Annotated in this window: 101 protein-coding genes, 12 tRNA genes, 1 rRNA gene, 1 pseudogene, 1 riboswitch and 1 other annotated feature (1 of these 117 running past the window's edge); of the genes and pseudogenes, 85 read left to right on the plus strand and 30 right to left on the minus strand. The window is 51.5% G+C overall.

The genetic code is table 11. The annotated features are described in order from the left end of the window. The 17 genes and pseudogenes from AC6ESO_RS24930 to AC6ESO_RS25010 all read left to right on the plus strand — a co-directional run. Nucleotides 1-81 (plus strand): 23S ribosomal RNA (locus AC6ESO_RS24930); the annotation flags it as partial. A 106-nt stretch (nt 82-187) separates the two neighbouring features. Further along, nucleotides 188-263 (plus strand) — tRNA-Asn (locus tag AC6ESO_RS24935). A gap of 5 nt (nt 264-268) precedes the next feature. Beyond that, nucleotides 269-356 (plus strand) — tRNA-Ser (locus AC6ESO_RS24940). An 18-nt stretch (nt 357-374) separates the two neighbouring features. Further along, a tRNA-Glu gene (locus AC6ESO_RS24945) sits at nt 375-449 on the plus strand. Nucleotides 450-456: 7 nt separating this feature from the next. Beyond that, a tRNA-Val gene (locus tag AC6ESO_RS24950) sits at nt 457-532 on the plus strand. 21 nt (nt 533-553) lie between these two features. Then, nucleotides 554-630 (plus strand) — tRNA-Met (locus tag AC6ESO_RS24955). Between the two features lie 10 nt (nt 631-640). Further along, nucleotides 641-717, plus strand: a tRNA-Asp gene (locus AC6ESO_RS24960). A 29-nt stretch (nt 718-746) separates the two neighbouring features. After that, nucleotides 747-822: transfer RNA gene (locus AC6ESO_RS24965), tRNA-Thr, on the plus strand. A 9-nt stretch (nt 823-831) separates the two neighbouring features. Then, nucleotides 832-907: transfer RNA gene (locus AC6ESO_RS24970), tRNA-Lys, on the plus strand. A gap of 29 nt (nt 908-936) precedes the next feature. Then, nucleotides 937-1,019, plus strand: a tRNA-Leu gene (locus AC6ESO_RS24975). Nucleotides 1,020-1,028: 9 nt separating this feature from the next. Further along, a tRNA-Gly gene (locus AC6ESO_RS24980) sits at nt 1,029-1,103 on the plus strand. 6 nt (nt 1,104-1,109) lie between these two features. After that, nucleotides 1,110-1,186: transfer RNA gene (locus tag AC6ESO_RS24985), tRNA-Arg, on the plus strand. Nucleotides 1,187-1,200: 14 nt separating this feature from the next. Beyond that, nucleotides 1,201-1,277, plus strand: a tRNA-Pro gene (locus AC6ESO_RS24990). A 522-nt stretch (nt 1,278-1,799) separates the two neighbouring features. After that, the gene (locus AC6ESO_RS24995; protein WP_497093759.1) at nt 1,800-3,971 is read left to right on the plus strand and encodes an alpha-L-rhamnosidase-related protein; all 2,172 of its coding nucleotides are present in this window, start codon (nt 1,800-1,802) and stop codon (nt 3,969-3,971) included. Nucleotides 3,972-4,033: 62 nt separating this feature from the next. Beyond that, nucleotides 4,034-4,110, plus strand: a riboswitch (ZMP/ZTP riboswitch). A 57-nt stretch (nt 4,111-4,167) separates the two neighbouring features. Then, a complete protein-coding gene (locus AC6ESO_RS25000; RefSeq protein ID WP_497093760.1) occupies nt 4,168-4,872 on the plus strand; it encodes an IMP cyclohydrolase in 705 nt (234 codons plus the stop codon). 93 nt (nt 4,873-4,965) lie between these two features. Beyond that, nucleotides 4,966-5,535: pseudogene (locus tag AC6ESO_RS25005) on the plus strand (xanthine phosphoribosyltransferase). 31 nt (nt 5,536-5,566) lie between these two features. Then, complete coding sequence (locus AC6ESO_RS25010) at nt 5,567-6,037, plus strand: SRPBCC family protein (RefSeq protein WP_497093761.1); 471 nt, start codon at nt 5,567-5,569, stop codon at nt 6,035-6,037. 414 nt (nt 6,038-6,451) lie between these two features. Here the strand turns inward: AC6ESO_RS25010 and AC6ESO_RS25015 are convergent, their stop codons facing one another. Further along, nucleotides 6,452-7,126, minus strand: a complete 675-nt coding sequence (locus AC6ESO_RS25015) for a GntR family transcriptional regulator (RefSeq protein WP_497093762.1) — start codon at nt 7,124-7,126, stop codon at nt 6,452-6,454. An 87-nt stretch (nt 7,127-7,213) separates the two neighbouring features. Here AC6ESO_RS25015 and AC6ESO_RS25020 point away from each other — a divergent pair, with 87 nt between their 5' ends. The 5 genes from AC6ESO_RS25020 to AC6ESO_RS25040 all read left to right on the plus strand — a co-directional run bounded on the left by AC6ESO_RS25020 (nt 7,214) and on the right by AC6ESO_RS25040 (nt 11,525). Further along, on the plus strand, nt 7,214-7,855 hold the full coding sequence (locus AC6ESO_RS25020) for a GntR family transcriptional regulator (protein WP_497093763.1): 642 nt from the start codon (nt 7,214-7,216) through the stop codon (nt 7,853-7,855). 89 nt (nt 7,856-7,944) lie between these two features. Further along, nucleotides 7,945-9,093 carry a mandelate racemase/muconate lactonizing enzyme family protein gene (locus tag AC6ESO_RS25025; RefSeq protein WP_497093764.1) on the plus strand — a complete coding sequence of 383 codons (1,149 nt, stop codon included), beginning with the start codon at nt 7,945-7,947 and terminating at the stop codon, nt 9,091-9,093. A 73-nt stretch (nt 9,094-9,166) separates the two neighbouring features. Further along, on the plus strand, nt 9,167-9,934 hold the full coding sequence (locus AC6ESO_RS25030) for an SDR family NAD(P)-dependent oxidoreductase (protein ID WP_497093765.1): 768 nt from the start codon (nt 9,167-9,169) through the stop codon (nt 9,932-9,934). Between the two features lie 15 nt (nt 9,935-9,949). Then, the gene (locus tag AC6ESO_RS25035) at nt 9,950-10,885 is read left to right on the plus strand and encodes an SMP-30/gluconolactonase/LRE family protein (RefSeq protein WP_497093891.1); all 936 of its coding nucleotides are present in this window, start codon (nt 9,950-9,952) and stop codon (nt 10,883-10,885) included. Nucleotides 10,886-11,009: 124 nt separating this feature from the next. Continuing rightward, complete coding sequence (locus AC6ESO_RS25040) at nt 11,010-11,525, plus strand: hypothetical protein (protein WP_497093766.1); 516 nt, start codon at nt 11,010-11,012, stop codon at nt 11,523-11,525. 140 nt (nt 11,526-11,665) lie between these two features. On the opposite strand, the gene tyrS is transcribed toward AC6ESO_RS25040, so the two are convergent. Next, the gene (gene tyrS / locus AC6ESO_RS25045) at nt 11,666-12,952 is read right to left on the minus strand and encodes a tyrosine--tRNA ligase (RefSeq protein WP_497093767.1); all 1,287 of its coding nucleotides are present in this window, start codon (nt 12,950-12,952) and stop codon (nt 11,666-11,668) included. A gap of 54 nt (nt 12,953-13,006) precedes the next feature. Then, nucleotides 13,007-13,229: a binding site (T-box leader), on the minus strand. A 135-nt stretch (nt 13,230-13,364) separates the two neighbouring features. Here tyrS and AC6ESO_RS25050 point away from each other — a divergent pair. The 5 genes from AC6ESO_RS25050 (at nt 13,365) to AC6ESO_RS25070 (ending at nt 19,276) form a co-directional block, all read left to right on the plus strand. Next, entirely contained in the window at nt 13,365-13,892 is a 528-nt protein-coding gene (locus AC6ESO_RS25050) for a hypothetical protein (protein ID WP_497093768.1), read from the plus strand. 321 nt (nt 13,893-14,213) lie between these two features. Continuing rightward, complete coding sequence (locus tag AC6ESO_RS25055) at nt 14,214-14,972, plus strand: hypothetical protein (protein ID WP_497093769.1); 759 nt, start codon at nt 14,214-14,216, stop codon at nt 14,970-14,972. Between the two features lie 44 nt (nt 14,973-15,016). Further along, on the plus strand, nt 15,017-17,929 hold the full coding sequence (locus AC6ESO_RS25060; protein ID WP_497093770.1) for an S-layer homology domain-containing protein: 2,913 nt from the start codon (nt 15,017-15,019) through the stop codon (nt 17,927-17,929). An 83-nt stretch (nt 17,930-18,012) separates the two neighbouring features. Then, nucleotides 18,013-18,714: a cytochrome c biogenesis CcdA family protein gene (locus tag AC6ESO_RS25065; protein WP_497093771.1), complete on the plus strand. Its 702-nt coding sequence runs from the start codon at nt 18,013-18,015 to the stop codon at nt 18,712-18,714. 13 nt (nt 18,715-18,727) lie between these two features. Beyond that, nucleotides 18,728-19,276: a TlpA family protein disulfide reductase gene (locus AC6ESO_RS25070; RefSeq protein ID WP_497093772.1), complete on the plus strand. Its 549-nt coding sequence runs from the start codon at nt 18,728-18,730 to the stop codon at nt 19,274-19,276. A gap of 56 nt (nt 19,277-19,332) precedes the next feature. Here the strand turns inward: AC6ESO_RS25070 and AC6ESO_RS25075 are convergent, their stop codons facing one another. Next, nucleotides 19,333-20,700: a cation:dicarboxylate symporter family transporter gene (locus tag AC6ESO_RS25075; RefSeq protein WP_494821952.1), complete on the minus strand. Its 1,368-nt coding sequence runs from the start codon at nt 20,698-20,700 to the stop codon at nt 19,333-19,335. 211 nt (nt 20,701-20,911) lie between these two features. On the opposite strand from AC6ESO_RS25075, the gene AC6ESO_RS25080 reads away from it, so the two are divergent. From AC6ESO_RS25080 to AC6ESO_RS25110, 7 genes are all read left to right on the plus strand, one after another. After that, complete coding sequence (locus AC6ESO_RS25080) at nt 20,912-21,598, plus strand: class I SAM-dependent methyltransferase (RefSeq protein ID WP_497093773.1); 687 nt, start codon at nt 20,912-20,914, stop codon at nt 21,596-21,598. 146 nt (nt 21,599-21,744) lie between these two features. Further along, a complete protein-coding gene (locus AC6ESO_RS25085) occupies nt 21,745-22,005 on the plus strand; it encodes a hypothetical protein (RefSeq protein ID WP_497093774.1) in 261 nt (86 codons plus the stop codon). A 140-nt stretch (nt 22,006-22,145) separates the two neighbouring features. Further along, on the plus strand, nt 22,146-23,249 hold the full coding sequence (locus tag AC6ESO_RS25090; RefSeq protein WP_497093775.1) for an N-acetylmuramoyl-L-alanine amidase family protein: 1,104 nt from the start codon (nt 22,146-22,148) through the stop codon (nt 23,247-23,249). A 220-nt stretch (nt 23,250-23,469) separates the two neighbouring features. After that, nucleotides 23,470-24,030: a hypothetical protein gene (locus AC6ESO_RS25095; protein WP_497093776.1), complete on the plus strand. Its 561-nt coding sequence runs from the start codon at nt 23,470-23,472 to the stop codon at nt 24,028-24,030. Nucleotides 24,031-24,045: 15 nt separating this feature from the next. Continuing rightward, complete coding sequence (locus AC6ESO_RS25100; protein ID WP_497093777.1) at nt 24,046-24,648, plus strand: eCIS core domain-containing protein; 603 nt, start codon at nt 24,046-24,048, stop codon at nt 24,646-24,648. A gap of 147 nt (nt 24,649-24,795) precedes the next feature. Then, nucleotides 24,796-26,211, plus strand: a complete 1,416-nt coding sequence (locus tag AC6ESO_RS25105) for a glycoside hydrolase family 71/99 protein (RefSeq protein WP_497093778.1) — start codon at nt 24,796-24,798, stop codon at nt 26,209-26,211. A 180-nt stretch (nt 26,212-26,391) separates the two neighbouring features. Beyond that, the gene (locus tag AC6ESO_RS25110; protein ID WP_497093779.1) at nt 26,392-28,542 is read left to right on the plus strand and encodes an acyltransferase family protein; all 2,151 of its coding nucleotides are present in this window, start codon (nt 26,392-26,394) and stop codon (nt 28,540-28,542) included. A gap of 57 nt (nt 28,543-28,599) precedes the next feature. Here AC6ESO_RS25110 and AC6ESO_RS25115 read toward each other — a convergent pair whose 3' ends face one another. The 3 genes from AC6ESO_RS25115 to AC6ESO_RS25125 are packed head-to-tail and all read right to left on the minus strand — an operon-like array spanning nt 28,600 to nt 31,524. Further along, a complete protein-coding gene (locus tag AC6ESO_RS25115) occupies nt 28,600-29,460 on the minus strand; it encodes an ABC transporter ATP-binding protein (protein ID WP_497093780.1) in 861 nt (286 codons plus the stop codon). A 14-nt stretch (nt 29,461-29,474) separates the two neighbouring features. Continuing rightward, nucleotides 29,475-30,518, minus strand: a complete 1,044-nt coding sequence (locus AC6ESO_RS25120) for a FecCD family ABC transporter permease (protein ID WP_497093781.1) — start codon at nt 30,516-30,518, stop codon at nt 29,475-29,477. A 1-nt stretch (nt 30,519) separates the two neighbouring features. Then, on the minus strand, nt 30,520-31,524 hold the full coding sequence (locus tag AC6ESO_RS25125) for a FecCD family ABC transporter permease (protein ID WP_497093782.1): 1,005 nt from the start codon (nt 31,522-31,524) through the stop codon (nt 30,520-30,522). Nucleotides 31,525-31,725: 201 nt separating this feature from the next. Here AC6ESO_RS25125 and AC6ESO_RS25130 point away from each other — a divergent pair, with 201 nt between their 5' ends. After that, a complete protein-coding gene (locus AC6ESO_RS25130; protein WP_497093783.1) occupies nt 31,726-32,727 on the plus strand; it encodes an ABC transporter substrate-binding protein in 1,002 nt (333 codons plus the stop codon). Between the two features lie 78 nt (nt 32,728-32,805). Here the strand turns inward: AC6ESO_RS25130 and AC6ESO_RS25135 are convergent, their stop codons facing one another. Further along, nucleotides 32,806-33,357 carry a DUF2812 domain-containing protein gene (locus AC6ESO_RS25135; RefSeq protein WP_497093784.1) on the minus strand — a complete coding sequence of 184 codons (552 nt, stop codon included), beginning with the start codon at nt 33,355-33,357 and terminating at the stop codon, nt 32,806-32,808. A 6-nt stretch (nt 33,358-33,363) separates the two neighbouring features. After that, nucleotides 33,364-33,696 carry a helix-turn-helix transcriptional regulator gene (locus tag AC6ESO_RS25140; protein WP_494821965.1) on the minus strand — a complete coding sequence of 111 codons (333 nt, stop codon included), beginning with the start codon at nt 33,694-33,696 and terminating at the stop codon, nt 33,364-33,366. A 246-nt stretch (nt 33,697-33,942) separates the two neighbouring features. On the opposite strand from AC6ESO_RS25140, the gene AC6ESO_RS25145 reads away from it, so the two are divergent. Next, the gene (locus AC6ESO_RS25145) at nt 33,943-35,658 is read left to right on the plus strand and encodes a M20/M25/M40 family metallo-hydrolase (RefSeq protein WP_497093785.1); all 1,716 of its coding nucleotides are present in this window, start codon (nt 33,943-33,945) and stop codon (nt 35,656-35,658) included. A 307-nt stretch (nt 35,659-35,965) separates the two neighbouring features. Here the strand turns inward: AC6ESO_RS25145 and AC6ESO_RS25150 are convergent, their stop codons facing one another. Further along, on the minus strand, nt 35,966-36,358 hold the full coding sequence (locus AC6ESO_RS25150; RefSeq protein ID WP_494821968.1) for a winged helix-turn-helix transcriptional regulator: 393 nt from the start codon (nt 36,356-36,358) through the stop codon (nt 35,966-35,968). A gap of 162 nt (nt 36,359-36,520) precedes the next feature. Here AC6ESO_RS25150 and AC6ESO_RS25155 point away from each other — a divergent pair, with 162 nt between their 5' ends. Both AC6ESO_RS25155 and AC6ESO_RS25160 read left to right on the plus strand, forming a co-directional pair. After that, nucleotides 36,521-37,753, plus strand: a complete 1,233-nt coding sequence (locus AC6ESO_RS25155) for an MFS transporter (RefSeq protein ID WP_497093786.1) — start codon at nt 36,521-36,523, stop codon at nt 37,751-37,753. A 24-nt stretch (nt 37,754-37,777) separates the two neighbouring features. Beyond that, nucleotides 37,778-38,623, plus strand: a complete 846-nt coding sequence (locus tag AC6ESO_RS25160) for an aldo/keto reductase (protein WP_497093787.1) — start codon at nt 37,778-37,780, stop codon at nt 38,621-38,623. Nucleotides 38,624-38,753: 130 nt separating this feature from the next. Here AC6ESO_RS25160 and AC6ESO_RS25165 read toward each other — a convergent pair whose 3' ends face one another. The 8 genes from AC6ESO_RS25165 to AC6ESO_RS25200 all read right to left on the minus strand — a co-directional run bounded on the left by AC6ESO_RS25165 (nt 38,754) and on the right by AC6ESO_RS25200 (nt 48,818). After that, nucleotides 38,754-39,569, minus strand: a complete 816-nt coding sequence (locus AC6ESO_RS25165) for a serine/threonine-protein kinase (protein WP_497093788.1) — start codon at nt 39,567-39,569, stop codon at nt 38,754-38,756. 129 nt (nt 39,570-39,698) lie between these two features. Beyond that, complete coding sequence (locus AC6ESO_RS25170) at nt 39,699-40,544, minus strand: carbohydrate ABC transporter permease (RefSeq protein WP_497093789.1); 846 nt, start codon at nt 40,542-40,544, stop codon at nt 39,699-39,701. Nucleotides 40,545-40,557: 13 nt separating this feature from the next. Continuing rightward, complete coding sequence (locus tag AC6ESO_RS25175; RefSeq protein WP_497093790.1) at nt 40,558-41,460, minus strand: carbohydrate ABC transporter permease; 903 nt, start codon at nt 41,458-41,460, stop codon at nt 40,558-40,560. A gap of 88 nt (nt 41,461-41,548) precedes the next feature. Next, complete coding sequence (locus AC6ESO_RS25180) at nt 41,549-42,943, minus strand: ABC transporter substrate-binding protein (RefSeq protein ID WP_497093791.1); 1,395 nt, start codon at nt 42,941-42,943, stop codon at nt 41,549-41,551. 155 nt (nt 42,944-43,098) lie between these two features. Then, nucleotides 43,099-44,376, minus strand: a complete 1,278-nt coding sequence (locus AC6ESO_RS25185) for an extracellular solute-binding protein (RefSeq protein ID WP_497093792.1) — start codon at nt 44,374-44,376, stop codon at nt 43,099-43,101. Between the two features lie 27 nt (nt 44,377-44,403). Continuing rightward, nucleotides 44,404-45,390: a substrate-binding domain-containing protein gene (locus tag AC6ESO_RS25190; RefSeq protein WP_497093793.1), complete on the minus strand. Its 987-nt coding sequence runs from the start codon at nt 45,388-45,390 to the stop codon at nt 44,404-44,406. 12 nt (nt 45,391-45,402) lie between these two features. After that, complete coding sequence (locus AC6ESO_RS25195) at nt 45,403-47,190, minus strand: cache domain-containing sensor histidine kinase (RefSeq protein ID WP_497093794.1); 1,788 nt, start codon at nt 47,188-47,190, stop codon at nt 45,403-45,405. Nucleotides 47,191-47,192: 2 nt separating this feature from the next. Continuing rightward, nucleotides 47,193-48,818 (minus strand): response regulator transcription factor, encoded by a 1,626-nt coding sequence (locus AC6ESO_RS25200; RefSeq protein WP_497093795.1) that lies wholly within the window; start codon nt 48,816-48,818, stop codon nt 47,193-47,195. Between the two features lie 226 nt (nt 48,819-49,044). Between AC6ESO_RS25200 and AC6ESO_RS25205 the strand changes: the two genes are divergently transcribed. Genes AC6ESO_RS25205 through AC6ESO_RS25215 form a run of 3 tightly spaced genes read left to right on the plus strand, consistent with a single transcriptional unit; the run spans nt 49,045 to nt 50,459 of the window. After that, entirely contained in the window at nt 49,045-49,491 is a 447-nt protein-coding gene (locus tag AC6ESO_RS25205; protein WP_497093796.1) for a hypothetical protein, read from the plus strand. Nucleotides 49,492-49,498: 7 nt separating this feature from the next. Continuing rightward, nucleotides 49,499-49,711 (plus strand): helix-turn-helix transcriptional regulator, encoded by a 213-nt coding sequence (locus AC6ESO_RS25210; protein WP_210663636.1) that lies wholly within the window; start codon nt 49,499-49,501, stop codon nt 49,709-49,711. Between the two features lie 19 nt (nt 49,712-49,730). Next, complete coding sequence (locus AC6ESO_RS25215) at nt 49,731-50,459, plus strand: DUF4386 domain-containing protein (RefSeq protein ID WP_497093797.1); 729 nt, start codon at nt 49,731-49,733, stop codon at nt 50,457-50,459. Between the two features lie 76 nt (nt 50,460-50,535). Here the strand turns inward: AC6ESO_RS25215 and AC6ESO_RS25220 are convergent, their stop codons facing one another. Beyond that, nucleotides 50,536-50,742 carry a hypothetical protein gene (locus AC6ESO_RS25220; protein WP_497093892.1) on the minus strand — a complete coding sequence of 69 codons (207 nt, stop codon included), beginning with the start codon at nt 50,740-50,742 and terminating at the stop codon, nt 50,536-50,538. A gap of 258 nt (nt 50,743-51,000) precedes the next feature. Here AC6ESO_RS25220 and AC6ESO_RS25225 point away from each other — a divergent pair, with 258 nt between their 5' ends. Beyond that, complete coding sequence (locus AC6ESO_RS25225) at nt 51,001-51,405, plus strand: CBS domain-containing protein (protein ID WP_494821981.1); 405 nt, start codon at nt 51,001-51,003, stop codon at nt 51,403-51,405. Between the two features lie 257 nt (nt 51,406-51,662). On the opposite strand, the gene AC6ESO_RS25230 is transcribed toward AC6ESO_RS25225, so the two are convergent. Beyond that, the gene (locus AC6ESO_RS25230; RefSeq protein WP_497093798.1) at nt 51,663-52,925 is read right to left on the minus strand and encodes an MFS transporter; all 1,263 of its coding nucleotides are present in this window, start codon (nt 52,923-52,925) and stop codon (nt 51,663-51,665) included. A 500-nt stretch (nt 52,926-53,425) separates the two neighbouring features. Here AC6ESO_RS25230 and AC6ESO_RS25235 point away from each other — a divergent pair, with 500 nt between their 5' ends. The 6 genes from AC6ESO_RS25235 to deoC all read left to right on the plus strand — a co-directional run bounded on the left by AC6ESO_RS25235 (nt 53,426) and on the right by deoC (nt 59,924). Beyond that, nucleotides 53,426-54,544 (plus strand): BMP family lipoprotein, encoded by a 1,119-nt coding sequence (locus AC6ESO_RS25235; RefSeq protein ID WP_497093799.1) that lies wholly within the window; start codon nt 53,426-53,428, stop codon nt 54,542-54,544. Nucleotides 54,545-54,660: 116 nt separating this feature from the next. Beyond that, the gene (locus tag AC6ESO_RS25240; protein WP_497093800.1) at nt 54,661-56,184 is read left to right on the plus strand and encodes an ABC transporter ATP-binding protein; all 1,524 of its coding nucleotides are present in this window, start codon (nt 54,661-54,663) and stop codon (nt 56,182-56,184) included. Further along, entirely contained in the window at nt 56,181-57,257 is a 1,077-nt protein-coding gene (locus tag AC6ESO_RS25245) for an ABC transporter permease (protein WP_497093801.1), read from the plus strand. The genes AC6ESO_RS25240 and AC6ESO_RS25245 overlap by 4 nt, the downstream gene beginning before the upstream one ends. A 3-nt stretch (nt 57,258-57,260) precedes the next feature. After that, nucleotides 57,261-58,217, plus strand: coding sequence for an ABC transporter permease subunit (locus tag AC6ESO_RS25250; RefSeq protein ID WP_494821986.1), 957 nt, complete (start codon nt 57,261-57,263; stop codon nt 58,215-58,217). A 42-nt stretch (nt 58,218-58,259) separates the two neighbouring features. Then, entirely contained in the window at nt 58,260-59,216 is a 957-nt protein-coding gene (deoR, locus tag AC6ESO_RS25255; RefSeq protein WP_494821987.1) for a DNA-binding transcriptional repressor DeoR, read from the plus strand. Nucleotides 59,217-59,240: 24 nt separating this feature from the next. Further along, nucleotides 59,241-59,924, plus strand: a complete 684-nt coding sequence (deoC, locus tag AC6ESO_RS25260; protein WP_497093802.1) for a deoxyribose-phosphate aldolase — start codon at nt 59,241-59,243, stop codon at nt 59,922-59,924. A gap of 58 nt (nt 59,925-59,982) precedes the next feature. On the opposite strand, the gene AC6ESO_RS25265 is transcribed toward deoC, so the two are convergent. After that, on the minus strand, nt 59,983-60,507 hold the full coding sequence (locus tag AC6ESO_RS25265) for a DinB family protein (protein WP_497093893.1): 525 nt from the start codon (nt 60,505-60,507) through the stop codon (nt 59,983-59,985). Nucleotides 60,508-60,602: 95 nt separating this feature from the next. Here AC6ESO_RS25265 and queF point away from each other — a divergent pair, with 95 nt between their 5' ends. From queF to AC6ESO_RS25290, 5 genes are all read left to right on the plus strand, one after another. Further along, nucleotides 60,603-61,106, plus strand: coding sequence for a preQ(1) synthase (queF, locus tag AC6ESO_RS25270; protein ID WP_494821989.1), 504 nt, complete (start codon nt 60,603-60,605; stop codon nt 61,104-61,106). A gap of 18 nt (nt 61,107-61,124) precedes the next feature. Next, the gene (locus AC6ESO_RS25275; RefSeq protein ID WP_494821990.1) at nt 61,125-62,330 is read left to right on the plus strand and encodes an MFS transporter; all 1,206 of its coding nucleotides are present in this window, start codon (nt 61,125-61,127) and stop codon (nt 62,328-62,330) included. A 209-nt stretch (nt 62,331-62,539) separates the two neighbouring features. Next, nucleotides 62,540-65,479, plus strand: coding sequence for an Ig-like domain-containing protein (locus AC6ESO_RS25280; RefSeq protein ID WP_497093803.1), 2,940 nt, complete (start codon nt 62,540-62,542; stop codon nt 65,477-65,479). An 81-nt stretch (nt 65,480-65,560) separates the two neighbouring features. Further along, nucleotides 65,561-67,000 carry a tetratricopeptide repeat-containing glycosyltransferase family 2 protein gene (locus tag AC6ESO_RS25285; RefSeq protein WP_497093804.1) on the plus strand — a complete coding sequence of 480 codons (1,440 nt, stop codon included), beginning with the start codon at nt 65,561-65,563 and terminating at the stop codon, nt 66,998-67,000. Nucleotides 67,001-67,092: 92 nt separating this feature from the next. Further along, complete coding sequence (locus AC6ESO_RS25290; protein ID WP_497093805.1) at nt 67,093-67,590, plus strand: DinB family protein; 498 nt, start codon at nt 67,093-67,095, stop codon at nt 67,588-67,590. Between the two features lie 77 nt (nt 67,591-67,667). Here the strand turns inward: AC6ESO_RS25290 and AC6ESO_RS25295 are convergent, their stop codons facing one another. Continuing rightward, on the minus strand, nt 67,668-68,555 hold the full coding sequence (locus AC6ESO_RS25295) for an ankyrin repeat domain-containing protein (protein WP_497093806.1): 888 nt from the start codon (nt 68,553-68,555) through the stop codon (nt 67,668-67,670). A 147-nt stretch (nt 68,556-68,702) separates the two neighbouring features. Here AC6ESO_RS25295 and AC6ESO_RS25300 point away from each other — a divergent pair, with 147 nt between their 5' ends. The 7 genes from AC6ESO_RS25300 (at nt 68,703) to AC6ESO_RS25330 (ending at nt 76,892) form a co-directional block, all read left to right on the plus strand. After that, nucleotides 68,703-69,914: an acyl-CoA dehydrogenase family protein gene (locus tag AC6ESO_RS25300; RefSeq protein ID WP_497093807.1), complete on the plus strand. Its 1,212-nt coding sequence runs from the start codon at nt 68,703-68,705 to the stop codon at nt 69,912-69,914. Further along, the gene (locus tag AC6ESO_RS25305; protein ID WP_497093808.1) at nt 69,907-71,103 is read left to right on the plus strand and encodes an acetyl-CoA C-acetyltransferase; all 1,197 of its coding nucleotides are present in this window, start codon (nt 69,907-69,909) and stop codon (nt 71,101-71,103) included. Before AC6ESO_RS25300 ends, AC6ESO_RS25305 begins: the two co-directional genes overlap by 8 nt. A 95-nt stretch (nt 71,104-71,198) precedes the next feature. Then, nucleotides 71,199-72,059: a 3-hydroxyacyl-CoA dehydrogenase family protein gene (locus AC6ESO_RS25310; protein ID WP_497093809.1), complete on the plus strand. Its 861-nt coding sequence runs from the start codon at nt 71,199-71,201 to the stop codon at nt 72,057-72,059. Between the two features lie 8 nt (nt 72,060-72,067). Continuing rightward, complete coding sequence (locus tag AC6ESO_RS25315; RefSeq protein ID WP_497093810.1) at nt 72,068-73,204, plus strand: acyl-CoA dehydrogenase family protein; 1,137 nt, start codon at nt 72,068-72,070, stop codon at nt 73,202-73,204. Between the two features lie 49 nt (nt 73,205-73,253). Further along, nucleotides 73,254-74,156: a methylisocitrate lyase gene (prpB, locus tag AC6ESO_RS25320; protein WP_497093811.1), complete on the plus strand. Its 903-nt coding sequence runs from the start codon at nt 73,254-73,256 to the stop codon at nt 74,154-74,156. 3 nt (nt 74,157-74,159) lie between these two features. Further along, entirely contained in the window at nt 74,160-75,425 is a 1,266-nt protein-coding gene (locus tag AC6ESO_RS25325; protein ID WP_497093812.1) for a citrate/2-methylcitrate synthase, read from the plus strand. 24 nt (nt 75,426-75,449) lie between these two features. Then, nucleotides 75,450-76,892 (plus strand): bifunctional 2-methylcitrate dehydratase/aconitate hydratase, encoded by a 1,443-nt coding sequence (locus tag AC6ESO_RS25330; protein WP_497093813.1) that lies wholly within the window; start codon nt 75,450-75,452, stop codon nt 76,890-76,892. 632 nt (nt 76,893-77,524) lie between these two features. Here the strand turns inward: AC6ESO_RS25330 and AC6ESO_RS25335 are convergent. Next, nucleotides 77,525-79,342 (minus strand): APC family permease, encoded by a 1,818-nt coding sequence (locus AC6ESO_RS25335; RefSeq protein WP_497093814.1) that lies wholly within the window; start codon nt 79,340-79,342, stop codon nt 77,525-77,527. Nucleotides 79,343-79,568: 226 nt separating this feature from the next. On the opposite strand from AC6ESO_RS25335, the gene hisJ reads away from it, so the two are divergent. From hisJ to AC6ESO_RS25360, 5 genes are all read left to right on the plus strand, one after another. Next, on the plus strand, nt 79,569-80,399 hold the full coding sequence (gene hisJ, locus AC6ESO_RS25340; RefSeq protein WP_497093815.1) for a histidinol-phosphatase HisJ: 831 nt from the start codon (nt 79,569-79,571) through the stop codon (nt 80,397-80,399). Between the two features lie 111 nt (nt 80,400-80,510). Then, entirely contained in the window at nt 80,511-81,251 is a 741-nt protein-coding gene (locus AC6ESO_RS25345; protein ID WP_497093816.1) for an MgtC/SapB family protein, read from the plus strand. Nucleotides 81,252-81,269: 18 nt separating this feature from the next. Continuing rightward, nucleotides 81,270-82,208, plus strand: a complete 939-nt coding sequence (locus tag AC6ESO_RS25350; RefSeq protein ID WP_497093817.1) for a metallophosphoesterase family protein — start codon at nt 81,270-81,272, stop codon at nt 82,206-82,208. A 446-nt stretch (nt 82,209-82,654) separates the two neighbouring features. Beyond that, on the plus strand, nt 82,655-83,212 hold the full coding sequence (locus tag AC6ESO_RS25355; RefSeq protein WP_497093818.1) for an SLOG family protein: 558 nt from the start codon (nt 82,655-82,657) through the stop codon (nt 83,210-83,212). 14 nt (nt 83,213-83,226) lie between these two features. Then, complete coding sequence (locus tag AC6ESO_RS25360; protein WP_497093819.1) at nt 83,227-83,565, plus strand: DUF1904 family protein; 339 nt, start codon at nt 83,227-83,229, stop codon at nt 83,563-83,565. A gap of 29 nt (nt 83,566-83,594) precedes the next feature. Here AC6ESO_RS25360 and AC6ESO_RS25365 read toward each other — a convergent pair whose 3' ends face one another. After that, nucleotides 83,595-84,359, minus strand: a complete 765-nt coding sequence (locus AC6ESO_RS25365; protein ID WP_497093820.1) for a helix-turn-helix transcriptional regulator — start codon at nt 84,357-84,359, stop codon at nt 83,595-83,597. A gap of 175 nt (nt 84,360-84,534) precedes the next feature. On the opposite strand from AC6ESO_RS25365, the gene AC6ESO_RS25370 reads away from it, so the two are divergent. Next, complete coding sequence (locus AC6ESO_RS25370; RefSeq protein ID WP_497093821.1) at nt 84,535-85,452, plus strand: nucleoside hydrolase; 918 nt, start codon at nt 84,535-84,537, stop codon at nt 85,450-85,452. 81 nt (nt 85,453-85,533) lie between these two features. Here the strand turns inward: AC6ESO_RS25370 and AC6ESO_RS25375 are convergent, their stop codons facing one another. Next, nucleotides 85,534-86,514 carry a M15 family metallopeptidase gene (locus tag AC6ESO_RS25375; protein WP_497093822.1) on the minus strand — a complete coding sequence of 327 codons (981 nt, stop codon included), beginning with the start codon at nt 86,512-86,514 and terminating at the stop codon, nt 85,534-85,536. A 247-nt stretch (nt 86,515-86,761) separates the two neighbouring features. Here AC6ESO_RS25375 and AC6ESO_RS25380 point away from each other — a divergent pair, with 247 nt between their 5' ends. From AC6ESO_RS25380 to AC6ESO_RS25400, 5 genes are all read left to right on the plus strand, one after another. Next, the gene (locus tag AC6ESO_RS25380; protein WP_497093823.1) at nt 86,762-88,390 is read left to right on the plus strand and encodes a glycoside hydrolase family 26 protein; all 1,629 of its coding nucleotides are present in this window, start codon (nt 86,762-86,764) and stop codon (nt 88,388-88,390) included. Between the two features lie 144 nt (nt 88,391-88,534). After that, nucleotides 88,535-88,711, plus strand: coding sequence for a hypothetical protein (locus AC6ESO_RS25385; protein ID WP_497093824.1), 177 nt, complete (start codon nt 88,535-88,537; stop codon nt 88,709-88,711). Nucleotides 88,712-88,819: 108 nt separating this feature from the next. Next, on the plus strand, nt 88,820-89,038 hold the full coding sequence (locus AC6ESO_RS25390) for a hypothetical protein (RefSeq protein WP_494822012.1): 219 nt from the start codon (nt 88,820-88,822) through the stop codon (nt 89,036-89,038). A gap of 88 nt (nt 89,039-89,126) precedes the next feature. Then, nucleotides 89,127-89,591: an MEKHLA domain-containing protein gene (locus AC6ESO_RS25395; RefSeq protein ID WP_497093825.1), complete on the plus strand. Its 465-nt coding sequence runs from the start codon at nt 89,127-89,129 to the stop codon at nt 89,589-89,591. 18 nt (nt 89,592-89,609) lie between these two features. Beyond that, entirely contained in the window at nt 89,610-89,963 is a 354-nt protein-coding gene (locus tag AC6ESO_RS25400; protein WP_497093826.1) for an MmcQ/YjbR family DNA-binding protein, read from the plus strand. A 38-nt stretch (nt 89,964-90,001) separates the two neighbouring features. On the opposite strand, the gene AC6ESO_RS25405 is transcribed toward AC6ESO_RS25400, so the two are convergent. Continuing rightward, nucleotides 90,002-90,787: a lipase family protein gene (locus tag AC6ESO_RS25405; RefSeq protein WP_497093827.1), complete on the minus strand. Its 786-nt coding sequence runs from the start codon at nt 90,785-90,787 to the stop codon at nt 90,002-90,004. Nucleotides 90,788-90,942: 155 nt separating this feature from the next. On the opposite strand from AC6ESO_RS25405, the gene AC6ESO_RS25410 reads away from it, so the two are divergent. Then, the gene (locus AC6ESO_RS25410) at nt 90,943-92,133 is read left to right on the plus strand and encodes a PP2C family protein-serine/threonine phosphatase (protein ID WP_497093828.1); all 1,191 of its coding nucleotides are present in this window, start codon (nt 90,943-90,945) and stop codon (nt 92,131-92,133) included. A 700-nt stretch (nt 92,134-92,833) separates the two neighbouring features. Here AC6ESO_RS25410 and AC6ESO_RS25415 read toward each other — a convergent pair. The 5 genes from AC6ESO_RS25415 to AC6ESO_RS25435 all read right to left on the minus strand — a co-directional run bounded on the left by AC6ESO_RS25415 (nt 92,834) and on the right by AC6ESO_RS25435 (nt 96,995). After that, on the minus strand, nt 92,834-94,051 hold the full coding sequence (locus AC6ESO_RS25415; protein WP_497093829.1) for a magnesium transporter CorA family protein: 1,218 nt from the start codon (nt 94,049-94,051) through the stop codon (nt 92,834-92,836). Nucleotides 94,052-94,203: 152 nt separating this feature from the next. Next, complete coding sequence (locus tag AC6ESO_RS25420) at nt 94,204-94,980, minus strand: sigma-70 family RNA polymerase sigma factor (protein ID WP_497093894.1); 777 nt, start codon at nt 94,978-94,980, stop codon at nt 94,204-94,206. Further along, nucleotides 94,980-95,459: an anti-sigma B factor RsbW gene (gene rsbW / locus AC6ESO_RS25425; protein WP_091225377.1), complete on the minus strand. Its 480-nt coding sequence runs from the start codon at nt 95,457-95,459 to the stop codon at nt 94,980-94,982. Before rsbW ends, AC6ESO_RS25420 begins: the two co-directional genes overlap by 1 nt. Nucleotides 95,460-95,492: 33 nt before the next feature. Next, the gene (locus AC6ESO_RS25430) at nt 95,493-95,816 is read right to left on the minus strand and encodes an STAS domain-containing protein (RefSeq protein ID WP_091225376.1); all 324 of its coding nucleotides are present in this window, start codon (nt 95,814-95,816) and stop codon (nt 95,493-95,495) included. 75 nt (nt 95,817-95,891) lie between these two features. Beyond that, nucleotides 95,892-96,995 (minus strand): LacI family DNA-binding transcriptional regulator, encoded by a 1,104-nt coding sequence (locus tag AC6ESO_RS25435; protein ID WP_497093830.1) that lies wholly within the window; start codon nt 96,993-96,995, stop codon nt 95,892-95,894. A gap of 394 nt (nt 96,996-97,389) precedes the next feature. Between AC6ESO_RS25435 and AC6ESO_RS25440 the strand changes: the two genes are divergently transcribed. From AC6ESO_RS25440 to AC6ESO_RS25500, 13 genes are all read left to right on the plus strand, one after another. Continuing rightward, on the plus strand, nt 97,390-98,991 hold the full coding sequence (locus AC6ESO_RS25440) for a hypothetical protein (RefSeq protein WP_497093831.1): 1,602 nt from the start codon (nt 97,390-97,392) through the stop codon (nt 98,989-98,991). A gap of 313 nt (nt 98,992-99,304) precedes the next feature. Then, a complete protein-coding gene (locus tag AC6ESO_RS25445) occupies nt 99,305-101,038 on the plus strand; it encodes a type 2 periplasmic-binding domain-containing protein (RefSeq protein ID WP_497093832.1) in 1,734 nt (577 codons plus the stop codon). Between the two features lie 141 nt (nt 101,039-101,179). Continuing rightward, entirely contained in the window at nt 101,180-102,154 is a 975-nt protein-coding gene (locus AC6ESO_RS25450) for an ABC transporter permease (protein ID WP_497093833.1), read from the plus strand. Between the two features lie 101 nt (nt 102,155-102,255). After that, nucleotides 102,256-103,134: a carbohydrate ABC transporter permease gene (locus tag AC6ESO_RS25455; RefSeq protein WP_497093834.1), complete on the plus strand. Its 879-nt coding sequence runs from the start codon at nt 102,256-102,258 to the stop codon at nt 103,132-103,134. Nucleotides 103,135-103,141: 7 nt separating this feature from the next. Continuing rightward, a complete protein-coding gene (locus AC6ESO_RS25460) occupies nt 103,142-104,794 on the plus strand; it encodes a glycoside hydrolase family protein (protein WP_497093835.1) in 1,653 nt (550 codons plus the stop codon). A gap of 21 nt (nt 104,795-104,815) precedes the next feature. Next, nucleotides 104,816-105,565 (plus strand): phytanoyl-CoA dioxygenase family protein, encoded by a 750-nt coding sequence (locus tag AC6ESO_RS25465; protein WP_497093836.1) that lies wholly within the window; start codon nt 104,816-104,818, stop codon nt 105,563-105,565. Nucleotides 105,566-105,590: 25 nt separating this feature from the next. Continuing rightward, the gene (locus AC6ESO_RS25470; RefSeq protein WP_497093837.1) at nt 105,591-106,793 is read left to right on the plus strand and encodes an enolase C-terminal domain-like protein; all 1,203 of its coding nucleotides are present in this window, start codon (nt 105,591-105,593) and stop codon (nt 106,791-106,793) included. A 118-nt stretch (nt 106,794-106,911) separates the two neighbouring features. Then, a complete protein-coding gene (locus tag AC6ESO_RS25475) occupies nt 106,912-107,445 on the plus strand; it encodes a general stress protein (protein WP_497093838.1) in 534 nt (177 codons plus the stop codon). A 1,170-nt stretch (nt 107,446-108,615) separates the two neighbouring features. Further along, nucleotides 108,616-109,713: a LacI family DNA-binding transcriptional regulator gene (locus AC6ESO_RS25480; RefSeq protein ID WP_497093839.1), complete on the plus strand. Its 1,098-nt coding sequence runs from the start codon at nt 108,616-108,618 to the stop codon at nt 109,711-109,713. Between the two features lie 309 nt (nt 109,714-110,022). Then, complete coding sequence (locus AC6ESO_RS25485; RefSeq protein WP_497093840.1) at nt 110,023-112,884, plus strand: beta-galactosidase; 2,862 nt, start codon at nt 110,023-110,025, stop codon at nt 112,882-112,884. A 34-nt stretch (nt 112,885-112,918) separates the two neighbouring features. After that, nucleotides 112,919-113,887, plus strand: coding sequence for an ABC transporter permease (locus tag AC6ESO_RS25490; RefSeq protein WP_497093841.1), 969 nt, complete (start codon nt 112,919-112,921; stop codon nt 113,885-113,887). 11 nt (nt 113,888-113,898) lie between these two features. Then, nucleotides 113,899-114,804, plus strand: coding sequence for an ABC transporter permease subunit (locus AC6ESO_RS25495; RefSeq protein ID WP_494822035.1), 906 nt, complete (start codon nt 113,899-113,901; stop codon nt 114,802-114,804). Nucleotides 114,805-114,925: 121 nt separating this feature from the next. Next, on the plus strand, nt 114,926-115,343 hold the 5' end (the start) of the coding sequence (locus AC6ESO_RS25500) for an ABC transporter substrate-binding protein (protein WP_497093842.1). 1,205 nt of this gene lie beyond the right edge of the window; only the first 418 of its 1,623 coding nucleotides appear in the window; the start codon lies at nt 114,926-114,928; its stop codon lies off the right edge, out of view.

The raw sequence follows: 115,343 nt of genomic DNA on the forward strand, positions 1-115,343 counted from the left end.
ACGATCAGGTTGATAGGTTCGAGGTGGAAGTGCAGCAATGCATGCAGCTGACGAATACTAATCGGTCGAGGGCTTATCCTACGAACATTCGCTCGGATGTTCAACTTCGGACATGATCAGCTAAACAAGACCTTCGCAAAGGTTCGTATCCAGTTTTCAGGGTGACAAAGTTCCTGAATCTTACTGTTCCCTGATAGCTCAGTTGGTAGAGCACTCGACTGTTAATCGAGTTGTCACAGGTTCGAGTCCTGTTCGGGGAGCCATTCATGGAGAAGTACCCAAGTGGCTCAAGGGGACCCTCTGCTAAGGGGTTAGACTGCGTAAGTGGTGCGAGGGTTCGAATCCCTCCTTCTCCGTTGTACTTTTTTCATCAAGGCCCGTTGGTCAAGTGGTTAAGACACCTCCCTTTCACGGAGGTAACAGGGGTTCGAGTCCCCTACGGGTCACCAGTTATTTGGAGGCTTAGCTCAGCTGGGAGAGCATCTGCCTTACAAGCAGAGGGTCGGCGGTTCGATCCCGTCAGCCTCCACCATAAAAGATTTACTTGTACTATCGCGGGGTGGAGCAGCTCGGTAGCTCGTCGGGCTCATAACCCGAAGGCCGCAGGTTCAAATCCTGCCCCCGCAACCAATTTTACTGCGGAGCCGTGGTGTAGTGGCCCAACATGCCTGCCTGTCACGCAGGAGACCGCGGGTTCGAATCCCGTCGGCTCCGCCATTATTACCAAAGCTTAATCTTTAACATTTGCCGGTGTAGCTCAGTTGGTAGAGCAACTGACTTGTAATCAGTAGGTCGTGGGTTCGACTCCTATCGCCGGCACCATCTTTACTCGAGTCATTAGCTCAGTTGGTAGAGCACCTGACTTTTAATCAGGGTGTCGTAGGTTCGAATCCTACATGACTCACCATTTTCTTATGGAAAATGATTCTCACTCATGCGCGTATGGCGGAATTGGCAGACGCACCAGACTTAGGATCTGGCGGGCGACCGTGGGGGTTCAAGTCCCTCTACGCGCACCATATTTATTTGCGGAAGTGGCTCAGCGGTAGAGCATCGCCTTGCCAAGGCGAGGGTCGCGGGTTCGATTCCCGTCTTCCGCTCCATTATTAGTGCCCTTAGCTCAGCTGGATAGAGCATTTGACTACGAATCAAAAGGTCGGGAGTTCGAATCTCTCAGGGCACGCCATTTTCACTTCATTACGGGATGTAGCTCAGCTTGGTAGAGCACCTGGTTTGGGACCAGGGGGTCGCATGTTCAAATCGTGTCATCCCGACCATCTTTTAAATGAACGCTCCTTGCGAAAGCAGGGGGCTTTTTTTTGTGCGTTATGGCATGTGTTTGATTAGGCAGGCGATGGCGTATTTAATTAATGCCGTATAAAAACGTTTTTATGCTTACCGGCCCGCTTAATTTTCAATTATTTTTATAGCGTAAATGCGAGAAAAACCAGTGATATCAAGGGTTTCATGGTTAAAAAAATGCCGTTTGTTTTAATGTTGAAGAATTTACTTCCGCGGTGGTAAGATGTCAGTACAATAACCTGTAAGTGCTTACAACTATTACTTACTCACACTGAGGTAGTGAATTGTGGTTGTGGATGCCAAGTAAAACGTTTTATGAGATTAACTATTTTCATCTAGAATGATGGCTTTATGGCAGTTTCCAATAAAAGGTGTACAGTTTATAAAGAAATGACGGGATCGCGTGTGAAGCGCCCGAAGCAGGGCATGTTTCTACATCGTGAATGGCATGAAGTATCCAGAGTAGTTAAAACGTAAGCAAAGAGAGGAACTATACGATGGAGACGACAATAAAATCTGAAGTAAAACTGCCGGTTTGGATTTGGCATCAGGAACGTGAGCAGCGGCCAAGCTGTGTGCTGACTCGTACATTTACGGTAGAGTCAGAAGTTCGCCAAGTCTCCTTACACGCATCGTTTACGGGTGGAGCGCGCGTTGTGCTTGATGGGCAAGTAGTCGCAGAGATTGCTGAACGTGCCGGGAATGCAGGCGCTTTTATGAAAGTTGTTGGTTTTCCGGATGTATTGCCCCCAGGGGAGCATGAGCTTAGGATTGAAATGGATTGTACGGCGTTCATCCCTTTGGTAGAAGTGAACTACTATCTGTGGAATCGCAGGGTTGGTGCGATCGCGTTTCTGCAGGGAGAGGGATTGTGGCTTACAACGGAGGCGGAGAGCTGGCAGGCGGATGATTCGGCTGCTGCGCAAATATGCTTATTAGGCGAAGAGCCATTCGGAGATTTAGAGAACAGCCCGGCAGCTTTCGTAGCAGGCGGTTTCGGAGATATTACGGCCTACGATCTGGATAATGTCATCGTGCAGGACCTGTTCGCGATAGAGGCAGCGGTATCGGGCGACGGTAAAGTCAGTCTCAGCGGCGCACATGGACAGGATGGATCCGTGGTCAAACCGGAGCAGGAGCAGTTAGAGCTGTTTTACCATCTGCGGAAGCAGAATGAGTGGAAAGCGATGAGACAGCTGCAAATGGAGATGGACCTGAGCACAGCTTCAAGAGTGACTGTCGATCTGCTAGCGGAGCATAACTGCCGATTTATCGTCTCCAACTCAGGTGACGAGCCGGTGAAGCTGTTATGGAATGGTGCTGAATCGACCATGGAGCTTGCGCATTACGACGGTTGTATTACGGAATGGCTCGTTGTTCCTCCGGGAGAAACGGTCTGTACGCTTCCACAGGGCTGTCGTTATATACAGTTGTATGTACTGGGCGAACCAGAGCAGTCTTTTGAACTGAAGCTGAGGTTCCAGACGGTGCACGTAGCGCTGCGCCAAGCTGGGAAACTGCAAAGCGATAATGAGGAGCTAAATCAAATCTTTGAGGTTTCCGCGCATACGAGCCGGATATGTCATCAAATTGGGCTGTGGGACGGGATTAAGCGGGATCGGCTGAACTGGACCTTTGATTTCTATCTGGCGGCAAAATCCTGTTACTTCTTATGGGACGATACGAAGGTTATCCGCCGCGCGGTGCGTGAGCTGGGAGAAGGTACGCCGAGCGGGCATTGGATGAACAGTATTTGTGAATATACGCTGTGGTGGATGAAGACGGTAACGGAGTATTATTTTCAGACGGGCGATAAGGAATTTGTGCTGGAGCTGAAGGAGCCGATGCACCGCCATATGAAATGGGTGCTTGAGAATACGAGGCCAGGTGAAGGGCTCCTCATCCAAGACGGCATTCTGATTGAATGGGTACCGCTGACCAACGAGGAGAAGGTTATTGCGCTGCAAGCAATCTATGCATTGACGCATGCCGACTTGGTGAAATTGGCAGCCGAATTACCTGAGCTGGAGCTGGCGCCGCTGCTCGATTGGCCGATGCGGGCACTGAGCTCCGAGGATTTTATGAAAGAGCCTTACGCTCTGGCAGTTAAAGTGCTCGGTATTGCAAGCGGTTATGTGAGTGCTGATGCAGCCGTAGCCTTCTTGGACGAATATGAGTTGATGGATCCGATCACGCCGTTGTCGGCGTTCCAACTGGCAGAGTGTTATTCCCGGTTTGGGAAACATGAGCGAGCGTATGAGGTGATCTCGATCGTATGGGGCGGAATGCTCGATCACGGGGCGACGACCTTCTGGGAAGCTTACTCGCACGGGGAAGGAAATGGAGGGCGCGATTTTCACGATGCTCTCACCACGTATACAGCTTACGGCTCCTATCGGATGAGCTTATGCCATGCCTGGTCCAGCACGCCTGTGAAATGGATAGGCGAAGTTGTTCTCGGTGTTCAGTCGCTTGAGCCTGGTTACAAAACAGTGATGGTCTCGCCAAATCCGGTCGGCGGCATTCGCGCTTGCAGCGGTACGGTCAACACTCCGTTTGGTGATCTCCATGTGAAGTGGTATGTGGACGATAGCGGCAAGGTGTGTACGAGTGTCATTGCACCTCCCGGCGTTCAGGTCGTGGAATTGAGCGAGCATAAGGTCGTATGAACAAGCTTGCAGAATAATAGTTGATTTATAGGGCTTAATTCGGTATTGTGAGAGTAATTTAGCAGTCTGTATGTAACTGGCGTACATGGGCAACCATGAGGGAGCATATAGATACGAGCCGTACGCCTGGGCAGAGGTAGGGGGAGCTTACGAGTTCTCCTTGCCTCTTTTTGTATTCGGAGAGGAGCGAGTGTGAGTGAAGTCCTATCAACAGGAGTTGTTTGAGAAGCCTTATCCGGGGAGAACCTTGATTGCAGGCATGACACCTTCCGGGTCGCATTACGTGCAGGTGTATTGGATTATGGGGCGCAGCGTGAACAGCCGCAATCGGGTTTTTGAGCAGGATGGCATGTATGTCAGGAATAAGGCATTCGATCCGGCGTTGATGGAAGATCCTTCGCTTATTATTTATTATCCGATCCGCCACTGGGAGGATGCGCACATTGTCTCTAACGGTGACCAGACGGATACCATCTATGAGGGCTTACAGCTTCGGCAGACTTTCGAGCAAGCGTTGATGAACCGAGAGTTCGAGCCGGATGCGCCGCATTTTACACCGAGGATCTCTGCCGTTATCTATGCGGATGTGAAGCAGTATGAATTGTCGATTCTCAAAACGTATGACAACGACCCTTCGGTTTGCTTGCGTAGTCGGTATCATTTCAGCCGGTTTAAGCAGGGGACGGGACACTGCATACATACCTACGAATCGGAACGGGATGGCGTATTGAAGCCGTTTAAAGGCGATCCGTTCGAAGTGCCGTTATTCGATTCCATTGAAGAAACCGCCGATTTCTATTGGGAGGGAATCAACCCGGATAACCGAATTTCGCTGCTGGTTAAATCGATTAGCGTGGAGGATCAAACGATTAATTACGCTTTTAGAAATAAGCATGTGTGAGGGGCTGGCAGGATTAGGTCGGTTAATCGGGGAATACTGAAGCATTAGATTGCTGGTTAAAGCGGAAATGGGAACAAGGGGTGTATGAGTGCTGTGGAGCTTCTTAAGCAGAAAATAAGGCAAGAAGGCATCGTGCTGGATGGCGGCGTGTTAAAGGTAGATACGTTTCTGAATCATCAAGTGGATGCATAGCTGATGCTTGCGATCGGAAAAGCTTTTGCCGAGCTGTTTCGCGAGAGCGGTGTAACGAAGATCATGACAATCGAGTCTTCGGGCATTGCACCGGCAGTGCTGACCGCACTTCAGCTTGGCGTGCCGATGGTGTTCGGACGTAAACGCAAATCGCTGACGCTTCGGGATGACCTGTACACGGAGAAGGTATACTCATTTACGAAACAAGAGGAGAGCGAAGTCACGATATCGAGAAAGTTCCTCGCACCGAATGATCGCGTGCTGATTATTGATGATTTTCTCGCTCATGGGGAAGCTGCGCTTGGTATGGCGCGAATCGTTCAGCAAGCCGGGGCAGAGGTAGCCGGCATGGGGATCGTGATCGAGAAGTCGTTTCAATCCGGAAGAGGGAAGCTTCTGGAAAAGGGATTCCGCGTGGAGTCGCTTGCTCGCATTGCTTCGCTGGAGGGCGGCAAGGTGGAGTTTGTTTAATGGCAGGTAAAATGGAGGAATGGATAACAGGATGAACAAAGAATCGAACCCGAATCCAATTATTGGCGAGAAAGATGTGCTGAATTGGCGCGTGATGAACGCGCCGCGCGATATTGTATTTCAGGCCTGGGCGAATCCGGATCTCTTGGCGCAGTGGTGGGGACCAAATGGATTTACGAACACGTTCAGCACGTTTGAGTTTCGGGAAGGCGGTGTTTGGGAGTTCGTCATGCACGGCCCTGATGGCACCAACTATAAGAATAAAAATGTGTTCCAGGCGATCAAGGCGCCGGAGCAAATCGTGCTCGAGCATGTTACGGGACCGCATTTTCAGGTGAACGCTTCATTCGAGGAAGTGGATGGCGGGCGTACGAAGCTGTCGTTCCATATGCAATTTAACACGGCGGCTGAATTCGACCATGTGAAGGACTATGTGGTGGATGGGAATGAGCAGAACTTCGACCGGCTGGAGGCTTTGCTGGGTACGCTGACTGCGAAGTGAGTTGCAAGTGATGAATGATGAATGATGAGTAAACAGTGACATGAGATATTGGAATGTGAAATGGCTGTACTGGGGGATAGCGCCCGGTGCAGCTATTTTTGTATGGGTTGGGATCAGAGGTATGTTATGTTCGAGACAGCTAGGGGAAGATTGTTACTGTGGCGATGTGCTAACGAATCGTATGGGCCTTATTTGCATGAATTATGCCGATAATCAGATCTTACGAATCGTACGGGTCTTATTATGGAGAAATGGAGTCGAAATCAGCATTTGGACATGGAATAGTGCCTGTAGGATTCGTTAGAAATTCAAACCCCGTTCAGAGATCCAAATAAGACCTCCGGGATTCGTTAGAGAGTGAACGCAATGACGGAGAGCGATTGGTGGAAGCGTGCTTCTAGTTATTTCTACTGACTAGATCCAGGTCTTCTTCAGCATCTGCAAATAACGATTCATCGCTTCGATGAAGCTGTCGGTATCGGAGGTCAATCGTCTCAGCAGCAAGTGAAGCGTGTCCCCCATCTCATGACGGTATGGGGCGATCCACCGTTTCTTGTTGCCGGCCCAGAATAAGCGGGATGCGCTGTTCGCCAGCGTTTGCTGCATTTCCTGGTTATGACTGAGCGCGATGACGCGGCTCACGAAGTCATATTCAAATTGGCATAATGCAAGCGTGTCGCTGACAACATGAGCGGGTTCATCGCCGACAGCATAAAGTGACGACGCATCGTCAGCAGCGAGCAGCGTTTCCAGCTCTTCCACTAGCTGCCGGGACATCTCGCCGAGCGCGGATTCGTCGCGGTTGCGCACGCTCGTGAAGGCATACAATAGCAGCGCGGTCAGCAGTTCCAGGAGATCGCCGACCCGCTGGGCAGATGAATCGAGGACCAGCACGCCGTGCTTGGGAATGATCCGCAGGAAGCCTTCATTCTCGAGCTGCTGCAACGCGGCGCGGATGGGCGTGCGGCTCATATCGAGCTGACGGCTGAGCTGTACCTCGGAGGTGACGATTCCTTTGGGCAGCTCACCGCCTATAATTTGTTCATAGATGACGTGATAGGCTTCATCGCGCAGCGATTGGCGGGGCATGCGGAGGATCCCTCCTATTATTTTTCATCCGAAAGCTACTAAAAAGTAGTATAACATAAGAGAGAGGAAGCGAAGGAGGGAAGGCCGTTGGAGAAGCAGCAGACCGCGGTGACGCTGCGTGATCAGGCTTTCGAAGCGATTAAGAATCGGATTGTGAGCGGAGAGTGGCAAGGCGGGATGTTTTTGCCCGAGAAGCTGCTCAGCGAACTGCTCGGTATGAGCAAAACGCCGATTCGCTCCGCGCTCGATCGCCTGGAGATGATGGGGCTCGTAAAGCTGTCCCCAAAGCAAGGGGTCATCGTACAAGAGGTATCGCTTAAGAAGATTTTGGAGATCTACGAGCTGCGTTTATCGCTCGAAACCTATGCCGTTCGACGGCTGACGGGGAAGATGGATGCAGCGTTCTTCGCCGGTCTGGATGACAATTTGGCGCAACAGGCCGATGCGATAGCTGAAGAAGATATCATGCGATATGTGGAGCTGGACCGCCAATTCCATGCGCTGATTATCGCAGGGCTCGATAATGAGGAATATACCGAGGTGATGTCGCGCATTCAGGATAAGTTTCTGCTCGTCGTGCGGACGACCTTCAACCGCAATAAGAAGCGTCTTGCGGGCAGCATCGACGAGCATTGGCAGATTCGTCATGCACTGGCAGGCACCGACCCTGAGCTGACTGTACAGCTAACGCAGCGGCATATCGAATATGTGAAGAAGATCATGCTTTGATGTATACAAGTTAGACATCTTGTCGCCTCCCAAACGGCTGTGCTACGCTGGGCTCAATTAACGACAATCAATTGGGAGGCATAGCGGCAATGAAAATAACAAACATTCGCACCTATATTCTCGGCAACCCGTGGAAGAACTGGCTCTTCGTGTTAGTGGATACGGATGAAGGCGTCACGGGGCTTGGCGAAGGGACACTGAATGGTTTTGCCAAAACCGTCGAGGCTGCTATTCATGAACTGAAGCATCTCGTAATCGGACGCGACCCGTTCGATGTGGAAACGATCAGTTTGAAGCTGTTCCGCGACGTTTACTCCGATGGCGGACAGATTCAAGGCTCCGCACTGGCTGCAATTGAAACCGCTTGCTGGGACATCATGGGCAAGGTGACGAATCAGCCCCTCTACAAGCTCCTAGGCGGCAGCTGTCACGATAAGCTTCGCTGTTATGCAAACGGCTGGTACCGTGGGCCAAATACGCCTGAGAACTTCTTCGAGAAAGCGAAGATCGTAGTCGATAAAGGCTACACTGCCTTGAAGTTCGATCCGTTCGGCGCTGCTTGGCGGACAGTCAGCCGGCAGGATTTCTCAGCCGCGATCGAGAATATCGCGGCCGTTCGGGAAGCCGTCGGCAAGGACGTCGACATTCTCATCGAAGGCCATAACCGCTTCAGCGTGAGTACGGCATTGCAATTCGCAGATGCGATGCTGAAGTATGAGCCGACTTGGTTCGAAGCGCCTGTTCCACCGCAGCTCATCTCGAGCATGGTTGAAGTGGCGCGCCGCAGCCCGATACCGGTTGCCTGCGGAGAGGACTACTACTCGCGCGAGCAATTCGCGGAGCTCCTCCGCCATGATGCGGTGCACATTATTCAGCTGGAGCCTCAGTATCTGGGCATTTCGGCATCGAAGCAAATTTGCGGCATGGTGCATGCCCATAATGGCGTGACGGCGCCGCACAGTGCGCAGGGTCCGGTATGCTCGGTTGTATGCAGCCATTTGAACATGGCGACGCCGAATTTCCTTATCCATGAAATTTTCGATGAATTTAATGAGCCGTGGGAAGAGCAGGTGCTGCTCCCGCCTTTGAAAGTACAGAATGGCTATCTATTGCCTCCGGAAGGGCCGGGTCTCGGCGTGGAGCTGAATCTTGAAGAAATCGATAAGCATCCCTATCAAGTCGGCAATTGGCTACCGCTCTTCAAACAAGGCTGGGAGAAGCGCGAAACCGTTAAGTAAGAGCAGAAGAGAGGCGTCCATACCAAGGACGTCTCTTTCGATAATAGCGTTAGTCTGAATATGGGGGCAGCGTATGAGCTGGAACGGGAAAGTGGTCATCGTTACAGGTGGAGGAAGCGGGATTGGCAGAGCTGTCTGTCACCGTTTTGCAAAGGAGGGGGCGGCGGTTGTCGTAGTGAACCGCACGGCTTCCAAAGGCGAGACGGTTGCAGAGGAGATTACGGAAGCGGGATTAATCGCTACGGCGATGCAGGCTGATGTGTCATCGGAGTCGGATGTGAAGCGAGTCGTGGAGGATACGCTTGCGAAGTACGGCCGGATCGATGTCATGGTGAACAATGCCGCGGTATGCCCACAAATTCGCATTACGGAGATGAGCTTGCAGGGTTGGAATGAAGTCATCACGAATAATTTGACATCGGTCTTTTTATTTTGCCGTGAGGTGCTTCCCGCTATGGTCCGCAACGGAGGCGGTGCCATCGTGAACGTCAGCTCTGTTCATGCGCTGGCTACACTGGATGGTTATTCCGCTTACGCGGCTTCCAAAGGCGGCATCGTGTCGTTGACTCGGGCGATTGCACTGGATTTTGCCAAGCAAAATATTCGGGTGAACACGGTGCTGCCCGGGGCCGTACATACACCGATGCTGGAGAGCAGCATTAAGAACCTCGATACGCCGCGCGAGGAGACGATGAAGCAGTGGAACGAAGCACAGCCGATGGGCCGTGTCGGAACAGCGGATGAGATCGCATCGGTCGTCATGTTCGCGGCAAGCGCGGACAACTCGTTTATGACGGGGGCCGTGTTAGTGGCAGATGGCGGGATGACTATTGATTTGTAGGAGGATGAACGAGTGATGCAGCAATCTAATGCTCAGCTGCGAGAGCAGCAGCACTTGCGCAAGGCGGAGCTGGCGCTTGACGCCCAAGCCATACTCGCGGAAGGGCCAAGCTGGAACGCGGAGCAACGGAAGCTCTATTGGGTGGATATAACGGGCGGTTCATTTAGCCGCTTCGATCCGGCTACGGGCCGCAATGAGCAGTTCACGATCGGCAAGCCCGTTGGCGCTGTCGTTTGCGATGCTTCGGATGGCGATGCCGTCATTCTGACTACGCGGGACGGATTCGAGCATTACCACTGCGGAACAGGCAAGCTGACCCCGATCGCAGACCCGGAGGCGCATTTGCCCGAGAACCGATTTAACGATGGAAAATGTGATTCCGCCGGCCGATATTGGGCTGGAACGATGCAGGATGCCGAAGTGGACGTCACGGGATCCTTCTACGTGCTGGATAACGATTTAAGCTGCCGCAAAATGGCGGATGACGTTGGCGTGTCCAACGGCATCGCTTGGAGTCTCGATGAGACGCAGCTGTACTATATCGATTCCATGAAGCAGACGGTAACAGGATTCGACTATGATGTGTTGACAGGGACGATCAGTAATCCACGGCTGGTCATTGATTTTATGCCGGAGGAAGGGTTCCCGGATGGGATGACGATTGATAGCGAAGGCATGCTGTGGATCGCGCATTGGGACGGCTGGCAGGTGTCGAGATGGAACCCGCAGACCGGACAAAAGCTGGATTCGATCTACGTTCCGGTGGCAAAAGCAAGCTCTTGCATCTTCGGCGGCGACAACCTGGATACCCTCTATATCACGACGGCGAGTATCGGTCTCACGTCAGATACGAATGGGGATCAGCCGCATGCAGGCGGAATCTTCACTTGCAAACCGGGAGTAGTCGGCACGCCTACGCATGCTTTCCGAAGCGACAAAACATTTACGTAAACTTTAGCAATTTCGAGCTTGCGGAATCTATCAATTTTACCCAAATCGGGTATAGTAGAGATAGAGGCAAGCCTTACTCAAAAGGCAAGTCTCGCTAACGCTTGCGAGCGAGGAGATGGCAATTATGAACCGACATGCACTAGGCATCGCGCTAACGATCATCGGATTGGTAGCTTGCATCTCAACAGCATCGGCAGTCGATAATAAGGCCTACGCGCCTGTAACCCAAACTCCGGAAATGATCACCGTATTCATCAATGGCATGGACAAGCAAGGCGACAAGCTGCTTCTGCAGACAGACGAGATTCAGTGGTTCGAAGGCGAAGCGGCGGATGAGGCTTTCGTCAAAGAAGAACCGGATTCCGGTCTCGACAAAGCGCCGGATGGCTACTACATCGTGAACGATGATGAAACGGTGAAGACGCTTGAGGTTGATCCTCGCGCAGCCGTCATCATGCAAATCTACGACCGCACCGGCAGCCTCGTGAATGCTTCCACTGAATGGAACCAAACGATTTCACTTGATAAATTCGAAGCGATTTATCATGCGGACGGCCTCATTTCAGTCGGCGATTATCCGTATCATCTCACGATTAAGAACGGTAAAGTCACGCGTATCGTACAGCAATTTATACCTTAAACTATTGGGCCATTCGCCCTCGAAAAGCCGCAACCCATGCGCAGCATGGGTTGCGGCTTTATTTGTTTATCATAAAGCGGCAGCCCGAGACCTCCATGAAGTGGAAGTCCCGGGCTGCCGCTCCGGTTATATGAAATAGGCTATTCGAACCGCGCTAGGAAATAGTTCTTCTTCCCGCGGCGAAGGAGAATGTACTTGCCGTATAGCTTCTGATCTTGGCCGAGAATGGTTTCACCATTCGTTAGCTTCTGTCCGTTGACAGAGACAGCGCCGCTCTCGATGTCCTGTCTAGCTTGACGGCGCGAAGGAGCCGCTCCGACTTCAATCATCAGGTTCATCAAGCTGCGATCTTCTTCACCCGTACAAACGGTAGTCGGCATATCTTGCAGCGCCTCTACCAGCTCGGTTTCGCTCAGCGACATGAATTCGCCGGAGAACAGTGCTTGCGTGATTTTCTCTGCGGTTAGGACGGCTTCTTCGCCATGTACAATCTTCGTTACTTCACGAGCAAGCTCGCGTTGTGCGACGCGGCGTTCAGGCTGCTGCTGCAGTTCGTTCTCCAGCGCTTCGATTTCCGCTTGGGAGAGGAACGTGAAGTATTTCAGGAATTTGACTACATCGTTATCGTCCGTGTTGATCCAGAACTGATAGAACTGGTACACCGATGTTTTGTTCCGGTCGAGCCAGATTGCGCCTGTCTCGGATTTGCCGAACTTCTTGCCGTCGCTCTTCGTAACAAGCGGCATCGTCATGCCGTAAGCGTCGCTGCCGCCCATTTTGCCGATCAATTCAAGACCTGCGGTAATGTTGCCCCATTGGTCGCTGCCGCCTACTTGCAGGGCGCAATTATGTTCTTGATTCAGCTTATAGAAATCGTATGCTTGCAAGATCATATAGCTGAATTCCGTAAACGAAATGCCGTTGGACAAGCGCGAGTCCACGGAGTCCTTAGCCAGCATGTAATTTACAGTGAAGTTCTTACCGATATCCCGCAGGAACGTGATCACATCAAGCGGAGCAATCCAGTCGTAGTTGCTTACCAGCTTAGCTGGATTGCCGTCTGAATTGAAATCGAGGAAGGCAGACAGCTGAGCTTTCAAGCTGTTCGTCCACGAAGCAACCGTGTCCGCGGTATTAAGCGAGCGCTCGCTGGAGCGGCCGCTTGGATCGCCGATCAATCCTGTGCCGCCGCCTACAAGCGCAAGCGGAATATGACCTGCAAGCTGGAAGCGACGAAGGCATAGAATAGGTAACAGGCTGCCGATATGAAGGCTGTCGGCCGTCGGATCGAAACCGCAGTACAGCGTAACGCGCTCACTTTCCAGCTTCTTACGCAAATTTTCGGTATCGGTTAGCTGATGAATCAGACCGCGATACTCCAGATCATTAACCAGGTCTTTACTGCTTTGTACCGTTCCACTCAACATTCGAAATCCCTCCAGAAGTTAGTTGAAAACAAAGAAAGACCCGCCCCTGTCATAGACAGGGACGAGTCATCGCGTTACCACCCTAATTGAAAACGCAGTGCGTTCTCCACTCTTGTCATGTAACGGCTGACAACCGTCTGCTCCTTCTGCACATGGCAGTTTCGGAGACGAGAAGCTCGGGAAATGTAATTCACGTTCAACCTGTACCGGCTTGCACCAACCGCCGGCTCTCTGAAAGCAAGATTAGAACGCTGCTGTTTTCCTTCATGGCTTTATCCATTTGGCTTGTTGAAATAACTTTATACGATAGTAGCTCAGCATGTCAACTTTGAAGGGAGCTGAAGAAGAACTTGGCAGGTTTTTCGCTACGTTATAAGATAAGACCATACCAGCGAAGGGAGCTCGATCACACATGTTTGATCCGACCGTATTTGATAACTTGAAGGTAGCGATCGAGAACCAAGTCTATGATTTGGACAATATCGCCGGGCAGATATTGATTACGCATCGAGTCGATCGGCTGGAAATGGCAGTTATGGCACGGGTATTCGCGCTGCAATTCACGCTGGTGAACGGAGACGGCATTACGGCTGAGATCCGGCTGGAAGCATCGCTGAAGGATCTCGCGGCAGAGCTGCTGAAGCAGAAAGGCGAAAACCCGGGATGTACGCTGCGATTGCGCTTCTATATGCCGGTTCAAGATATGGAAGCGGAGTGCAAAGCGATCGAGCAGAAGATCGTTGACTTGTGGCAGCCGGAGCTGCCGCCCACACAAACGCTTAGCTTTACGTTCGGCGAAAAGACGGTCAGTTATTTCAATGAAATTGAATTGCATTTCAACCGGAAAATCAACGAGGAGCAAATGGAGGATTTGCCGGATCTTATCGATCATGTGATGCAGACGCTTGAGGCGCTGGATGGCCTAAGCACGGCAGATTAACGGGGGATTTTCAGGTACGTATTTTAATTCCGACAAAAACGATAGGAAAAGTCTTGACAGTGGATTCTATTACCAATAAGATAGAAACAAGTAAAGCAAACGACAGCAATTTATTTGTCGGATGGCATAGGATGATCAGTCTACTGGACCACCAGAGATTCAATGAGAGCGTGTATGTACACGCCATCGTTGGGTCTTCTTTTTTTATCCGGAATCATTATTAAGGGGGAGGAACGACGAAGTAAGCTGTCGTTCTTTACAGGCAAGACAAATTGAGATTCCACTACACTATGCTCAGAGAGCGAAAAGGAGATTCCTTCTATGAAAAAACCAAAAGTGTCCAAACTTACTTATTCCTTGGTCATCGCAAGCGCTGTGTTTCTGGTGTTGACTTATACCGCTGTATTCGCCAATAAAGATTCGCAAGAGGGTTCTCATTCAACACCAAATGCCGCTACTACTGTTAAACAAGCTGCGGCACCGGCAGTTGCACCTGCGGAAACGAAAGAGGCTGCTCCTGCAGCAGTAGTAACAACGGAAGAGAAACAACCGGAAGCAACTGTCGCTCCTGCTGCAGAAACGCCGGCAGCTGAACCAGCTGTTGAGACTGTAGCTGCGCCATCCGATGAAACGCAAGCTGTAACGGTTGAAAATACGGATGCTTCCGCTGAAGAAACGAAAGCAGCACCGGCAGCATCGACTAAAGCTGCAGCGGTGAAGCAAGTGAAAGCCGCAGCAGCAACAACTAGCCCGAAAGCTGCTTCCCCGGTAACGACCAGCTCCGCTGCACCTAAAGCAGCTGCAGTATCCGAGAAGCAAGAAAAACCGGCAGCCGTTGTATCCGCACCTGTAGTTGAAGAGCAACCAAGCACGCCGGCTCCGGCAGCAGCTCCTGCTGAAAAAGGACCGAAAAAAGTGGGCTCCCTGGTGGCTAAGAAAGAAACTCCGCAAGCAGCTGCACCTTCGACGTCTTCGTCGAGCTCGTCGTCATCCTCTAACTCTTCTTCCTCGCAACCGGATTCCGGCTCTTCGGACACTGAGGATTGCGGTGTGGTAAGTGACGTAGAGGATTGCAATTAAGCTGCATACTTCACACTTATCCGACTAATTAGGAGCGTAACTATATGCGAAAACATCAACCCATTGTCAGACTAGGAGCATTACTACTAGCCATCTTCCTAACGATTCCGTTCTTCCAAGCTTCGACCGCTGCCGCGGATCCGGCAGGCCCTAGCCCAAGCCCAAGTGCTATCAGCCATTATGATTATTTTAGCGACGTATACCCAAATTTGCAGGATGCCCATCATGTGTTCAGAACGGCTACGTATGAGGATATCGCACACCTATTCGAGAGTGAAGGAACATACGCCATTCTGTTTGGCGGCGCATCCGTTGCCAGCACACAGGCGAACATTGGCTTCATTAATCAGGTTGCCAAAGAATACAACATCTCGACCATCTACAACTTTGATACGAAGCTGGATGGTGTCAGCCTAGATCTTGCGGACAGCACCAACCAGTTTGCCGGTGTATACACGGATCTGGTGAACAAATATTTGACGAAGAAGGATGCGAGCGGCGCAGCAATTGAAGTGAGTCCCGCAGCAGACGTCAAAGACCAAACGTTCCTCTTTATTTACAACAAGGACAATAAAGACGGCGCGAACAGCCAGCCAATCGTTGCTTCGCTGAAAAGCAGCAACAGCGCGGCTGATTTCCTGACAGACGGCGTGGTGGATGCGGCGAAGGTAACCGCGTATAAGGATCAAGTCAAAGCTGTCTTTGGCGCAGCGCAATCCTTCGACACGATCAATCCGAACGATTTTATCGAATTGGCTTTCAATAAGAACGTGAAATTCAATTCGACTAACGGACGCGATATCTTCGACGGTACGGACGGCAATGTCGTGCTGGAACACGTGACGTATCATGAGCTTACGAAATTGCTCGCTTCACAAGGCAACTACGCGATTCTCTTCGGCGGATCGTGGTGCCCGAATACGCAGGCGGCGATTAAATTTATCAATGAATACGCGAAGAAATACAACGTCGATAAAGTGTACATGTGGGATCCAAGGCTGGATGCGGGCGTAGATGTGACGCAGACGGATTCGCCTACATTCAACTCTCACGATATCGATCGTCTGATGGTGCGCGGAACCGGCCATCCATATGCCAATCTGTATGTGGACCTGGTGAAAACGTACCTGACGAACATTAAGACGCAATACGTGAAAGGAACTACGGACGTTCGTTACACCGATGCGAATAACAATGAAATCATTGTAAACAAGCTGCAGGTTCCTTACTTGTTCACGTACAACAAGGACAACAAGGATGCAGACGGCAACAGCGCTCCGATTCTTGGACATGTCGAGCTGATGTATTCGTGGACGAATATCCAGCCGGATTACGTATCGAACGGCGTATTGCCAAACACGGTCTACAAGGCCGCACTTGATAAACTGTTCTCGAGATTAGAGGCTGTACCGACGGGCCTTACTGGGGTTGCGCCAACTTCGGCAACCGCAAATGACGGCCGCATTACAGGCACGAAAGCAGGCTTGGAATACAAGCTGGCCGGAGCTGCAAGCTACACAGCCGTAACGGGCAATTCCATTACAGGCTTGGCATCAGGTACTTACAATGTCCGTTATGCGGCAAAACCGGGCTACAATGGTCCGGTCAGCCAGCGAGTAGGCAATGTATCGACGCTGATTGCGCCAGCCGAAGTCCTGTACAGTCCGGGAGCATCCGTGGATGTAGTCGTTCCCGGAGATCCTATCATTAGCCCACCAACGCCGCCTTACGCAGTGAGCACGCCTCCTGCTGTGGAGGTAACGAATACAACTGCAGGTGATACAGCTACTTCAAGCTTCACCGTACCTTCCAAAACCGATGCGGCTACAGGCACAACATCAGCTGTCGTCACGAAGGAAGTGGTTACAGCTCTTGTAGCCGATGCGAAGAAAGCAGAAACGGCCGGAAAATCAGCTGTTGTCGAATTTAAGGTAGAAGCAAGCGCAGCTACTCAAACCGGCCAGCTAAGCATTCCGCGCAGCGCTTTCAACGAAGTCGCAGATGGCACTGGGGCGCAGGTTAAAGTGAACTACACGTCTATCGGTTCCATTGTGTTCGACTCGAAAGCAGTGGAGAACATTCGTGCAGCTTCCGGTGACGCCGATATCACGATAGAAATTGCTAAGCGTGAGCTTACCGAAGAAGGCAAGCAAGTACTAGGTGACCGACCTGTATATGAGCTGACGGTGAAAGCGGGAGACCAAACGATTTCAACTTTTGGCGGAGGCAGTGTCAAAGTCAGTGTGCCGTATACGCTAAAAGCAGACGAAGATCCGAATGCAGTCGTGGTCTACTATTTGACCGATGATGGTTACTTGGAGACGGTAAACGGAGTGTTCAACGCCGCAACGGGAACGGTTGACTTCGTGACGACTCATTTCTCGCAATATATCGTGGGCTACAATAAGGTTGTATTCTCCGATGTTGCACCAGCTTCGTGGTACAGCAAAGCGGTAACCTTCCTTGCAGCAAGAGATATTGCTACGGGTACGGACGAGACTCACTACAGCCCGCTCGCGAACGTAACTCGCGGTCAGTTCTTGGTGCTGCTATTGAAAGCATATGGCATCGTGCCGAACGAGACTGAAGCGGATAATTTCGCGGATGCAGGCAATACCTATTACTCGAATTATCTAGGCGCAGCGAAACGACTAGGCATCACAACCGGCCTTGGCGACAATCTGTTCGCACCGGATAAAGCCATTACCCGTCAAGATCTGTTTACGCTCCTGTATCGCTCGCTTGACGCACTTGGCAAGCTTCCAACGGCCAAATCAGACGCGAGTGTAAGCAGCTTCACAGACGCTGATCAAATTGCTGCTTATGCACAAGAGGCGGCTGCAGCGCTCGTAGAAGGCGGAATCGTATCCGGCAATAACGGAAAGCTAAGCCCTAAAGGGGTTACGACTAGAGCCGAGGTTGCTCAGGTATTGTATAACTTGCTCTCGAGCAAATAGAAGATTCTAGAAGATTCGTTCAAAATGGGCATCCAATCGGCTGCCCATTTTGTCCATTTTAAGTATGAGTAGGAGGAGAAAGCATGGATCTCATCGTTGCCTTCTCAGCAGGACTGCTTTCTTTCCTGTCGCCGTGCGTGCTGCCGCTTATCCCGATCTATCTCAGCCATCTTGTCGGGACGTCGGTAGCCGAACACCAGTCGCATCAAGCTAGAATAAAATTGCTTCTGAAAGCGGGTTTCTTCATTACAGGATTCACGGCTGTTTTTATCCTGCTTGGCATTTCGGTAAGCTCAGTCAGTCAGTTGCTGACGATGAATATAGAGGTTGTAAAGGAAATTGGCGGCGTGCTGATTATTATCTTGGGCTTACATACAACAGGTCTCGTGAAGATAAAAGCCTTGTATGCTGAGAAGCGGCTGTTGTCCCTTGGCAAAGTCGGGGAGAAGACGGCCTTCGGCTCACTCCTGCTCGGCATGGCTTTCGCGGCAGGCTGGACGCCGTGTGTCGGGCCGATTCTGTCTTCCATTCTTATTTATGCAGGCAGCATGGACACGATCGGAAAAGGCGTATGGCTGCTGGCGGCTTACGCAATGGGACTAGCCCTGCCGCTTATAATGGCAGCGCTCCTGGTGGGGAATCTATCGGGTTATATGAAGCGGTTTGCGGTTTATTTTCCAGTGGTATCGATCGTTAGCGGAGTCATTATGATAATCATAGGTATCCTCGTGTTTACGGATAATCTGGAGCTGATCAGCCAAGGCCAAGGCCTGTTCGATCTATAAAGGAGTTTAATGGATGAAGAGAAGCGTACTGCTATGGGGGACACTGCTTCTTGTCATGACGATTGCAGCCGCCGTGTACGTCACCGGTCATTACAGTCTAAGTGATGCGGAAGCGGGTGTTGTTGCATCCCAAACCGCTAAGGCAACCGAAGATCGGGCAATAGAGTTTACGTTAGAGGATTTGAACGGGAATCATGTTTCGCTGCGGGAGCTGAGAGGCCATAACGTCTACATCAATTTCTGGGCGAGCTGGTGCAAATACTGCAAGAAGGAAATGCCGGATATGAAGAAGATCTATGAGCACTATCCGGAGAAAGATCTTATTATTCTGACGGTCAATGTCGGCGAGAAGCGAGAGAAGGCTGCCGCATACCTGCAGGACAACGGCTACCCGCTCCGCGCTGTTCTCGATTCCGATAAGAAGATCACGATGAAGTACGGCATCACGTCGATTCCCGTATCTGTGTTTGTGGATCGACAGGGGAATATTGTGCAAAAACGGGTAGGAGCGATGAAGGAAGCGGAGATGAGGGCCATTCTTGATCCGATGATCAACTCGTAACGAAATAAAGCCCTCCGGCGTCCGGCATGCGGACGGGAGGGCTATTTCACGATTTATTAAATTGCAGCTTGCAGGGAGATTTCATCGTCCTTGTCATTGTTGAAGGCTTCGCGGTCGAACTCGCCTTCCGAATTCGCAACGAGCAGGGAAGTAACGGTTGTTCCGGTTGCATTGACGGTTGTGCGGCCCATATCGATCAGAGCCTCAACACCGGCAACAATGGCAATGCCTTCAAGCGGAAGACCCAATGCGGTCAATACGACTGTTGTCGAGATAACGGCTGGTCCCGGAACGCCGGCAACGCCGATTGATGAAACGATGCTGACAAGCACTAGTACGATATAATCCGTAAACGTCAGATCAATGCTGTACACTTGAGCGGTAAAAACAACGACGATGGCCGGCCAGATGCCGCCGCATGCGTTGAAGTTGACGGAGGCGCCAAGCGGTGCAACAAAGCTTGCGATACGCGGCGACACATGCAGACGCTTCGTAATGACATCCAGATTAACGGGAAGCGTTGCATAGCTGCTGCGGGTTGTAAATGCAACAGCGATTGTTGGATAGATTTTACGGAAGAAACGGATTGGATTAACTTTAGCTACGAAGAAGACCAAACCGCCGAATACGAGAACAAAGTGTACGATCAGCGCAACATAAGAGGTGATGATGACACTTCCGAGCTCCTGCAGCGTCTCCCAGCCATAATGGGAGGTAACGCCGGCAATAAGTGCGAATACGCCGTATGGCGTGAGTCGAATGATGAACTTCACGACCTGATGAAGCACTTGAGCGAGCGATTGAATCAAATCGCGGACGGGTTTTACCGTATCCGGATTTCTGGATCCGAGCTTGATAATGGCTACTGCAAGGAAGATTGCGAAGATAAGCACAGGCACTACTTTGCCATTGGCCGCTTCATTAATGGGATTGGATGGAACAAGATCAAGAATAACTTGGGAGAAAGTCGGGATTTCGCGAGCTTCAAAATCCGCCGGAGCCGCCTGCTGAATGCCGCTGCCCGGATTGAACGCAAGTGCGATCAGAAGGCCGATAATGGAGCCGATTCCGGTGGTGCCAAGGAACCAAGCGAAGGTTTTAAGACCGATTTTGCGCAAATACTCCAGGTTGGTTAAGGATGAAATACTGTTCAGTACAAGGATGAAGACCAGTGGTACTACAAGCATGCGAATTAAGCTTATGTACATGCTGCCAAACGTTGTAATGCCTTTGGTGTCATAGTCCAAGTTCTGAAACAGGATGCCGACTACAAGTCCGATGCCTAGGCCAATCAGTACCCGAGCGCCGAAGTTTACCCGCTTGCGTGCAAGAAAAAATAAGACCCAAAATACAAAGATGGAAGTAACAAAGCTGTACCAGTTCGTTTCAATGGCTGACAAAAAGTTGTTGTCTATATGTCCCATCGTTTAATCCCCCTTAATCCAAGTTGTTTTATCGGAATATATTTTTACTCTAATCGCGAAGGGGAATATTGTCAATAGGGAAGAAAGCAAAGAGCGGATAAATATCAGCGATTTGAGTATAGGTGAAAGTGATGGAGCTCATAGATTCTAAATATTTCACGGATTTGCATCGGTCTATTATGATGGATGCAGTCCTTGGGAGGTGTTCGGAATGGAGAACCATCAGCATGTTCGCAGCACATTCGATGAAACAGCAGCCGTGTACGATCAGCAGCGGCGGAAATTAATACCTTGCTTTGACGACTTCTATGGCGTTGCTTCGGCGCTCGCCAAGGTCGAAACGAAGGCACCTTCTATCTTGGATTTAGGTGCGGGAACGGGCCTGCTCTCTTTCTTTCTATTGGAACGTTATCCGAAAGCGAAGCTTACGCTCATCGATTTGTCCGATAAGATGCTTGCCGTCGCGAAGTCGAGGTTTAAAGAATTTGATTCGAGCGTCACGTATCTCTGTGAAGACTATACAACCTTTGTTCCGGGAGAATCATTCGATATAATCGTTTCCGGGCTGTCGATCCACCATCTGTCCGATGCGGATAAGCTGACCTTGTATCGCAGCAGTTTCGCTAATCTTAAACCGGGCGGCGTGTTTATCAATGCGGATCAGGTATTGGGGCATACGCCTTATGTAGATACACTCTATAAAGAGGACTGGAAAGGGAAGGTTGAAGCAAGCGGATTGACAACGTCTGAAATCGCGGCTGCTTACGAGCGGACGAAGCTCGATCGGATGACGGATCTTCCAACCCAGCTAGGCTGGTTGGCCGAGGCTGGTTTCGCTGATGTGGACTGCGCGTATAAATATTATAATTTTGTAGTCATGTTCGGGAGAAAGCTATAGTAGGCGAATGAGGGAGTTCGGTGGGTGAAGTGCGCATTGCGCCTTCACTTAGCCGGACTTTATTTTTTTACCTCGTGGTTAAGCTATTGTGCCTATTTTACGGGTATAATGAGGACAACACCAAGATGTAGAAGGAGGACAAAAGGATGAGTCAAATGCTGAACAAGCTATGCGTGAAAACGTTCAATAATACGAATGTCATTACGGAAATCGGAGTCGTGAAGAAGGTGAATAACCGCACGATTCACGTGGATTGGGGCAAGAAAGTATGGGTGTATCAGAATCGCGAGTTTCGCTGGGTGCCGGTGACGGAAGAAGAGTTCCTTCAGAAGTATGGCAAGAATAAATTTTCCCCTGAGGCACTTGCCAGAGCGGAAGAGCTCGGGCTGAATATCCAGAAGGGCTAGGGACATAGGTATAGAAAATGGAGTCGACTTTCTTCGACAACCTTCGCAGTACCTAATTTTTTTGTAAAATGTGGTGCCCTAATCGATAAACTGCTGATATAATAAGAGTCTACCTTTTTTATCCACTGGAAGGAGACTCTATGCGTAGATATATCAGCCTAGTAATAATGATTACACTTCTGGTCGGCAGCCTTGGCATTTCGATCGTCTCGGCAACATCTGCATTTCCTTATCAAGCTAAAGTGAACAGCAGCGCGCTCAATGTACGCAGCGAACCATCTCTGCAATCATCTGTCGTAGGCAAGCTGAATAAAGGCGATATCGTTTCGGTTACGGATGAAGACAGCGACGGCTGGGTTCAGATTAAACACAACAAGTTGACCGGTTGGGCAGCCGGGTATCTGCTCGGCAAGCTGGATGGCTCCGGTCAGGAATCCAACCCGGCAGCTAGTGAGCCGCCTACGAGCGGTACGGTAAGTACAAGCCCGGGTTCTACGGCGACAGTGCTTGCGGATTCGCTTCGGATTCGCTCCGGCCCGGGTGTGGGCTATAAGGTAGTCGGCTCCTTGTCGCAAGGCGAGCAGATTACGATTACGGGCAGTCAGAGCGAATGGATCAAGATTCGTACGGCAGGCAGTGCGACGGGCTGGGTGGCCAAGGCATACGTCGGCAAAGGCGCTGTCCCGCCGAAGCATTCCGGCAAGGGACTCAGAGGCAAGGTCATCGTCGTTGACGCCGGGCATGGCGGTAATGATCCGGGCATGATTGGAACAACGTACGAAACCAAGGAGAAAGACCTCACGCTTAGCACAGCGGGTTATCTCGAGCAGGAACTGCAAAGCTTAGGAGCTACGGTCATCATGACGCGGACGACGGATAAGAAGCCCGAGCTCTCGGAGCGTGTACGGATAAGCGAAAGAGCGGACGCGGATGCGTTCGTCAGCATTCATTATAATTCCTCGGAGAAACAAACGTCCGGCATCCTTACTTTCTTCTATTCCGAGAAGAAAGACAGACCGCTGGCGCAAGCTATTGAGGACGAATTGACTGAAGTCGGCGGGCTGCGCAGCCATGGTCTATCCTTCGGCGATCTGTATGTACTGCGGGAGAATGACACGGTAGCGACGTTGGTTGAACTCGGATTTCTGTCGAACCGCAAGGATGAATCGATTGTTCGCGGATCGGCTTATCAGAAGAAAGCGGCTGCGGCTATTGCCAGAGGATTGGCGAATTATTTCGGATAAGCGGCTGTTTAGCAGCGCAGGCGAGAAGGAGACTGCCCCTTGTGAGGGCGGTCTTCTTTTGCGTTTAGGCGTAAACAAGAAGCGTCTTCGAGGGGGCTCATGGACGGCTTAGAAAGAATTGATATTTTTGGCAAACTGGTAGTATGAAATGCAGCAAAAATCCGCTAAAATAACGGTGACACCCACCTAATTATTCCATGGGAAGAAAAGGGGAATCGCCATGCTGACCGTACTGCGACGAATGCAGACAAGGCTGAGTATTTGGCAAGTCATCACGGGGTTGTTCATCGTATTGCTGGTTATTGAAGCGGTTGTGCTGCCTTACGGGTCATCCAAGCTAAATGATTATTCAGGCAGTGCCGGCATTCTGGATTTGCGTCTCTCTTATTCCGCTGACCAGGCGTATGCCATAATCGGGGCATACAGCGACGCAGGGAGAGCTTTTTACGCCACATTTACGCTCACAGCAGATTTTATCTATCCCATCGTATACAGTATGTTCTTTGCGCTGCTGGCGACTGTCATTTACCGGCGTGCGTTCGCACCGAAGTCATGGGCCCAACAATTACCTCTTCTTATCTACATCACGCTCCTCCTGGATTACTTAGAAAATGCATGCATCGTGACGATGCTGACCAACTATCCGGATCGAATCACATTCATTGCAAAGGCCGGCAGTCTCTTTACTACACTGAAATGGACGATGGCGGCAATCAGCATTCTCCTGCTGCTGTTCGGGGTAGTGATGCTGATCATCAAACGGTTGCGCAAAACCCATTAGAAAAGAGGAGTACCCGTGTCGCACGAGCATCAGTCCCCGTCTGCCAAGTTCAAACGTCCTTCCGCTTATCAAGCTGAAGCTCGGAGCACTGAAAGCACGAAATCGAGTATGACCACCGCAGGTTCAGCTGCCGGCGGTGAACATATGCTCTCTCCACGGCAGGTGCTGCAGCTGCAGAAGGCAGCAGGCAATCGAGCGGTAGTACAGATGATGCAGCAGAGCAGCCGCTCATCGGTTGTGCAGCGAAGCGAAGAGGGGGATGGCGAGCAGCATCAGAAAGGACGTCTTCCTTCGAACGTTCAGGCGAAGATGGAAGCCGCCCTTCAGACGAATGTGTCGGATGTTCGCGTCCACGAGGACTCTTCGTCCGCGAGAGAAGTAGGGGCGCTTGCGTATACGCAGGGCAGCGATGTTCATTTTGCACCGGGTCAGTATCAACCGGATACCCAAGAAGGGCAAGAGCTGATCGGCCATGAGCTGCAGCACGTCGTTCAGCAGCGTAAAGGGCGAATCGAGCCGACCCTGTCGGTAGCCGGTATGCCGGTCAACGATGATCCTGCACTGGAGCAGGAAGCCGACGACATGGGCAAGAAGGCTGCTTCACAGAAAGTGGATTAAGCGGCAGCTGTGGCTTCGAACGGAAACCAATCCTAGCAGAATGCTCCATTCGAAGCTTTGGCTTCGAACGGAAACCAATCTGCTTATATGCTCTCCTCCCGCATGGGGGAAGGGCATTTTTTCTATCAAGAGAGGGGGTAGGAGAAGATGGGCATACAGGGCGAACAAGCTTTTCTGGCAGGGGCGATTAGATGGGATGCGTGGTTTCCGGGCAACGAAACTTACGCGGGGTTCGTGGATCCGACACTTTATACCCGTTATAGCAGCAGGGAGCCTATTGATGGCTGGTTCGATTCGGAGGTTCCGGATCATGCTGATCGGGTTGACCGCCAAATTCAAGCTGCGGCTGATGGGATGCTCGACTTCTGGGCTTTCGTCTGGTATCCGGACGATGATCCTCATGAGGGGATTAGACGGCTAAATAATCCGTTGAAGGACTACATGGCTTCTTCGAAACATGATCTGCTGCAGTTTGCGCTCATCCTGCAGACCGGTTGGGTAAGCGGCGCGAACCAAGAGGAGCGACGGGGCTGGCGGCGACGCAATGTACCTGAGTTTGTAGCGCTTATGAAGGACAAGCAGTATGTGCTGGTGGACGGCAACCGGCCGCTGCTGTTCTGGATGGACACGGGACTGCTTGATGACGCGGAGCGCGGATTCGGCAGCCGCTGGGCTGAAGAGCTGGCGTACTTGGCGGAAGCTTGCGCGGTGGCCGGTCTGGGTTCGCCTTACTTGGTTGATATGCGCAACGACTATGGATCTGCCGCTCGGTTTGGTTTTGACGGTGTATCCGATTATGGTCCGGCGTCGCATAGCGGCGAAGGGCATTATACGTTTGAAGAGCTGGCTCGCCATGATCGTAACAAACGAGATATCGGGAAGGGTCTTAAAGTGATCCCCGGCGTCAGTGCGGTTATCGATCCGAGTCCGCGCCATAATGCGACTTGGACGGCTGCTGTTGGGGCTAGCTATTATGGGTACTCGTTTGAATTTCCGACCTATGCGGAATGGTTCGAGCATCTCAGCGAAATGCGCAGCTGGCTGTCCCGTCATCCGCAGCATACGAGCTCGCCGCCTGTAATGGCGATCTATGCATGGAATGAGCTGGATGAAGGCGGTCCCGGCATCATGCCGACGAAGCAGGAAGGCACGATGTTTCTGGATGCGCTTCGCGCGGTGAAGACGGGCGTCCATCCGGAGCGGATAGAGAATCGGATGAATGATTCGAATCCCGGCATCGGCTATGAAGGGAACTGGCAGCGGGAGCGCGGAGCTGCGGGCAGTTATAACGATGACTACACTTGGAGCGAAACGGAAGGGGATAGCTTCAGCTTCTCCTTCCATGGAACATGGGTGAAGCTGTGCGGAGGGCGAAGTATAGTCGGAGGGACGGCAACGGTTGAGATCGATGGTACTGCTGCTGCTGCTGCGGGTACTGCTTATCAGGAATTGGAGCAGGACAGCGTATGGTTCGAGGCTGAAGGCCTGGCGCCAGGTGCGCATGTGCTGCGCGTAACGTTAACTGGCGGCAAATTGGCGCTTGATGTGATTCGGTTCGGCTAGATGTGAGTATAGGACAAGGTTACAGGATGGAGCGGATCAATCACATTTGATACGGAAATGTAACTCTTCTGTAACGCAAAAGGGGTCATATCGTTTTATAATCAAACATGCAGCCTAGAGACAGGTTAGTCAGTCAGCAAGTAGGGGGAAACGGTCCCCTGCCGGAAGGAGAATGTTAATATGCCAAAACCATTAGGAAACAGCGGCCGCTACATGCCCGGAATCGATGGTTTGCGTGCAATTGCCGTATTTGCGGTAATCGCTTATCATCTGAATCTATCGTGGGTACCGGGCGGGTTGCTGGGTGTAGGCATTTTCTTCGTCCTCTCCGGCTACTTGATAACCGATATATTATTAAAACAACAGAGTCATACAAAGCGGCTGAATCTCGGTGATTTCTGGATTCGCCGGGCGAGAAGACTGCTGCCGGCCATGTTTATCATGCTCCTGCTCGTTGCGGCTTGGCTGCTTTGTGCAGACCCGGCAAGACTGTCTTCGTTAAAAGGGGAAATCGGTTCAGCGCTGATCTATACGAGCAACTGGCGGCTGATTTTTCATCAGGTATCCTATTTCGAATCATTTGGGCCGCCGTCGCCGTTTGGCCATTTGTGGTCGCTCGCCGTTGAGGAACAGTTCTATCTCGTATGGCCGCTCGCGCTTGTACTGTTAGTGCGCTGGGTACCGCAGCGCGGTAAACTGACGCTCGTCATATTGGCAGGGGCGGCAGCATCCGCCGGTCTGATGGCCGCACTCTATGAACCGGGGCTTGATCCGAGCCGTGTCTATTACGGCACAGATACACGGGCTTTTGCGCTGCTGATCGGGGCTGCTTTGGCCGTGATATGGCCAAGCTGGAAGCTGTCCGAGCATGCCAGAAGCAAGACGAAACTGGTGCTGGACGTCGTTGGCTTCAGCGGCCTGGCCGTTGTGCTGGCTATGATTGCAACTGTAGGCGAATATGATGAGACGCTGTATCGCGGCGGGATGGTTGTATTGTCGCTTGCAACTGCGGCAGTTGTCGCCTCGCTGGCACATCCTTCGAGCAGAATTGGCCGCATGCTGGGATGTAAGCCGCTGCGCTATTTAGGCGTGAGATCCTACGGCATCTATCTCTATCATTATCCGATCATTGCTCTGACTACGCCTACGGCGGAGGTAGACGAGTTTCATGCGATGCGAGCCGTGCTTCAAGTGGCGGCAGCTATTGTATTGGCCGAACTCTCCGGGCGTTTTGTCGAGGAACCGATTCGTCGCGGTGCGCTGGGCAGACTTCGCAGCAAGCTCTCGCAATTGGCTGCTAGGCAGCGTCAGCCGCTCCGCGCAAGTCGGATCGTGCTGGTCATGTCACTATGTGCGCTGATGGCTGTCAGTGTATCATGCTCTACGCAATTGTACGCGATAGACGGCGGATTATCGGCGGGCATTCCCATTCTGAAGCCGGGTATGTCAAATGTGAGGCCGGCCGAAGATCAAGCCGATCAGGCTGTATCGGAAGGTGGCCAGGAGACGGAGGATCATCCCGTTGTGACGAAGCCGGATGATACGGAATCGAGCAATACGACTCCGGGGGACGTGAGTCCGAGTGAACCGGACTCGGGAGATACGGATTCGAGTCAAACGAATCCTGGCGATACAGACGTTATTGATACAGATCCTGTAGGAGATGGGACAAGTCCTGATAAGCCGGTTACAAGTAAACCGGACGAAGCGGGTACAGCAGCAGATAAGCCGGGCAACGGCGAGAGGGATCATGGCAGCACGAATGACAACGGAGCCACCAAGTCGCCGACGACGCCATCAGTTAAACCAACCCCTCCTCCAACCAAACCAACGCCACATAAACCGATAACACCGCCTGCAGCAGGCAGTGTTACGGTAATCGGCGACTCGATTCTTCTGGATGCGAAGCCCTATCTGGAAGAGCTTGTGAAAGGAATTGTCGTGGATGGAAAGGTCGGACGGCAGATGTCCGAGGCTGACGAAGTAGTCCTGGAGCTGAAGGAAAGTAACAAGCTGGGGCAAACCGTCATTATTGAGCTTGGCACGAATGGCTCGTTCTCGGACAAGCAGCTGAATACGTTGTTAACGGCAATTGGCAGTGAACATAAAGTCATTCTCGTCAACACGCGCGTTCCTCGTAAATGGCAGGATGTCGTAAACGATATGCTGGCCGATACGGTCACGAAGATCCCGGGTATTTCGCTTATCGACTGGTATTCCGCCAGCAAAGGACAAGACGATTTCTTCAGCAATGATGGCGTTCATCTGAGGAAGAACGGCGCGCAGTTCTTCGCACAATTGCTTGTAGACGCTTTGGCCAAACAATCCTAAACAAGAAGCCCCCGCGGGTCTGCGTAACACAGTCCCGCGGAGGCTTCTTCTGTTCTATTAGCGAGGCGCCAGAAGCGCCTCGTTCTCACTCTTGTTTCCGTTCACGTTCGCCGTGTGCGGATCACCAAGAAGTTTCCGGCCTTTGCCGTATGGAATACAAAGCGGTGTTCCGAAGATCGGATCCTGTACGACCTGACACTCCATATTGAACACCTCGCGAATAAACGCCTCGTTCACAATTTGCTCCGGTTTTCCTTGCGCAAAGATGCGTCCTTCCTTAACCGCCACAATATGATGCGCGTACCGGCAAGCAAGATTGATATCATGAAGCACCATCACGATGGTCCGGTTTTCTTGCGCGTTCAGATCAAAAAGAAGATCCAAAATTTCGATTTGATGCGTCATATCGAGATAGGTGGTAGGCTCATCGAGCAAAATCGTTTGCGTGTTCTGCGCTAACGTCATGGCGATCCAAGCGCGCTGCCGTTGCCCGCCTGATAGCGAGTCTACCGTACGGGCGGAGAATTCCTCCATATGGGTCGCTTGCAGCGCTTTCTTCACCATTTTCTCATCCTCTGCGGACCACTGTTGAAGGAAGCTCTGATAGGGGTAGCGTCCCTGCTTCACGAGCTGCTGCACGGTCAATCCTTCCGGAGCTGTCGGCCCTTGCGGCAGAATAGCCAGACGCCTGGCCACTTCTTTGCCGGACAGCTTGGCAATGTCGGAGCCATCGAGCACGATGGAGCCTTCTTGCGGCTTCAATAAGCGGGCAAGGGAGCGAAGCAGGGTTGATTTGCCGCAGCCGTTGCTCCCGATAAACACCGTAATTTGGCCTTTCGGAATCTCTAATTGAAGATTAGAAAAAATCGGTTTCTTTCCATACGATAACGTGAGGTTAGTAGCTGCAATAACAGACACAAGATTCACTCCTTTTACGAGTTGCGGTGGCGATAGAGCAAGAAGATAAAGAACGGCGCTCCGATTGCGGCCGTAAATACGCCTGCAGGGATATCGAGCGGAATAAACGCGACTCTGGCCACCAAATCAGACAGCATGAGGACAAGCGAGCCGATCAGAGCGGATGCCGGAATGACGCCCCCGTACGAAGGGCCAACCAGCTTGCGCGCAATATGCGGAGCCATGAGTCCGATGAAATTGATGGCGCCGCCAATGGCCACTGCTGTACCTGCGAGTGCGACACTGATCATAAGCAGCATCGTTCTTTTGGCATTAACGGAACTGCCTACGCCTGTAGCGACTTCATCGCCGAGCTCTTGTACGTTCAGATGCCGGGCATAGATGAGCGCAATTGGCATTAATACGAGCATCCATGGCAGCAGCGTCAGCACATCACGTTTCCAGGACACCCCGTAGATGCTGCCTGTCATGAACGTAAAGGCTTTTACCGCAACAGCAGTTGGCGTAAACGATGCCGTGAGAATGAGCATGTAGGTGGCTGCCGTCAACGCGGTTGCCATGCCAATCCCGATAAGCACAAGCCGAAGCGGGGTAATGCCTCTTCGATAAGCAAAGAGATAGATCAGGAATGCCGCGGCGAAAGCGCCTGCAATCGAGCTGATCGGCATATAGCGTATGCTGACATTTGACATATAAATGATAAAGAACACCGTACCGAGCGAAGCACCGCCCGATATACCGATGACGTCGGGGGAAGTAAGCGGATTGCGTACGATACCTTGCAGCAGTGCACCGGAAACAGCCAGCATCGAACCTACCATAATGGCGATGACAACACGAGGCATTCTCAGTTTGAAAATAATCATGGAATCCGCTTGGTCGCCTATACCGAGCAATGAGCGAATCACCGCCATCGGGCTTACGACGGTGCTGCCCAGCCCAACACAGACAATGATGCCGACAAGATTGGCAGCAATTAAGAGCAGAATAACAGACAAGGTTCTGCGTTCGATCAGGAACGATAGACGATTGTTTCGCAGTGTAAGAGACTTGCTCATGTTAACGCTCCCCCCTTCTGGCAATGTAGACGAAGAACGGAACGCCGATAATTGCGGTCATAATGCCGACAGGCACTTCACCGGGATAGGCAATAAAACGTGAACCCACATCAGCGACGAGCAGCAATATAGCTCCGAGGAAGGCACAATAAGGGAGAACCCAGCGGAAATCAATGCCTACCACGTAACGTGTAATATGCGGAATAATAATCCCTACGAAAGCGATCGGACCTGCAATGGAGACCGAGCCGCCAGCCAGCAATACGATAATGACGGCAGCTGCGAGTTTTATGTAGACGGTCGTCTGTCCAAGTCCGGTAGCAACATCATCTCCTAATACGAGCAGATTCATATGACGGGAGAGGACCAAAGTGCCCAGAAGCGCAATTCCCATATAGGGGGCTGCGGTCGTGAAGATATGCATGTCTCGTCCGGCTACCGAACCTACGAACCAATACAAGACTTGATCGAAGGTTTGACCGCCGGTAAGCAGCACGCCCATCGAGAGGGAAGAGAAGAACGCTGTCATGGCAGCGCCTGCGAGCGTCACCTTCAGCGGGGTCAAACCATCACTGCCGATGGAGCCTAGGATATAGACAAGCAATGCCGTAAATGCTGCGCCAACGAAGGCCAGCGTCGCGAACGTGCCCAGACTGCTTGCGCCGAAGAATGCTGAGCTTACCACAATGAAGAAAGCCGCCCCGGCGTTGATGCCAAAGAGGCTTGGCGATGCGAGCGGGTTGCGGGTAATGCCCTGCATCAATGCGCCTGCTACGGCAAGACTGGCACCGGCGAAGGCGGCGATTAAGGCTCTTGGCATCCTTGCCGTCTGGATGATGAGATGCTCTTGCGATCCGTTATAAGAGATATAAGATTCCAGAATGGTATGCAGGCTTATATCGGAAGTTCCAAAGACGATACTGCCTGACATCCCGATGACGAGAAGGACTAAACAGGCGATTAGACCCAGTACCTTCTGAAGGCGCGTTGTAAGTAAGGTGTTCATAGTTGCCCCATTCCTAGCGTTAGCGTGTGAGATTAAGGTGTAGAAGAGAATAATTGCACTTTGTCATTCTAGGCGATGAGCTTCTCGATGTCAATGAGAGTGATTCTCAAAATCATTGACATCCGAATTTATCCCTGCTATAGTTGCTAACTGTAAAAGCATTGATAATCATTTTCAAATACGAAAGGAAGTTTTCTCGAAATGGTATCCGTTTTGAAGAAGAAGTACACGTGGTCCGTCTTTGTTTTGTTGCTTACTTTCGCACTCATCTTGTCCGCTTGCGGGCAGTCCAATTCTAACAATAATGCTGCTAATAGCGCGGGTAATTCATCGAATTCGGCAGCGACGAATTCCGAAGAGCATAAAGTCACTCACGCCATGGGAGAGACCACAATCAAAGGAACTCCGCAGCGCATCGTTGTATTGACGAACGAAGGAACAGAAGCGTTGCTGGCACTTGGCGTGAAGCCCGTAGGAGCTGTTAAATCATGGACAGGCGATCCGTGGTATGACCATATCAAAGCAGACATGGAAGGCGTAACGGTAGTTGGCGAAGAAAGCCAGCCGAACGTAGAGCTTATTGCCAGCCTGAAACCCGATCTCATCATCGGTAACAAGCTGCGCCAAGAGAAAGTATATGACCAATTGAGTGCGATCGCACCGACGATCTTCTCGGAAACCCTTCGCGGAGCTTGGCAGTCGAACTTCATGCTGTATGCCGGCGCAATCGGTAAAACAGCTGAAGGCGAGAAAATCATCAAAGCCTATGATGACCGTGCAGCTGGCTTCAAAGCGAAAGCAGGCGACAAGCTGAACGAGAAAGTATCGGTTGTACGGTTTATGGCCGGTAAAACGCGTATTTACCTAGATGATACGTTTACGGGAATCGCGTTCTCCAAGCTTGGCATTACACGTCCGGATAATCAGAAGAATTATAAGGAAACATTCGTAGAAGAGATCACGAAGGAACGTCTTCCGGAGGTTGATGCGGATCGGTTGTTCTACTTCACTTACGAGACCGGCGATGGCAAAGGTACGGCGATGGAAGAGGAAATGCTGAAGGATCCGCTGTGGCAGAGCCTGAACGTGGTGAAGAACAAAAAGGCGATTCGAGTGAGCGATGCGATCTGGAATACAGCCGGCGGCGTAATTGCAGCGAACTTGATGCTTGATGAGCTGTTCAAAATCTACGAAGTCAACTAATCATAGAAGTCAATAAAGAGGCTGAGGCGTCCGGGGTACAGGCGCAATCAGCCTCTTTTTCTATGTCTATTCCGCAGTTTAGTTCATAAGCTTGTTGATCTTGCTGCCCATCTTCACGTAACCATATAGGAGCAAGGCGAAGAGGAGAATATAGATGACTGCCAGGGGAAAAACTACGCCCCAGAATTGGTGGCCGCGAGGCAGCAGGTTCGCCATATTGATCGCGCACAGCCCGATGTTCAGGAGCAGCATCACGCCCATCATGCGTTGGATTTTCTTATAATGTGCGGCAAGCGAATCGCGGTCGGAATACAGACGAGGCACCTCCCCGGGCTGCCACTCTCTGCGAAAGTAATGCCAGATCCCTCCATAAGGGATGACATACTCCCAGCCTGCATCCCGGTACAGCTCGATATACTCCTGCAGCTTGCCGTTCTTCATTGTCAGACCCGGCTGATAGTCCAGACTGTAGGTGTAGCGAACCGCTTCATCCCGTACGAAAGTACCGCTCAAGAAACCGGATTTTTGCAGATGCAGACCGCGTGCGGAAAGCTCGTTCATCCAATTTTCTTCATTCTCGTAATCCCAGCTTAAGTTCAGCCGATACTTTTTCTCCGTGTTTGGTTTCATCTCGGATCACTCCTTATATGAAATTTGCGCCAGCTGTCCGGCTTTCAGAAGCTCTTCAAGCCGAACCATTTCCGCGGCTACGGCCGCTTTGCCATCCTCTGTGATGGCATACATCTTCCGTCTTGGATCAAGGCCATCCGGTGCGGGGAATGGAATGATGAGCCCTTTGTTCAGCAGGGTGTTAAGTGCCGTATAGAGCGTGCCTGCCCCAATCTTCACGCGGCCGCCGCTCATCTTCTCGGCGTCCTGCATAATCCCGTATCCATGAGAAGGCGCTACGTGCAGCGCCACGAGAATGTAATAGAACGCCTCTGTAAGGGGCAAGGAATCTTTGACCATAGGGTTCACTCCTTTCGAATTCAAATGTATCGTCAGTCGATATATCTTATACCGATATAATACTCTTAGATATATCGGGTGTCAATATAGTTGGGATACAAAAGTTGGAAAATGGGCGAGTCCGCCGCAAGCAGTGAAATTTTTACCGAAATTTAACCAACTATACGCTATCATAGCTATAGCTGTTACGCAGAGGCTGAAGGTTTGGTTGTCGAGGGGGAGTCAGAGGAGGCTTAAGGAGAAAATATGAATAGACGAATATCGATGATCCTCATGCTAATCGTAGTGGCGGCGGGGCTTTGGATCGGTTTCCTGCAATTGCGGCCGCCGTCGCCGCCAACGGAGTCCAATGCGGACTATCCGGCCTTTCAGCGGATGCTGGCCAATTTGACGGCAATGACTGCCGTGCCGCATCCATCCGGTTCCAAGGAACTCGAGGCCGTACGGACCCATCTATTGGCTCAAATTCGAGACATGGGGCTGGAACCGACCGTTGATCATGAACTGTACACGGCAGCCGACTTGGAGGCCGAGCATCTTGCTCAAGATGGCCCGCCGAGGGAAGAGCGAATCGAAAGGAATAAACCTGCCGGAGATAAGATGCCGGCTCCGGGAGCGAAAGTCATCGAAATTCACAGAGAAGGCGGACCGCTGAGGGATCTGGCTTTGAGCAATATATGGGTGAAGCTGGATGCGCCTGACACGCATCGCGGCATCCTCATGCTGGCCCATTACGACAGTGAGGACAACGCCCTTGGTGCGGCCGATGATATGGTATCCGTCAGTTCGCTGTTAGAAGCCATGCGCGAACAAGGCAGGCATCCCGAGCTGCTGAAGAATGATCTCTACTTCTTGTTTACGGATGGAGAGGAGGAGAGCGCATTAGGTGCAAAAGCCTTCATAAAATCGCATCCCGAGCTTCAGAGTAAGGTAGAACTTGTCATTAATTTCGATGCACGCGGGGATCGCGGCGGATTGTTTATGTTTGAGACTTCTACGCCGAACTATGGGCTCTTGCAGCATTTTCAATCGGCAAGCCCGCATCCGATTGCCTTCTCTTTCACAACCGGGCTTTATCGCAAAATGCCCAATGGAACGGATCTAACCTTTTTTATGGATGCGGGTTATCGGGGTCTCAATTTCGCAGTGGCAGAAGGGGTGGAGCATTATCACCGGATGACGGATAGCGTTGAAAATCTGGATCGCGGAACTGCTTATCACTTCTTGCAGACTGCTAAGGAAATGGCTGATTACGCAGGGCATGTGCAAATTGGTGGGGACAGCAGTTTGACGAGGGACAGTGTCTTCTTCACCTTCCTGCCCGGCCATCTTGTAGTGATGACTGATATCGTCGCTTATATCCTAGCCGGATTAGCTGTGCTGGCTTCTTTATTCTGGTTGGTGATGCAGCTTCGACAGGGCAGGGTTAAACTTCGCGGAATCGTTGTCGGCTCAGGGTGGCTGGCGGGTTCCGTTGCGGCGATGGGCCTGCTTAGCTGGGGCATCGTATTCTTGGTAACCGAGATGATGGGACTGAGCAAAAGAACGAATAACGACAATGTGTTTCTCTGCTTATTCGTTGTGCTTAGTTTGTTCATTCTTGCTGCGATGTCCTTCAGAATGAGCAAACAGTCGCTAGCCGAAGCGCTGGCAGGATTGCTGCCTATTCAATTGCTGCTAACAATCGGAACAACGTTCTTGTTCGCTCAGCTCAGTTACTTATTTGCATTATCAACACTGGGCATGCTGATCGTCGCCATGATGGATTGGCATCGTATTGGACGGATGATGGCCTCGTCTGTGGTTGGTTTCGGAATATTGCTGCTTTATGTACCGGTGGGCTGGCTACTCTTTGTCTTGTTTATGATGCCCATCACGCCGGTTGTTATTGCTTTGAGCGTACTGCCATTTTCGATTCTGACCGCTTTTTTTGCATCCACCTATAAGTTGGACTCCAAGTAGCTGCTAAGCAACGCTCATGGCCGCGGCTGTGCAGAACACCGCTTATCAAGTGTCCTCCTTTTCTAACGAACCGTAGGGGTCTTATTGGGGAGAAAAGAACTCTTCGGTTATTCTAACGAACCACAGAGACCTTATTGAGTCGAAATACACGGAATTATACGAACTTTTAGCCGAATAGAGCCTGTAGGGTTCGTTAGAATTTCAAACTGTTGCTTTTTGGTCAAATAAGGCCCGTACGGTTCGTTAAATGATAGGACGCTATCGCATCTGAAGTTTACCCGGTTGCCTACAATCTGCAAAGCCCCCTCTATACGAGGGGGCTTTCTATTTGACTGTCCTTATTATTCAGAATGCTATCCTCGAGCACGGCGGATCGATCGCCGTATTCTTTAATAATATGCGTGTCCCCCCAATTGCACAGCGCATTTAAGATGGATTCCAAGCTCCATCCATAGTCGCTGAGCTCATACTCCACTTTAGGCGGAACCTGATTGTAGCTGATCCGATTCACTATGCCGTCATGCTCCAGCTCTCGCAGCTGCTGCGTTAACATTTTCTGCGTAATGCCCGGCATGAGGCGGCGGAAATCACTGGTTCGTTTCTTTCCGTGCGTCAGATGGCAAAGGATGACGCATTTCCATTTTCCGCCGATCACCTCTAGCGTTGCTTCCACCGAGATGTTGTATTTCTTCTTAAGCAAAGGCTGTTCCTCCCCCAAACGTCGATAGGCACTTTTTAGTGCGTATAGCACTTGGAAGTGCCTATATCACCAAAAAGTACGTACTGTTCATATAAGCTTATTTCACCTATAGTAGCACTTACCGGCCGGGAATACCAAACCAAACGAAAGAAGAGATCTCACATGGCATTCGATAAAAAGAGAAGTACATTAGCCCTGCTTGCGCTCGCCATAAGCGCCTTCGCAATCGGGACAACGGAGTTTATCAGCGTGGGGCTGCTGCCTCTAGTCTCGAAAGACTTGAACATATCTGTGACTACTTCCGCTTTAACGGTAACTATATATGCGCTTGGGGTAACCTTGGGCGCCCCAATACTGACTACCTTAACGTCTAGTATCCCGCGCAAAACCTTGCTGCTATGGATTATGCTTGTTTTTATTGTCGGGAATAGCCTTGCGGCGGGGGCTAGCGGGATTGGGATTTTGCTCACAGCTCGAGTGATCTCGGCTTTTGCCCATGGGATCTTCATGTCGATCGGCTCAACGATTGCGGCTGACCTCGTACCTGAGAACCGCAGAGCGAGCGCAATTGCGATTATGTTCTCCGGACTTACCGTGGCGACCGTTACAGGCGTGCCTCTGGGGACGTTAATCGGTCAAGAATGGGGATGGCGGGCTGCCTTTATCGGGATCGTCGCGATCGGTATTATTGCCCTGATCGCTAACCTGATCTTGATTCCTGCGAATATGCGAAAAGGAAGCCGAACGCCGTTTCGCGAGCAGCTCAAGCTTGTCACGAATGGACGGCTGCTGCTGGCATTCTCCATTACGGCAATCGGATATGGGGGCACCTTTGTCGTCTTCACTTATTTATCCCCGTTGCTGCACAATATAACCGGATTTAAAGACACGACGATCGCGGTCATTCTGCTTGTCTATGGCGTGGCCATTGCGATCGGCAACGTCATTGGAGGTAAGGCGGCCAACCGCAAGCCGGTTTCTGCTTTGTTCTATATGTTTATTTTGCAATCCATCGTGCTGCTCGTCTTAACGTTTACCGTTCCGTTTAAAGCTGCGGCGCTGATTACGATTTTCTTCATGGGATTGCTGGCTTTCATGAACGTGCCGGGCTTGCAAGTGTATGTCGTGCTTCTGGCCGAGCGTTATGCGCCGAAAGCGGTTGATGTCGCGTCTGCTGTCAATATTGCCGCGTTTAACGCCGGAATTGCGATTGGAGCCTTTATGGGCGGCGTCGTGACGGACTCCATCGGTCTTATTCATACCGCATGGGTTGGAGCATTGATGGTGTTCGGAGCGGTTATCTTAACGGGGAGGGCGCGCGTCTTGGAGCGGCGAGCCGAAGCGAACGGCTTAACATCTGAATCTGCACCAGCAACAGCATCTACATCCTACTAAACATAAACTCAGGAGGTTTTTCTTATGATTGCGAAACAGGTACAGGATACAACAACCTTACACAACGGCGTTAAAATGCCTTGGCTCGGGCTGGGCGTATTTCAAGTGGCAGAAGGCGATGAGCTTGTCCAAGCCGTCAAAACAGCTATAAAACAAGGCTATCGGAGTGTAGATACAGCGGCTATTTACGGGAATGAACAAAGTGTGGGGCAGGGGATTCGAGAAGCCATTTCGGAGTCCGCGATCACAAGAGAAGAGCTGTTCGTGACGTCAAAAGTTTGGAATGCTGACTTGGGTTACGAAGCTACGCTGGCAGCTTATGAAGCAAGCTTAGCTAAACTAGGCTTGGACTATCTCGATCTCTACCTCATCCATTGGCCGGTGCAAGGCAAATACAAAGAGGCATGGCGGGCACTTGAAACGCTCTATAAAGAAGGCCGCGTGAGAGCCATTGGCGTGAGCAACTTCCAAATCCATCATCTTGAAGATGTGATGAAGGATGCTGCCGTTAAACCTATGGTGAACCAGGTGGAGCTCCACCCTCAACTGTCGCAACTGGAGCTTAGACAATTCTGCGCGGAGCACGGCATTCAAATCGAAGCCTGGTCCCCGTTGATGCAAGGTCATTTGCTGGAGCATCCCGTGCTGAAAGAAATCGCAGACACGCATAACAAATCGATTGCTCAAGTGATCCTGCGTTGGGATCTGCAGCATGGAATTGTGACGATTCCGAAGTCGACGAAGGAACATCGCATCGCCGAGAATGCGTCGCTGTTCGATTTTGAGCTCTCGGCCGATGAGGTAGCCCGCATTGATCAGCTGAACCAAAACCTTCGCGTCGGCCCGGACCCGGACAACTTCGACTTCTAAGTTGGGCTGACTAGCAGAAATACGCGAAAAGGAATGTGGCCATTAGGGCAACATTCCTTTTTCGTTTGGAGCTCTCACGGTCAGCAACGGGAAAGTAGCCGCAAGTGAGGTACCGGTTACCGCATACTCGTTAAGCGTTCGTCCAAGCCTCATAATAAGCTTCTATCGTTGGATAGCGATCGTCTTTATCCGCACTAACCGCTCGTAGAGCAGCGAGATATTGCTTCTCGGAAGCCTGCCATTTCTCGATCGAGCGGTCCATTCCGCCGCCCATCAGTTGAAATGCAGTAGCTCCCATTACGAAAACATTGGAGCGTTCATCAATCTCGGCGCCAAGCTGGAATTCTTCCGGAGACATATACCGACTGGAGCCCCACATACGCCCCATTGTATTGATTACGGGGCTCTTGCTATATACTTCAATATCGCAAATCATGGTCCGTTGTGTGCGGAAGTCATACATGATACTGCCATCGTAGAAATCTAAGGCGATATAGCCGCATGTAATGGTATGGATGTGAAATAATACGAGATCCGAGTAGAGCGCCAGCTTCTCTTCGAGCGGCAGAGCTAAAAATTTATCATGAGACTGATACTGCCTGCCCATACACTCGCCCTCGAACCACTCGTAGACGGTCAGATAGCCGCCGGGGATTTCCTTGTGCGCGATCATATCAATGAGCACCGGATGGCGTAAATCCTCATAAACAACTACGGTAGATCGAAGTCGAGCGATGGCTTCTTCCGGACTGACATTACTCTCTAGCGTGGCTGCACCGGCCATTTTCAAGAATAGCTTCCCGTTCTCGCTCTGAACGCCAAAGCACAGGTATCCGGAATCTTGTTTATCGAAGACTGCAAAAACCTCGCCATATTCGCCTAGAAAGTCAAAGTCAAAATCCGCCTTCAACCCGAAAGATACGCCATCCATGTGTCGCGTTATCATTGCTGCCTCCTTGAATTTGGTTTTCCTCCATTATCCATATATTTTCAATTATAGCGGATTCCCGTCTTCGAAAGTGAGAAAAGGACTGTCCTATATGTCATCCAAGATGACAAGGGGCAGCCCTTACTCTTATTTTACGGCGCCAGCGGTTATACCGCTTGCGATTCGACGCTGGAAGATGATATACATGAACAGAACAGGCACGATCGTGATGAGCAAAGCAGCGAATAGGGGACCCCACTCGGTACGGTACTGCATCTCCGCTCGCATGACACCAATCTCAACAGGCAATGTATACTGCAGGGGATCATTAACGAGGATCGTACCTACGATATATTCGTTCCAGATGTTCAAGACATTAATGATCGCAAGGGTGATTAAACCCGGCTGCGATAACGGCAGCATGACCCGGAAGAACGTTCCGAAATAAGAAGTACCATCGACGATAGCAGCTTCTTCAAGCTCCTTCGGCAGCGATTTGAAGAAGCCGACGAGTACGAAGATCCCGAAAGCGAGCAAGCTTGAGGCATAGACGACGATCAATCCGAGCTTCGTATTAATCAAATGCATCGAATTCATTAAGAAGAACAAAGGAATAAGAGCAAGCACGAACGGAATCATCATGGAAGAGATGTAGAGCAGATACAGCATGTTACTGCCTCTGAACTTATATCTCGCCAGCACATAGGCTGTCATTGCCGATAGGATAAGGCCAAGCCCAGTGGAGCCCGCTGTGACAACTAGTGAGTTGATGAAATAGGTGCCGAAGTTGTAGTTACTCCACACATAGGAGAAATTGGACCACAGCAGCGGGAATTCCGGCAAGGACCACGGCGCATTGCGGAAGAACTGCTCATTATTTTTCAAAGCGTCCAGGAGTGTCCAAAACAGCGGGTATAAGACCGATATGCCCCATACGACAAGGATCCCATAGAAGAATAGTTTAGCGACTGGATTTCTTAAGCCTACAATCATCTCGAAGTCCTCCTTAACTCATCTCGACGGTTTCGTGGCGCATTAACCGTTGAAGTACGATTGTCGTAATTAACGACAAGATCAAGATGATAAATCCGATCGAAGCACCATAGCCGAAATGATACTGGCGGAATGCCATTTGGTATAAATAGGAGCCCATTACCTGCGTGCTGTTATCCGGACCGCCCTCCGTCATGATCCACACAATCACGAACGAGCCGTTAAGCGTCGTCATCATGATATTGAGCGTCGACACTTTAATTTGCTCCCAGACGAGTGGAAGGGTAATGTTGCGGAATTGCCCCCATTGTCCTGCTCCTTCTAAGCTGGCCGCTTCGTAATAGGAGTCCGGAATGCTCTGGATCGCGGCGATCAGGAGAATCATATAGAATCCGATACCGGCCCAAATCGCCGGAGGCAGCAGCATCCAAATCGTGTGATTCGTAAATCCAAGCCATGTAATCGTGACTTGTTCTTTCGTGAATAACGACAGAAACGCGTTCAAGAAACCGATTTGCGGATTATATATGAAGTTCCACAATACGCCGATAACGACGACGGAAATAACATTCGGAATGAAGAAAATCGAACGGAAGAACCCTGACAGCCTAAAGCCGAACCGGGTAAGCGCTACAGCGAAAAAGGTGGCGATCGTCATAATGCCGATAACCTTGCCCACTACCAGAAAATAATCGTTGCCAATCGCTCTCCATACAATGGGATCGTGAAACAATTCCTTGAAATTATCCAACCCGATAAAGGTTTTATGATGCGACATGCCCGACCAGTCAAAGAAAGAGAAGTATAACCCTTGCGCAACCGGATAAATCGTAAATACCCCAAAGAACAAAAGAGTAGGGATAATGAATGTTGCGATGAATACATTACGCTGCCACTTAGCCGTTCTATGAGTCATAGTGCCTGCCATCCCTCCGAGTAAATTAGCAGAGAATGATCGAGGCGGCTGCCCCGATCACCCTCCGCGTTAAGCCTCTGAAGGCTTATTATTTACTTACTTTTTTCACTACGTCAGTTACACGTTTGACCCACTCTTCAGGGGTGATTTTGCTAATTGTAAGTGCATCTGTTGCATCCATCATCGCTTTATCCACGTCTGCGTTGTAAGTGATCGTCGGGATAACGACTGTGTTTGGATCCGTTAGGTATTTCGCTGCATCTTTAACGAAGTTCGGCGCGTTGGAAGCGCTGATATCGCCTTTAATGTTGGAAGGCGCGCCGCTAAGCTCTGCCCACTGGGAAGCTTGCGCTTTAGAGAAGATGAACTGCAGGAATGCCTTCGCTGCATCTTTGTTCTTCGCATCCTTAGCGATCGCTACTGTTGATGTAGAAGTATTCGCTACGACTTTACCGCCTGCATCCTGCGTTACAGAAGGAATGAAGCCGAAGTCGAAGCCATCCGGAATGTCTTTGGACATTTCGTTAGGCAGCCAGAGGCCATTCGGGATAAAGGCATCCTTGTTTTGCAAGAAGAGCATTTGCGAATCGGTGTGGTTGATTTGAATCGACGCCGGATCGATGAAGCCTTTGTCGCGCAGCTCTACGATTTTGTTCAAAGCAGTAAGTACGGCAGGGCTTTCGAAAGCTTCTACTTTGTTAGCTGCCATGTCTTGAAGGATTGTGAAATCATTGTTGTTAGCCGAAACGATGGCCGGGTACAGAATCGATCCGTTGATGTAGTACGGATATTTACCTGTGTGGATAAATGGATTGATGCCGGCTGCTTTGATTTTGTCGCTTGTGTCTAGGAAGGATTGGAAATCGGTAGGCTCAGCCCAACCTTTTTCTTTGAACAAGGCTTTATTCCAGAAAACGCCCCACGAGTTCAGTACGAGTGGGATGTTGAATACTTTGCCGTCGAACTGTTGCGCAGGCTGCGCCAGAATATCGGTGATCAGATCGCCGTCAATGTTCTTGGCATCCTTCAGCCAGTCGGTCAAATCTTCGAGTTGGCCATCTTCAACCATCTGGCGGTCATTCAAGCCGGCGCCGTCGATGTAAACGAAATCAGGCGGGTTGCCTCCGATCCAACGCGGTTTCATTTGCTCATTTATTTGCGGACCGCCGGATTGTTTAATTTTCAGATCCGGGTTAGCGGCTTGGAAATCATTGATAACTTGTTTCCACCATTTGTCGCCGTATCCGCCAACGAAATATTGAATTTCGAAGTCGCCGGTCAACTTGGCAGTTGTATCTGTGGATGTGGAGTTAGTGCCGGAGTTCGAGTTGGAAGCAGTTGTGTTCTCTGAGGAAGCAGCCGTCGTATTTTCGGTAGTCGAGCCCGCAGCCTCGTTGTTATTCTTGGAACCGCATCCTGTTAGCGATACGGCAGCCAGAATGCTGGCCAGACCGATTGCAGCCATTTTTTTGTTCATGGTCATAAAAGCAAACCCTCCCAATATATGATGATTTACGCTTTCTTTGGTGTTCACGAGTGAACGCCAGCGCTTGTTTTCATCATAAGGTGGGAGGGCTTAAGTCTCTATCGAATATCTTCCACGAATTCTTTGTTTTCTTCTTTTCTTACTATTCGGCTTTATCGGCCGCTCTTGGTTTCGGCAAATTGCTGCAGCTTGTCCAGCGCGTCCTTCGGAGTAAGATGCTCGTAGAGTACGGCATCCCCCATCTTGCGGGCATAGTCCAGAACAGCTTGCCAGGCCGGCTCTCTGACCGGATAGAACATCGCTTTGCTCAGCGCATCGAGATTGCCCTTCATGACGTTGTCTTGCATGGACAATTGGCTGCCTACCGTGCTTGTGACGGGGAGCAGGCCTTCACGTTTGATCATATCGCCATAAGCCGAATCGTCGTATAGAAAATCCAGAAACTTGGATAACGCTTCTTTATTCGTATGGTCGGTCTTGAACGAGATAAGCACGTCCTGCACGGCAAACGTTATCGGAGGCTGTCCGTCCTTCACGGGGATCGGACCTTTGTCCCATTTGAGCGCGGGAAATTCCTTCGGCACGACAGAGGTAAAATAATTGCCCGAGATGAGCATGGCCAGTCCGCCGCCGCCCAGAATCCGCTGCTTCTCATCGCGAGTCGTAACGGTCGGCTCCGGGTCGGTTAATCCTTTGTCGAACATATCCTTAAGGAACGTCAACCCCGCGACATTCTCGGGAGAATTGATCGTCCATTTGCCATCCTTGGTCCACGAACCTCCGGCCCCATAGAAGAAATAGGAGAGATACGCCTGCGTCTCATTGTCCGTCAAATCAACGCCGAAACCATCCGCAGCGCCTGTCGCTTTGATTTGGTGCGCTGCTTTCTCGAGCTCGGACCAAGTGGTAGGCGGAGCCTTAATACCGGCCTTCTCCAGCAATTCCTTGTTGTAGTAGAGATTCCGCGTCGAGGCTACGTACGGTAAGGCGAATTGCACGTTGTTCATCTGATCCATCGCCACTAAATTCGGGTAGAGCCGGCCAGCGAGCTCCTTCGAAATAATCGTACCCAAATCGTTGAGCATCCCATCTTGGGCGAAATGAGCATACACATTCGTATTCAGCAGATCCGGCGGTTGGTTTTTGCTAATCATCGTCGTATAGATGCCATCTAGATTGTCCCAGTTCGCGACCTGAAGCTCGACGTCGATCAGAGGATTCTTGATTTCGAAATCCTTCACGAGCTTCTCTAGGAACGGCTTCGTTTCCGTACTGTATTCGGCGGCAACGAACCGAATAAGCGCTCGTTCCTCCTTGGGAGGAGGGGAGGGCTCTTCGCTTGATGACATACAGGAGGACAAGATAACGGAAAGGAAGATGGCAGAAACAGCTGCCTTCGAATAATGTGCGGGACGGAAGAAGACGGTCATACGCGGCTCACACCCTTCTCCTAAGTTTTATTTGTTCTCTATAAAAGGAAACAGCAGCTTCTGATTTTCCGGCAAATACATATTCTTGCGGTTGATGACATTCGATTCGATGTACGTAACGGGAGCCGTATTCGTGCCTTTAATCAAACTTAAGGCCTTCTTCACGCCGAGATATCCCATATTAAAAGGCTTCTGTACGATGACCGCATTTAGGACGCCTTCCTCCAGCAGCTGGATTTCGTAGAAGGAGCTATCGAAGCCGATCAGCTTGATCGCGCCGGCTTTGTTCTGTTCCTTCAACAATTTGGCTACGCCTATAGTCGCGGATTCGTTCATCGTAATGAAGGTATTAAACGACTGATCGCCGGCCAGCAGCTTCTTGGCAATCTCATAAGCTTTATCCTCGGACTGTTCGCCGTAATAAACCCCGACAATGCTGTTCTTATAGCGCTCAAGGGCATGCTTCAGACCCTCCAGCCGCTCCTTGGAAATCGTGGCATCTGCATGATCGCTAATGATCGCGATGACAGGTTTCCTATTCGTCTCGTTTATGGCGGTTTCTCCCGCTAATCGCCCGGCCTCTACATGATTGTTAGAGACAACAACGGGGGCTGGCTCCATCTTAAGCGGGGTATCGATCACGACTAATCGAATGCCCTCGTCACGGATTTGTTCGAATAAAGACGCCATGCGATCATCCACATAAGGTGCCACCACGATCGCTTGCGGCTTCTCCCTGATCGCCTCTTCCAGCACATGAATCTGCTCATCAACATCGCCTTCTTGCAGCGGGCCTTGGACGTTGAGCGCGAGCCCGTTCTCTTTGGCAGCTGCTTCGGCTCCTGCGCTGACTGCTTGCCAGAAATCGGATCGGACATTTAAGGACTTCAGTACGACCGTAATACTTTTCTCGTGATGGGTCGATACGCTGATTAGCTTGTAGTAGAAAATAGAATAAACAGCAGCAATGAAGAGTACGAGCGCGAGCCCTATCGTAAATCTTTGCCTAAACATAGCATTCTCCCTTTAACCGAGTTTCGGGATCGAAATCGAAACGCAGGTGCCGACTTCAATTTCACTGCGAATTTGGATGCCGTATTCATAGCCGAAATACAGCTTGATCCGCTCGTTGACATTCCTTATCCCAATCCCTTGATTGCGGGGTTCCCCCTCGACGGGGATCAGGAGGCGTTCCGCTTGTTCCGGTGTCATCCCGAAGCCGTTATCCTCGACCTCGAACACGATTTTATCATCCGTCTGCCAGCCGCGAATGGTGATGATGCCGTCATTGATGCCGTATTTATTGCGAATGCCATGATAAATCGCATTTTCAATCAAGGGCTGAAGTAAGATCTTCAAGGTTTTGAAGCCCAGGATCGATTCATCGATCTGGATGTCGTATTCGAGCTCCTCATAGCGCATCTTCTGGATGAGCAAATAATTCGTAATATGTTCAATCTCCACGCGGACGGGCACTAGCTCCTGATCCTTCGTGATGCTCGCCCGGAATAGCTTCGCCAATGCCGAGGTCATCAGAACAACCTCTTCATGCTGCTTCTGCTCTGCCATCCATACGATGGAATCCAGCGTGTTGTATAAGAAATGGGGATTGATCTGCGATTGCAGCAGCAGCAGCTCGCTCTTCCTCTTACTCTCTTGATTTAGGATCGTCTCTTCCATAAGAGACTTGGTTCGACTGACCATCATGTTGAAAGAGCGTCCGAGCTGTCCGATCTCGTTCATTTGCCCGATTTCCGTCTGAATGTCGAAGTTCCCTTTCTCCACTTGCTTCATATCGGATTGCAAGACTTTGATCGGCTTCGATAAACGGTGGGAGAGCCAAACCGAGATGAGCAGGGAGATCGCCAGTCCGCATAAGGAATATAAGAGGATCGAGTTTCTTAAATCATCCTTGCTCGCAATGAGATCGTCCGTGTAGGCGACGCCGGCGATTTTCCAACCGAAATTCGTATCCTGCACGGAATAAATCCGTTTGCCTTCGCCGTCATTCACGACGAACGAGCTGCCGCTGGATGCTTTGATGACATCGGCGATTCGCTCCGTCCGCAGCTTACTATCGATCAACTGCTGCTGCGGGTGGTAGACGATGTTGCCGTTATTGTCCACGATGAAGAGGTAACCCTTCTTGCCTAAGTCGATATTTTTGCAAATATCGTTGATGATGCTCAAATTCAGATCGACCAGGAAAACGCCTTCCGCCGTAATCCCATCCGTGCTTTTCAGCTCCCGGCTCAAGGAAACGACCCAGCGGTATTCGTTCTGGATAATGTTCTGCACATGGGGCGAGGAGATGACGGATTTGCCGCCTTCGCTCTTCGCCAGCTGGAACCAGCTCTGATCGGACAGCTTCATATTGGGATTCAAATTCGTGATTCGTCTATCGGATACAAAACGTCCATTGTAGCCAAAAACCATAATCGAAGCGATGTCATTGCGTGTGTACAAGATGGCTTGGAAGAGATCGGATATGCGCTTCTCGTAGATCCTGCGATCCTCAGCGCTAATGTATGAATTGTCGGATATGTAGTACTTCACGTCCTTGTTCGTCAAGGCGAGCAAAGAAATGTTCTCCATGTTATCCACATAAGACTGAATATTCATGTTCACTTGTTTAATGATTTCTTCGATATACCCCTTGGAGTTTCGCTCAACCGCATCGACCGACAGCTGATAGCTGATTAAGCTCGTCAGCACGATTGCCGCGAGAATGAGGAGAGAGAACGCCAAGGAAATATTCGATTGAATGCTCTTTAACGGGAACAGGGGTATTCTTCGCGCACGTTCACTTGGCATCGTTAGTTTCCGCTCTCCTTAAGCTGCTTCTCTCTGAAGTCCTTCGGGGTAATCCCTGTATGTTTCTTGAACAGAATGCTGAAATAATTCGGGTCTTTATAGCCGACCTGTTCGGCAATTTCATAGAACTTCATCGTTGTATTGTGAAGGAGCTCCTTCGCCTTTGCAATGCGTACCCCGGTCAAATATTCAATGTACGTTTCACCTGTATGCTGCTTGAAGACGAGACTGAAATAACTGGTGCTCATCAAGACGTGGCGGCAGATGTCCTGCAGCGACATTTTATCGTTGGCGTAGTTCGTCTCGATATATTCCACGGCTTGATGAATCTGCATGTTCGTCAAATGACTGCGGTTATCGGCAATCGTGGACATGACGGAACGCACAACATCCTTCAGCCAAATCTCGACCTCATCTAAGGTCTTGAGTCCATAGACGTCCATGAGCCTCATTTGCCGATCGAAGGAAGCTTCCGGATCGTGAGCGACCAGCTCTTGGATCGAGTTCATCAAGGACAGCACTACCTTCTGCATTTGCAGAAAACAGGCTTCAATTGGAGCAAGGGAAGATTTCAGCTCCGCGACACCGTTCTCGATAAGCTGAAAAGCTTCCTGGGCAGAGCCCCTCTTAACGGCGGAAGCCAGCTTGCGGTCCCAATCGAGCTGAGGAGGCAGCGGAATGGAGGGTTTGCCTTCCATATCCAGAATGCTAAGCACTCGGTTCTTGCCGAGCAAGAAGCGGTAATCCAATACGGAAAGCGCGCTCTTATAGGATTCCGGCAGCTGTTCGAGGTTGGCGCTGGCGCGTCCGATGCCGATCGTGACGGTAAACTTCAAATACTTCTCGATATGGTGCCTTACTTGCTCCGCCAGGGAATAGACCTGCTCATAGAGCAAGCTTTCGTCATCCTGACCGGATATAATGGCAACCATTCGTTCCTCCCTCGTACGGAAGAGCATAACGCCCTCGCGTTCGAGCGTTTCTTTGAATATATCAAAAGCGGCAAACCGCAGAAACTCCACATCATGCTCGTACGAGTGAAGCTCCCGGTCGCCAAAATCATCGATATCGACAATTAGAACAACATGAAGCGGTGGTGGCGCGGGAATACCGAAATAGGAGAAACGTTCGGTGATTTCCTCATAATTGAGTCCTACGGCGACCAGGCGTTCGAGGAACCGCTCTCTAAGCAGCGGAAGGCTCTGGTTCAACTGGCTCTTTAAGCGCCCGAGATCTTCACGGTGCTTGGTCTCTTCGTCCATTTCTTTCTTGACGCGATCGAGCAGGGAGCGAATTTCATTGGCCGTAATCGGCTTCAGGATGAAATCGGAGACCTTCAGTCTGATCGCTTGCTGCGCATATTCGAATTCGTCATAGCCCGTTAATATAATCATTTTAATATAAGGAAATTGCGTAGAGATCAATCCGGCCAGCTCAAGGCCATCCATGAAAGGCATGCTGATGTCCGAGATGACAAGCTCCGGCTTGTGCTGCTCGACCGCTTCCCATGCTTCGCGGCCATTCGCATAATCGCCAATCAATTCGAAACCATGCTCGTTCCAGTTAATCGTATTTTTCAATCCGACCCGGACAACCGCTTCATCATCCACAATAATAACTTTGTACATCGGCGTTCCCCCAGACCATCCGCGGTAAGTATAAGCGCTATAATCATTTCAATTATGCCTTATTCAAAGTCCGCTTACAAAGACTTATTATTTGATGATTGCCTGGGAAGCTGGCATAGCTGCCCATTTAATGTATAGTTTACTTGACATTGTGAATGGTTTTTATTACATTATGTATATCATCATTTACTTTGTATAGGGAAGATTATAAACAGGAGGCAAATCCATGACTTACCAAGAGAAGAAGAGCATCGTTTCGTTGATCAGCACCATTGTCATTTTCGGCTTCTATTGCTTGTACATGTATGCGCAGTACCCCGAAGCTGGGCTTGAAGCGGAGGAAACCTTTCATTATTGGGGCTCGTTCGTCCTTATCCTCATGGTAGTCTCCATCATTGCTCATATACTGGTCAGCATTATTTTCAACATCATCTTCAGAATCACCACCAACGAGAAAGAGCCGGCATTCGCGGATGAGCTGGATAAACTGATCGACCTCAAGGCGAACCGGATTTCTTTCTTCGTGTTTATCCTCGGCTTTCTGCTTGCTATGGGGTCATTGGTCTTGGATCAGCCGTCACAGGTGATGTTTGTGATTTTGATCGCAAGCGGATTCTTATCCGATGTGACCGGCTCCTTTACGAAACTTTATCACTACAGGAGAGGAGTATAAGTCTAAGATGAGTAAGCATCTTGTCGGCAATCACATCCGCAAATTACGATTCAACCATGATGAAATGACACAGCAGCAACTAGCTGACAAGGTGGGTGTTACCAGACAAACCATCGTGGCCTTGGAGAAGGGGAATTACTCCCCGTCTCTGGAACTTGCTTTTCGCATCGCGCACGCCTTCAGCTTGCCATTGGAAGAGGTTTTCTTTTACGGGGAATAGAAAAGGAGATGGGGAAATAATGTCGCCCAAATTAGCTGCCAAGATTGTTGGAATCCTGTTCATCCTTGCAGCCGTTACATCGATGATCGCTGCTTTTATTTTGTACAAACCGATTCTAAATAATGCCGATTATCTGGTTCAAGGTTCTAAGCACGCGAACCAAGTGATATTGGGCACGGTGATGGAATTAATGCTTGTCGTTTCCGCAATTGGGACGGCAACCACGATGTTTCCCATCCTTAGAAAATACAATGAAACGATTGCGCTGTGGCATATATGCTTTCGATTTCTTGAAGCGATAATAATTACGGTTGGCGTAATCAGCGTACTGTCCTTGGTAACGTTAAGCCGTGAATTTGTAGCAGCAGGAGCTGTCGATACGGCCACATTTCAAGTTTCGGGGACTTTGTTAGCAGCCATTCATGATTGGACCTTTCTGCTTGGGCCGTTATTCATGCTGGGGATCAACACGATGATGTACAGTTATATCTTCTATAAATCGAAGCTCGTCCCGAGGTTTATCCCGATCTTGGGCATGACAGGGGCAGTTCTCGTTTTCACTTGCGCGTTGCTCGTTATGTTCGGTGTCATTGAACAAGTTTCGTTCTGGGGCGGTATTCTGGCACTGCCGGTAGCGGCGAACGAAATGATCCTCGCGGTGTGGCTCCTCATTAAAGGGTTCAATGACGCAGCGCTTGATTCCCTACCTGCAAACAAGAAAGAGAAGGCGATAGCAGCCTCTATGTAATTGAGATAGGTGGCCGATATGGAAGCGGGCAAATGGCTGATGCAGATCAACCATTTGCCATCCTCTTCAACTAGCTCTACCTGCAAGCCGGATATGGCAAAATATCATTGATCTGATTAAACGGATAATGGAATGTAGCGAATTGCGAGGCGTACAAATATTGCATGACATACACCTCGCCGCCTTGCACGGCGCAGATGACACCGGATACACCTTGGCCGTTGCGCAGGGAGATCCCGACTGGGCGCCCAGTAAGATACATTGCTTTCTGCTGCAGCGACATGTTAATCTGGGCCTGACCGGGATTTTGCATTTGACCCGGACTTTGCATGAACATACGGAATCACTCCTTCATATAGAGGCAAGCTTGAGCATGCGGAAACGTTCATCGCATTTAGTGTATGCCCTGCCTGGTCAGACGCCTTCCGCCGCTGCCCAGCACATTGTTTATGCAAAAAAATGGTTTTCCGGCTGTGTTTCAATGATGCGGAATTAGGGTTAAAACACTCTAGTACCCGCAACCAGAGGAGGAGCTAATGTAATGGAAATTGGATTCTTTCTGCTGCCGAAAGAAAAAGTGTCTTACCTGACGACCTCAGCCACCATGAAAGATGCACTTGAGAAGCTGGAAGCCTGCCATTATTCAGCTATTCCGATCATTGATGAGGAAGGCAAATATATCGGTACTTTATCCGAAGGGGACATCCTGTGGAAGCTTCGGGGAACGGCCGGGCTCAATTTTGAGAATATGCACGAAATTCCGGTGAGCGGCATCAAGAAAAGAATTTATAACGAGTGTGTCGCAATTGGTGCGCTCATGGACGATATGTTAACCCTCGCAGCCGATCAGAATTTCGTACCGGTAGTGGATGATGATCGCATCTTCCTCGGCATCATAAGACGTAAAGATATTATCGAGTATTACACGCGCAATATTACGGATTGATGGATTTGATCGTAAACCTGCAAAGAACCTATCCGACTACCGGGTAGGTTCTTCTTGTTCGCGAGCATAATCACTACCATGAGATTGGAGAACGTCAATTCCACGATTTTATTCAGAATTACTCCGATCAGGAATTGCAATTTATCGGCGTTTTGCTGAGCGATTTATCTCAAGAGATGGATAATGCCATGGCGCAGATGGATAAAATGATTACGAAGTAGCAGAATGCTCTGACCAAGCATAGGAAGAAAAAGAACCTACCCGACTGCTCGGATAGGTTCTTTCGCGTTCTCTCGGACGTTGAGATATAGAAAAGCGGAGGCAATCAGCACGCCGCCTGCCACGCACCAGGTGATGGAAATCGAGGCATACTGCGCGATGAAGCCGTGAATGAAGGAGCCAATCAAGCCGCCCAGCTGCAGGAATAACGAATTAAGAGACTGCATCGTCGAGCGGTTGTTTTCGTTTAGCTGCTGATTGAATAGAGCGCTGTCCGGTGAACTGGCAATGCCGTTGCTCATGAACAAGATGAAGTAGAAGGCCGTGAAGCCTGCCACGCCATGCTGTGCAGCAAGGATAAGGAACAGGATGCCGAGCGCTGAGCGTGCTCCGAATAGTAATGCCGTTACGGGTACACGCAGCAGCTTGGACAGCGGCGTGAAGAGCAAGCTCCCTGCAGATGCGGATAAGAAGTAGCCGGCTGTCAGCAGACCGAACTGCCAGGTGGCGGAATCGGGGCCGAGCATGTTCTTCACCTGCGGCTGCCAGTAGGTTTCGAGACCGGAGAAGGCGAAACCCCATGCGAATGTCGTTATCAGAAGCAGAAGTACGGCAAGCTGCTTAAATCCGTATTGCACAGCATCAGCGACAAGCTGAGGCAGCTGGCGGAAACCGCTTAGCATGTTCATCGATCTGCTCTCGTGAATTTGCTCCACCACCAGCTTCGCAGTGAGGATGAACTGCACGGCGATCATGACAGCCATGGCAATGAAGTTAATGGAGTAAATGCCTGCTCCGAAATCCGAAGTAAACGGTCCGAGCAAATCAGGCAGCCAGCCCCCGGCAAGAGCGCTGATTCCCATGGCAAGCGGGATGAAGATGCCTGCTTTCGCCAGCTTGCTGCTCAAGTCGCCCTCGGGCTCGATTCGGTTGTACTCATCAACGAACCATGCATCGATGGAGCCTGAGGAGAGGGCTCTTGCTGCGCCGAACAGGACATAACCAAGCATGAGTGTAATAAGATTCCATGAAACCATGACGAGGAGCACCGCTCCCAGCATGAAGAGCAAGGAAATCAGGTAGACTCGCTTGCGGCCCAGCGCATCCGATAATCCGCCTGTCGGCAGCTCGAGCAGCAGCACTGCCGCCGAGGAAACGGCGAAAATAAGCCCAATCTCTTGCAGATTTAGTCCCTTATCTAACATGAACAAGCTGGAGACAGGCAGAATCAAGCCGATGATGAACCAGTGCAGCGATTGATTCAGAATATAAACGAACAATAAGGACCGAGCGGATGTCATGCAGGTAGAACCTCCTGAGGAAGATAGGTTAAAGTTTAACGGCAAATGAAGAAACGAACAAGATAATGTTACATGGACAAGATTGCGGAAACGCGTTAAACTAGTAAAGAAAAAGTGGTATTTTTTGTTATTTTGTCGTATTGAGGGTGAACGGGCTGCATTTCCGCGGCTTGTCTTTCTGCCATTTACGGCTGCTCGTGTTTGAATAAGGCTTCATCTGACAGCGAAGGGCGAAAAAAATCAATTTCGAGCCAAAAAATATGGAAGAATTTATTCGTAATGGGAATGCTATACGTGAATAGAATGAGATGTGACATAAGTGTGAGAAAACGTTACATATCAAGGTAGAGACACTGGATTTAATCCGCAAAACTAGTTTACAAAAATCTCAAATCACCGTATATTTGATAAAGGTCAAACAAATGCTAAAACAGGTTTTTTACAAATGTTCAGACTGGGGTTAGCAGTAAACTAAATATGGAAATGAGGAGTAGAATACCATGAAGAAAAGTTTAGTAACAATCGTGATTTGTATGCTGGCATTTGCAATGGTCGTAGGTTGTGGAAGCAAGAACAACAACACTAACAATGCAGGTGGGAACGCAGGTACAAATGAAGGCACCAAAGCTTCCTTTAAAGCGGGTATGGTTACGGACTCCGGTACGATCGATGACAAATCGTTTAACCAAGGTACATGGGAAGGCTTGCAGCGCGCAACGAAAGAGCTTGGCGTAGATTCGAAATACTTGAAACCGGCTGGCACAACGGAAGCTGACTACCTGAAGGAAATCGGCAACCTGTACGACGCTGGCTTCAAAGTCATCGTTGCACCGGGCTTCAAATTCGAAACAGCGATCTTTGCGGCGCAAGATAAATATAAAGACGCAAAATTCGTTCTGATCGACGGCGCTCCTCATACTGCTGACGACTTCACACCGGTTGTGAAAGATAACACAGTATCGATCTTCTTCGCAGAGCATGAGTCCGGCTTCATCGCTGGGGTAGCAACTGCGGTTCAATTGAAAGAAGGCGAAGCAGGCTTCATCGGCGGCATGGAAATTCCGGCTGTACAGAAGTTCAACTGGGGCTTCCAGCAAGGCGTGAAATACGCGAATGACAACCTGGGCACTAAAATTTCGCTTAAAGCGGAAAACGTAGTTTACCAAGGCAGCTTCGACAACGTAGCGGCAGGCGGCCAATTGGCAGCTCAAATGTATGACCGCGGCGTTAAAGTGATCTTCACGGCAGCAGGCGGCGTAGGCGTTGGCGCAATCAACGAAGCTAAAACTCGCGCTAAAGCAGGTAAAGAAGTGTGGATCGTCGGCGTAGACGGCGACCAATTCAAAGACGGCGTGTATGAAGGCGACAAATCCGTCATCATCACTTCCGCTATGAAGAAAGTTAGCTCCGCATCCTTTGACATGATGAAAGCTGAGCAAGACGGTACATTCCCAGGCGGCCAAACATTGACGTTCGACATCAAGAACGATGGCGTAGGCTTGCCAGCTGAGAACCCGAACCTTAGCGCAGAAACCATGACAACTGTTTCCGATATCACAGCGAAAATGAAAAGCGGCGATATCAAAGTAGCAGCTGAAAAAGGAAACCTTATCAAGTAAGAACTTTTCGCGATAAACCTTAATTCTAAGAAGAGACGGGACGCTCCGTCTCTTTTTACCATTATAGAATGAATCAGCTTTACCCTTACGATCACTTAGGTAAAGGAGCCTATCGTATGGAATTTGTAGTGGAAATGTTGAATATTCACAAGGAGTTTCCGGGAGTCGTGGCTAATGACGATATTACGCTCCAGCTGCGCAAAGGCGAGATTCATGCTTTGCTCGGAGAGAACGGGGCCGGTAAGTCGACGCTTATGAGCATCCTGTTTGGGATGTATCAGCCGGACCGCGGTACGATTAAGATCAATGGCGAGCAAGTCAAGATCGCAAACCCGAACGTAGCAAACAAGCTTGGCATCGGCATGGTTCATCAGCATTTTAAGCTGGTCAGCAATTTTACCGTTACCGAAAATATCATTCTCGGCAATGAACTTAAAAAAGGTCTCGTGCTAAATATCAATGGAGCAGCTCGCCGTATCGAGGAGCTCTCGAAGCGTTATGGCTTGAACGTGGATCCTCATGCGAAGATTGAGGATATTTCGGTTGGCATGCAGCAGCGTGTGGAAATCTTGAAGATGCTGTATCGGGATGCGGAAGTGCTTATTCTTGATGAGCCGTCCGCCGTTCTGACGCCGCAGGAAATTGAAGAATTGGGCAAAATCATGCTGAGCTTGGTCGCTGAAGGCAAGTCGATCATTCTGATCACGCATAAGCTGAAGGAAATTAAAGCGGTAGCTAATCGGTGTACGGTTATCCGCCGCGGCAAAACAATCGGTTCGGTTGACGTCGCGACAACGAGCGAGCTCAAGATGGCCGAGATGATGGTTGGACGCAATGTCTCGTTTAAAGTTGAAAAAGAAGGTAGTCGGCCAGGCGAAGTGATCCTGAAGCTGGATGGGCTCACCGTGAATAATAATAAAAACGTACCCGGGCTCAAAAACTTCTCGCTGGATGTTCGGGCAGGAGAAATCGTCGGTATCGCCGGCGTAGAAGGCAACGGGCAAACGGAGCTAGTGGAAGCGATTACAGGTCTGCGCAAAGTCGAAAGCGGACGGATTGAGATAGACGGACACGACATTACGCGCGAATCGATCCGAGGCCGGATACAGAAGGGCATCGCGCATATCCCGGAAGACCGTCAGAAACGCGGGCTGGTGCTGGACTACACGCTCGAAGAGAATATGATTTTGCAGGTTTACAACCGCAAGCCATTCTCGAAGCGGGGCATCTTGAACAAGGCTGCGATTCGCAAATATGCGAGCGGCATTCTGGAGAGCTTCGATGTGCGTTCAGGCAGAGGACCCCTTTCCATGTCGCGTTCGTTATCCGGAGGTAATCAGCAAAAGGCGATCATCGGGCGTGAGATTGAACTTGATCCGGGTCTGTTAATCGCGGTTCAGCCTACGCGCGGTCTTGATGTGGGATCGATCGAATATATCCACAAGCGATTGATCGAGCACCGGAACAGAGGCAAAGCTGTGCTGCTCATCTCGCTGGAACTTGACGAGGTGCTTAACGTGTCAGACCGCATTGCGGTACTCAATAACGGAGAATTGATCGGCGTCGTCAATGCGTCCGAAACGAACGAGAACGATATCGGTCTGATGATGGCCGGCGTTGGAAATGGGGGAGACCAATGAGAAATATCATTATATCCCTATGTGCGGTGCTGTTCGGCTTAATTGGGGGCGCAATCCTGATGGCCGTGACAGGACATCAGCCAATCGAGGGCTACAGATACCTCTTTGAGGGCGGCCTCAAAAGCTCGTCTCGCTTCGGTGATACGCTCGCGACGGGAACTCCGCTTATCTTCACGGGGCTGTCGGTTGCTTTCGCGTTCCGTACAGGTTTGTTTAATATCGGAGCAGCAGGCCAGATGCTGTTTGGCGGCTTCTGCGCGTCGGCAGTGGGCCTTAATATCGACACCTCAAGGCCGCTGCTTCTGCTGCTCATGATCATTGCCGCTATTCTTGGCGGCGCAGTTTGGGCCTTTATTCCGGGGCTGCTCAAGGCAAGATTCAACGTACATGAAGTTGTATCCACGATTATGATGAACTGGATCGCTTATTGGACGATCTACTATGCGGTTCCGGCTTATCTGAAGGCGGAGCAAATCGAGACGGAATCTCGCTCGCTTGCCGATAAGGCTACGTTGAAGGCTGCCTTCCTATCCGATATGTTCGGCGGCTCCTATGTAAACTTGGGTTTGTTCCTTGCGGTGATTGTCGTGATCATCATTGCTTTCATTATCAACAAAACAACGCTCGGCTACGAGCTCAAAGCGGTTGGCTACAATCGTCACTCTGCTGAATATGCGGGGATCGGCGTTAATCGCAGCATCATCACGTCCATGCTGATTTCCGGCGCGCTCGCCGGACTTGGCGGTTTGGCTCAATATGCAGGCAACGGAAACAACATTCAGATCGGTGTATTGCCGACGCAGGGTTACGATGGTATCGCGGTTGCGCTTCTTGGCGCCAACTCGCCGATCGGTGTATTGTTATCCGCGCTGTTCTTCGGTCTCCTGTACTCCGGCCGCGGCTTCATGAATGCGATGACCGAGATTCCGCCGGAAATTGCGGATTCTATTATTGCGATCATTATCTATTTCGCAGCAACAAGCGTACTAATGGACAAACTCATTACGCGAATGCTGTCCAAACGCAAAGCGGCGGCTGCAAACGGAGCGGTTAGCGGAAAGGAGAAGGTGTAGCGTATGTGGACAACGATTCAACAAATATTCCCGTATGCGATCATGTTTACGATTCCGCTGCTCATTACGGCGCTTGGCGGATTGTTCAGCGAACGAAGCGGTGTCGTGAATATCGGCTTGGAAGGGCTAATGGTTATTGGTTCCTTCGCATCGGCCTTCACGATGTATAAGCTGCAGACGGCTTGGCCGGATCATCAAATTGCATCGATCTGGATCGGACTCCTGGTAGCGATCGTAGCCGGGACGCTCTTCTCGCTGCTGCATGCATTCGCGAGTATACATCTAAGCGCGAATCAGGTTATCAGCGGTACGGCGATCAACATGATTGCCGGAGCCCTTACGGTGTTCCTTTCCCGTAACATCACGGGCAGCGGTAATATCCGTCTTGCGGGCGGTTTCCCGCCGTTCAATGTGCCGGGACTATCGGATATTCCAATTCTGGGACCGCTGCTCTTCACGAAGACGTATTGGACGACATGGCTCATCTTGCTCGTTGTCCTTCTCAGTTCCTTGATTCTGAGAAAAACGGCCTTCGGCCTGCGATTGCGTTCTTGCGGCGAGTATCCGCAAGCAGCAGAGGCAGCAGGCGTCAATGTGCGGAAAATGCGCTATATCGGCGTGTTAATTTCCGGTGCTTTCGCAGGATTGGGCGGAGGCATCCATCTGGTTACGATCGCCGGCGAATTCACGGGGACGGTTTCCGGTCTCGGTTTCTTGGCACTCGCGGCCTTGATCTTCGGACAATGGCGTCCGATCGGCATTCTGGCGGCAACGCTGTTCTTCGGGTTTGCAAGCACGGTAGCCAACGTATCGCAGGTTATTCCGGCCTTTGCTTCATTTCCGCCGATTATCCTTAAGGTGTTTCCATATGTCGTGACATTGATCGCCTTGGTTCTGTTCTCCAAAACATCACAAGCACCTAAGGCTGCAGGGGAGGTATTCGATTCGGGCAAACGATGATGAAGAGTGAGTGAGCTATTGACAGGGGAGTGTTGAGAGCCAGTGCATGAAGAACGTTCAGATGATAAAAGGGGAAAAATGCTGGATGCGGTCCGGATGTATTATCAACTGGACTACAGCCAGCAGGAAATTGCCAAGCAGCTCGGGGTATCCAGACCTACTGTAAGCCGCTTCATCCAACAAGCTAAAGAAGAAGGCTATGTGATTATCAGCATCGTCGATCCGCTGGAAAACAACGACCTTCTCGCATGTCAAATCGAGCGAAAGTTCGGGCTCAAGAAAGTCATCATCGTCAATGTGCCGCATTATGAGGATGCCGTGGTCAAGAAGTACTTAGGCCCGGCAGCGGCGAAGTACGTGGACAAAATCATCAAGGACGGCGATATCGTCGCCACCACTTGGGGAACTACACTGTATGAGGTTGCGCTTAACCTGCAGGATAAACATGTCAAGGACGTCAAGGTCGTACAGTTAAACGGCGGCGTCAGCCATTCCGAGACGAACACTTACGCGTATGAGATTGTGAACTTGTTCGGTAAAGCGCTCCATACGGTCCCGTACTTTATTCCTCTGCCTGCGATCGTCGATCACCCTGTTGTGAAGAAGACGATTGAAACGGATCGCCATATCCAGAATATATTGGAGCTGGGCAAGAAGGCCAACATCGCGATTGTGACGGTAGGGGCGCCGACGGAAGATTCCGTTTTGATTAAAGCGAATTATTTTAACGAGAACGAGCTTCGGATGATCTTCGAGAAGGGCGCGGGCGATATTTGCTCGCGATACTTCAATTTGGATGGTGTGATCTGCTCGCAAGAGCTGAATCAGCGCACGATCGGAATTGATCTCGAGGATCTGAAGAAGAAAGAAAAATCCATTCTGGTAGCAGGCGGCATCCGCAAGGTCGACGGTATCTACGGTGCACTGCGCGGGAGATATACGAATGTGCTGATAACCGACCAATTCACCGCCAAGTACCTGCTGGAACGGACTAACTAAAACAGACAGAGAGTAGGAAATAGGATGGGTAACGAGTTACAAGGAGCAGCATTAGCCGCTTATTTTGACCATACATTGCTGAAGCCGGAAGCAACGGCATCGCAAATCGCCAAGCTTTGCGAAGAGGCGAAGCAGTATAAGTTCGCAACCGTTTGCGTGAATCCATACTGGGTATCGGAAGCAGCGAAGCAGCTTGCAGGTTCAGGGGTCGGCATCACGACGGTAGTTGGCTTCCCGCTGGGCGCATCAAGCTCACTCGTCAAAATAGCAGAAACGAAGGATGCCATCGAGAACGGTGCTACGGAAATCGACATGGTGCTTAACGTAGGCGCGCTGAAATCCGGACGCCTTGAAGAAGTGGAACGCGATGTGCGCGGCGTAGTCAATGCTTGCAAAGGACGCGCGGTTAGCAAAGTTATTCTTGAAGTGGGGTTGCTCACGGATGAAGAGAAAGTTACGGCGTCTGAGATTTGCAAACGTGCCGGAGCAGGTTTCGTGAAAACCTCGACCGGTTTCGGTCCGGGCGGCGCGACGGTTGAAGATATTACGCTTATGCGTAAAACGGTAGGGCCGGAGATGGGCGTTAAAGCTTCAGGCGGCGTGCGTGATCTGGCAGCTGTTCGCAGTCTCATTGATGCAGGGGCGACACGTATCGGCGCAAGTGCAAGCGTCACGATCGTCAGCGGCGGAACAAACGAAGGCTACTAATTTCATATGGCAAGACAAAGCGAGAGAGGTGCATATATGCACCTCTCTCGGTTATTTTCTAGCGATTCGAATATCGCTCTCGGATGACATTCAAATGGTGCAGTTCATGGCCGACGATGACGTACGCGAGCGCTCTGGCAGATATATCGGTGTTGCTGGCAAAACCTTTCCGGAGGAAGGCCTCGGGCGGCAAGCTTCGTAGAAGTGAAGCGGTCGCACCTTTGACGGCATTGTAGTTCTCCAGCAGTTCAGCCACCGTTTCTGTATCGAACGATGCCCCTTGCACAAAATCATTCTCATCAAAGCCCGGCAGCGGCGTGCGGTCTCCACGCGCGGCTCTTAGCAGACGATAGCTCATTATCCGCTCGGTGTCCGTAATATGGCCAAGAATTTCTTTCAGGCTCCACTTGCCCGGTGCATACCGATAGAGTGCTTGTTCTTCGGTTAGCGCGGAGAACAGGGCGTTTGTTTGGTTGCGATTGACTTCAAGCGCTTCGCGCAAATCTCCGTCCGGAGCAGCTGCGATATACGTGCCGAAGTGTGATCCGTATTCATCTGCTGAAGGTCTGGTTAACAAGAGCATCATCCCCTTAGGTTGAATTGAGCCTGCGATAAGGTGTAAGCTACTAGAACAAGAGTAACCCCCGAATTAAGTAAATACAAGGAGTGTATGTAAAAATGTCAGGAAGATCGAAAGAAGAGCTGCAAAGCGGCGGCATTACCCAATTAGGCAATCAAGGAACGTCCTACCTGTTCAACTACAGCCCAGAAGTGCTGGAATCGTTCGATAACAAGCATGTCGGACGCGATTATTTTGTGAAATTCAACTGTCCGGAGTTTACAAGCCTGTGCCCGATTACGGGACAACCTGATTTTGCAACCATCTATATCTCTTATATCCCCGATGTGAAAATGGTGGAGAGCAAGTCGCTTAAGCTGTACCTGTTCAGCTTCCGAAACCATGGTGATTTCCATGAGGATTGCATGAACATCATCATGAATGATCTCATCGCGCTCATGGAGCCGCGCTATATTGAGGTGTGGGGCAAGTTCACGCCGCGCGGCGGCATCTCAATCGATCCTTACACCAACTGGGGCCGCCCCGGCACCAAATTCGAAGAAATGGCGCAATACCGTCTGATGAATCACGATCTGTATCCGGAGAAAATCGATAACAGATAAGTCAGGAAGTGGCTGCATATGAATTTTTCATGGGAACGGAACCTAGTCGTACTGTGGACCGGAGTTTTCTTCTGCAGCATGGCCTACTCCATCTCGATTCCTTTTCTGCCAATCTTCTTAAATACCGAGCTTGGAGTAGAGCATCACCTGGAATTATGGTCTGGCGTTGCCTTTGGTATTACCTTTCTGGCGAGCGCGCTGATTTCGCCGTTCTGGGGTTCGCTCGCCGATAAGTATGGACGTAAGCCGATGTTGATTCGGTCAGGCTTCAGTCTTGCCGCGCTTTATCTATTGAACTATTTTGTCCATGATCCGTACTGGTTTCTGATTATCCGTATCTTTCAAGGGCTGCTCGCCGGTTTTGTTCCGGCTTCTATTGCTCTGGTTGCAACGAATACGCCGGAAGAGAAAACCGGCTATGCGCTTGGCATTATGTCGACGGCCGGAGCAACGGGGAGCATTCTCGGACCGCTCGCCGGCGGCTTGGTCAGCCACTATATCGGCAACCGAGAGGCGTTCCTGTTCTCCAGCGCTATCGTGCTCATTTCGGCTCTTGTGGCGACCTTCTTCGCGAAGGAGCAGAATTTCAACCGCAAGGCAGCCAGGTCGCATGTGCGTGACGACTTGAAGCACGCGCTTGCCAATCGGCCATTCATCATGATGCTCCTCCTTGTTGCCATCAGCACCTTTTCGGTTATGATTTTGGAGCCGCTGATTACGTTGTATGTTTTGAAAATGGGCATCTCCCGAGAGAAGGCCTCATTAAGCTCCGGTATTATTTTCTCAGCGGTCGGCATTGCTACGGTCATCATGGCGCCGAGATGGGGCAAATGGGGGCGTAAGATCGGTTATGAGAAGGTGCTGTTAATTGGGCTTATCGGCGGTGGCATCGGCAATCTGCTGCAAATTTTCGTTACTGGCTATATCGGCTTTGGCGTGCTGCGATTCGGTTACGGTCTGTTCTTCGCTGCCGTGAATCCGTCGATTAACGCGATGATCGTGCAGAATACGGAATCGGATTTCCGTGGTCGGGCGTTCAGCCTGAACCAGTCCGCTTCACAGCTTGCAACGATGGCCGGACCGATTATCGGGGGGCTCCTCGGCGGCATGATGTCGATCCATTATATCTTCGTCATTAACGGTGCAATGCTGCTGTTATCTGCCTTATTGTTTAAACTGAAAGTAAAGCAGAAATCCGCCGCCGTCACCAGCCACCAACCCTAAATTAACATTATGTGGAATCTAAAACCGCTTCGTGAGAGGAATACGCTCGCGAGCGGTTTTTTCGTCATAAAATGACAAAAATATGGCACTTTCGCATTCTCTATCGAATGCTCCCGTGGTATAGTAGCAGTAGTATAAATGGTATAGAATGCCTATTGCGATCATAGATTCCGCTCTTCATATATGCCAGGGGAAGGATTTGTTCGTTGATGACTAAGAAACAGAGAAAGCAGCGGCTTAAGTCCGTGAAGAAAGCAGCCACAATATTCGGTACTGCAACAGCGCTAGCCATTCCGGTTGCCCTTGCAGTTCCCGGATTTGCAAGTGCAGACCCGGTTGTCATCCCGCAGCCGGTTAATCTCCCGGTCGTCATCAAGAGCATCAACAGTACGCTTGCCAATGAGTATGCTACTAAACTAACGGCAGGAAATAACTTTCAAATTGATCTGAACACGATTTTTGAAGAGGCGGATACGCTAGCGTATACCGTTGTTGTCCAGAATAACAGCGTAGCTGATGTTAAGGTTACGAGTAATAACAACTTGGCCTTTAACCTCAAGAAGACCGGCACCACCATGGTAGATCTCATCGTACATAAGCCGAATGAGAGCATGTCCATTCATGAACGCTTCACTTTAAAGGTCGTTGCCAATGGGGCGCTCGATCCCGATCAAGACGGAGCGGGGATTGCCGATATTATCAAGTATTTCAACAGCCACGCCGGTGAATTCCAATCCACGGGTGATTACCGCACGCTCCTGCAAGCCGCCGTTTCAAGTACAGTGCCGACGCCGAATCATGCGCCGATCGTCTCCTCGGAAACAACATCGATTACAATGACAGCAGGTACCTACACCGAGATCCAATTAAACGATCTATTCAGCGACGAAGATGGCGACGAGCTTTCCTTCGCACTCATTGACCCTCCGTCCAGCAGTTCCTTTGTAAATGCTTATTTGGATAGTGAAAATAGCACTCTAGTCCTAAACGCTATTAATCCGAGCTCGCAGTCTCTCATTATTACCGTGGATGGGAGCGACGGCGATGAGAGTGCTACGAAGCTCTTTAGCGTGACGGTTGGTGCTGCGCCTGTGGTGAATCATGCGCCTGTGGCGAATGAACTCAGTGTGGTGGAGCTAAATGAAGATACTACGACATCCATTCAGCTCGGCGGGACGGATGCAGACGACGATGAATTGACGGCTATTATTGTAGAAGGCAAGGGTCCGGCGCATGGCGAGTTAATCGCAAGCTCGTCGGAGCAGAACAAGTTCACGTACGTGCCGGATGAGAACTACAATGGACCCGATTCGTTCACGTATATCGTGAACGATGGTACGAAAGATTCGGAAGAGGTCACGGTGACGATCATGGTCAACGCCGTGAATCATGCGCCAGTAGCGAAGGAACTCAGTGTGGTGGAGCTAAATGAAGATACTACGACATCCATTCAGCTCGGCGGGACGGATGCAGACGACGATGAATTGACGGCTATTATTGTAGAAGGCAAGGGTCCGGCGCATGGCGAGTTAATCGCAAGCTCGTCGGAGCAGAACAAGTTCACGTACGTGCCGGATGAGAACTACAATGGACCCGATTCGTTCACGTATATCGTGAACGATGGTACGGAAGATTCGGACGAAGTGACGGTTACTGTGAATATTACGCCGGTAGACGATGCACCAGTGAAAGGTATGGTAGGTCAAGACGGTTACATTCAACTTCACCGTTATCAGAGCGCTATGCTTGATCTGTCGAAAGTTTTTACAGAAGTCGACGGTCAGCAGCTCACGTACCGTACGACCTTCCAAGGCAATGGTTACAGCCTATCCGGAACGCTCAATGGTTCGAGTTTATATTTAAATGCACTCGGCTCCTTTGGGTTCGCTTCTTTCGATTTGCAGGCTAGTGATGACGGCTTTGAAACATGGGTTACGATCCCGGTTTCGGTTGAAGTCTACGATGGGGAATTAGGCAGCCTTCCGGATGTAGACGGAATCAGTAACGTACAGAATGAGTATACCGTTGACTTGGCTGATTATTTTGAAGGAAGTTATGGACATTATTTCTCATATATAACGGAACCTCCATACGACGGTCTGCAGATCGAAGGTTCGATGTTAACGGTTCCATTGGAAGATGATCACAACGTGAACGTTGTCGTATCGGCTTGGGACGACCACGGCCTGACAATTACAGATAATTTTAACCTGTATGTTGGGGTGGGATATAAAGATATCGGTGTGCAATTTTTCAATAACTATAATATGGACGTTTATGTGGATCACAATGCTCATGTTTACATGAAGGATATCTTCCAAAATGCCGATGAGTTCCGAGTTACTGCATATAACGATGATGAGGTCATGAGCATTGGCAGTTATGAGCTGGGCACATGGACAAGTGACGACTATCTGAGTCTATGGACGGATGCGACATTTACGAACGTGTCGGAAATTACCGTTGAAGGTCGTACATTAAATGGGCAAATCGAAACAAACGTTAGAAGTTATACGCTCCGAATTCGGGAAAATTCTGCCCCGTATGTAGAGGGTGAAAGTGAAATGCCGATCCCGATTAAGAGAGGAGAAACGTATAGGATTGCTATCGTTGATCCACAAGACGATCCTGCTATCAGTGCCAGCGCTGTTGTGGATGGAACTGAATGCGAATGGCTTTCCGGATGTGTAACGGCAAGCTATTCGGAAGAAGACATGGAGCTGATTGTTGAAGGTGTTGAAGCCGGTCAAACGACACTCGCGATTTCGACATCGGACGGTTTACCATTTGGCCAGACCGATCAAGACTCTAAAATCTATCGCAATTTCATCGTCTATGATAAACGTATTGATCTAGAATCCAATTCTAGTTTTAGTCTAGACCTTGCCCTCGATGAGGATTTTGAAGCACAACTTGTGGGAATGAACTTAGCTTCATTGGCATTCCAGTATATGGACAGCGAGTACATTATTCCTAACGCCGATCCTTTAGAGGGGACAACCTTACATTTCGACGTCAATACAGAAGCCATGCTTCCAGGTGACAGTGAATTCGTAAGGGTGCACATTACGGACGGCATCACTACCAGAGTACTTATTCTGTATTTGAATAGGGAGTGGGGTCAGGAAGTAGACCCTGGATCCGCTTAGAAGAAAAGACGTTTAACCAATGGCCAACTTCTTTCAGGTTGGCCTTTTCTTTTCAAATCACCCGGAAGGAGAATGAAGCTCTTGAAACAGGCAACGGATATGAAACAGTCAGCTTCGAACGCCATTCGTCAAGCGATAACGGCTCGTAAGCTCAAACTGGCGGAGAAGCTGTCGCTTGATAGTCTGCGCAGCCAGCCGCTAATCGCACAGAATTGGGTGTTTCTTGGGGAAGCGCTGCTGCATCAAGGCTACGTTCAAGAAGCAGGACATGCCTTCGAGAGGGGCAGCGTGCTTGACCCGCAGGCGCAATGGGGGAGCGAGGTTCAGAAGGTGCTGGCGGCGAGACCGCCGGGAGAACCGCGCCCGGACTTAGAGGAATTGTGGCTGCTACAACCAGCCGTAACTGTTGCAGCCGCTATTATGACACGGAATGAAGCGCGTTGTATCGTCCGCTGTGTCAATAGCTTACAGGATGCCGTGGATGAGATCATCATCATTGACTCGGATTCTACGGACGGCACGATCGAGCTTGTCGAACATTTGCCCAAGGTGAAGGTTATTCGGAGCGTTGCGCTGAATGACGATTTTGCATGGAAGCGAAATCAAGCGCTGCCGCATATCCAGAGCGATTGGGTGCTTTGGGTGGATGCGGATGAATGGCTGTTTCAGGAGGACATCGGCGCTGTGCGGTTGGCCGCATCGATGTTCCATGATCGGTTTCAGCACACCGTCCTAAATGTATGCCAAGTCAATCAGGTGCAGGGCACAATCTCGGCTGATTATGCGAATCCCCGCATGTTCCCGCTTAATCGCGGCTTGCATTATTACGGGCGCGTTCACGAGCAGGTTGTAATTGAAGGCGAAGATATGTACGACAACCGCATGATGCGGCGCCCGGTTCGTATCCGGCTTCATCATGACGGCTATGAGCCGGCTATCATGGGGCAGCAGAATAAGATCGAGCGCAACTTACGGCTGCTTAAGCTGATGGTGGAACAGGAACCGGACAACCCGGGTTGGCTGCTTTATTATGGCAGAGAAACGCTTGCGGCAGGGGATATTGAGAAAGCGAAGCACCTATTTCTAGAGGCGGAGCGGCTTGCGCCGAGTAAGCCGAATTTTGGCAGGCTGCTGGATGTGCTGATGTATCTGAACAAAATCTATATGAGCACGAAGGATTATGAGCAGGCGCAGCGCGTATGCTTACGTGCTGTTGAAGTGCAGCCAAACTTCCCGGATGCGAAATATCACTTGGCGAGAGCGCGGATGAGACTGGCGGGGGTTCTGCTGCAGCAGGCTGAGAGCAGCCTGAAGGAATCCAAGGAAGCATTCCGTACTTATCGGGGAACTGTAACGGCGGATGCTGCCATTGCGGATTGGAAAGCAGATCTTGCGTTGGCGGATCTTACAGCAATAGCGGGCAAGCAAACAGAGGCGAAAGCCCAATATGAACAGATTCTCTCCCGACATCCCGAACTGAACATGGTGCGTAAGAAGCTAAACAGCATGAACAACGAATAAAAGTTGAACTCAACTGACATGCTGTTGTCAGTAGACCTGCGATATAGTAATTGCGAGAAGGAATTCAAAGCAGGCCATGGAGGCGATTACCTATGTTTAGAACGGTAAAGGATTTTATTGAGGACTATAAAGATGAATCGCAAGGGACGCAGAAGCTGCTGGATCTGCTGACCGATGAAGCGCTGACGCAGTCGGTTGGAGAAGGTCGCAGAACGATTGGCCAATTGGCCTGGCATTTAATTCACGATGATACCGGAATGCTGCGCCGTATCGGACTTGATTTCAAGGCACCGGCTGCCAAATCGGAACCGCCGCGGTCGGCAGCGGTTATTGCGGCAACCTACCGCGAAACGGCGGCTTCCATTCTTGAAGCGGCTTCGCAGTGGTCCGACGAGAAATTGCTCGAAAGCCACAACATTTTCGGTGAGGTTTGGGAAAATGGCCTCACGATGCAGCTCTTCATCAAACATGAGGTCCATCATCGCGGTCAACTGACTGTTCTGATGCGCCAAGCCGGGCTGCCTGTTGCAGGTTTGTATGGTCCTTCCAAGGAAGAATGGGAACAAATGGGCATGACAGCGCCGAAGTGATGTATGGAAATAGAAAGAAGGCCGAACGGTCTCCACTCGCAAGCGAGGGGAAGACGGTTCGGCCTTCTTTCTTGTTCCTATAAACCGCCTAAACTGCGTAGCAACTCCTCGTGCTCGGTTCGTTTGAAATGGTTCGCCCATCCAAGCGGCGTACCGTTATAACGGCGATCTCTAATGTTCAGTTCAGCGCCCCGGTCCATAAGCAGATGGATGATAGCCGTATTCGTACCGGCCGCTGCCCAGTGGAGAGGTGCTGCTCCGGTATGGTCAAAGCCGGAGGGAATGCCATTCACGTCGGCACCGCGGTCCAGCAGATAGGAGGCGGACTCCAAGCTTCCTCCAATAATGGCATAGATGAGTGCTTGCTGCAGCAGCTCATCGGGAGCGCTTGGAGTCGTTGTATTTACAGGCTCGCGGTGTCTGCCGGCGCTAGGCAGAAGCGTTCCATCCGGACCGAAGAAAGAAGGAAGCAGGTCGCTACGGCCAACGGCAGCAGCAAGCTCAAGATCAAGCGACGCGCCTCGACGGACAAGCAGCTCGGCCATCTTCGTGCAGCCATACCAAAGGGATTGTGCCAGCGGTCTGCGGTCATCTTGCAAGCCATCGATTGGCGTACCGGCATCAAGCAGAAAAGTCGCCATCGCAACATCGTCGTTACTGGCTGTCCATTGCAGCGACGTTTCTCCGCGCTCCGGATCAATCGCCCTCGCATTAACATCCGCACCCGCATCCAGCAGAGTTTGTCCTATTTCGAGCTGATTGGGATAGTGTCCGGGCCAATCACAGAGGTGATGCAGCAGCGTTCTTCCCTGCAGCGACCTGGCATTCGCCAATGCGGGATGTGCATGCAGCAGCTGCTTGAGCAGCTCCACATTCCCGGTCTTCACCGCCGTATACGCATCCGGAAATACTGCCGAAAGCGATTCGTCTCTGGTTTGATTATCGCGCTCATTTTCACAATTCATCCGTATATCAACTCCAACCCATAATGGTCAAAACATGATGCCTTTGCTTCCACTCTATCATGAATCGGCTCCAGCGAAAATACGATGTAATAAGCGCCAAATAGCAGGCAACGCTTCTGTCTGATTCAAGAAGGGGGAGCGTATGAGGTGAAATTCTCTCTGACGGAAGAACAATTGATGATTCGCGAGATGGCGGCACGGTTTGCGGAGCATGAGGTGGCACGGGAAGCAGGCGGACTGGATGAGGCCGAATTATTCGACAGGCGTTCGTTTGACGCGATGGCGCAGCTTGGTTTTACGGCATTGCCTTGGCCCGAGGAGGAAGGAGGCGCAGATGGGGGATTTCTCAGTTTTGTGCTGGTGCTGGAGGAGCTGTCCAGAGTAAGCGCGTCGCTCGGTGCGGCGCTGTGGGCTCATGTTTTTCTGTCGGCGTGGCCCTTGCATCGGTTCGGAAGCGTGGAGCTGAAGCGTCATTATCTAAGAAGACTTATAGATGGGATCAGTATTGGCACAGGCGTGCTTCCGGGTGCGGTTGATCCGAGCACAACACTGCGAATCGGCGTCTCGGCGCAACTGCAGTCGCAGGGGGATGGCGTGGAAGAGGAGGGTTATGTCCTAAACGGTCAGCAAAAATATATCCTTGGCGGCACGACAGCAGATTTCTTCATCATTTATGCGGTGACCGGAGAGAGTGCGGGAGGACGACGCAAGCGCTACAGCGCTTTTATCATCGAGAAAGACAGTCCCGGCCTCGCGATTCAGCCGGTTACGAAGAAGCTGGGTCTTCGCTCAGCAGGCATGGCGCATTTGAAGTTTCAGGATTGCCGCGTGCCGAAGAGGCAGCGGATCGGCCGTGAGGGACAGGGAGGCGCGATTGCAGGCCGAACGGCGGCAGGCGTGCGCTATGGTCTTGCCGCAGTTGCCGCGGGAATTACTCAAGGCGCTGCAGAAGCTGCGCTTGGTTATGCCAAGGCGCGTTCGCAATTCGGCAAGCCGATCGCGAAACATCAGGCCGTTGCCTGGATGCTGGCGGATATGCGGACCGCCGCCGATGCCTCGAAGCTTCTTGTGTATCAAGCCGCTTGGCAAGAGGATCAGGGGCTTACGGACGACGAAGAAGGCTGGAACGCCGCGCTGGCGCTCAGTTTTGCCGCGGATGCTGCGATGACGTCGACCATACATGCCGTTCAGGTCTATGGCGGTTATGGCTATATGAAGGAATATCCGGTGGAGCGTTTTATGCGAGATGCGAAGGCGGTTCAAATTTTCAAAGGGCTGGATCTCAGTCCGAAATTGCCGCAGTCCAAAGGAAGAAGTAGCGGCGGAAGCGGAAAAGGAAGGGGGCGACGCCATGGCTGAGCTCGTCATTATAGGGAGCGCTCGCACGGCCTTCGGCAAGTTCGGCGGAGCGCTGAAGGGGATGAGGGCCGCTCAGCTTGGCGGTCTTGCCATTGAAGGAGCACTGCATCGCGGCGGTATCTCGCCTGCCTCGGTAGATGAGGTCATCATGGGCATGGCCGTTCAAGCGGGAGCGGGCCAGAACCCGGCAAGGCAAGCAGCTATGCTGGCAGGACTTAGCCACACCGTACCTGCTGAGACCATTAATAAAGTGTGCGCTTCGGGTATGCGGGCACTGACGATGGCCTCGCAAATTATTGCTGCGGGCGATGCAGAGCTGATCGTCGCCGGTGGCATGGAAAGTATGAGCCAGGTGCCGTATGCATTGACGGAGGCGCGGTTGGGCATGCGTCTTGGGGATGGCCGGGCAGCCGATCTATTGCTTCGCGATGGGTTACGCTGCGCTTTCGCTGATATGCACATGGGTGACTATGCCGATAACATTGCGTCTGAGTATGGGATCAGCCGCTTGGAACAGGATGAATGGGCACTGCGAAGCCACGAGCGTGCCGTTCAGAGCGGCCTGCAGGGTTACTTTCATTCGGAGATTGTCCCCGTTCCGCTGCCGGGTGCAGTACCGACGAAGAGCCATGTGTTCGCTATTGATAAGGATGAAGCACCTCGCGGAGACACAAGCGCAGAGAAGCTGGCTGCGCTGATGCCGGTATTCGCTGCCGGTAACTCCGGCACGATTACGGCGGGCAACGCTCCGGGGCTTAATGACGGTGCGGCGGCGCTCGTTGTAGCCTCGAAGAGCAAGGCGCTGCAGGAAGGCTGCGCCCCGCAGGCTGTGCTGCTCGGTCATGCCGCGGTTAGCGTGGAGCCGCGCAATTATCCGATCGCGCCGGCTTTTGCCGTGCAGAAGCTGCTGCAGCAGCAGGGGCTTGCGATGGACGCGATTGACCGCTTCGAGATCAACGAAGCATTCGCGGTTGTTGTCTTGGCTTGCGGGAAGCTGGCTGGCTGGGATGCCGACAAGGTCAACGTGCATGGAGGTGCGATTGCGCTGGGCCATCCTGTAGGAGCAAGCGGAGCGCGGATTGTCATGACGCTGATTAACGGACTGAAGCGGCGAGGCGGCGGGGTAGGCATTGCCGCGATTTGCAGCGGCGGCGGTCAGGGCGACGCCGTGTTGGTTCGGGTGGACTAGCGCAGAGGGCAGAGTGCTGATTGCTAGAGCATGAAGGACCAAAGGCGAGAGACTAGGGAAGAAAGACAATGGCTTAGGGAAGGCGGTAGTCATTCATGGCAGATATCCACCATGTGTCGGTCGTCGGAGCAGGCCAGATGGGAAGCGGCATCGCGCTTGTTGCCGCGCAGGCAGGCTGCCAAGTGCTGCTGCATGATGCGGAAGCGGGACGCATCGGCAAAGCGTTGGCGCAAATCGGCGTGCAGCTCACCGGTAGCGTTGCGAAAGGCAGAATCACAGAAGAGTCGGCCTTGCAGACGCTTGGACGCATAACCGCGGCGGATGGCTTGGAAGCGGCGTCCGGCGCTGATCTTGTCATCGAAGCCGTAACCGAGAGCATGCCGGTGAAGAAGGCGCTGCTCGCTAAGCTCGATGGTATTTGCCGGCAAGGAGCGATTCTCGCTAGCAATACTTCATCGCTGTCGCTCACGGAATTGGCAGCGGTGACCGGGCGGCCGGAGCAGGTGATCGGGATGCATTTTATGAACCCGGTACCGGTCATGAAGCTGGTTGAAGTCATTCGTGGCTTGCGTACGTCGGATGATGTCTATGCCACCGTGGCGAAGCTGGCGGAGCGGATGGGGAAGACAGCGCTCGAGGTGCGGGATTTTCCCGGATTCGTGTCCAACCGCATACTGATGCCAATGATCAACGAGGCCGTGTACACGGTTTATGAGGGCGTGGCTTCGATCGAAGCTGTCGATGGCGTGATGAAGCTTGGCATGAATCATCCGATGGGGCCGCTGACCTTGGCCGATCTGATTGGACTCGACACTTGCCTCGCGATTATGGAAACGCTGCACGAAGGATTCGGCGATTCCAAATATAGACCTTGTCCACTGCTTCGCAATTATGTCGCCGCGGGTTGGCTGGGGCGCAAGAGCGGTCGAGGCTTCTACGTGTACGAAGGGGGCTGACCGCCGTTATGCTGCTGCATTTTACGGATGAACAAGAACGGTTGCGCGCACGAGTGCGGGATTTTGCCATGCGGGAGGTAGCCAAAGTCATCCCTGAAATGGAGGAGCATGACCGTTTCCCGGCGCAGCTCGTGAGAGAGATGGGTGCAAGGGGCTTGATGGGACTGCCGGTGCCGGAGAAATGGGGCGGAAGCGGGCTTGAACTGACCTCCTATATTCTCACGATCGAAGAAATAGCTCGGGTGAGTGCGGCGGTCGGCGTTATTTTGTCGGTGCATACGTCGGTTGGGACGCTGCCCATTCTGTATCATGGCACTTCGGAGCAGAAAATGCGTTGTCTGCCTAAGCTCGCCTCGGGGGAATGGTTAGGCGCTTTCGCATTAACGGAGCCGCATGCCGGCTCCGATGCTTCGACGATTCGGACGGCAGCGGTTCGCCGTGAGGATCACTATGTACTGAACGGTACGAAGGTGTTCATCACGAATGCGGGTGAGGCGGATCAATACGTGCTGTTCGCCTCCGTGCATAACGGGCAAAGCGGCAGTGTAGGCGGGATTACTGCTTTTCTGGTAGAGAAGGATACGCCGGGCTTCCGTGTAGGTAAAAAGGAGAAAAAAATGGGGCTGCACGGATCGAACACCTGCGAGCTGATTCTAGAGGATGCGATCGTACCGGCAGGTCGGCGCCTTGGCGAGGAAGGGCAAGGCTTCGCCATCGCCAAATCGGCGCTGAACGGCGGGCGAATTGGCATAGGCGCGCAGGCGCTCGGGATTGCGCGAGCGGCGCTTGCTGTGAGCGAGCAGCAGCTGCGTGCGCTGCCGCTTCGAGTAAGGAGCAGAGCCGCTGCGGAGTATCGGGAGCTTGCGGCCCAGGTGGAGGCGGCTGCGCTGCTCGTGTACCGCGCGGCGGATATGCATCAGCGCAGCGTGCGCTGCACGAAGGAAGCGTCCATGGCCAAAATGTTCGCCAGCGATACGGCGATGCATGTGACGACGAAGACGCTGCAGTGGTGCGGAGGCAGCGGCCTTGCGGATGAGCTGCAGGCGGAGCGGCTGTTCCGCGATGCGAAAGTGACGCAAATTTACGAGGGTACGAACGAAATTCATCGGTTGGTGATTTCCGGCGAGCTGCTGCGGGGCAGTTAACCTGTTGGCGGCTTCCGCCATGTTGCGTTGCGGAAGGAGAGGAAGGCTAATGGTATCGATGAATCGCAGCTCGCCGGGGCTTCGGCTTCGAGAGACGCTGCAGCAGGAGAAGCCGCTTCAGGTGGCTGGTGTAATAAATGCCTATGCCGCGCTGCTCGCTGAATCGGCGGGTTTTCGTGCGCTGTATGTATCTGGCGCAGGAGTGGCAAACGCTTCGTTCGGATTGCCGGACCTCGGCATTACGACGCAGGGCGATGTGCTGGAGGATGTGCGGCGAATCAGCAGCGCCGTTGATTTACCGCTGCTTGTAGACGCCGATACCGGCTTCGGTTCGGCGTTTAACATTGCGCGCACTGTGCGGGAGATGATCCGCGCCGGTGCCGCAGGCATTCATATCGAGGATCAGGTGGCCGCGAAGCGATGCGGGCATCGGCCGAACAAAGCCATCGTCAGCACAGCGGAGATGGCGGATCGCATACGAAGCGCGGCAGATGCGAAGTTTGACGCGGATTTTGTACTTATGGCACGTACGGATGCGCTCGCTTCGGAAGGGATGGAAGGCGCTGTCGCAAGGGCGAAGGCGTATGTGGAGGCCGGCGCGGATATGATTTTTCTGGAGGCGGCCGGCAGTTTGGAGGAGTACCGTGCGTTCACGGCTGTAGTGAAGGTGCCGGTTCTGGCGAATGTGACGGAATTCGGACGCACGCCGCTCTTCACGGTGGATGAACTGGCAGCTGCCGGGGTATCGCTGGTGCTGTATCCGCTGTCAGCCTTCCGTGCGATGAATGCCGCAGCGCTGAAGGTATATCAGACGATTCGCGTGCAAGGGTCCCAAGCCTCCGTGCTTGACGAAATGCAGACGCGCGAGGAGCTTTACCGATATCTCGGCTACTACGATTATGAGCGCAAGCTGGATGCGCTGTTCGCCGCACGGAATTCGGAGGAGGAATGAGAGATGACCGTGAAGAAGCCCGGAGGCTTGGCCGGCATTGAAGCCGGTGAAACGGCAATCAGTACGGTAGGCAAAAATGGACTCGGACTCACCTACCGCGGATATTCCATCGAAGATTTGGCAGAGCACGGCAGCTTCGAGGAGACGGCTTATCTGCTCATTCGCGGTAAGCTGCCGAATGTGGATGAGCTTGCGGCTTACCGGCGCAAGCTGGCTGAGGCGAGCCGTTTACCGGAGACGCTGCAGCGAATCTTGGAGCTGCTGCCGGCAGATGCCCATCCGATGGAGGTGCTGCAGGTGGGCTGCACCGCGCTCGGGACGATGGAGCCGGAGTCGGCATCGCTTGGCGCAGCTGATATTGCGGATCGGCTCATTGCTCTGACCGGCCCGATGCTGCTGCATTGGTATCATTTTCACAGGCGGGCTGCCGCCGCGGAGCAGAAGGATGATCCGGTGCGGGCAGAGCTTTCACAGATGCAGAGTACAGACACGGATCCTCCGCAGGTGTTGAAGGCAGACACGGAGGATTCTGCGCCTGCAGCTAGCCCTGCGCCTGCCTCATCTTCGCCAGCAGAAGAGCCGTTCGACCTCGACCATTACACGGTTGCGGGTCATTTTCTCTATTTGCTTCACGGCAAACATGCGGAGCATCTCGCTATTCGCGTATTCGATGTTTCGCTAATTCTGTATGCCGAGCACGAGTTTAACGCATCGACTTTTGCCGCCCGTGTAACAGCTTCTACGCTATCGAACTATTACTCTTGCATTGCGACTGGCATCGGCACACTGCGGGGCAATCTGCACGGCGGGGCGAATGAGGCTGTCATGGAGCTGATCACCCAGTTCGATAGCGCAGAGGAAGCGGAAGCGGCAACGCGTGCGAGGCTGGCGGCGAAGCAGCTCATCATGGGGTTTGGCCACCGGGTGTACACGGTTTCCGATCCGCGTTCGGACATTATCAAGAAATGGTCGGAGACACTCTCATTGTGGGCAGAGGACAGCCATCTCTATGCGATATCGGAAGCGGTCGAGAATGTGATGCAGCAGGAAAAAAGCTTATTCCCCAACCTCGACTTCTACAGCGCGACCGCCTATCATTTCATGGGCATCCCTACGCCGATGTTTACGCCGATCTTCGTCATTTCCCGTATAACGGGCTGGACGGCGCACATTATGGAGCAGCGGCAAAATAACCGTATTATCCGGCCGACCGCCGCTTATGTCGGACCTGATCCGCTGACGTGGCTGGCTGTTCATGAACGCTATTAAGCGATGAGGGGAGGGGCTGCCGCCATGGGATATGGTCAGGATAATATTCGGCCCGAGCCGGACCAAGTGCTTGCCGATATGGCTTCGTATGTAACGGACTACCAGATAGACAGCGAGCTGGCCTATGAGACTGCTCGTTATTGTTTGATGGATACGCTGGGCTGCGGCATGCTGGCTTTAAACTACCCGGCTTGCACGAAGCTGCTCGGCCCGGTAGTGCCGGGTGCAGAGATGGAGGGTGGCGTACGTGTGCCGGGGACTTCGTTTCGGCTAGATCCGGTGACGGCTGCTTTTAACATCGGCTGCATGATTCGGTGGCTGGATTACAATGATACCTGGCTCGCCGCGGAGTGGGGCCATCCGTCCGATAATCTTGGGGCGATTCTGGCTGCCGCGGATTATGCAAGCAAAGTGAGGCAGGCTGCGGGACAGCCTCCGCTCGTCATGCGCGATGTACTGACTGCTATGATCAAGGCACATGAGCTGCAAGGCGTGATGGCGCTTGAAAATAGCTTCAACCGAGTAGGGCTCGACCATGTCGTACTTGTAAAAGTGGCGTCCACCGCAGTAGCAACCGGTCTGCTCGGCGGTACGAAGGATGACATCACGCAGGCATTGTCCCATGCGTGGATTGACGGGCAGGCTCTTCGCACCTACCGGCATGCGCCAAACACCGGATCGCGCAAATCCTGGGCTGCCGGTGATGCAACGAGCCGTGCTTTGCGGCTGTCGCTCATGGTGCTGCGAGGGGAAATGGGCTATCCGTCCGCGCTGTCGGCGAAGGGGTGGGGCTTTTATGATGTGCTATTCAAAGGCAGACCGTTCTCGCTCTCGCGTTCTTATAACTCCTATGTTATGGAACATGTGCTGTTCAAAATTTCATTTCCGGCCGAATTCCACGCGCAAACTGCGGTGGAGAGCGCCATTGCGCTGCATCCTCTCGTTGCTGAGAGATTCGACGAAATCGACCGCATAACCATTACCACGCACGAGTCCGCCATCCGCATCATTGATAAGAAAGGCCCTCTGCACAACCCCGCTGACCGCGACCATTGCTTGCAGTATATGACGGCGATCGGCCTGCTCCACGGTGCGCTGACTGCTGATCATTACGAGGATGAGGCGGCGGCAGATCCGCGGGTTGACCGTTTGCGCAGCTTGACGGAGGTGAAGGAGCGGGGGGACTTCACGGTGGACTATCTGGACCCGGACAAACGCTCCATCGCAAACAGCGTGCAGGTGTTCTTTACAGACGGAAGCGCGACGGATGAGGTGCTCACGGAGTATCCGATTGGCCACAGACGTAGGAGGGACGAAGGCATCCCACTCTTGAAAAAGAAATTCGAATCCAATCTGCTGACGCGATTCTCTCCGGAACAAACAACGCAAATTATGGCGGTGTGCGATGACCCGCAGCTGCTGGAGCCGATGAGCGTGAGCGCGTTTCTGGAACTGTTCGCGCCTTGAATGAAACCGACTCGCTTCCATAGGAGTCGGTTTTGTTCGCTTGGACTCTTATCTGTTGAAGTCGCTCTACCTCCACTATCATGCCCCGGGGTTCCGAGAGTCGGAGACCTTTCTCTCAATCACAAAATTACTGGAAAAAGAAGCTGAGAGGAGGAAAACCCGTCTCTCAGTGGCATAAACTGCTCGCTACCTCCATAACCGCACCTTGAGAGTCGGTAAAGCCGACTCTCAATCACGAAATCACTGAAAAAAGAAGCTGAGAGTCGGAAAACCCATCCCTCACCTTCTAAAAGCCCCTCCCAGCACCATAACCGCCCTCTGAGAGTCGCAAAATGCGACTCTCAGAGGAAAAAAAGCTAAAAACAAAGCTGAGAGTTCCAAAAACGAACTCTCAGCCGCGAAAAGCCCCTCCCACCACCACAACCGCCCTCTGAGAGTCGCAAAACGCGACTCTCAGAGGAAAAAAAGCTAAAAACAAAGCTGAGAGTTCCAAAAACGAACTCTCAGCCGCCGAAATTCCCTCTCCGCACTATAACCGCCCCCTGAGAGTCTGAAAATGTGACTCTCAGAGGAAAAAAGCTAAAAAACAAAGCCGAGAGTTCCAAAATCGAACTCTCGGCCTCGAACTTCAACTAACGGTGCAACCGGTAAGGCACAGTCGCGATAACAACGTCTTTCTGCGTGAACAGGTACGCGCGAAGCAGCAAGCTGGACTGGTTGTGCAGAATGTTATGCCACCAGTGCTTCGTAATGAACTGCGGAATCAGCACGGTGATGTGATCCGTCTCCTGCGTCTTCCACTCCACCGTCTCGATGAAGCGGACGAGCGGGCGGATAATGCTGCGGTAACTCGATCGCAAGACGATCAGCCGCACGCCGGGATTCCACTCTTCCCATTTCTTCTCGAGCCGCTCGATTTCTTCCTCATCGAACCCGACATAGACCGCTACCACGTTATCTGTCAGCGATTTCGCATAGCTGATGGACTGCAGAACGACCTTCGTAATACCAGCGACCGGAACTACAATAGTGCTGCCTTTAATCGCAGGCTTCTCTTTATCAATGTTGATGCGAAGCTCATCCGCGGTGTTCATATAGTGGCGGTTGATCTTGTAGAACCCGATAATAACGATCGGCAAGAAGATGAAGACCATCCAGATCTGACTAAACTTCGTGAAAATAAAGATTAACGTAATGATGAGCGTGGTCAACATCCCGATCGTATTGACGGTCAGACCGACACCCCAGTTCGCCGGTTTAAGCTTGATCCAGCGGACCATCATGCCAAGCTGTGAGAGCGTGAACGGGATAAATACCCCCACCGCATAGAGTGGAATGAGATTCTCCGTGTCCCCGTGAAACAGTACAACTAAGAGCGCGGAGAACACGCCTAGAAAAATAATCCCGTTGGAGAAGCCGAGCCGGTCTCCCCGCACCATGAACGCATGCGGCATATACTTATCTTTTGCCAGCATGAACGCGAGCAGCGGGAAAGCAGAGTAGGCCGTGTTGGCAGCCAAGAACAAAATTAGAGCGGTAATCCCTTGGATCGCATAATAGAGAATGCCTCGTCCGAACGTCGCGTTAGCGATTTGGGAAACGACGGTTTCCGTAGCGCTAGGCACGATACCGTACCAATAAGCGAGCAAGCTGATCCCGATGAACATCGCACCGAGAATCGTACCCATCATAATGAGTGTCGTTGCGGCATTGCGTTCCGCCGGTTTCTTGAAGTTCGGGATCGCATTGGATACGGCCTCGACGCCGGTGAGCGCCGAACAACCGGAGCTGAATGCCTTAAGCAACATGAACAAGCTGATGTTGGACACCGCCGCACCGATCTCCGGTACATCGGCATGGACACCGCCTGCGATGACTTTGACAACCCCTGCAATAATCAAGACGAATATCGCCCCGACGAACAGATAGACGGGATAAGCCAGTACGGAAGCGGATTCCCCGATCCCCCGTAAATTCATGACGGTTAGAAAAACGATCATGATCAGAGCGACCAATACCCGATGATCATGCAGCGAAGGAAATGCGGACGTGATCGCATCGGTTCCGGCCGAGGAACTAACGGCTACGGTCAGTATGTAGTCGACGAGCAGCGATCCTCCTGCAAGCAGCCCGGTGGAAACACCCAAGCTATCTTTGGCTACGATGTAGGCGCCGCCGCCTTTGGGATAGGCGTAGATCGTTTGACGATACGAAATAATGAGTATTAGTAATAGACCGAGCACGGCAATGGATATCGGAATGGAGTACCACACTGCGGCAAAGCCGGCAGCCATGAGTACGAGCAAGATCTGCTCCGTTCCGTACGCGACCGACGACAAGGCGTCGGAGGACAGTACGGCGAGTGCTTTTAGCTTACTGAGCTTCTCGCCTTCGAGCTCTGCGCTTTTCATCGGCCGTCCGATAAGAAGTCGTTTAAATCGGCTGATCATACATGTTCCTCTCTTCTTTGCTTGGGGTGATGAAATTTTACAAGGATTTCTATTTTAGATTAACCTAAATGAACAGAATTCATTATAACAGAAATGCCGCTTGTTGGAAGAAGCAGTTTTCGCGTGCGCTGCTGCTTATTGAAGGCTTTCATCAAGATGATATACTGGGAAGGTACATATTGCCATCAGGGCTTGAATAAACGGGTAGAGGAGTTGGACGAGCAGCATGTCAAACGTAATGAAATGGGATGGACATACGCATACAAAGTTTTGCTATCATGGCAGCGACGCACCATCGGAACAATATGTGGACCGTGCCATTGAGCTTGGTTTTACGCGATATACCATTAGCGAGCACCCGCCGCTTCCTTCAGGTTGGGTACAGGATGCAAAGCTGATGTACGAGCTTGCCATGCCTAACGAAGAGCTTCCTCTCTATATGGCTTACGCGAAATCAATCAAGCAGCAGTATGAAGGGAAAATCGAAATTGCCGTCGGCCTGGAGCTGGATTATTTGCAAGGCGCATTGCCATTCACGGAAGCGATCGTAGAGCAATATAAGCAGCAGCTGGAGGATGTCGTTTATTCAGTTCACTACTTGCCGGGTAAAGACGGTATGTACTGCATTGATTTTACGTCTGATGATTTCTCGGCCAACCTATTAAGTTACTACGGGACGATGGAGAAGGTTGTAGACGAATATTATAACCATGTGGAAGCCGCCATTGCCTTCGCGAGTAAACTTCCGATGCGTAAACGGATCGGCCATATTAATTTGATCGAGAAATTCGCGCTTAAGCTCCCGCCGATCGATGAAGCGCAAATTCGGAGTCGGTTGACTGCCATTCTACCGTTGCTGCAGCAAGGAAATGTCGGTATCGACGTCAATACGGCGGGGCTGCGCGTTCCAAGCTGCGGTAAGCCATACGTGCCGGAGTGGTTTATGCAAGAGTGCATGACCAAAGGAATTGAACTGGTTTATGGCTCGGACTCCCATCGTCCCGAACATGTCGGTTCCGGCTGGGATTGGTTTGAATCGCAATTTGCACGCAGCTAGTTTCTCTGGGCTTATGTCAAGAATATATATTTTTTCGGCCTATCAGTAGGCATTCGCTGTTGCCTTGCGTATAGATAAGCAAAGGACCATTAAAAAGAAGGATTGACGCATATGGGAGAAACAGCGGTACAAGTGTATGACCCCAGTATTTGGCAAATCAGCTATTTGGAGCTGACGATTCGTTTGGTGCTGGCGCTTATTCTGGGTGGTTTAATCGGAGTGGAACGCGAGCTGGGCGGACATTCTGCAGGATTTAGGACACATATTCTCGTTTGTTTGGGATCGGCGGCAATTGTTTTGTTATCCATGTATGGTTTTGCTGAGTTTGCGGCAGATCCGAACGTCCGGCTCGACCCGGCCCGGTTAGCGGCGCAGGTAATAAGCGGGATTGGTTTTCTTGGTGCAGGGACGATTTTGCGAACGGGGATTACGGTTTCAGGACTTACGACGGCCGCCTCGCTTTGGGTGGTTGCAGCGATAGGACTTACGGTAGGTGCAGGATTCTATTATGGCTCAGCCGTGCTCACGCTGCTTGTTGTGGTCAGCTTGTTTTTCCTGAATAAGTTCGAGAAGAAATTCTCGCGAACCAAGCGTAAGCAGGATCTGGTCATGAAAATAAATAAAGATTCCGCAAGCCTGAACAAGGTTGTAACTGAGCTTCATCACTTCGGTATCCAAATCAGCAAAATTATCGTCGAGAACGAGGAAGCCGCGCAAGGTGATTCCGGCGATATGCTGATTGTCCGCATGCAGCTGAAGCTTAATTATAAGAAGCGGTTCGAGGAAATCATCGTTTCGCTTGCTTCGATTGAAGGCGTTATCGGGATCGAGGCCGGGGGAGAATCGCTTTAATGATGGGGGATGGATCAGATGGGGAAAGAACTGCATTACCGCGAGGACGGCACATTTACCATTGTGCAATTTACGGACCTTCACTGGCAAAACGGGGAGCCGGGCGACATCCTGACTCGATTGCTGATGGAGCGGGTGCTCGAGAATATTTCTCCAGACTTGGTCATCTTTACAGGCGATGTGATTTACAGCGATGATTGCGTCGATCCGAAGCAATCCTTTCGCGAAGCGGTACGTGAGGTCGATACCCGGGGCATCCCATGGGCAGCTGTGTTTGGCAACCATGACGCCGAGCATGAGGTTACACGGGAAGAGCTGATGGACGTTCAGCTGGAGCATGAGCATTGTGTGAGTCAGGCAGGTCCGGAGGAGCTTACAGGTACGGGGAATTATGTGCTGCTTATAAGAGAGCCCGGCAGCGGCAAGCCGCATCATGCCCTTTACTTACTCGACAGCGGTAGCTATTCCGAGTATCCGAATCTTGAAGGATATGCCTGGATTGGCCGTGACCAGATCGATTGGTATACGGAGCAGTCCGCAGCACTCACGGAAGCAAACGACGGTGAGCCGCTGCCTTCACTCGCTTTCTTCCACATTCCATTGCCCGAATACGATGAAGTATGGCGAAAAGAGCTGTGCTACGGCAGCAAGCATGAAAACGTCGCTTGTCCGCCGGTCAATTCCGGGCTGTTCACGGCGATGGTGGAGATGGGCGACGTCGTTGGCACCTTCTGCGGACATGATCATGTGAATGATTACTGGGGCGAAATGTACGGCATCAGACTCTGTTACGGCCGGGCCAGCGGCTATCAGACCTATGGCCGGGAAGGCTACCCTCGCGGTGCACGCATCATTCGGCTGTACAAGGGAGCGCGGGAGTTTACAACCGAGGTTCTGCTGGATGACGGGGACGTCATTCGAGAGCCGAAGGCGCATTACCCGAAAGGGATGGAGTAGAAGTACAGAGCTGTCTCGAACGTGCTTTGGTGCATGATTGAGGCAGCTTTTTTGTTGCTTGCTCATGTTTACCCCATTCAGCCCGGCGAGCTTAAGCTGCCGTGGCTTAAGTTCTAACGAACCGTGGAGGCCTTATTTGCCCGAAATACCCTCTAAATATATACTAACGAACCATGGGGGCCTTATTTATGGAAAATGGAGTGAATTGGAGCCAATTCACACTAAATAAGACCTGTGGAGTTCGTTAGAATTTCAAACACGTTCATTTTGATGAAATAAGGCCTGTAGGGTTCGTTAGAGTGAATCCCTCGCCTAGCGATCATTTGTGGCAGACTTGTTATTGATTGAACGAGGCTTCGAATTTGTCCGATAGTTCACGGCAGTGGTGAAATTTCGCCACTCGTATGCTACCCTTATCTGGACGAGTAAACAAGGAGCAAACCGCGATGAAGCAGGTATTGATTTCAGGCTATAGAGCAACAGAGCTGGGCATTTTCTCGGCCAAGCATCCCGGCATCGCCATTATCAAGAAAGCGCTCAAGAAGCAGATCACGGCTCTTGCAGAGGATGGACTGGAATGGGTAATCGTAAGCGGCGGCTGGGGCGTGGAGCTATGGGCGGCGGAAGTGACGATCGAGCTGAAGGCCAGCTACGAGAGCTTGCGGCTCGCGATTATTACGCCTTTTCTTGAGCAGGAAGAGAATTGGAACGAGCAGAAGAAAACGACATACAGCGAGATTCTGGCTGGCGCGGATTATGTGAGCGCGATCTCCAAGCAGAAATATGATGGGCCGTGGCAGTTCAAAGCGAGAGATCGCTTCCTGCTCGACAATTCGGAAGGACTCATTCTCATCTATGATGAGGAACAAGATGGCTCACCGCGTTATTTGCTGGAGCTGGCTAAGCAGCATGCCGAGATTACGCCGGACTATCGGATCATTACAGTATCCGGCTACGATTTGCAAAGCATTGCGGAGGAAGAACAGCTGCATGAATATGAGTAAAGCGAGGAATAGCTATGCCCCAATTAAACGTACGTGGTGTTGAAACGTCTATTTTAGTGGAAGTGAGCAAGGCTTTGGTAGAAGAGATGGCGAGCATCTGCCAGTGTGGTACCGATAATTTTACGATAGACGGGCTGCAGTTGGTTTCGGTGTTCGGAGGCGAAACGGTGCCGACCTATCCTTTCGTAGAAATTGCTTGGTTCGACAGAGGACAAGCGATTCAAGATGAGCTTGCCCAAGCGGTAACCAAACATCTGAATAAGGCCGGCGTTGCTGAGGTTGAGGTCGCGTTCAAGGTGTATCAAGAGACCGCCTATTATATCAACGGCCGTCCCTGTGCAACGCCGGAATAGCGCAGCTACCAACTGCTAGTTGACTGCTTCTAAGCCTTAGCGACTGCTCGACTTTGTCTGAAGGCGCGAGGCGACTCGCCCTTCTCTCGTTTGAACAGCGTGCAGAATTGCGCATCATTCGAGAAGCCGCATTCCAGCGCAATAGAGGTGACAGGGAGCGTTGAATGCAGAAGCAGATGCTCGGCTTTCTGAATTCGCTTAAGCAGCAAGTAGGAAATGGGCGATACACCGAATTTACGCTTAAACAAATGCCGGAAGTGGTGGTAGCTGTAACCGACCATTTCGGCCAATTCTTCGATTGTAATTTTCTGATTGCAGTTCTCGTCGATGAAGGTGCGTGCATACAGGAGATGATCAACGGATCCTCCCGGCGTGCTGCCGGTATCCGTGGCACGCTGATGTGCGATGACGATGGAGCTGATGTAATGGTTCAATTGATCGGCATAATACGCCCGCTGTTCCTGCATTTCCTCGATCATCTTCAATAAGAGCGGCAAGATCGGGGAAGAGGAATCATCCTGATAGAGCCCTTCCTTGAGCAGCAGTTCCCTCCGAGGCAGCCGAAAGCCGACAAAAATAACATCCGTGTCCTGCGTACGCCGCTCATCATGCAGCGTTCCTGCCGCAATGATCGTATACGTGCCGGGCGTGTACGTATAAACCGTATCGTTGAAGCGCGTAAGGCCTTTCCCCGTCTGGTAGTAGACCAGCTCATAGCAGGTATGCTCATGCATCGGCATATAGGAATGAGCGTGCCGCGTAGCTTGAAACAGAAAATCCATTTGTGCGAGCATCCTGCAAGTTCCCCTCCCGTTATCCTAGCCATATCATGCAAACAAACAGCCATATCCTATAATCATCGTACGCGGTATTCGTTGTAGAATAAGCGTAGTAAGCGAGAAAAATCCTGAATTCATAACCACATCATAAAAGGAATGCAGGATATATTCAAGGAGGATGACAAGGGACATGGTTGAATTTCCAAAATTGCCTCAGCAAAAGCTTTTGCAGCGTTTAGAACATCCACAGCGCAAAGTGCGAATGGTTTTGGATACGGACACCTATAACGAAATCGACGATCAATTCGCCGTCATCTATGCATTGAAATCACCGGAGAGCGTGACGGTTGAAGCGTTCTATGCCGCACCATTCTTCAACGATCTGTCTGAAGGTCCGAAGGATGGGATGGAGAAAAGCTACAACGAGCTTCTCAAGATTCGTTCGATCTTGCCGGAAATGACCGATATTCCGATCTACCGCGGCTCGGAAGGCTACCTGGCCGAAGCCGGTGTTCCTCAAGAGAGCGCTGCTGCAAGAAATCTCGTGGAGCGGGCAATGGCATCGAGCGAAGACGATCCTTTGTATGTTGTTGCGATCGGTGCGATTACGAATGTAGCTTCTGCCCTACTGATGGAGCCGCGCATTATTGAGAAAATCGTCGTTGTCTGGCTCGGCGGCCACGCGCTGCATTGGCATGATACGACGGAATTCAACCTAGCCCAAGATCTGCATGCCTCCCGCACGGTGCTTAATAGCGGCGTTCCGTTAATTCTGGTTCCTTGTGCCGGCGTTGCCTCTCATTTGGCGACAACCTTGTCCGAGGTTGAGGATTATGTCCGCGACAAAGGGCCGATCGGTCAATACTTGTACGAAACCTATCGGGACTGCAGCCAGAATCACTTTGGCTATTCCCGCGTGATCTGGGACATCTCGACCATTGCATATCTGGTCGATCCGAGCTGGATTCCGAGCACCCTTGTTCATAGTCCGCTGTTATCTGAGGACTTCCGCTGGAGCGTCGATCATTCCCGCCATTTCATCCGCTGTGCGCACTATGCGCATCGTGATTCCGTATTTAAGGATTTGTTCCGGAAGCTTGGCGAATAGCGCAGCTCAACCTATAAACAAACGAAAAAGCCTCCCAGGCATCATGCCGGGAGGGCTTTTCGTTTATTTAGATCCGGTTAGTTAGAACTGCGCCATGTAAGCTTCGAGCGTATCGCCCTTCTTCTTAATCTCTTGTGCGATGAATACGCCCACGTAGCGGATATGCCAAGGCTCATACATATAGCCGGTTTCTTGCTCTTTGCCAAGCTCGTAGCGAATGATGAAGCCATAGTCCGCTGCGTGCTCCTTCAGCCATTTGCCTTCCTTCGTATCGCCGAAGCTTTTATCAAGATCGTAGCCTGCACTCGCGCTGGATACATCCATCGCCAGTCCGGTTTGATGCTCGCTTTGCCCGGGATGCGCGCTGAACGTATTGGCTTCTTCCTCGCCGTTCTTCTTCGCATAGCTATTGAAGATGGACCGCTGAGAAGCATACGAGCGATAGCCGGAAACGGCCTTGAGCATGATCTTATCTTTCTTCGCGCCTGCGAAGAGCTTCTCAAGCGCAGTTGCCGCGATTTGACGCAATTGCTGCTTCGGACTGTCGCCGGAGAAGGAGAATTCTACATTCGCTTTGACAAGATCCTTCGGTACATAAGTCGATTCGAGCTCACGCTTCTTGTTGACGAGGACAAGCGGGCTGTCCGTGTTCGTCACATAAGCGACGCCGTCCTTCTTCATCACGGTGCGGGACGGTGCATTCTCGTGCATAAACGCTTTAAAAGCAGATTGATTGCTGCTCGTTTGGGCGGTCGCGGGAGTGCTGTCATTTGTTTTTCCGGGATCAGCAGCATCTGTGCCTGTCGAGCCTGAAGGATCATTCTTCGTATCGGACTTGCCGGATCCGGAATTGCCTTTCGTACCGGTACTTGTCTTAACGGTGCTTGCCGCTGCATCATCTCCTGAAACTGAGGTGTTGCCTGTACTCAGTTCATTGCTGTCCGATGAGGCTGACGATTTGCTGCCAAATAGGTTGTTGGTGCATGAAGTTTGGGTCGATAGAATAACGGCACTAAGCGCCGCGCCGAGTATGAGATAGGACATACGTTTGTTCGTTTTCAATTGCTGTTCCTCCTATGAATAAAGCGCAAACCATAATAAAGATAATTATAGACGCTAGAATATCATTTACAACTGGTCACTGCTGCCAAGCATGGCTTGCATCCTATATCAGATTAAACGAATACCTGTCGCAACTTGTTGCACAAGGGCATGTGTTGTCACATTTTGTAAAACTTTGTCTTTCCAATCCATCCCAAATGCTGTAAAATGTCGCTGTAACTTCTACTAACTAGCACACGGAGGAATCATGGTGACTTACAAGAATTACGTTTCGTTTGGCCGCAAGATGATGGTGGCATTATTTACGATTATTGTTGCTTTCACGACATTCCATACCTATGAGGTACAGGCGATGGATGTATGGGGGATATTCAAACAAGCGCAGAAGCTCGACCAGCAGGGCAAATACGCGGAAGCGATTGCAAAATATAACCAAATTGCGCCGGAGTTTCTGAAGAAGAAAGAGTATGGTAATGCAGCGGGCATGTACCGCCGCATCGGCGACGATTATGCGATATTGAAGAAATATGACGAAGCCGTTATGAACTGGGATAAAGAAGCGGAGTATACCGGCAAGGCGAACATGACGCAGATGAGCATCGCTGCCAAACGCAAAGCCGATCAGCTTCGCAGCACGGCAAGGCTGTTCGTGGAGACTACGGCTTCTGCACTAGGATCTGCGAATACGCATGGTGCGATTTTTGAACCGAAGAATGGCGCTTATATCGGTGCATACGCGGAACTCGATCCGGCCGTGCACAATTCGAAGACGGCAAAACCTTTCTACACGGAAGGGTTTCCCATGCTTACCGGCAAAGATCACGCTGCCTATTTGATTTATTTTACATATGGCAAACCGCTTTCGAGTATTCAGAGCCACATCGATCACGCTCGCGAGGCCGGAGTCGCTATTCAGCTCGGGATACAGCCGCTTAAAGGGCTTAGCGAAGTACAAGATGATGACTATCTGCACCAGCTGGCACGCGATATTGCGGCATCCGGCGTGAAAGTATTCCTGCGTTTCGCGAATGAAATGAATGGCGACTGGGTACCGTGGCATGAAGAGAACCCGAAGAATTACATCGATAAATTCCGTATTGTTGCGAAGGTCTTCCACGAGGAAGCTCCGGATAATGTTGCTATGGTTTGGGCGCCTGACCGCTCGCCGGAGTATAACATTAACGACTACTACCCGGGCGATGACGCGGTAGACTGGGTTGGCGTCAGTTTGTATACGATCTTTAACCCGACTCTTGATCCGCTGAAGCAAGGCGAAGACCGTTCGAGCCATCTGGAGAAATTCGATTACATCTACAAACAGTATGCGTCGCGCAAACCGGTTTATATTTCGGAAGGCGGCGTGGCCTACATGTATCCGGAGAAGAAACAAGATAAGACGGACTGGGCCGTTTACAAAATGAAAGAATTTTACGCCTCTCTTCCGATGCTGTATCCGAAAGTGAAAGCGGTGTTCTGGTTCGACAGCAACCACGATGCTTCCGCTAGGATAAAATATTATATGCTTTCGGCGAATCAGAAGCTTCTCGAAGGCTACAAGCAGTCCGTTGCCAATCCATTCTATCTGAGCAGTCTTGGCGACGAGTCGCCGGTTGCTTACAAGCCGATTAACACGGCATCGCCGGTACCGGCATCGTCACAGAAGATTTCAGCTTATGTGAAAACATGGTCGCCAACGCTCAGCAAAGTGACTTATGAGATCGGCGGCAAGACGGTTGCGACGGTAACTTCGCTGCCTTGGACGGCACAGATTGATTTTGCGCCGTATAAAGGGAAGAAGATCGATGTGGTTGTTAAAGCATTCAACAGCAAGAATGCACTCGTGACGACGCAGAAGGTTGCGGTCGCCGTCAAATAAGAAGCATAGTTCCGATAGGTGCAGCATTTGGAGTTCTTTGGTGGAGCTCTCCAAGTGCTGCGATATCGGAGCTTTTTTTTACATTACGGAGGGGCAGCGTTACAATAGAGAGAAGTGATGTGAATAGAGAGGGGGAAGCCGGCGATGAACGAGCCGATTTCTTCATTGCAAGAACAGCTTATCCAGGCAAAAGCCGAGATTGAGCAGCTGCGCGGGGACAAGCTTCGTCTGCAGCAGGAGGTTGCAAGACTTCGCGGAATGCTGCGTTCCGGAAGTGCGGACAACATGTCCACCAAGCTGAAGGATGCGCTGCGGGAGTAATATCCGGAATATCATGGCAAACTTGTGAAAATTGATGCCTTGTATACTGGAAAGCAAGCGAAAAAAAAGCTACAATACAACTAGTACAAACAGACGAGGTGATCTGAAATGGAAGAAAACCAAACGACGCCGGAAGCGCAAACGCAAGAGCAAGAGCCGAAGAAAATTTCCCTTGCCGAAGCGATGAAGCAGAAGCTGGCCCAGAAGAAGCAGGAACAGGCGAATGCGAACAATAAGCAAAAGCATGGTCCAGGCGGCAACCAACAAACGATGAAGAGCCAAAACCACAAAAAAGTAAACAATCAGCGCAAGAAAATGGGCGTATAGCAGCGTAATCGAAGAACTGAAGGTGAACCTCACCTTCAGTTTTTTTAAATTAGATGGGTTGAATATTCGGCTGGAGGGAGAACAAGTCATGCTGCAGCAACTGACCGGTATCGGCGCGGGGGAGCGCCATGCCGCCATTATAATGAATAGCTACAATCGGCTGCTGGGCAAGCCTTTAATTCCACAGGGGGCGCAAGAGTCGGCAGCGGAAGCCTTATTTTATGCGGATCTTGTGGTACTTTCACATGGCACGCAGCAGGACCCGGTGCTTAATTATGGCAACCGTGCGGCTTTGGCGTTATGGGAAATGGATTGGGATGCTTTTACACGGATCGAGTCGAAGCATACAGCGGAGCCGATGATTCAAGAGGAACGGCAGCGATTTCTGGAAGCCGTCTCCGGGCAAGGATATATCGACGATTACAACGGTATTCGAATTTCCAGCAGCGGCCGACGTTTCCGAATTGAGCAGGCTGTCGTATGGAACTTGTACGATGAAGCCGGCGAGTATTATGGACAAGCGGCTGCATTTGCGAACTATACTTTTGTGTGAAGAGGGGAAGATTAGCGGATGGAAGAGTTAACAGCCTATTGCTTGTCCATGCCAGGTGCAGTGAAGGATTATCCGTTTGGGCCGGATCCATTGGTGATGAAGGCAGGAGGCAAAATGTTCGCGCTTCTCTCGGAAAGCGGCATATCCTTGAAATGCGATCCCATTATCGCGGAGAATCTGCGGCAGCAATATGATGCCATTACGCCTGGCTATCATTTGAATAAGAAGCACTGGAACTCCATTGCGCTCGATGGATCGATTCCGCAAGGCGAGCTGGAGGATATGATCAAGCACTCATATGAGCTCGTGCTTAAAGGGATGACGAAGGCGGAGCGCAGCCGCATTGCGGAGCTGGCTGGCTTGAAAGGCTAAGCGGTCTTATTCAGGTGTACGCTAGCGGGCCGGAGTCCTCATTTCTGAGGGCACCAGCCCGGCGGTGCTGAACATATAGCCATTGTAAATGAAGGTGCTTCCCGCGCCAAATCGGCAAAATAGCTGCTGATTACGTGATTTCCTCCGACGGAGCCCATTCGGAAATTCCGTTTGACCTCCTCCTTCACATGGAGATAATAGTACGTTTTGTCGGTCTTAGGGGATTGATACACGAGCGGCGGCAGGTGGGGCACGACGTCGAATTCATTCTGCACCCGGAAACTGACGGGCACGGCTGCATTGTAGGCGCGAACGAAGGCGGGATCTCCCGTGCGAGGCGATCCGTACGTATAGGTAATGAGGGCGGCAGGCATGCGGTTCGACGCGATATCGAGCGAAGCGAGTGTTGCCAGCGCTCCTCCGAGACTATGTCCGGTTATAAAAAGCGGCTTCGACTTCGGTACTTGATCCAGCAAGCGGAAGATTTGATCCCGTGCAGACATATAAACGTCGGTAAAGCCCTTGTGCGTATTGCCGCCATTCTTTACGACCTTGAACGGAATTTGCTGGGCGATCATATCCATGACCCAGTCGGTAGGGGAACTTGTGCCGCGAAAAGCCAATATGACCCCACGATCGGACTCGATCACGAAGCCGAAGGGCTCTTCTTGCCCGGTATAGGAAGCGGCATTGAACGATCCGACCAGATGGTAGGAATCAGGCACAAGGAAAAGTCCGCCGTTATTGTACTGCACATAAGTTTGCCCACAAACTGCAGCCAAAAAGATGGCCGTTCGAATGTCCATCGCACTGCCATTGTTCATTTCTGCACCCACTCTCCTTGCTACCAGTGTATGAGGCTATGGGCCAATGTGCTTTAGGCAGCTGTCCTAGAAGTTCCAGATTCAAAGCATGATCTGCGAGGGTAACGAAGTACATAACGTCGTACCGGAGAAGGACAACGATAAGGAGATCAGAAATGCCTAGGAAATTGAAGATGCGAATTGCAGTGGTGGACGACAATCCGATGAATATTACGGTTGTCAGAGAGATTTTGAAGCGTGCGGGCTATACGAATGTTTTGCAGGCTGCCTCTGGCAGCGAATTGTTTAGTTTGCTTGGCTTAAACAGGCAGGGGCTTGAGCCGGAGGAAGCGCCGGGTGACGACGATCATGACATCGATTTGATTTTGCTCGATATGATGATGCCGGGCGTGGATGGGATTACGGCTTGTGCGATGATCCAGGAGTCACCGCGTTTGAGGGATATTCCCATCATCATGGTAACGGCAATCGGCGACTCGAAGAAGCTGGCCGAGGCGCTGGATGCCGGGGCGATCGATTATGTGACGAAGCCCATCAATCGGATTGAGCTGCTTGCACGGATACGTGTTGCGCTGCGGCTGAAGGAGCAGAAGGATTGGCATAAGGAGCGGGATCGTCGGATGAGGGAGGAGCTGCAGCTGGCGCGCGAGGTTCAGCTTGCGGCGCTGCCGCAGCCGGTAGATGACGAGCGTATTGCCATCGATGCGATATTCCGCCCGTCTGAGGAGCTATCCGGCGATTTGTACGCGTGGCATCGAATCGATGAGAATCGCTACGGCGTAGCTGTTGTCGATGCGATGGGGCATGGCATATCGTCCTCGCTGGCCTGCATGTTTATCGCATCGGTACTCAAGGAAGCGATGACGAAGCAGTCGGGGACCAAACGCGTTATCAAGGAGCTGAACCGGCGATCGCTGCAGCTGCAATTTGCGGATCAGTTGATCCAGTATTATTTTACGGGGCTGTATATGGTCATCGATTTAAGCACAGGTACGCTCGAATACGTGAATGCCGGCCATCCGCCGGGCATGCTCATTCGAAGCGATGGCAGCATTGAACGGTTCGCCCAAGGCGGCGTCGCCATCGGCATGTTCAGTGAGATGGCGATCGAGAAGCACACGCTCGCCATCGGACCCGGCGACCGTATCGTCCTGCTGACCGACGGCATCTACGACCTCGTCGGCAGCGACTACGTGGAAGACCGCGAAGCCAGCCTCACCGAGCTGCTGCAGCCCTACGGCACGCACGCTTCGCTGCAAGCGCTCGAAGAAGCGCTCTTCTCACGCGAGCAATCCGAGGAGCTGCAATCCGACGACCGCTGCTTGGTCGTGGTGGATTTGAAATAGAGAGTAGGGAGCCCCCGAGATGTTGGGGGCTCTTTTGGTTTGTGTTGGGGCTGGGGGTGCTAGGATCGAACGGGAATCTCGGAACCTGGAACCCCGCACCGAACTAACTAGCCATTCACGCATGATCTCATTCGCCTAAAGCGACATGTCTGCTCACAGTAGGGGAAACCACCATGATAAGCCGATAAGTCACTCTCAACGCTCAAAAACCCAACTAACTCGCCTTCAACGCAAGATATCGATCGCTTTTAAAGCTCAAGCATTTCAATCAACCTTCGGCGTGTGGTATCCCCCGTCGATAGCTGAAAACGGCCTGCGCCGGGGGCTGAGAGTTCGAAAATCGAACTCTCAGCGGCGAAACGGCACAAAAAAGAAGCTGAGAGTACGGAAATGGATCTCTCAGCTCCACAAACTCCCCCAAACCGTTCGCGCCGAGGGCTGAGAGTCGGAAAACCTGACTCTCAGCGGCGAAACGGCACAAAAAAAGAAGCTGAGAATACGGAAATCCGTCTCTCAGCTCCACAAACTCCACCAAACATCCCGAGCCGAGGGCTGAGAGTCGGAAAACCCGACTCTCAGCCCCAAACTGCTCCTCTGCGACTAGCGCTGATTGCGTTCACGCCGCTTCGGGCTCCCCCGCGATCAGCCGTCCTATGGCGTTCACGCCGCCGGGCTCACTCGCGCCCCGCGCGTACGCCACCTACCGGCTCGACCGCGACGGCAGCGGCGCGTCGTGCTCGACGCCGCTGCGGCTCCCGGCATCCGCCGAGCGCGCGCCAGGCTCCGCCGCAGCAGCAGCTCCGCCCCCGCGGCCGCCTCGGCTCCGCCGCGACCGCGGCGCATCGTCGCCGCCGGCTAGCGCGAGGTCCGCGCCGCTCGAGCTGCCGACGCGATCGCCTTTGTGACGGCCGTTCAGCAGATCGCCCGTCCAGCCCTTGCTCCACAGCCACCAATAGATGAGGATGGTGGTGACGACAATCACGAGACTGACGGTTATGAAGCCCCAGCGTTCACTGGCCCAAGGGATGTCCTTGAAGTTCATGCCCCAGACGGCGCCGATGACCGTTGCCGGCATGAACAAGGCGGTGAAGATCGTCAGCGTCTTCATGATATCGTTGCCGCGGAAGTTCGAGATGGCATCGTCCATCATCAGCAGCGTGTCGATCTCCATCGCATAATGGGTGAGCAGCCCCTGAATACGGTCGAGCTTCAGCTCCATCCGTTTGAACTCTTCCTGCTCCAGCAGCGTATGCATGAAGGCTTCTCTGGCTGCGCCTTGAATTTCCTTGATCGGAATAAACAAGTGACTCCAATGCAGCAGCTCATAGCGCCGCTCGAAGATGACATTCATCAAGCCGGTGCGATTCTGCTTACGCATCTTCAGCTCCAAATCGCTGAGCCGCGTCTCGAACCGATCGAGTCCGTCATGAAACGTCTCCAGCACGGCGCCAAGCAGCGCGAAGAAACCTTCCGGCGCACTCTGGCAGCGGTTCAGCTTATCCTGCCAAGGATCGAGCTGCAGCCTAACGGATAGACGCATATCCGACATATAAGTGACCAGCTTCCGATCGGTCATTCGAAAATGCAAGGGGAGAATATCACTCTCATCCTCAGACACCTGAAACAGCAAGGTCCCATGCAAGATAGCGTCGCCGCCCGGAAGCTCGGAAACGATAATTTGATTGTGAGCAATGCCTTCAACATCATTAAGCCAGCCAGCGAGCTCCGGATGGGCTTGCACGACGGCTTGTTTCGCGTGAGCAAGCTCCGCCGCCAGATCAGCAGCAGTTGGCACCCCCGAAGAGGCATCATCGACTGCTGCTTTGCTGCTGCGACTAAGACCGGACGTTTCCGGCCGCTGTTCGTGAAGCATGAGCCATTCCCACGCTTGCGGAAATTGCAGCATCCGATGCATCATGGTTTAGAAGCCTCCTGCTTGTCCGTGCGTATAGCTATACATGTTACCATCATAACGCGAACCCCGAGTGAAGCACAACAGCGCCGCCGACAATTTTATCCAAAAACACAAAAAGCACGCCGCGGCCATCATGCTAGGCCTACAGCGTGCTTCTACTCTTCCTGCTCATGGTGTTCATGCAGCAGCTGCTTTAATTTATCGATAGCACGCCGCTGTATCCGGGAAATGCTCATCTGAGAGATACCAAGCTGATCCGCGATCTGTCGCTGGGGGAGTCCATCCTGATAAGCCAGCAGCAGCACTTTCTGCTCTTCAGGCTTCAACTTCGAAAGTGCAGCCTGTAGATCGAGCCGTCGATCAATATTTTCAAAATCATTGGAATCCGACCCGAGCAAATCACCGAGCGATGACGTATTGTCATCATCTGAAATCGGCGTATCCAGCGAGACGTAATGATAAAGCTCCCGACCTGCCAAAATCTCAGTCGTTTCCTCCACGGTGAGCGACATGGCCTCTGCGATTTCTTCAATCCTCGGAGAGCGTTCAAACTTCACGGTCAGCTCATCGATCGCTTGCTGAACGGCGATCCCCTTCTCCTTAATACGGCGAGGGACCTGAACATACCACGACTTGTCACGCAAATAATTTTTCATATGCCCGATGATACTTTTCATGGCGTAAGGCTCAAACTGCATACCGAGCGAGCTGTCGAATTGGCCGAATAAACGAAGCAGAGCAATCTGGCCCACTTGCATTAAATCCTCGTATAAATCCGGGCGGTTCCGCGAGATTTTACCGGCAGCCATTCGAACCATAGACTCGTAATGGGTGATGAGCTGTTCGGCGATATCGTTAGTCGGATCGCTTTGATAAGCCATAATAAGTTCCATGCTTGTGGGCTTGGGCTGCTTAACCGGCTGCGCGCTCATCACAATTCACCGCTCTTTACTAGGCGCTTGGTAAGAACCACTTCCGTTCCGGTTTCACTGTTCACTTCCACATCATCCATCAGTGCTTGCATCAAGAACAGGCCAAGTCCGCCTGCTTGGAGTTCATCAATCGACTTTCCGTCCACCGGCTTCGCACGTGCGGCTGCGGCTGATGCATCAAAGCTGCGGCCATCATCTTTGACGATAATGGAGAGGGCATCGTTCTTCTTAATGAAGCGTACCTCAATCCGCGGCGCTGGCTGTGGAACCGGAGCGGCCTCCCCAGTGCTCAAGTCGCCGTAAGCGTACAGAACGGCATTGTTGCACGCCTCGGATACCGCTACTTTCATATCCTCGATTTCCTCGTAGGAGAAGCCGATTTTGACAGCTAATCCATAGAGAGTTAACCGAACCAGATCAATATATTCCGCCGAAGCCGGCACCTGCAAGGTGATTACTTCTTCGACTTGTATGTTCATTATGCTCTCGTCCCTTTCTGCGGCAATTACGAATTAGGCTTGTTTGAGTAAAAATGGCGTGATGCCCGTCATATCGAACAGCTTGCGAATATGAGGAGGGACAGCTTCCACGCTAAAAGGCGCTTGTTTGGCATGTCTGGCTTTCAGCACGGACACGAGAATGCCGATGCCGGTACTATCCACATAACGGAGCTCGCGCAAATTAAGAGTTAACTCTCGATCAGTCAGTTCAATCAGTGGAGTCATGACTGCACGCATATGAACGGCGGATTCCAAATCCAGCTCGCCTCCGACATAAACGATACATTTGCCTTCCTGATTCTCCGTACGCAAAAATAGTTTATCGGTCTGTTTCATAGCTCGACGCTCCTGTATCCAAAATTTCTTATTACGAGTTGTATACCCCTTCCAAAGGGACTTGAAACATAGGGCTTATGACCGAAAGGACGGCGCAGCCGTCGTGCCCCCGATAACAAGGCGCGGAGACAGCACAATCTTCTTGCGCTCCTGAGCAGGATTGGCGACAAGCGAGAGCATGAGCCGTCCAGCTTGGGCACCGATTTCTTCCTCCTGCTGCAGAATACAGGTCGGGCGAAGCGTCCACCGGGTCGAATATTCATAGTCGTCGAAGAAGATCACCGACAGCTGATCGGGAATGGAGAGCTGCAGCCGCTCGGCGACCGCAAATACTTTGAGGCCAAGGGAGGAATTAAGCGCAAATACAGCGGTGACATCCGGATTTTGCTGCAGGTACAGCTCAATTTGCTCGGGCTCCGTGCGGGTAAACACAAGCCGAGGATCGCTTAATAGGGCATGGTCAGCCAATGCTTGCCGATACCCTTCAAGCCGGTCTTCCATGCTGGTCGTTCCCGTGTAGGGAGCTGTCAGGAAGGCAATCCGGAAATGGCCCGCCTCGATAAGATGGGTAGTTGCAGCATACGCCCCGCTGAAATGATCCGTGCAAACACAGTTGGTTTCAAGCCCCTTCAAATAGCGGTCGATGACCACGATGGGGTAACCGCGCAAGGTCATTCGCAGAATATCCTCGTTATAGCTCTCCCCTTCGACAGGGTAGACGATCACTCCGGCTACGCCCATCTCTTCGGCCTCGGCTAGCAATAAACATTCCGTTTCCACCGACTCATGGGTCAGCGAGACGATAACGCGGTAGCCTTGACTCGAAGCGGCATTTTCCACGCCTTTGACCAAATTCACCATATAGGCGGTCTTCAAGCTGGGAATCAGCAAGGAGATAAGCTTCAGCTTGCGATTCTCCGGCGACTGATAACGAAGAGGCTCGCCTTGTGCTTGATCCGCGATGAAGGAGCCTTTACCCTGAATACGGTAAACGGTGCCTTCTTTCACGAGTGAGGACAAGGCGCCTTTAACGGTAATACGGCTGACGCCAAAATGCTCCGCGAGCTCGTTTTCCGATGGCAGACGATCCCCGGGGACCAGCTGGCCTTGTGCGATTTGGTCGGTTATATACGTGCGGATTTGGTTGTAAAGGGGAACGCGTTTCGTTGGTACGGACATCTAATCACACTCTCTCTCCTGATATAATGAATATACAACTTTCTTTTTGAATTTCCAATTTTTTTCTTTACAGACGTTATAACATGGGAGTATGATGCAGGTAAACAGCCACCAAGCAAAGTTTATAAGTTGTATATTTGATATATAATTATGAACGCCTCTTAGAACATCACTTCAGCAGTGCCCACCTTTTCGAAGTGCATCTCACATCAACCTTCAACTTCAATGGTCTTCTTCAAGAACGTCATCAGCAGCTTCCCGCTTTTCTTCAAACTCAAAATGTAAGCGCTCTATTTATTTCGTCTGTCTTCATACGCGTCATTTCTCCATTCACGTTGATCAGCTACACGATTCATTCCTATAGAATCTACGCGAACAAACAGGGGGAGTAAGGATGGTAAACGAAGTTCACACGGCAAGCAGACCGAAGACGTATTATTTGCAGGAAGCAATCGAACGCGGTTTCAGTGCGATTGCGAACCGATTGGACCCCGAACAGAATATGCGGCCTTATTTTCTGCTTCGCTTGCAGCCCGAACCTAAGCTTGAACATCATATCTGGGATCTAGGCGATATGTGCTCCCGATTTACCGATGCGTACCTGCTCGGTCGTCCGATTACCGGGGCCACCGATTATGTGGAAGAAGAACAAGCGCTCCGTGCAATGCTGGACACTTGCGATCCGTTTCTGAATCCGTTCATGGCAGGCAGGATGCTGCTGGCGTACGTTGATTTGTACCTGGATTCGCCTTCTAAAGCCGGTAAAGAGGTCATCGACAAGCTCGCCGCTGCGATAAGAAGCAAGCTGCAGCACGAAGAGGACTACAGCTACTGGTTCCGCAATGCCGAAGGCTGGAACACGATGGAGCATGCCGTATTCGGCGATTTCAACGGGTATCCCACCTTCCCGCTCGGCGGAATCATGCTCGCGTTAGCTCGGTACACCGAAAGTGTCGATGCACCGGACTGCGAGGACTTGCTTGATCGGATGGGCCGTTTCGTGCTCAATGTCAGCGGAACGTTTAATGCAGAGGGACATTATCAGGGACATACGCATTCCGGCGGTATCCTCACGGCGGCCGTCGCACTCATGCGCCGTGCCCTGAAAACCAATGACGCAGCAACAATTGCGAAAATGAAAACCGTCTTCGATTGGACACTGCGTTATTCCAGCACGTGGGGCTGGATACCGGATGGCGTCGGTCCGGATGACGCTTCATGCGAATCCTGTTCAATCACGGATGCTATTCATCTGGGCTTGCTAATCGCCCGTCATATCGATCCGAATTATTATGCGATCTTAGAGCGGTTCGCCCGCAATCAGCTGCTGGAGAACCAAATTATACATACCGATCCGATGCTGCCGAATGTCGATCAAGCGCAGAAGCCGCTATTCGAACGGGCGCTCTACGGAAGCTGGGCTTCCTGGTCGAAGCCGGGATCGCTGGACAACTGCCGCGAGAGTGTGGAAGGCTGCTGCCTTGGAGCAGGCATTCGGGCCTGCTATCTGGTTTGGGATGATATCGTCACCAAGCAAAATGAGGTCGTTTCCGTCAATATGTCGTTTAGCCGCAACAGCGATTGGGTTGAGGTCGTCAGCTATCAGCCGTATGAGGGCAAGCTCGAGCTCGTCATTCACGATGCGCCAAGCTTGCGTGTACGCGTGCCGGATTGGGTTGATTTCGAGGATATTACCGTTTCGATCGACGGCGCGGTCATAAGTGCTCAGCTTCCAGAGGATGGTTATATTCGTCTCCATGGATTGCAATCGGGCCAACTTGTGCAGCTGCTGTACCCAATCACCACTGTAGAGAAGGTCGAGCATGTTTCCGGACAGGATTACAAGGTTCGTTGGCGCGGCGACACGGTGCTCTCCGTTACGCCTTCGGGTCACATTTATCCGCTGTTTAAGCGCGAATGGATGGATCGGCAGGCAGCGCCGCTGGTTCAAGGCATCCCTTACGCAGCTCAGCGCAGCGGCAAAGTCCATTGGTAAGCTAGTCGTCGTTGTCGTCGCAGCCCAATGGCTGCAGTGAATTTGGGATGAGGATGAGCGGGGATCGTTTTGGCCGTTTCCCATAAGCGGCGTGCATCTCCCGGATCACCTGTACCGCATAGATAACCTTGGGATTGCGAATGCTTGGCACTGCCAAGGGGGGCATGAGAATCCCGCGCGCATGTATCGCAAGAACGGAGCAAGGGGGAGTGGAGCACGGTCGATTGGCCGGGTGGCATGGACTGCACAGAATAAACGGTTTTGTTCCTTTATTGAGCAAGGTTCCATCACTCATGTACAGGGGGAATAACGTGTGAGAATCCAGCGTAAAGTAGGCATTCTGTTAAGTGTAGCAACCCTTTCTCTAGGCGTCGTTGGCTGCAGCGGCAGCAACGACAACGATAATACGACCAATACCGCCACGAATGACGCAACGAAAACAAACAACGCAGCAGCAACGAACAACTCTTCTACGAACAATGCAGCAGCGACAAATACAGAAGAGAAGCCGCTTGGAACGGTCAGTGATTTGAAAATCACGGCGTTCAACTGGGGCTGGGATAATGCCGATCCGGCCAAGGATATCGTGCTCCCGGAGCTGACGAAGCGCCTCGGACTGAACAATTTAACCTACGATGTGCTCAAAACGGGCAGCTACGGCGATGTCGTGCAGAAGCTGCAGCTGTGGGCATCCACAGGCGGTTCCGATTGGCCGGATTTCGTAGCGGTTGGGGCAGACGGCAAAACAAAGCTCATTCTAAACACCATGGGCGAAAGCGGCAAGCTGGAAGACTTGACGCCTTGGCTGGATAAATACCCGAATGTGAAGAAAGCCGTCGAGAAGCTGCTTCCTTTCTCAACCAATCCTCATGATGGCAAGCTGTACAGCATCCCTCAAAACTTCTCCAACATGCAGGCTTATGCGATCGACCAGCCGACAATCTGGATTCGCAAGGATTGGCTCGATAAAGTCAATCTGGGTTATCCCAAAACAGTCGATGAGTTCTACAATGCGCTGAAAGCATTCAAGGAACAAATCAAAGATGTAAACGGCCAGCCGGTCGTGCCGTACTCGGCATTCGGAGAGAACTTCCGCAACATGATCAACGTGTTCTTCCCGCCGGGCCAAAACAACGGCACGGGCTGGTGGTATACGGATGCGGATGGCAAAGCTGCACGCTCCGATGTATCGCAGCCTGAGAATTTGATCAGAGCGCTGACCTTCTATAACAAATTGTACAAAGAAGGCTTAATTGAAGAAGAGAGCTTCTCGCTCAAGCAAGGTCAAATTGACGAGAAAGGGAACCAAGGCCGCATCGGTGCCGTTCACGGCGCTTATTGGGAGCAGGCGAACCCTTACACGGACAGCATGAAGAAAACCGATCCGAACGCGAAGTTCGTCGGCGTACAGCTGTATGATCCGACAATCGCTTCGGGACCAAGCTTGCCGCAGTTTAGACTGGAAGCTTGGAGTCTGTGGGCCGTGAAGGCCGGTCTTCCGAAAGAAGAAGTTAACACCTTCTTCAAGACGCTGGATTATGTCCTTTCCGAGGATGGTACGATCTTGACCAAATATGGTTTGGAAGGCCAGCAATGGGAGCGTAACGCCGATGGCAAAATCGTAGACACGAAAGCCTTCTTCGATGAAACGCAGGGCGACTGGAACAAACGCGCTCATGCCGGTATCGACGTCTACTCCTTCATTCCGAACTACGAAGCGCTGATCAAGAACCAAGCTCCGTCCGGCTATGAAATGCGCGAAGATATGATCGAAACGTGGAAGAACTTGGGCTCCAAGTTCCCTACGGAATACATTACGGATCCGCAGCGTTATGTAGATCCGGGCGATGTAGAGAACAAAGTGACGGTAGGCGAAAGCGATCGTTACAAGCAATTGGTGGCGAAGGCCGTAACGGCCAAGAACCCGGATGATATCAAGAAGCTAGTTGAGGATTGGGGCAAAAATGCACGTGCGCTCGGCTACGACAAAGTCGTGGAAGAAAGAACGGAAGCGGCGAAGTCCATTAATCTCGAAAGCTTAAAGTAATCGAAGTAATAGCTGAATGCTGCATGTCCGATCTTTGGATCGTACACGCAAGCCAATCAGCATGCCTGACCAAACTCGCACATGAGGGGAGCGCTTCGGCGCTCTCCTCCACCATTTATCCGAAAAGGAGGGTCACTCGCGATGACGGCTCTCGCTGAAACGCAGACGCATACGCCAAGCAAGAGACAGCTTCTCATGGGGAAAATAGGCCGCAAAATGTGGGATCAGCGCTGGTTGTATATTTTTGCGATACCAGGGCTTATCTTCTTTCTGTTGTTCTCCTATTACCCGATGATTGGCATTATTATGGCTTTCCAGGACTACAATCCGGTTAAAGGGTACTCCGGCAGCGATTTTGTCGGGATGGATAATTTCAAAACGATCTTCCATTTGCCTGACTTTACGAACGCCCTGCGCAACACGCTGATTATCAGCGGACTGAAATTGGTCATCGGATTTCCGGCTACCATTCTATTCGCACTGCTCATTAACGAGATTCATCAAACCGTATTTAAGCGCTTCGTACAGACGATCAGCTACCTGCCTTATTTTATCTCGTGGGTTATCGCGGCGGGGCTGTGGTATAAGCTGCTGTCTCCGGATGGCGGACTTATTAACGAAATGCTGACCAAGATCGGCATCTTGAATGATTCCTTCTATTTCATGGGGAGCACGAGTGCCTTCCTGCCGATCGTCATCTTCACCGAACTTTGGAAAAATATCGGCTTTAACGCCATCATTTATTTAGCAGCGCTATCAAGCATCGATCCACATCTGTACGAGGTATCCAGCATCGACGGCGCAAGCCGGGTTCGCCAGATCTGGCATATCGCGCTGCCCGGCATTCGCGGTACGATGGTGCTCCTATTCATTCTGAGCGCTTCCGGCCTCATGAGTGCGGGCTTCGATCAGTTGTGGACAATGGGGAACCTGCAGGTGCAAGAGGTCGGTCAAATTCTGGATACGCTCATCTTGAGCTATTTGCGCAATTCCGGCGGATTTATGGGCTTATCGCTCGGCGCGACCATGGGTGTTTTCCAAGCGACGGTTGGACTGATTCTATTCCTGCTCTGTAACTTTATCGCGAAGCTGTTTAAGCAGGAATCGCTTATTTAGAGCCGATTGGTTTGAGCCACCGGCAGGTGGATCAGCATTCGGCTAGCCAATTGGTTTGAGACAAAGCTAAGGGACCAGCACTGTTTAAAGGAGATTGCCTCATGCAGAGATCACGTGGAGAAAAATGGTTTAACGTTGTCAATATGCTGCTCATGCTCGCGTTCTCGTTTCTGTGCCTCTACCCGTTTATTTATATTTTGGCGATTTCGCTGAACGATGCGATGGATGCGCAGAAGGGGGGCATTTACCTCTGGCCGCGTATATTCACCTGGAAGAATTACAGCGTTATTTTCAACGATAGAGATATTTTCCTTGCTTATGGCGTAACGATTGCCCGGGTACTTGTAGGCGTCGTTACCCAGGTACTGCTGGTAGCTATGTTTGCCTTCGTGCTGACGAAGAAAAATTTCCCGCTGCGCAAATTTCTGAACTGGTGGATTGTCATTCCGATGTTTCTCAGCGGTGGGCTAATCCCGTTCTACATTACACTGCAGCAGCTGCATCTGCTAAACAGCTTCTGGACGTATATTATTCCCGGACTGTACGGCGCCTTTAATATTATGCTGGTGCGCACGTTTATGACGGAGCTGCCTGAGGCGCTTGAGGAATCGGCGAAGATCGACGGCGCTTCGGACTTCCGGATTTTCTTCAGCATTGTCTTCCCGCTCTCCAAGCCGGTGCTCGCTACGATTGCGCTGTTTGTCGGTGTAGGCCACTGGAATGATTGGTTCACGGGGTTTACGTTCATTTCCAATACGAAGCTGTGGACCGCGCAGAATTTGCTGCTGTTCCTGATTCAATCGAATGAAGCGTCCAACCTCGCGGTACTAAGCAAGATGCATCAGGGAGCCGTGACGGTAACGGCGGAATCGATCAAGATGGCGATGCTGATCGTGACGACGGCGCCGATTCTATGTATTTATCCGTTCCTGCAGAAATATTTTGTGAAGGGCATCATGCTAGGCTCATTGAAAGGGTGATCAGAAGGTGGAACTCGGCAGACCATTGGATTACAGGGAATTGGCAGCGCTGGCGATTCATCATTACAAGGAAATGCTTGATCCGGACTATCATCATCTACCGTATTTCTTCGCGAAAATCGGCAGTGACGAATCCTTCGCTTGGCATAGCGAGTGGGACTTTGGCGATGCGGTTGGCCGGTTTCTCGATGCCTCGATTCTGTGCGGCGAGATCGTCGGGGAACGTCTTGGCCGGGATGCCGAGACGCATATGAAGGATGCGCTGCGCTGGATGCAAAGCGAGTCGGATGGGCTGTTTTACCGGATGAGCAACGATTGGGATGTTCCTGCCGGCGCCAATATGTTTGACCAGCGGAGCGTGTTTCTGGGCCTGTTGAGCTGGCTCAAATTCGATCAAGAGGATGAGGCGAAGACGCGCATCGAGCGCATGCTGCAAGGGATGCGAAGCATTGCGGTCGAGCGTGAGGATTACATCTGCTATCCGTTTGAGACGTATGTTCCGGGTATGGCTGTACCGGAGGAAATCTACACGGAGCATGGGTTTATCGTGGAGCCGACGCATTATGGCGGAGGCGTCTTTATCCTGCCGCTGGCGATTTATTATGAGCAATATGGCGATCCGCTCGCCGCGGAGATGCTGGAGAAGCTTACGCGCTTCGTCGTGAATCATTCACGCGTATTCGAAGCAGACGGCAGCTTCTGGTCACTGGGGCGCTACCCGGATGACGGCCACTTCCACTCTAAGATGGGCGCGGTTGCCGGTATTTTGCGATATGCCACGATCAAGCAGGATGCGGAGCTCATCGCTTGGTGTCAGAAGGTATATGATTGGGCCTGCAGCATGGGCAGTACATATGGTTGGTTCCCGGAAGGCACTGGCCTGAACGGGGAGGAGCCGGTCGATGAGCGATACCGCTGGCTGCCGGGCGTCATTCAGCACAGCGAAACTTGCTGCACGACGGACATGATTCATACGGCGATCTATTTGGCGAAGAACGGCAATATTGCCTGCTGGGACGATGCGGATCGGTTCGCGAATACGCTTGTTGCCTCCCAGGTGCGCGACGTATCGTGGGCGAGAGAAGTGACCGATAAGCCGGACACGCCTACTAGAACCTATCGGAATGTACCGAAACGTTATATGGGCGGCTTCACGGGCCGGATGAACCCGAATGATTTCTCCAACCGCGGTAAGGTAGACACGATGGCTTGCTGCTGCGCTGCCGGGGGAAGAGGGCTGTACCTGATTTGGGATCATGCGACCTCGCTCAGCGGAGATCGGCTTTATGTCAATCTGTGGCTGACGAAGCAGAATGAGCACGTCAAGATGGAGTACGAGGTGCCGGAGGTCGGTGTGCTGCGCATACAGCCGAAGCAAGCCGGCGATCTGTATATCCGCGTCCCGGGCTGGCTGTCGACAGATGCCATTATATGTCATACGCCGCGTAAGCAGAGCGTTTCGCTGGCGCATCCGTATTTGGTTGTTGCGGGACTGGAAGCCGGCGAAACGGTGGAATTGTCCTTTCCTTCCGAGCTTGTGAAGCGGGAAGAAATCGTAGCCGGCGAGCGATATGAAGGCTCTTGGATCGGCAATCGATTATTTGATGTGAGCCCAAGAGGCGTGATGCCGATGAACAAGGCGCTCATCATAAAATCATGATGACAAGGGGGTATGATTGAAATGAGCATGACACTGGAGGAGCAGGTCGAGCAGTTTAAGCGGGACGGGTATTTTGTCGTGAAGCAAGCTCTGTCTCCTGAACGGGCAGCGACGTTAATTGATAAAGTTATCGCCATATCGGAAGGCTTTACGACGCGGGAAATCCCCGACATTATTGACCGGGATGAGGCGTTTGTACCGCTGCTCGTTAACCCGCCGGTATTTAACTTAATGCGGGCGTTGATGGGGCCGCGCATTCAGATGGAAAGCGTGAATGCCACGCGCATTAAGCCGGGCAAAGGCATGCCGGTCGGCTGGCATATGGACTCGCATGTTTATCCGGATCCGATGCCGCCATATTGGTATTTTCCGGTATCGATTAACTGCGCTTATTACTTGGATGAAATTACGCTGGAGAAAGGGCCGCTTGTCGTCGTTCCGGGCTCCCATCTCTCAGGCAAGAATCCGCCGGATGGGCTGAGCGAGATTGAAGGTCAGATCGATGTGATGGCCGAGGCGGGAGACGCCGTTATTTTCCATGGCGCGTTGTGGCATGCGGCGAAGCCGAACGTGCATCCGACTGAGGAGCGGCGCGCCTTGTATTATAACTACCTGCAGTCGTTCTGCAAGAATCGGGTGGATAACTTCGTCGGTGAGCGTTCACGTCAGCTCCGTGAGAGCGGACCATTCTACATTCAGCAGCTCCTTGGCAAATTTGACGGCTGGCATGAGATTCCTGCGGATGCTGAAGAGCAGTTAGCTAATCTATAGGATTCAAAAAGGAGCTGTCCTCTCTATGGCACAATTGGAAATCAGGGACGTCCGGGTCATCATGACCGCGCCCGATGGGGTTAATCTCGTTGTCGTGAAGATCGAAACGAATGAGCCCGGTCTATATGGCCTTGGCTGTGCAACATTTACGCAGCGGCATCTTGCAGTCGCTTCGGCGGTGGAGCACTATTTGAAGCCGTTCCTGGTGGGCAAGGATCCAAGACGGATCGAGGATATTTGGCAAACCGCCATGGTCAGCGCCTATTGGCGCAACGGTCCGGTGCTGAACAATGCCGTCTCCGGAATTGATATGGCCTTATGGGATATTAAAGGCAAGCTATGCGGTGTCCCCGTCTATGAATTGCTTGGCGGGAAAGTCCGGGAAGCAGCGGCTGTTTATCGCCATGCCGACGGACGGGATGCCAGCGAAGTGGAAGAGAATGTGCGCATGTTTAAGGAGCAGGGCTGCCGGTATGTCCGCTGCCAATTAGGCGGATATGGCGGACAGGGCCATAAGCTGCATCAGCCGGATCATGTGCTGCCGGGTGCTTATTTTGACCCGGATGCTTATGTGCGGAGCGTGCCGCAAATGTTCGATCATTTGCGCGCTAACCTTGGATTCGAGATTGAGCTGCTGCACGATATCCATGAGCGGATCGTCCCGATCGAGGCCGTGAGATTGGCGAAGCAGCTTGAGCCGCATCGCTTGTTTTTCCTCGAAGATCCGCTGCCGCCTGAGCATCTCGATTGGTTTCGGCATATCCGTGCGCAATGCGCGACACCGCTCGCGATGGGGGAACTGTTCGTCCATTCCGCGGAATGGATGCCGCTTATTACGGAGCGGTTAATTGACTTCATCCGCTGCCATGTCAGCGCGATTGGCGGCCTTACTCCCGCGGAGAAGCTGGGTACGCTATGCGAAGCCTTCGGCATTCGAACGGCTTGGCACGGTCCACCGGACCTGTCGCCGGTCGGCATGGCCGCGAACATCCATCTGGATCTCAGCAGTCCGAACTTCGGCGTCCAGGAATGGAGCGCGATATCGGATCGGATGCGAGAGGTGTTCCCTGGCAGTCCTGTTCTCCGAAACGGTTATGCGTACGTACCGGATACCCCCGGTTTCGGCGTTGATTTGGATGAGCAGAAAGCAGCGCTTTACCCTTGCCATGATGTGCTGCCGGGGTGGACGCTCTCGCGTATACCGGACGGTTCTCCGTCGCGGCCATAGACGTCAGCGGTTTCGGTTTGAGGCTTGTTTTCGTATGGCAGAATTTCCTTCGTCATCCGGTTTAATCCTCCTCGATTGGGGTATAGCTAACTTAAACAGGGATGCGGAGGCGATGAACATGACGTACAAAATTGGCATATTCAATACGGAAAATGAAGCAATTGCGGCCATTCAGGCACTGGAGCAGGCTGGGTTTACAAACCACGAGCTGAAGGTGCTGGCTAAGGATCGGGAACACTCCAGGCAGATCGAATCGGAAACGAACGTGCATGCCGACGAGATGACGGACCTGCTCTTAACTCGTTCAGCGGCAGACGATCATGGGGTCGACGATCTTCGAATCTATGCGCCGATGTCAGCGGCGAGCGGTCTCAACATTAGCGGCGGCTTCATCGGCGGCATGACCTATCCGAGCAATGGATTTCTGATCTCAACCGCCTTCTTGGGCGATGACCGCAATATGGAGCATGCGCTATCCGACATTGGGCTGGCGAGCAGCGATACCGAGCCATGCCGCGAGGCACTCCGCCAGGGGGCCATTATCGTGGCGGCGGATATCGGCAACAGCGACGAGGCCGATGGCCCGGATTTATCGCGCGGCGGTGCGGCGGAGGCTGCTTTTCGGAGCTGCGGGGCAGCGCAGATTTTGTAGGTTTTTTGTTTAGTGTTTCAGTGGTTGACGAAGGGCCGCCTCAAAAGTGCAATGACTTTTGAGGCGGTTTTTTTGTGTGGTGGGGATAGTTTGGGACCTGACAGGAACCCTTACTTGGGGTGCCAGAATGGGCAAATAAGCCCCGTATGGTTCGTTAGAACTTTCTTCGAAAATTTAACGAACCGCAGGGGCGTTATTTAGCCGAAATTCGGAGCTTCGAGAATCTAACGAACCGTAGAGGAGTTATACGGGACTATTCGGCTCCCAAACATCCAAAAACCACAAAATAGAGCCCCTACAGTTCGTTAGAATTATTTCGGGGTCATAAATGGGCAAATAAGCCCCGTACGGTTCGTTAGAACTTTCCGCTGAAATCTAACGAACCGCAGAGGCGTTATTTAGCCGAAATTCGGAGCTTCGAGAATCTAACGAACCGTAGAGGCGTTATACGGGACTATTCGGTTCCCAAACATCCAAAAACCACAAAATAGAGCCCCTACGGTTCGTTAGCATTATTTCGGGGCTATAAATGGGCAAATAAGCCCCGTACGGTTCGTTAGAACTTTCCGCAGAAATCTAACGAACCGCAGAGGTGTTATTTGCTCGAAATTCGGAGCTGCGAAAATCTAACGAACCGCAGCGGCGGATCTTGTCGAAACGAATATAGACTTGTCATCCACCTGCTCCGCAAATAGCAGCAATTTACAGTAATAGTTGGAATGGAAATAACATCTGCATTATTTCTATTTATTGTTATATCGCATTGTACTCATACTGGAAATTGTGTCCAATGAATGAACGACTCTCCAAGATCCGGCTCGTACATGATGCTGGCTCCATCAGTATGGTGTATAGCAATAATGTACCCATTCGGCGCGGTCCCAGTTGAAGTTAAACCTGACATGACGAAAATGCGGGTTCCACTCAAATGTATAATTTCTACCTGAAAATTTTGTATAGCGATCCCAATCGCAGGCTACAAAGTTCAAAATAGATCAGTTATAATGAAATGGATGTTATTCAATATTATTTTCAAATATATGTATTTCATTTCCTTGCATATGCACAAATTAGTAGATTGGCTTGCCCCATTTACAAGTGGGAAAAAACTCTGCTATGCTAGTGAAAAACTGTCACCTAGACAGATCTTAGCCCAAAGGGTGAGGCAAAATGAAACCGGTTACTGTTTACGACATTGCCAGAGAAGCAAACGTTTCCGTCGCAACCGTCTCACGTGTCTTGAACAACACGGCGCCTGTAAAAGCATCAACTCGCGAACGTATCTTAGGTCTCATCCAGAAACACCAGTTCCAGCCTAACGCGCTTGCTCGCAGCCTGATCAAGAAGGAAACCGGCATGATCGGCATTATTTTGCCTGACATTACGAATCCGTTCTTTCCGGAAGTGCTGGCAGGTCTTGAGCAGGAAGCAAGAAATAACGGCTATACGTTCTTCCTCTGCGATACCGGTTCCTCCAACCAGGACATCAAAGCACAGTATCAGCGGGAATCCCAGTACTTGAATATCCTCATGGAGAAACAGGTTGACGGCATCATTATGATTGGCGGCCGGATTGACCTTGCTCGTTGCAGCAAGGAGATGGCGAAGGAAGTAGCGGAAGTGAATAAGCGTCTCCCTGTCGTGCTGATTAACGGGAATTTGCCAGGGGCGAAATTCCACCGCGTGATCATCGACGAAATTGCCGGCGGCATGCTTGCGACTGAGCATCTGATTGGGCTCGGTCACACGGATATTGCCTTTATCGGCGGTTACAAGCAGATGTCCAATACGTTGCAGCGCTTGGAAGGCTACACGAAAGCCATGCAGGAGGCTGGATTGCCTATTCGCGAGGATTGGATCATTACCGGCGGTTTCACCGTTGAGGCGGGCAAAGTGTTCATGAATGAGCTGCTTAGCGCGGAAGATGGAAAACGACCGACGGCTATTGTTTGCGCGAATGATCTATCTGCAATCGGTGCAATCAAATCAGCTGTTAAGCACGGTTTGCGTGTTCCCGAAGATATGTCGATCATTGGCTTCGACGATATTCCGCTTGCGGCTAACGTTATTCCGGAGCTGACTACGATTTCGCTCAAGTGTTTGGAGCTTGGCCGAACGGCTGCTCATATTCTCCATCAGCTCATCGGAAAGAACAGCATTGATACGCTGACCGTCCTTCAACCTGAGCTCGTTGTGCGTGAAAGCACGGCACCTTTGCGGGTAGGGATCAGCATTAGCGCGGCCGGTAACGTATCGTCGCAGGGGTGAAAAATCTTTCGAAAAAATAGTATTGACAGCGCTATCATTTTGAATGTACACTTCAAATCAAGATGACCCTCTAGCAAGGGTTTAATTTTAACCCAGGTATGAAATGGGTTTCATAAAACCCGCACAATCGTATAATCCCGGCATGATGCAAACGCATGTAGTCACCCGAAATACACTTACAAACGGTATCTGTGATGTTGTTCAAACTTCGCTCAAACCCGCAACGTTAAAGTGTATTTTTATTTTAACAGCGAATGAAATGGGTTTCATAAAAAAGGGTCATTGGTCACCTCAGGGAGGATCGAACGCATGAATATGGACATGAAAACGAGTTCCGCTTTACAGCTTTCGTCTTCCGCATTGCGCATCGGCGGTCAAGCCGAAATTATCCTGTGCGCATCGCTCTTCTACTTCCGCAATCCTCGGGCTCATTGGCGCGAACGTTTGGAACAGGTGAAGGCTTTCGGGTACAACGCCATCGATGTTTACTTCCCTTGGAACTTTCACGAGCTGGAAGAAGGCAGCTGGGATTTCACCGGCGAGCGGGATGTAGAAGCATTCCTGCAGATGGCCGCTGAAGTTGGTCTCTGGGTAGTAGCAAGACCAGGGCCGTACATTTGCTCCGAATGGGACGGAGGCGCACTTCCCGCTTATCTATTCGCTAAACCGGATATCATCATCCGAAGCACAGACAGCACTTATATGCAGGCGGTAGAGAAATGGTTTGATCGCATTCTCCCACTTCTGGCCAAGTATGAACAACAGCGAGGCGGCTCCATCATCTGCGTGCAGCTTGAGAACGAGCTCGACTTCTACGACTGCCCTGATCCGAAAGGGTACATAACCGCCCTTCGAGACATGGCAGTAAGCCACGGCATACAGGTTCCGTTAATTGCTTGCGCAGGACAGGGCGGACTTTTCGAGGCTTCGGGCCTTGTAGAGGGCGTCGCGCCAACTTGCAACTTTTATCCGAACGACAAAGACCCCGAGTTTGAATACAAAGTAACTGCTTATGAACAGAGACTTTCTCAGCAGGACCTGCCGCTGCTCGTTACGGAGACAAACAGATCACATTTCCTGCTTCGTCGCTTGTTATCTTGCGGAGCGAAGCTGCTCGGTCCTTACCTTCAAGTTTCCGGAACAAACTTCGGCCTCACCAACGGTACGAACAACTGGGGGAACCCGCTGGCACTGATGACATCCGATTATGACTTCTACGGGATGATTTCGCCGGAAGGCCACATTCGCGAGGAAGCGTACGAAGGTCGCCTGATGCGCCGCGTACTTACCGCTTACGGCAGCTCACTTGCAGAAGCGCAATCCGCTCCTGCAGCGGACATCGTAACAGCTAGGCGGCTCGTCGATTCAGCTGATGCAGTTGCACCGGGGACACTGGTCCAGAGACAGCTGCGTCTCGCGCAAGGCGGACATCTCCTGTTTGTAGCCAATGTAGGCGAACAAGAGGAAGTCGTACAGCTTGAACTGCAAGATGCTGATGGAGGACGCTTAATTCCACAAGCTTCGAAGCTTCACACCGTTCCGGCAAGATGCGAGATGCTGCCGATCGGGATTCCGATGAGCGGCTGGGGAATCGAAGGCGTACTGCGCTATTCAACGGCAGAGCTGGCGGATGTATACCGCGAAGCCGGGAAGACGGTCATCGTGTTCCACAGTGAATACGAAGGTGAAATCGAGCTGAACTTGAAGCAGCCTGCAGCTCGCATCCAAGAGAATGGCATTGCAGCATCGGCGCACGGCGAAGAAGGTAATTATCTGTTCGTCTTCCAAGCGAAGGCCGGAACGATTGCTTCTTGCAGCTTAGAGCTGGCGGACGGCACGGAGCTTGAGCTGATCGGTTTGGCAAGAGAAGATGCATTGCTCATGAATGCCATCCAAGCCGGTGGAGAAATCACGATCGGCAGCCCAATTACTTATGATCTTACACCTCGCGAGACGAGTGTAAATTGGTCCTTGAAAGAAGTGAAGCCGCAAGCAAGTATGTCGGCGAATGCAGCGGTATCACTACCAGCAGCGGATTTCCTGGAGCATAGCGGCATTTACCGCGGTTATGCTTGGTACGAAGCTGAGAGCGGCGTTGATGAAGCTGAACAAGTTGTGCAAGGGCTTCTCGTTCAGAATGGCAGCGACATGATCTCGCTCTACTCAGGAGACAGCTACTTGGGAACGATTACGCCGGGCGGAGGCAGCCGATTTATTCGCAGCAACAGCAGCAATGTCGGCGACGCAGGAAGCAAGCTAACGGCTCGCGTGGAAATTTGGGGACATACCAACTTCGATGATCCTCGATTGCCGGCACTAAGCCTGGATTCGATGAAGGGATTAACCGGACTTGTCTCCATTACGGGTGTGAAGCCATTGTTGCATTGGCGCATGCTGCGGGTGAAAACGCGCACGCTGCAGCCGGAAGTGCTGGAACGTGATTATGATGATCAAGCTTGGGCGATTTGCAGCTTTGGCGGCTGGCTCTCGCCGGATCATCCATCCAGTGAGTATTACCGCAAAACCTTCAAGGCGGCAGAACATGCAGATACATGGACACTGCACTTCCAAGGCATTCAAGCATTGGCACAAGTATTCGTGAACGGCGCATCCGTCGGTACGGTACACCCGTTTGATCCTTATCTCAATATCTCAGCGCATGTCCAGCCGGGCGAAGAGGTGCAAGTCACCGTGTTCCTGGAACGCGTACTTGGATTAGGAGCCGGAGAGGTATTCGTCTACGAAGGAAACGCCGCTCGCAACTGGCAGCTGTCTGCTGTAGATGAAGCCGAATTGCTCGCACATGCGGAAGTCTCCGAGCAGGGCGCATCGACTGTCACGCTTCCGATCACAATGGAAGCGGGAAGCGTGTCTTGGCTGTACGGGACTTTGCCGGAAGCTAGCCGTGCTAATGGCTGGCGGGTTTATGTGAAAGGCAGCGGGATGAAAGCAACGGTTTATTTTGGCGGCGTAATTGTAGGGCGGTTATGGACAGCGGGCGGCAAATCGAGACCATCGATGAGCGGGGGCAGCCAGGATTCCTTCTTCCTCCCAGGGCCTTGGTTCACAGAAGGAGAGAATAAGCTCCTCATTCTGTTGGAAGCGGTTGAAGCCGGATCGACATCGCAGCTCGAGAGCTTAACCTTTGTACCTGCCGGCGTGCAGCTATAATGAATTTGAATTTGTTTAGAGGGGGGAGATTAGGATGAAAACGATCGCGCAGCCGGCAATAGCAGTGAAGTCGAATTCACAAACACTGCAAACGCGCAGAAAGAGGCTATGGAACAATCGTACGCTCATTCTGATGTGTGTGCCCGCAATTCTGTTCTTCGCAATATTTGCTTATCTGCCAATGCCGGGCTTGTACCTCGCCTTCATTAGATACAACTATACGGACGGTATTTTCAAAAGCGCATTTATCGGGATGGATAACTTCCGGTTCCTCGTGATGACAGGCGATCTGTGGCGATTGACCACCAATACGATTTTGTACAATCTGGCCTTCATCATACTAGGCAATTTCCTGCAAATCTTCATCGCCATTCTACTGAATGAGCTGCGCAAGAAATGGTTCAAAAAGGTATCGCAAACGATTATGTTCCTGCCATTCTTCATCTCATTCGTTATTATTGGCCTCATTGCCTACAACATCCTAAGCTACGATTACGGGATGTTGAACAGCATCTTGAGATCCGTAGGCGCGGATCCGGTCAAAACCTACTCCAATCCGCATGTTTGGCCGTTCATCATCATCATCACTTACCTCTGGCAGTCGACCGGGTATGGGTCCATCGTTTATTTCGCCGCTATCATGGGGCTGGATTCCGAAATCGTGGAAGCGTCCGAAATTGACGGGGCCAATGCACTGCAGCGTATTAGCTACATCGTATTGCCGTGGCTTAAGCCAACCTTTATCATTTTGCTGCTATTCTCGCTTGGTGGCGTGCTTCGAGGGAACTTCGGCTTGTTCTACAACCTTGTCGGCGCGAATAATACTTCGCTCTATGCGACAACGGATATTATCGAAACGTATGTATTCCGCTCCCTGATGAACAATTTCAACTTCTCCATGGGCAGCGCAGTAAGCTTGTATCAGTCGGTATTCGGTTTCGTCGTCGTCCTCACAGCGAATTGGCTCGTGAAGAAGACATCGCCGGATAACTCATTGTTCTAGGAGGGACTCGCATGGAAGTGGTCCAAAAGCGCATTCGGACGGATGGGACGTCCTTAATGGTTCGAGGTTTCGGTTATGTATTCATCGGCTTGTTCGCGCTCTGCTGCCTGGTCCCGTTTCTTGTCGTACTGGGAACTTCGTTTACGAATGAAGCTTCCATAGCGAAACATGGCTTTAATATATGGCCTCGGGAATTTACTTTGTTTGCTTACAAAATCGTCTTCGAGAATCCGGACCTGATCATCGGTTCCTATGCCGTGACGATTGGCCTTACGATCGTGGGTACCATTGCAGGATTGTTCTTGGTTGCGATGACCGGATATGCGCTTCAGCGGCCGGATTTCGAGCAGCGGAATTCCATTTCGTTCTTCATCTATTTCACAACGCTGTTCTCCGGCGGTCTCGTTCCTTTCTATCTGCTCATCAAACAATACTTAAGCTTAGGTGATAATTACCTAGCCGTCTTGCTGCCGGGATTAATGAGTCCGTTCCTCATCATTATGATGAAGAGCTTCACGAGGTCGATCCCGCATGCGATTACGGAATCCGCTAAGATTGATGGTGCAGGCGATTTTACAATCTTCATGCGACTCATTCTGCCGATGACAACACCGGCGCTCGCTACGATCGGTTTGTTTATCGCACTGGGTTTTTGGAACGAGTGGTATAACGCGATGCTGTTCCTGTCACCGGATATGAAATATCGTCCGCTGCAGTTGTTCCTCTATAACGTCATTACAAGCGCCGACTTCATTCGAAACTCATCTGCCTCTTCGAACGTTCCGCTGCGGGATATGCCGCTGGAATCGATGAAGATGGCGACAGCGGTCGTCGCAACTGGTCCGGTTATCCTGTTCTACCCGTTCGTGCAGCGCTATTTCATTCAAGGGATTACAGTTGGAGCAGTAAAGGGGTAACAGGTAACGGGTATGTGAGGGAATGTTTAACGTCCCTCTTGCCATAGCCGCTCGAAAGCGCTTACGTGACGTGAGAGCGGAGCAAATCCAGTTTTATCAAAAATAGGGAGGCTACAAAGAAATGGGAAACTTGAAGCGGGTATCCACCATCGTACTCATGCTCATCCTAGTTTTCAGTATCGCGGCTTGCGGCAACAACAGTAATAACAACACGAAAACCAGTAACACGAGCGATACCGGTAATTCCTCTAGTGATACCTCCGGCAACGCATCAACCAATGAAAGCGCAGATGTAAGCAAGATTGATACCAGCGAATTCGAAACCATTTCGTATGTCGTGCTCGGCGATAAACCGAAGAACGGCCAACTTGACAAAGTAATGGAAAAAGTAAATGCGATCATGAAAGAAAAAATCAATGCGAAGCTCGAGTTTAAATGGGTGGAGTGGGCAGACTGGCAAACCAAATACAACCTGCTGCTTGCTTCCGGCGAACCGATTGACTTGATCACCATCGGTACGGACTGGCTCGATACATGGG

The sequence above is a fragment of the Paenibacillus rhizoryzae genome (assembly GCF_059686995.1).

Bases quoted from the DNA above. Each gene is read 5' to 3' on its own strand.
- AC6ESO_RS25125 (WP_497093782.1), bottom strand. From the start codon at position 31,524: ATGAACACCTTACTTACAACGCGCCTTCAGAAGGTACTGGGTCTAATC.
- AC6ESO_RS25165 (WP_497093788.1), bottom strand. From the start codon at position 39,569: ATGATAACGCGACACATGGATGGCGTATCTTTCGGGTTGAAGGCGGAT.
- AC6ESO_RS25415 (WP_497093829.1), bottom strand. From the start codon at position 94,051: ATGATGCATCGGATGCTGCAATTTCCGCAAGCGTGGGAATGGCTCATG.
- AC6ESO_RS25055 (WP_497093769.1), top strand. From the start codon at position 14,214: ATGAAAAAACCAAAAGTGTCCAAACTTACTTATTCCTTGGTCATCGCA.
- AC6ESO_RS25140 (WP_494821965.1), bottom strand. From the start codon at position 33,696: ATGGTCAAAGATTCCTTGCCCCTTACAGAGGCGTTCTATTACATTCTC.
- AC6ESO_RS25025 (WP_497093764.1), top strand. From the start codon at position 7,945: ATGAAAATAACAAACATTCGCACCTATATTCTCGGCAACCCGTGGAAG.
- AC6ESO_RS25225 (WP_494821981.1), top strand. From the start codon at position 51,001: ATGGAAATTGGATTCTTTCTGCTGCCGAAAGAAAAAGTGTCTTACCTG.
- AC6ESO_RS25275 (WP_494821990.1), top strand. From the start codon at position 61,125: ATGAATTTTTCATGGGAACGGAACCTAGTCGTACTGTGGACCGGAGTT.
- AC6ESO_RS25470 (WP_497093837.1), top strand. From the start codon at position 105,591: ATGGCACAATTGGAAATCAGGGACGTCCGGGTCATCATGACCGCGCCC.
- AC6ESO_RS25495 (WP_494822035.1), top strand. From the start codon at position 113,899: ATGGAAGTGGTCCAAAAGCGCATTCGGACGGATGGGACGTCCTTAATG.
- AC6ESO_RS25380 (WP_497093823.1), top strand. From the start codon at position 86,762: ATGGTGACTTACAAGAATTACGTTTCGTTTGGCCGCAAGATGATGGTG.
- AC6ESO_RS25040 (WP_497093766.1), top strand. From the start codon at position 11,010: ATGAACCGACATGCACTAGGCATCGCGCTAACGATCATCGGATTGGTA.
- AC6ESO_RS25205 (WP_497093796.1), top strand. From the start codon at position 49,045: ATGACTTACCAAGAGAAGAAGAGCATCGTTTCGTTGATCAGCACCATT.
- tyrS (WP_497093767.1), bottom strand. From the start codon at position 12,952: ATGTTGAGTGGAACGGTACAAAGCAGTAAAGACCTGGTTAATGATCTG.
- AC6ESO_RS25095 (WP_497093776.1), top strand. From the start codon at position 23,470: ATGCTGACCGTACTGCGACGAATGCAGACAAGGCTGAGTATTTGGCAA.
- AC6ESO_RS25110 (WP_497093779.1), top strand. From the start codon at position 26,392: ATGCCAAAACCATTAGGAAACAGCGGCCGCTACATGCCCGGAATCGAT.
- AC6ESO_RS25175 (WP_497093790.1), bottom strand. From the start codon at position 41,460: ATGACTCATAGAACGGCTAAGTGGCAGCGTAATGTATTCATCGCAACA.
- AC6ESO_RS25430 (WP_091225376.1), bottom strand. From the start codon at position 95,816: ATGAAACAGACCGATAAACTATTTTTGCGTACGGAGAATCAGGAAGGC.
- deoC (WP_497093802.1), top strand. From the start codon at position 59,241: ATGGGTAACGAGTTACAAGGAGCAGCATTAGCCGCTTATTTTGACCAT.
- AC6ESO_RS25155 (WP_497093786.1), top strand. From the start codon at position 36,521: ATGGCATTCGATAAAAAGAGAAGTACATTAGCCCTGCTTGCGCTCGCC.
- AC6ESO_RS25435 (WP_497093830.1), bottom strand. From the start codon at position 96,995: ATGTCCGTACCAACGAAACGCGTTCCCCTTTACAACCAAATCCGCACG.
- AC6ESO_RS25290 (WP_497093805.1), top strand. From the start codon at position 67,093: ATGTTTAGAACGGTAAAGGATTTTATTGAGGACTATAAAGATGAATCG.
- AC6ESO_RS25090 (WP_497093775.1), top strand. From the start codon at position 22,146: ATGCGTAGATATATCAGCCTAGTAATAATGATTACACTTCTGGTCGGC.
- AC6ESO_RS25015 (WP_497093762.1), bottom strand. From the start codon at position 7,126: ATGCCCCGCCAATCGCTGCGCGATGAAGCCTATCACGTCATCTATGAA.
- AC6ESO_RS25315 (WP_497093810.1), top strand. From the start codon at position 72,068: ATGCTGCTGCATTTTACGGATGAACAAGAACGGTTGCGCGCACGAGTG.
- AC6ESO_RS25295 (WP_497093806.1), bottom strand. From the start codon at position 68,555: ATGAATTGTGAAAATGAGCGCGATAATCAAACCAGAGACGAATCGCTT.
- AC6ESO_RS25075 (WP_494821952.1), bottom strand. From the start codon at position 20,700: ATGGGACATATAGACAACAACTTTTTGTCAGCCATTGAAACGAACTGG.
- AC6ESO_RS25250 (WP_494821986.1), top strand. From the start codon at position 57,261: ATGTGGACAACGATTCAACAAATATTCCCGTATGCGATCATGTTTACG.
- AC6ESO_RS25345 (WP_497093816.1), top strand. From the start codon at position 80,511: ATGGGAGAAACAGCGGTACAAGTGTATGACCCCAGTATTTGGCAAATC.
- AC6ESO_RS25240 (WP_497093800.1), top strand. From the start codon at position 54,661: ATGGAATTTGTAGTGGAAATGTTGAATATTCACAAGGAGTTTCCGGGA.
- AC6ESO_RS25010 (WP_497093761.1), top strand. From the start codon at position 5,567: ATGAACAAAGAATCGAACCCGAATCCAATTATTGGCGAGAAAGATGTG.
- AC6ESO_RS25405 (WP_497093827.1), bottom strand. From the start codon at position 90,787: ATGAACAATGGCAGTGCGATGGACATTCGAACGGCCATCTTTTTGGCT.
- AC6ESO_RS25060 (WP_497093770.1), top strand. From the start codon at position 15,017: ATGCGAAAACATCAACCCATTGTCAGACTAGGAGCATTACTACTAGCC.
- AC6ESO_RS25390 (WP_494822012.1), top strand. From the start codon at position 88,820: ATGGAAGAAAACCAAACGACGCCGGAAGCGCAAACGCAAGAGCAAGAG.
- AC6ESO_RS25180 (WP_497093791.1), bottom strand. From the start codon at position 42,943: ATGACCATGAACAAAAAAATGGCTGCAATCGGTCTGGCCAGCATTCTG.
- AC6ESO_RS25400 (WP_497093826.1), top strand. From the start codon at position 89,610: ATGGAAGAGTTAACAGCCTATTGCTTGTCCATGCCAGGTGCAGTGAAG.
- AC6ESO_RS25070 (WP_497093772.1), top strand. From the start codon at position 18,728: ATGAAGAGAAGCGTACTGCTATGGGGGACACTGCTTCTTGTCATGACG.
- AC6ESO_RS25355 (WP_497093818.1), top strand. From the start codon at position 82,655: ATGAAGCAGGTATTGATTTCAGGCTATAGAGCAACAGAGCTGGGCATT.
- AC6ESO_RS25440 (WP_497093831.1), top strand. From the start codon at position 97,390: ATGGTAAACGAAGTTCACACGGCAAGCAGACCGAAGACGTATTATTTG.
- queF (WP_494821989.1), top strand. From the start codon at position 60,603: ATGTCAGGAAGATCGAAAGAAGAGCTGCAAAGCGGCGGCATTACCCAA.
- AC6ESO_RS25475 (WP_497093838.1), top strand. From the start codon at position 106,912: ATGACGTACAAAATTGGCATATTCAATACGGAAAATGAAGCAATTGCG.
- AC6ESO_RS25200 (WP_497093795.1), bottom strand. From the start codon at position 48,818: ATGTACAAAGTTATTATTGTGGATGATGAAGCGGTTGTCCGGGTCGGA.
- AC6ESO_RS25210 (WP_210663636.1), top strand. From the start codon at position 49,499: ATGAGTAAGCATCTTGTCGGCAATCACATCCGCAAATTACGATTCAAC.
- AC6ESO_RS24995 (WP_497093759.1), top strand. From the start codon at position 1,800: ATGGAGACGACAATAAAATCTGAAGTAAAACTGCCGGTTTGGATTTGG.
- AC6ESO_RS25310 (WP_497093809.1), top strand. From the start codon at position 71,199: ATGGCAGATATCCACCATGTGTCGGTCGTCGGAGCAGGCCAGATGGGA.
- AC6ESO_RS25410 (WP_497093828.1), top strand. From the start codon at position 90,943: ATGCCTAGGAAATTGAAGATGCGAATTGCAGTGGTGGACGACAATCCG.
- AC6ESO_RS25365 (WP_497093820.1), bottom strand. From the start codon at position 84,359: ATGCTCGCACAAATGGATTTTCTGTTTCAAGCTACGCGGCACGCTCAT.
- AC6ESO_RS25245 (WP_497093801.1), top strand. From the start codon at position 56,181: ATGAGAAATATCATTATATCCCTATGTGCGGTGCTGTTCGGCTTAATT.
- AC6ESO_RS25335 (WP_497093814.1), bottom strand. From the start codon at position 79,342: ATGATCAGCCGATTTAAACGACTTCTTATCGGACGGCCGATGAAAAGC.
- AC6ESO_RS25105 (WP_497093778.1), top strand. From the start codon at position 24,796: ATGGGCATACAGGGCGAACAAGCTTTTCTGGCAGGGGCGATTAGATGG.
- AC6ESO_RS25360 (WP_497093819.1), top strand. From the start codon at position 83,227: ATGCCCCAATTAAACGTACGTGGTGTTGAAACGTCTATTTTAGTGGAA.
- prpB (WP_497093811.1), top strand. From the start codon at position 73,254: ATGGTATCGATGAATCGCAGCTCGCCGGGGCTTCGGCTTCGAGAGACG.
- AC6ESO_RS25395 (WP_497093825.1), top strand. From the start codon at position 89,127: ATGCTGCAGCAACTGACCGGTATCGGCGCGGGGGAGCGCCATGCCGCC.
- AC6ESO_RS25220 (WP_497093892.1), bottom strand. From the start codon at position 50,742: ATGTCGCTGCAGCAGAAAGCAATGTATCTTACTGGGCGCCCAGTCGGG.
- AC6ESO_RS25030 (WP_497093765.1), top strand. From the start codon at position 9,167: ATGAGCTGGAACGGGAAAGTGGTCATCGTTACAGGTGGAGGAAGCGGG.
- AC6ESO_RS25190 (WP_497093793.1), bottom strand. From the start codon at position 45,390: ATGTTTAGGCAAAGATTTACGATAGGGCTCGCGCTCGTACTCTTCATT.
- AC6ESO_RS25265 (WP_497093893.1), bottom strand. From the start codon at position 60,507: ATGCTCTTGTTAACCAGACCTTCAGCAGATGAATACGGATCACACTTC.
- AC6ESO_RS25215 (WP_497093797.1), top strand. From the start codon at position 49,731: ATGTCGCCCAAATTAGCTGCCAAGATTGTTGGAATCCTGTTCATCCTT.
- AC6ESO_RS25465 (WP_497093836.1), top strand. From the start codon at position 104,816: ATGAGCATGACACTGGAGGAGCAGGTCGAGCAGTTTAAGCGGGACGGG.
- AC6ESO_RS25420 (WP_497093894.1), bottom strand. From the start codon at position 94,980: ATGAGCGCGCAGCCGGTTAAGCAGCCCAAGCCCACAAGCATGGAACTT.
- AC6ESO_RS25065 (WP_497093771.1), top strand. From the start codon at position 18,013: ATGGATCTCATCGTTGCCTTCTCAGCAGGACTGCTTTCTTTCCTGTCG.
- AC6ESO_RS25305 (WP_497093808.1), top strand. From the start codon at position 69,907: ATGGCTGAGCTCGTCATTATAGGGAGCGCTCGCACGGCCTTCGGCAAG.
- AC6ESO_RS25325 (WP_497093812.1), top strand. From the start codon at position 74,160: ATGACCGTGAAGAAGCCCGGAGGCTTGGCCGGCATTGAAGCCGGTGAA.
- rsbW (WP_091225377.1), bottom strand. From the start codon at position 95,459: ATGAACATACAAGTCGAAGAAGTAATCACCTTGCAGGTGCCGGCTTCG.
- AC6ESO_RS25480 (WP_497093839.1), top strand. From the start codon at position 108,616: ATGAAACCGGTTACTGTTTACGACATTGCCAGAGAAGCAAACGTTTCC.
- AC6ESO_RS25120 (WP_497093781.1), bottom strand. From the start codon at position 30,518: ATGAGCAAGTCTCTTACACTGCGAAACAATCGTCTATCGTTCCTGATC.
- AC6ESO_RS25455 (WP_497093834.1), top strand. From the start codon at position 102,256: ATGCAGAGATCACGTGGAGAAAAATGGTTTAACGTTGTCAATATGCTG.
- AC6ESO_RS25370 (WP_497093821.1), top strand. From the start codon at position 84,535: ATGGTTGAATTTCCAAAATTGCCTCAGCAAAAGCTTTTGCAGCGTTTA.
- AC6ESO_RS25130 (WP_497093783.1), top strand. From the start codon at position 31,726: ATGGTATCCGTTTTGAAGAAGAAGTACACGTGGTCCGTCTTTGTTTTG.
- AC6ESO_RS25195 (WP_497093794.1), bottom strand. From the start codon at position 47,190: ATGCCAAGTGAACGTGCGCGAAGAATACCCCTGTTCCCGTTAAAGAGC.
- AC6ESO_RS25085 (WP_497093774.1), top strand. From the start codon at position 21,745: ATGAGTCAAATGCTGAACAAGCTATGCGTGAAAACGTTCAATAATACG.
- AC6ESO_RS25350 (WP_497093817.1), top strand. From the start codon at position 81,270: ATGGGGAAAGAACTGCATTACCGCGAGGACGGCACATTTACCATTGTG.
- AC6ESO_RS25135 (WP_497093784.1), bottom strand. From the start codon at position 33,357: ATGAAACCAAACACGGAGAAAAAGTATCGGCTGAACTTAAGCTGGGAT.
- AC6ESO_RS25450 (WP_497093833.1), top strand. From the start codon at position 101,180: ATGACGGCTCTCGCTGAAACGCAGACGCATACGCCAAGCAAGAGACAG.
- AC6ESO_RS25485 (WP_497093840.1), top strand. From the start codon at position 110,023: ATGAATATGGACATGAAAACGAGTTCCGCTTTACAGCTTTCGTCTTCC.
- AC6ESO_RS25280 (WP_497093803.1), top strand. From the start codon at position 62,540: ATGACTAAGAAACAGAGAAAGCAGCGGCTTAAGTCCGTGAAGAAAGCA.
- AC6ESO_RS25235 (WP_497093799.1), top strand. From the start codon at position 53,426: ATGAAGAAAAGTTTAGTAACAATCGTGATTTGTATGCTGGCATTTGCA.
- AC6ESO_RS25160 (WP_497093787.1), top strand. From the start codon at position 37,778: ATGATTGCGAAACAGGTACAGGATACAACAACCTTACACAACGGCGTT.
- AC6ESO_RS25490 (WP_497093841.1), top strand. From the start codon at position 112,919: ATGAAAACGATCGCGCAGCCGGCAATAGCAGTGAAGTCGAATTCACAA.
- AC6ESO_RS25230 (WP_497093798.1), bottom strand. From the start codon at position 52,925: ATGACATCCGCTCGGTCCTTATTGTTCGTTTATATTCTGAATCAATCG.
- AC6ESO_RS25080 (WP_497093773.1), top strand. From the start codon at position 20,912: ATGGAGAACCATCAGCATGTTCGCAGCACATTCGATGAAACAGCAGCC.
- AC6ESO_RS25170 (WP_497093789.1), bottom strand. From the start codon at position 40,544: ATGATTGTAGGCTTAAGAAATCCAGTCGCTAAACTATTCTTCTATGGG.
- AC6ESO_RS25185 (WP_497093792.1), bottom strand. From the start codon at position 44,376: ATGACCGTCTTCTTCCGTCCCGCACATTATTCGAAGGCAGCTGTTTCT.
- AC6ESO_RS25035 (WP_497093891.1), top strand. From the start codon at position 9,950: ATGCAGCAATCTAATGCTCAGCTGCGAGAGCAGCAGCACTTGCGCAAG.
- AC6ESO_RS25050 (WP_497093768.1), top strand. From the start codon at position 13,365: ATGTTTGATCCGACCGTATTTGATAACTTGAAGGTAGCGATCGAGAAC.
- hisJ (WP_497093815.1), top strand. From the start codon at position 79,569: ATGTCAAACGTAATGAAATGGGATGGACATACGCATACAAAGTTTTGC.
- AC6ESO_RS25385 (WP_497093824.1), top strand. From the start codon at position 88,535: ATGAACGAGCCGATTTCTTCATTGCAAGAACAGCTTATCCAGGCAAAA.
- AC6ESO_RS25330 (WP_497093813.1), top strand. From the start codon at position 75,450: ATGGGATATGGTCAGGATAATATTCGGCCCGAGCCGGACCAAGTGCTT.
- AC6ESO_RS25145 (WP_497093785.1), top strand. From the start codon at position 33,943: ATGAATAGACGAATATCGATGATCCTCATGCTAATCGTAGTGGCGGCG.